Source organism: Streptomyces qinglanensis (genome assembly GCF_900111245.1).
In the GTDB taxonomy this organism is placed as follows: Bacteria; Actinomycetota; Actinomycetes; order Streptomycetales; family Streptomycetaceae; genus Streptomyces; species Streptomyces qinglanensis.
On the sequence record NZ_FOGO01000003.1, the window covers coordinates 511,951 to 617,989 of the forward strand.

Below are 106,039 nucleotides of genomic sequence, written 5' to 3' on the forward strand. Positions count from 1 at the left end.
GTACCCGCACCAGGTCCAGGAGCAGCCGGAAGGAGAGCACGTCGGCGGTGGGCGCGCGGGCGGCGGCGTCCTGTTGCAGCACGAAGCCCAGGCCGAGGAAGCAGGCGGCGACCAGCCCGTAGACGTAGACAGCCACGGGACGCCCCTTTCCACCGACCGGACGGTACGTACGCATGCCGGTCGACTGCGCTCGCACGCGTCCGCCCCTTCGCCCGGGAACAGCGCCGCCGAGACTAGGCGTCCGCACCCGGTGACACCACGCCATCCGCCGCGGTGGCGGGCGGCACGCCCCCTAAGCATGAAAGTCCCAGGTCCGAATGGCGCTTCAGCATCCGCGGAGCAGCACCCGGCGGGGCAGCCACCGCCGCGCGCGTCCAGCCCTGCCGTCCCCCGCCGCCGTCCGGGCGAGCCGCCGGGCCGCCACGGCAGGGCGCCGGCGTCTCTCCCGTACCCGGCCCGGCCGAGCCGCCCCCGCTCGCCGAGGCCGCGCCGAGGGCGGCTGTAGCCCCGGCGAGGACACTGGTCCTCCCGGAGGCTCGGGCCGAAGGGAACCGCCGACCAGACGGGAGCCGGGAAGTGAGAGCGGACCCCTTTCCTCGGGAGCGCCGGCACACCGCGTACTTCCTGCGCGGGATCCGAGCCTGCGCCCCGGTCTTCCTGGGCGCGGAGGTCGACATGACCGCGGTGCGGCAGCACCAGCGGACGGCCGGGGAACAGGGCGGCAGGCCCTCGACCGTCGCCTACGTGCTGTACACGGCCGCGCGTGTGCTGGCCGCGCACCCCGAGGCGAACGCCGCACTCCGCGGCGGCATGCGGCCCCGCATCGCCCACTTCGGCACCGTGGCCGCGAAGCTGGCGCTGGACAAGAGGATGGGCGGGCGCCGGGTCGTCCTCTCGGCGGTGCTGCCGGACCTCCACCTGATGAGCCTTCGGGACATCGCCCGGAACACGGCTCGCCTCCGCGCCGGAGACCCGGAATCGATGCCGGAGTTCGCCGGGGTGCGCGTCCTGCACCGGCTGCCGGGACCGCTGGGGCGGCTCGCCTACCGGGCCGGAACGCGACCGCTGCGCCGCCGCCTCGCCAGCACCGGAACGTTCTCCGTCACCTCTCTGGGACACCGGCCCCTCACCTGGTTCCACTCCGTCGGCAGCACCACGGTCACCCTCGGCCTGGGGGCGGTCGCCGACCGTCCGGTGGTGCGCGGCGGCACGGTCACCGCAGCGCCCGTGCTGCCGCTCTCCCTCACCTTCGACCACCGGGTGATCGACGGGGCCGAGGCGGCGGATGTGCTCGGCGCCGTCAAGCACGCCTTGGAGACCTTCGGCCGGGCCGACGCGCACGGCGGTGGCCCCGCGGGCGGATAGGGCGCTCGGGCCCGGCGCAGCGGACCTCTGCCGCGGCCGGGAGCGCTGGCCAGGAACCCCCGGTGCCGGCCGTCAGCGGCCACAACTCCCCTCTCCTGCGCTCCGGTTGACCCTGCCGTCTAGGGTGAGGGGCGAGGGCGTCCGATCCGCCCATGACATCCACACCTTCCGACGGAGTGCGTATGACCACGGCGTCCGGCGACGCGACCGGCCACAGCTCCTCCCGCGTCCCGCGCAGCGGTGGCGCCGGCCGCTGGCTGCGCCTCGTGGCATCGGCACCGAACGCCCGTGCCCGGCTGATCTGCTTCCCGCACGCCGGGGGGTCGGCGGGCTTCTTCTTCCCCCTCCTGAAATCCCTGCCGAGCGCCGTCGAGGCGTACGCCGTGCAGTATCCGGGGCGCCAGGACCGGCTGGCCGAGCCGTGCCTCACCTCGGTGGACGAGCTGGCGGACGCCGTCTGCGAGGTTCTGCGGCAGGAGCCCGCGATGCCCCAGGTGCTGTTCGGACACAGCATGGGTGCGACCGTCGCCTTCGAGGTGGCGCGACGCCAGGAGCGGTCGGGAGGCGGGTCCCCGCTGGGGCTGGTCGTCTCCGGCCGCCGGGCGCCTTCCCTGCGGCACGCGGAGACCGTCCATCAGCGCGACGACGACGGGCTCGTCGCCGAGATCCGCCGGCTGAACGGCACGGACGACTCGCTGCTGGACGATCCGGAGATCCGCCGGATGTTCCTGCCCGCCCTCCGCGCCGACTACCAGGCGATCGAGACCTACCGCATGGTGCCCGGCCCCCCGCTCCGCTGTCCGCTGAGCGTCTTCGTCGGGGACGCCGACCCCCGCGTCTCCGTCGCCGAGGCGGAGGCGTGGCGCGAGCAGTCCGGCGGTGGGATCTCCCTCCAGGTCTTTCCCGGCGGGCACTTCTACCTCAGCGACCGGCCGCAGGAGTTCTCCGACCGCCTCACCGCGGAGCTGACCAGGCTCTGCGGGCCTGTCGCCGGGGGCCGCTGAAGCCCTGGAGCGGGGGCTCCCGGCAACCATGTGCCTGCGGAGATCGCGGAGTGTGCGCCGCGGCGCGCAGCGGTGTGCGCTGGGACGGCGCGCCCTGACGTCGGTACTGCGGGGTCGCGGCCTCGGGGCCGGCGCCTGGCGTGGTGCCGCCCGAGGGAGACGAACGGCCACGGCCGGGCACGCGCTGCCGGATGACGGCCCCCCGCGTGCATGGAGCAGCAGCGGGAAGGCGCCCAGCAACGGTGGTCGTTCCGGGTGGTTGCGGCGCGGAGATGCCCGTTCCGCGGGATCGGCGTTGACCGGACGCCTCTCTCCGCAGGCGCTACGATCGTCCTCGATCACACCAACTGATCGTCAGTCAGAAGAGTCGGTGGGGAGTCAGCATGAGTCCGATCGGATCCGGTCGCGGACGGTCAGCCGCCCGCTGCATCCCGACTCCCCCGCGGACCGGTCCGACCCGCGGAGAATCCTCCGCCGCACCGTACCGGCAGAGCCAGAGGTGACCCCTTGTTCTATTACGTACTGAAGTACGTGCTGCTGGGGCCGCTGCTGCGGCTCGTGTTCCGGCCCCGGATCGAGGGGCTGGAGAACGTGCCCGACGAGGGGCCCGCGATCGTGGCGGGGAACCATCTGTCCGTCTCGGACCACTTCGTGATGCCGGCGATCCTCCGGCGCCGGATCACCTTCCTGGCCAAGGCCGAGTACTTCACCGGTCCGGGGCTCAAGGGCCGGCTGACCGCCGCCTTCTTCCACAGCGTGGGTCAGATCCCGGTCGACCGCTCCGGGAAGGGCGCCGGACAGGCGGCCATCGACGAGGGGCTGGGGGTGCTGCGCAAGGGCGAGTTGCTCGGCATCTACCCGGAGGGCACCCGCTCCCACGACGGACGGCTCTACAAGGGCCGGGTCGGGGTGGCCGCGATGGCGCTCGGCGCCGGGGTGAAGGTGATCCCGTGCGCCATGGTGGGCACCTTCGAACTCCAGCCGCCGGGACGCAAACTGCCCCGCATGGGACGGGTGATCATCAGGTTCGGCGAGCCCCTGGACTTCTCGCGGTTCGCCGGGATGGAGCACGAGCGCGCAGTGCTGCGCGCGGTCACCGACGAGATCATCCACGAGATCATGCAGTTGTCCGGCCAGGAGTACGTGGACATGTACGCCCCCGACGCGAAGGCGGCGCAGGCCGGGGAAGAAGCCCGCGGCAAGCAGCCCAGGAGCGGCGGCCGGCAGCGCTGAGGCCCTCCGAACCCCGGCTCGGCGTCACCGGGCCGTCGGGCCGCCGAGCCATCGCGCCGCCGAGCCGTCACCGGGCCCGGCCCTGAGGCCCGTTCGGTCCGGACCCCGGACAGGGGGCCGGGGTGGCCCCGGCCGGGGTCGTCCGTCCGGCCGAGCAGGACCCGCTGCCGACGGTGGCCCCTCGCCCGGACGCCGCCCGGTACCGATCGAGCGTGCCGGAGCGAGCGGACACCTGAGGTCACGGCGAGAGACCGGTGCGGGCCGGACCGGACCCGGGGTCCGGCCCGGCCCGCACGCGGGATCAGGCTGTGTCACACGCGGCAGCGGCGGACCGCCGCGGCGCTCGTGCCGACCGCCGTCAGGGCACCATCGTGGGCACTGCCGCGGCCTCGGCCTTCGCCGCCGCCTTGGCGGGGGACTTGACCGGCTCCGGGGTCGCGTGCGGAGCGCAGGTCACATCCTTGCGATCGACGGTTCCCTGCAGGAGATAGGCGTCGACGCGCTCGTTGATGCAGGGGTTCTTCAGGTTGGTGATGCCGTGCGAACCCGCGCCCTTCTCGGTGATCAGACGGGAGCCCTTGAGCCGCTTGTGCAGCTCGACACCGCCGGGGTAGGGCGTGGCGGCGTCCCGGGTGGCCTGGACCATCAGCACCGGGTAGGAGGTCTTGGCGCGGATCTCCAGCGGCCGGTGCTGCTTGACCGGCCAGACGGCGCACGGGTAGTTCATCCACGCGTTGGCCCAGGTGAGGAAGGGGTACTTCGCGTGCAGCCGGGTGTTGTCCCGGTCCCAGGTCCGCCACCTGCTCGGCCACTTGGCGTCGTTGCACTCGACGGCGTTGTAGACGGCGTTGCCGTTCTCGCTCGCCTTGTTGCCCGCGACATCCGACATGTCCGGTGCACCGGCGTCGATCAGCGGCTGCTCGTCGCCGTTGAGGTAGGCCGACCACACCGAGGCCACCCGGGCCCAGGCCGAGTCGTAGTACGGCGCGCTCTGGAAGACGCCGAGCAGTTCGGCCGGGCCGACCTTCCCGCCGATGGGGTGCTTCTTGGCGGTGGCGCGCAGTTTCCGCCAGGCCGCCTCGACCTTCTCGGGCGTCGAGCCGATGCCGTAGACGTCGTCGTGCTCGGCCACCCACTTCTTCCAGTCGTTCCAGCGGGTCTGGAAGGCCACGTCCTGGTCGAGGTTGACGTCGTACCAGATCTTGCGCCGGGACGGGTTGACGATGCTGTCGGTGATCATCCGGCGGATGTGGCGGGGGAAGAGCTCGGCGTAGACGGCGCCCATGTAGGTGCCGTAGGAGACGCCGAGGTAGTTGAGCTTCTTGTCGCCGAGCGCGGCGCGGATCACGTCCAGGTCGCGGGCGGCGTTGGGCGTCGTGAGCTGCGGCAGCAGCTCACCGCTGCGCTCCTGGCAGCCGTCGGCGTACTCCTTGGCGAGCTTGCGCTGGGCCCGCTTGTCGGCCTCGCTGTCCGGGACGGGGTCCGCCTTGGGTGCCTTGACCCACTCCTGCGGGTCGGCGCAGGAGACGGGCGCCGAGTGCCCGACACCGCGCGGGTCGAAGCCCACGAAGTCGTAGGCGGTGGCGGCCTTCGCCCACAGCGGGTTCTTGTCCGGGATCCGGGCCGGGAAGTACAGCCCGGAGCCGCCGGGGCCACCGGGGTTGTAGACCAGGGAGCCCTGCCGCTTCGCCGTGCCGCCGGTGCTGCGTGCCCGGTCGACGGCGAGCCGGATCTTCTTGCCGTTCGGCTTGGCGTAGTCGAGGGGAACGGTGACCCAGCCGCACTGGACGCCGTCCCTGATGCCCCAGTCCGCAGGGCAGTCCTTCCAGTCGATACCGGCGCGCGCGGCCCGGGCCGCGGCCTTCCTGACGCCGCGCGCCTCGGCGGCGCCCGCGTGCTTGCCCGAGCGGGCCTGCGGGCCGCTGCTGTCCTCCGCGACGGCGGACGGCACGGATATGAGCCCGGCCGTGAGGGCTCCGGCGGCGATGGTGCCGGCGGCGGCTATGGCCGCCTTCCGTCTGTTCACGTGTTCCCCTCCGGGTACTGCCGACAGTGACGGCGGTGGTCGTTGACCACGACAGTGATGGGCGACCACGGTGGTGGTCTTCAGAGGGATCCTTCATCCTTGCCGGCGGTAGGGGACAGGGCACCGGATCGTTCTTTACCAAGAAGTGAACGTCAGTGCGGTATCGAGGACATGGCGCAGCCGCAGCGCGTCCGGCGCGACCGCGGTGACCAGCAGGGCGGGACCCGCCAAGGGGGTGACGACGGCCGATTCCCCCAGGGGCCGGGCCAGAAGCGGACCCGCGTCCCTCTCCTCCGTTCCCACCAGCAGAAGTTGGCCCACGGCGCGGTGTCCGCCCAGGACGGCGCCGCCGTCCCAGCCCGGAGCTCCCGGCCCCAGGTCGAGTTGCTGGTCGAACAGCGGGCGTCCGCCGTACCGCACCGTGAGGCGGCTGCTGAGCCGTCCGGGCTCCTCCCCGGCACGGCCCAGCACCTGCTCGTCCCGCACCACCAGGCGCCCGCCCCGCGCCACCTCGGCCCGCAGGTGCTGGCGCAGCCGACTGCCGCGCACGGAGACCAACTGCTCCGGCAGCCAATGGAGTCGGCCCCCCTCCCCCACCTCGAGCCGGACGTCGTAGCGGGCGGGCTCCGCCGTACGCCCCGGCAGCGCGAGCGTGGCGGCGCTGCCGTCCACCCGCAGCGCGGCACCCGCCTCGGCACGGACCTCCAGGGCCAGCCGGTCCCCGCTCAGCGGCGCGCTCATCGCACCGACCAGCGTGACCCGGGCGGCTGCCGGGTCGGCCGAGCGGGTGCGGCGCGGCGCGACCGGACCGGCTCCGCTGAGCAGCGGCAGTGCGGTGCCGCCGCGTCCGTCGGGTACCGCGGTGATCCGGGCGCGGGCGCTGACGCTCGCCGCGGACCGCGGCGCGGCTGCGGCCTCCGTCATGCCGGGAGCGCGGCCGTGCCCGCGTCCGGCGCCGCGTGCGTCGCGGCCCAGGCGGCGCACTGCTCGCGCACCCAGTCCGCCAGCGGCAGCACGCCGGGCTCGGTGCGCAGCGACTGGAAGAGCACGGGCAGTGCGCCGCGCTGCTGCTCGGCGTCCCGTGCCATGCCCGCCAGGTCGGAACCGACGTACGGGGCGAGATCGGTCTTGTTGACGACGAGCAGGTCGGCCGTGGTGACGCCGGGTCCGCCCTTGCGGGGGATGTCGTCGCCGCCCGCCACGTCGATGACGAAGATCTGCACATCGACCAGGCCCTTGGAGAAGGTGGCGGTGAGGTTGTCGCCCCCGGACTCGACGAGCACCAGGTCCAGCGGGCCGGCCTCGTCCTCCAAGTCCTCGACGGCCTCCAGGTTGGCGGAGATGTCGTCCCGGATCGCCGTGTGCGGGCAGGCCCCGGTCTCCACCGCGGTGATCCGCTCCGGGGGCAGCACCGCCTCGCGGAGCAGGAAGGCGGCGTCCTCCCTGGTGTAGATGTCGTTGGTGACGACGGCCAGCGAGTACCGGTCGCGCAGCGCGCGGCACAGCGCCGCGACGGTGGCGGTCTTGCCCGAGCCCACCGGTCCGCCCAGCCCGACGCGCAGGGCGCGGCGGCGGCCGTCGGGCAGGGTCACCGAGGCGGTGTGCCGCTCGGGGCAGGGTGCGGCGTGGTCGAGATGCACGGGATTCCTCCTGGGCTCGGTGGCCGGTCTTCGGTGACCGGGGGTCGGTGCTCGGCCGCCGACGACCGGCGGTCGCGGGGTGGCCGCGCGGCGGGGGTGGTCGCGGGCGGGAGTGTCGGTCTCAGGGGCGCGGCGGGAGTGTCGGTCTCAGGGGCGGGGCGAGCCGGCGGTTCCGGGCCGGGACCGGCGGTGGCGCGTGGGCCGGGGCCGGGGCCGGGGTACGGGAGGCCGGGGGTCAGGAGGCGAAGAGGCGGACCTGCCAGGCGGCGTGCTGCTCGGCGGTGATCTCCAGCAGCGGCGCGGACGCCGCGGGCAGTTCCTCGACCGCGCCCTGGGCAGCGGCCTCCGCCTGCCGGGCCACCTCGTCCGCGGCGGGCGCGAGCCGGGCCAGGACCGCGGTCGCCTCCAGCGGGTCGAGGCTGAGCAGCCGGACCACCGCGGTCGCCGGGGAGCTGATGCTCTCGTACGCGGCTGCCTGGGCTGCGTCCAGCGGCCCGAGCCCCGCCGAGCGGGCCGCGAGTCCCAGCACGACGGGCTGGTGCGCGCCCTTGGGGCGGGCGGCGGCCAGCGCGTCCAGGTCCGGCCCGGGCCAGGTCGCCCGGGCCGCACGCATGAGCTGGCGGCCCAGTCTGCGGGCGGTGCGGCGCAGCGCCGGGGAGGGGGTACGCGCGTCGGCCGCCTCGTCCAGCACGAGCGGATCGTGCCCGGCAGCGGCGGCCGCGGCCAGGGCCGCGGCGGTCAGGCCCGCCGTGTGCAGCCGTCCGCGGCAGAACTCCGCCAGGTCGGACGCGCTGCGGACCCGTCCGGCCCGTACGGCCGCCTCCGCCCCGCCGGAGTGCGCGTGCCCCCCGGCGGGGAATCTGCCGTCGGCGAGCACCAGCAACGCGGCAGCACCGCTCATCCGCAGACCTCCACTGTTCTTCCGGGGCCGCCGCTCGGCGCGGCCCCTTGCTGTCCGGTTGCTCCGGCGTTCCGGCGGCGCGGGGACGGGGCCGGGCATGCCGTGCGCCGACGGCGCCGGTCCCGTCCCCGGCCCGCTCCCGGCTCCCGGCTCCCGGCTCCCGGGTCAGAACAGGAAGTACCGCTGGGCCATGGGCAGGGATGCGGCAGGTGCCGGTTCGACCGGTGTGCCGTCGATGGTGACGGTGAAGGTGTCCGGGTCGACGCGCACGTCCGGGCGGGCGTCGTTCTGCCGCATGTCGGCCTTGGTGACGGGCCGGGTGTCGCGGACGGCGACGAACCGCTTGGAGAGGGGAAGCCGGTCCGGCAGCCCGTCGTCCAGGGCGGTCTGCGTCACGAAGTTCACGGAGTTCGCACCCGGAGCGCGCCCCGTCCCGCCGAACATCCGCCGCGGCAGCACCGGCTGCGGAGTGGGTATGGAGGCGTTGGCGTCCCCCATCTGCGCGGAGGCGATCTGTCCGCTCTTGAGGACGAGTTGCGGCTTGACCCCGAAGAAGGCCGGGTCCCACAGCACCAGATCGGCGAGCTTGCCCGGCTCGACCGAGCCGATCTCCGCGTCCATGCCCTGCGCGACCGCGGGGTTGATCGTGTACTTGGCCACATAGCGGCGGGCGCGCAGGTTGTCGGCACGGCTGTCGCCCGCGAGGGCGCCGTACCGCTCCTTCATCACATGCGCCGTCTGCCAGGTGCGCAGCACCACTTCGCCGATGCGGCCCATCGCCTGCGCGTCCGAGGAGATGATCGAGATGGCACCGAGGTCGTGGAGCGCGTCCTCGGCTGCGATGGTACTGGGCCGGATGCGGGACTCGGCGAACGCGAGGTCCTCGGGCACGGCCGGGTTGAGGTGGTGGCAGACCATCAGCATGTCGAGGTGCTCCTCGATGGTGTTGACGGTGTGCGGCCGGGTCGGATTGGTGGAGGAGGGCAGCACGTTGGGCTCGGCGACCACGGTGATGATGTCCGGCGCGTGCCCGCCGCCCGCGCCCTCGGTGTGGTAGGCGTGGATGCCGCGTCCGCCGATCGCGGCGAGGGTGTCGCCGACGAACCCGGCCTCGTTGAGGGTGTCGGTGTGGATGGCGACCTGGGCGCCGGTCTCGTCGCAGACCGACAGGCAGGCGTCGATGGCGGCGGGAGTGGCGCCCCAGTCCTCGTGGATCTTGAATCCGACGGCCCCGCCGCGGAGCTGGGCGAGCATGGCGGCGCGCGAGACGGTGTTGCCCTTGCCGAGCAGTCCCACGTTGACCGGCAGTCCGTCCATCCCCTCCAGGGTGCGGGCGGTGTGCCAGGCACCCGGGGTGACGGTGGTGGCCTTGGAGCCCTCCGCCGGTCCGGTACCGCCGCCGACGAGCGTGGTGATTCCGGCGGCGAGCGCCTCGTCGGCGAGCTGCGGGCAGATGAAGTGGACGTGCGCGTCGATGGCACCGGCGGTGAGGATCCTGCCGTTGCCCGCGATGATCTCCGTTTCGGGGCCGATGACCAGATCGGGGTGGACGCCGTCCATGGTGTCGGGGTTGCCGGCCTTGCCCAGGGCGGCGATCCGCCCGTCGCGGATGCCGACGTCGGCCTTCACGACGCCCCAGTGGTCGAGGACGAGCGCACCGGTGATCACGGTGTCGGGAGCGCCCTCGGCCCGGGTGGTGAGGGCCTGGCCCATGGACTCGCGGATCACCTTGCCGCCGCCGAAGACCGCTTCGTCGCCCGCGCGTCCGGGCCCGCCGCACAGGTCGTCCTCGATCTCGACGAGGAGTGAGGTGTCGGCGAGCCGTATGCGGTCGCCGGTGGTCGGGCCGAACAGGTCGGCGTAGGCGGCGCGGGAGAGTTCAGGCATCGAGGGGGCCTCCCGCGGTCGAGCGCAGTCCGGCGACGATCCGCCTGCCGCCGATGGGCACCAGGTCGACCTCGACGGGGATGCCGGGCTCGAAGCGGACGGCGGTGCCCGCGGCGATGCCGAGGCGCCTGCCCCAGGCGGCCTCCCGGTCGAACTGCAGCCCGGGGTTGGCCTCGGCGAAGTGGTAGTGGGAGCCGACCTGGACGGGCCGGTCGGCGGCGTTGAGCACGGTCAGCCGGGTGGTCTCGGCGCCCGCGTTGAGGGGCACCGGTTCCTCGGCGAACCGGATCTCTCCGGGGATCATGATGTGGCGACTCCTCGCGCGGTCAGGAGCGGTCAGGCGATGGGGTCGTGCACGGTGACGAGCTTGGTGCCGTCCGGGAAGGTCGCCTCGACCTGGACGTCGTGCAGCATCTCCGGGATGCCGTCCATGACGTCCTCGCGGGCCAGGACCGTGCGCCCGGACTCCATGAGTTCGGCGACGCTCCGGCCGTCGCGGGCGCCCTCGAGCACATGTGCCGTGATGAGGGCGACGGACTCGGGGTGGTTCAGCCGCAGTCCGCGCTCTCTGCGCCGCTGGGCGACGTCGGCCGCGACGTGGACGAGCAGCCGCTCCTGCTCGTGCGGGGTCAATTGCATTCTCTCCACCTCACCGTCGTCACCGGGCCGGGGAATGCCCTGGTCACTCGCGGCGACGACCACGCCCGGTAGGTGTATCACACATACGATTGTGTGCCGCCGATGGACCCGGAGATTACGGCAGCGCCGTTTCGACGGCGTTAACCCACTTCACCTCCGTCAACACCCCGGCCGGCGGGGCGCCCCGGCGGTCCCGCGCCCCGGAGGCGCGGCCGGCGCCCCGGCCTGCGGCGAACCGGGCCGAGGCGTCCCGCCCGGGCCGGGCGGGGACCTCGCGGCCTGCGCTTGCACCTGCCATGACCCGAGCAGTGCGAGGGCGGACCCGGGGGCGGGGCGGACCCACACCCTCCGGTTTCCGCAACTCCCTGTCCGATATGCGCTCTTGACGGGGGCGACGCCTCCCCGTGAGTCTCATGTCCACGTCACATCGCACCACTTCGTATCGCCGCTCCGGGCGATACCCCGCCGACTACGGCGGTCCCCCACACCCCCACACATCGGAGCTCACAGTGATACGCGGACACCGCAGACCGCAACACCGCGCCGCCCTCGCCGCCGCGGGGAGCGCCGCACTGGCACTCACCCTGCTCGGCGCGGCCGACGGGACGGCACTGGCCACTCCCGACGGCGCCGGAGCACGGGCCGCCGAAGCGCCCGACATCGACGTCGCCGCCGTCCAGCAGGATCTCCAGGACCTGCAGGCGGTCGCCGATGCCAACGGCGGCAACCGGGCCCACGGCAGCCCCGGCTACCGGGCCTCGCTGGACCACATCCGCGCGAAGCTGGACACCGCCGGTTTCGAGACCACCGTCCAGGAGTTCACCAGCGGCGGGGAGACCGGCTACAACCTGATCGCCGACTGGCCCGGGGGCGACACCGGGTCGACCCTGATGACCGGCGCCCACCTGGACTCGGTCCGCTCCGGACCCGGCATCAACGACAACGGTTCGGGCTCCGCCGGGATACTGGAGACGGCACTGGCCGTCTCCGCCGCGGACCTCGAGCCCGCCAAGCACCTCCGGTTCGCCTGGTGGGGGGCCGAGGAGCGGGGACTGGTCGGCTCGGGGCACTATGTCGACAGCCTCTCGAAGGGCGAACTCGGCAAGATCGACACCTATCTGAACTTCGACATGATCGGCTCGCCCAACGCGGGTCATTTCGTCTACGAGGACGACGCAGCCGTCGAGTCGGTCTTCACCGACTGGTTCAGCTCGAAGGGCGTCGAGACGGAGGCGTCCGAGGAGACCAACGGCCGCAGCGACCACGCCTCGTTCAAGAACGCGGGCGTCACCGTCGGCGGCACCTTCACCGGCGCGGGCGAGCACAAGACCCAGGCACAGGCGGACAAGTGGGGCGGCACGGCGGGTCAGCCGTACGACCCGTGCTACCACTCGGCCTGCGACGACACCTCGAACGTCGACGAGAAGGCACTCGACCTGCACAGCGACGCGATCGCCCACGCGGTCTGGGAGCTCAGCTCCTGACGCGCGCCGTCCGGGGGTTCAGCCCCTGACCGGCGCTGTCCGGGAGCCCACCTCCCGACCCACCGCCCGTCCGTCATCCACCCTGGCCCGGCCGCCGGTCTCCGGCGGCCGGGCCGCGGTGCTCCGCGGCGATGCCGAACCGCCGCGCCTCACCGGGCACCGCCCCACCGGTCTCCCGGATTCCGGAGACGGTGCTGATGATCTCTTCCGACGCCTGCTGATCCTGGTCGGCGGCCTCCAGACGCTCCAGGTCCGCGGCCGAGACCAGTGCTGCGAGCGGCTTCCCGTGCCGGGTGACCACCACCCGCTCCTCGCCGTAGACGACCCGATTGATCAGCTCCGCCAGTTCGGCCCTCGCCTGCGTCACCGGAATCTCGTAAGCCATGCCCGCCATTCTAGGGCTGCCCACAGAACCGCAGGTCAGAGCGGATGCGAGGGATACCGGGGGGGCAGAAGGCGGCCGGTCGGCGCGCACCCGGGAGCCGGGCGGGGCGCTTCGCCCGCAGCGGAATGCCCCCTGCGCAGGGGGCTGTTGGAGCCGGTTCATGGCACGCTGCTCAACGTACGTTCTGTACATCCTGTACGTTTCTCGCGTGAGAGTGGAGTGCGACGCCATGCGGAACCAGCCACCAGCACCGACAGCCCGGTACGTCCTGCCGGAGTTCACCGAGCGCACCAGCAGCGGGACGCGGACGATGGACCCGTACGCGAAGCTGCTCCAGGAGCGGATCGTCTTCCTGGGCAGCCCGATCGACGACACCTCGGCCAACGACGTGATGGCGCAGTTCATCCACCTCGAGCACACCGCACCGGACCAGGACATCTCGCTGTACATCAACTCGCCGGGAGGCTCGTTCACGGCGATGACCGCGATCTACGACACGATGCGGTTCGTCAGCTGCGACATCCAGACCGTGTGCCTGGGGCAGGCGGCCTCCGCCGCCTCCGTGCTGCTCGCGGCCGGGACCCCCGGCAAACGGCTCGCGCTGCCGGGCGCGCGCATCCTCATCCACCAGCCCTCGCTGCACGAACCCGTGCGCGGGCAGGCCGACGACCTCGAGATCCAGGCACGGGAGATGGCGCGCACCCGCGAACTCCTGGAGGAGCTGTACGCGCGCCACACCGGCCGGCCCCGCGACCGCATCAGCCAGGACCTCGAACGCGACACGATCCTCACGGCACAGCAGGCGGTCGACTACGGCCTGGTCGACCGGCTCACCGCCGCACGGAAGCCGGCCCTCTCCCCCGCACGGCGGTGAGCGGGGATGCCCCGTGAGTGGCCGTCGGGCCTGCCGCCGCTGCCCGCGCTGACCCGCGCCGAGGGCGATCTGGTCGACGCCTATCTGGAGGCGCTCGACCTGGTCGGCCGGATCAACCCGGCCCGCGGCCGCGACACCTACGGAGCACTGCGCGCCGCGCAGGGCCTGGTCGGCAGAGCGGTCCGGCTGCGGGACGCGCTGGCGCTGATGCACGAACGCGGCGAGAGCACGCTGCACGCCGCGACGCTGGAGCGGGCGCTGCGCGTGCTGGAGGGCGACCGGCGCGCGGAGCGGGTCCTGCTCCCGTCGCCGGAGCCGGACGAGCCCGCCGGCTGAGGCACCCGGCACACCCGGCGCCTGCGGGCTCGCGTCCGGCACCGGCGGCGGCGAAAACCGGATGACGGCCGGAGCCCCGACGGCTAGGGTCCCGATCATGAACTCGGCCCTGCTGACTGTCTCCCCGCCCCCCGCGTAGGGCGGGCGACCACGCGCGACTGCCGCGGCGGACGGACACCTTCCGCCGCGGGGGTCGGTGGTGCCCGCGAACGGGTCCCCTCACCGACCTCTCCTCACGCGGAGCACATTCGTGTCGACTTCTTCCGCCGGTTCCACCGGCTCTTTCGGCCTGCCCGTCGGGCAGGGCCTGCTCTTCCTCGCCGCCGCCGGTGCCACCTGGGGCACCACGGGCGCGGCAGTCGATGTCATCCACTCCTCCAGCGACCTGGGACCGCTGGCGATGTCCTTCTGGCGCTATGTCGGCGGGCTGACCCTGCTGCTCGTGGGCCGGGCGCTGCTGCGGCGGCGTCCGGGCCGTGCGGACCGGCCGGGCCGCGACACGCCGGCGCGGCCCGGACGCCGCCGGTCGCGGTACATGGTGCGGCTGTCGACCGGCCTGTGCATGGCCGTCTTCCAGACCGCCTACTTCGCCGCCGTACCGGCCACAGGTGTGGCCGTCGCGACGATCGTGACGCTGGGCGCGGCACCGGTGTTCGTGACGCTGGGCGCCCGGATCGCGCTGCGGGAGCGGCTGGGCCGGGGCGGGACGTGCGCGGTCGCCGCCGCACCGGCCGGGCTCGCCGTGCTCGTGCTGGGCGGGGGCGGCGGCGAGGTGCGGCCCGCCGGTGTCGCGCTCGCCCTGCTGTCCGCGGTCTCGATCGCGGTCTCGGTGCTGCTGGCCCGGTGGGTGGGCAGTACCGGGATGCCGGAGAGCGCCTTCACCCTCACCGCATGGTCGCTCGGCGTCGGCGCGGTGGCGCTGCTGCCGTGCGCGGCACTCGAGGGGCTGCTGCCGCACACCGGGGAACCGCTCCGGGTGGCGCTGCTGCTCCTGTACGTGGCAGCGGTGCCGACGGCGCTGGCCTACCCGCTCTACTTCGCGGGGGCGGCCGTCGTCCGGGCGGCCACGGCCTCAGTGGTCATGCTGGTCGAGCCCGTCAGCGCGACCGTCCTCGCGGTGGGGCTGCTCGGGGAGCGGCTGACCCTGCCGATGCTCCTGGGCGCCGCGCTGCTGCTGGCCGCGGTGGTGCTGCTGACCCGCGCGGAGACGGCCACGGCCGGCTCCGAACGCACCGCCTGCTGAGCGCCCGCCGCCGAGGCGGCGCTACGCTCCGGCGGATGGACGCGCTGGCGAAGATCCTCGCATCGGCCGCACGGGGCGGATTCCCGCCGCCCGACGGCGGACTGACCGTGCTCCCGCAGCCCTCGCCCCGGGACGCGGGAGTGCTGGCACTGACCGGTCACACGGTCGTCTTCGCCGACGTGCCGCCGGAGTGGGTGCGGCGCCGGGTGCCGCCCGACGACCTCGGCGCACCGCTGGGACCGCCGTTCCTCAGCGCGCTGTGCGGCAGGACCGGCCGGGAGGCGGGCAGCATCGACGTGCTGCTCGTCCTCCCGCCGGGCACCGGCCCCGCACCGCGCCGCGAGGAGCTGCGGGAGATCGGGAACCCGGTCGAGACGCCGGATCCGGCGCATCCCCGGGTCGCCGACGCCCTGGCGCACCGTTCCCACGTCCGTGCCTGGACGACGGCCGACGGGGGCACGCTGGTGACCGGAACGGGCGTGGCCGGGCGGTGGGAAGTGGCCGTCGAGGTCGCGGACGCGGCGCGGGGCGCGGGGCGCGGTCGCGCGCTGGCGGCCGCGGCCCGCGCCCTGGTGCCGCCGGACGAGCCGCTGTGGGCGCAGGTCGCGCCGGGGAACGCCGCGAGCCTGCGGGCGTTCCTCGCCGCGGGATTCGTCCCGGTCGGTGCGGAGGTCCTGCTCTGGCCCGCAGGCGTCGCCGAGGCCGCCGGGTGACGAACCCGCCGGACACGGGCGCCGGGTCCGCCTGCCCGGCCGGCAGCTCAGGCTCGTCCCGTCGGCAGCGGCAGCCAGGGAATCTCCACCCAGATGGTCTTGCCACCGTCGGGCGCGGGTGCGACGCGCACGGTGCCGCCGGACTCGGCGGTCAGCGTACGGATGATCACCAGTCCGCGCCCGTGATCCTGCTGCACCGCGGCCGGAAGCGGCCGCGGCCTGCCCGGGTGGCTGTCGGTGACTCCCAGGTGCAGCCGTTCGGTCTGCTCCAGCCGCAGATCGACGGTGAAGGTGGGCGATCTGCCGAGGGTGTGCTGGACGGCGTTGGTGGCGAGTTCGGAGACGATCAGACGGAGCGTGTCCATGGCGTCCGCGCCGTCGGGCAGTCCCCACGCGCGAAGCGCTTCGGTGACATGTCTGCGCGCGGCCGTGACGGAAGCCGGCGCACTCGGCAGGGTGATCGTCGCTTCCTGGTGGTCCGCCATGGCGAGGCCGTCCCTTTCCGGGGCCGTTGGCTCCTCCGTCGCGCGGCGGCGGGTCGTTCCCCGCCCGCTCGGGAAGCGCGGGGAACGCCCCGGGAACCGCTGCGCGACAGCGTGCCACTCCACGCGGCACCGCGCGCCCGATCGCCCTGCTCGCCGGGAGTCGTGTCGCCCGAAGCGGTGAACTCTGCCGCGCCCGGCCCAAAGCAGCCCCGCGGAGGGCGTATCGCGGCGGTCCGCACACCCCGGGCGCACGGGCCGCGGGTGCAGCCGACGCCTGGAGCCTCGGCCTCAGCCGGTGTGCGGGGCCGCGGCGATCACCGTGTCGGCCGCGTCGGCGAGCACCTGCTCGGCCAGGTCGCCGCGGGCGGTCAGGCGCAGCCGCGAGATGCCGTCGGGCACGGACGGGGGACGGAAGCAGCCGACCTGGATGCCCGCGGCGCGACAGGCGGCCGCCCACTCCACCGCGGCCTGCGGCGAGGGGGCGCGGACCGAGACGACGGCGGCGTCCGGCCGGGTGGCCTCCAGTCCGGCGGCGGCCAGCCGGGTGTGCAACTCGGCGGCGGCGGCCCGGGTGCGGGCCGCGCGTCCGGGCTCCGCGCGCAGCAGCCGCAGGGCGCCGAGCGCGCCGCCCGCCGCCGCGGGGGCCAGCCCGGTGTCGAAGATGAAGGTCCGGGCGGTGTTCACCAGGTGCGCGATCACGTGTGCGGGTCCCAGGACCGCGCCGCCCTGGCTGCCCAGCGATTTGGACAGGGTGACGGTCGCGACCGTGCCGGGCCTGCCGGCCAGCCCCGCCGCCCATGCCGCGCCCCGGCCGCCGTCGCCCAGCACGCCGAGGCCGTGCGCGTCGTCGACGAGCAGCCCGGCTCCCGCCGCCGAGCACACCCCGGCCAGCTCCGCCAGCGGTGCCGCGTCCCCGTCGACGGAGAAGACGGAGTCGGTGACCACCAGCGCGGGCCCCTCCGCGGCCTGCCGGGTGTGCCCCGCCAACTCCTTGGCCACGGCTTCCGGATCGGCGTGCGCGGCGACGGCCGTACGGGCGCGGGAGAGGCGGCAGCCGTCGATCAGCGAGGCGTGGTTGTGGGCGTCGGAGACCAGCAGTCCGCCGCCGCCCGGCGCGTTGGTGAGCGCGGTGACCGCGGCGAGGTTCGCGGCGTATCCGGAGGAGAGGACGAGTGCGGCCTCGAATCCGCAGAAGTCCGCCAGTTCGGATTCCAGCCGGGCGTGCAGTTCGGTGGATCCGGTCACCAGGCGGGAGCCGCTCGCTCCGGCACCCCAGTGGAGCGCCGCCTCGGCTGCGGCACGGACGACGTCCGGGTGCCGGGAGAGACCCAGGTAGTCGTTGCCCGCCAGGTCCAGCAGCGGGGAGTCGGCGGGGCGGGGCGCCAGGGTGCGCAGCAGTCCCGCCGCGCGGCGCCTCCGGAGTGCCTCGGCGGTCCACGCGAAGGGGTCCTGGGACATGGGAGCTCTCTTCGGTCACCCGCGCGCCGCACCGGGCGGCGGGAGCGCCTGGCGGGTTGCGCGGCCTGGATGTTTGTAGGCAGTCAATAGAACCTAACCTGCCATAACGCCGGTCGACGTGTGACAACATCCACACCTCGCTCAAGCGGTCTTGTAGGCTTCCTCCATTACCCGGCAGGGTCGCATGGGCAAGGATCGTGCCCATGGACGACCTGCTGAACTCACTGGTGAACAAGGGGCTCCGCGGCGAGACGCCCACCCGGGACGAAGCACTCGCGGTGCTGCGGACCACCGATGACGACCTGCTCGATGTGGTGGCAGCCGCCGGAAAGGTGCGCCGTCGCTGGTTCGGGAAGCGGGTGAAACTCAACTACCTGGTGAACCTCAAGTCGGGGCTGTGCCCGGAGGACTGCTCCTACTGTTCCCAGCGGCTCGGCTCCGAGGCCGGGATCCTCAAGTACACCTGGCTCAAGCCCGAGGAGGCCGCCGAGGCCGCCGCGGCCGGGGTGCAGGGCGGCGCCAAGCGGGTCTGCGTGGTGGCCAGCGGCCGCGGCCCCACCGACCGCGACATCGACCGGGTCTCCAAGACGATCGGGGCCATCAAGGAGCGGAACGAGGACGTCGAGGTGTGCGCCTGCCTCGGTCTGCTCTCCGACGGCCAGGCGGAGCGGCTGCGCCAGGCCGGGGCCGACGCCTACAACCACAACCTCAACACCTCGGAGTCCACCTACGGGGACATCTGCACCACGCACACCTACGAGGACCGGGTGGAGACCGTCAAACAGGCCCGCGGTGCCGGGCTCTCGCCCTGCTCGGGTCTGATCGCGGGCATGGGGGAGACGGACGAGGACCTGGTCGAGGTGGCCTTCTCGCTGCGCGGGCTGGACGCGGACTCGGTGCCGGTCAACTTCCTGCTGCCGTTCGAGGGCACGCCGCTGGCCGAGGAGTGGAACCTGACTCCGCAGCGGGCGCTGCGCATCCTGGCGATGGTGCGGTTCGTGTGCCCGGACGTGGAGGTGCGGCTGGCCGCCGGGCGCGAGGTGCATCTGCGGTCGCTGCAGCCGCTGGCCCTGCACCTGGCCAACTCCCTCTTCCTGGGCGACTACCTCACCAGCGAGGGGCAGGCGGGCAAGGCCGATCTGGAGATGATCGCGGACTCGGGCTTCGAGGTGGAGGGCGCGGAGACGACCACGCTGCCCGAGCACCGGCGCGAGGAGTCCGGCGCCGCCCCGCACGAGCGGGTCGCGGTCCGGCTGCGGGGCACGGGGACGGAGCTGCCGCCCAATGCCTGAGAGCACCGTCCCGGCGGCGTCCGCCGGACCGGGCGCCGCCACCGAGGAGTTGCTCGCCCTGGACCGGCAGCATGTGTGGCACCCGTACGGGCCGATGCCCGGGACCGCGGACCCGCTGGTGGTGGAGTCCGCCGCGGGTGTGCGGCTGCGGCTGGCCGAGCCCGCGCACGGGCAGCGGGAGCTGATCGACGGGATGTCGTCCTGGTGGTCGGCCGTCCACGGCTACCGGCACCCGGTGCTCGACGAGGCCGTCCGCGACCAGCTCGGCCGGATGAGCCATGTGATGTTCGGCGGGCTGACCCACGAGCCCGCGGTGCGGCTGGCGGCCCGGCTGGCCGAGGTGACGCCCGGCGATCTGGAGCACGTCTTCCTGTCGGACTCCGGTTCGGTCGCCGTCGAGGTCGCGGTCAAGATGTGCCTGCAGCACTGGCGTTCGCTGGGGCGTCCGGAGAAGCGGCGGCTGCTGACCTGGCGCGGCGGCTACCACGGGGACACCTGGCAGCCGATGTCGGTGTGCGACCCGAAGGGCGGGATGCACCACCTGTGGTCCGGGGCGCTGCCGGTGCAGGTGTTCGCCGAAGCACCGCCCGCCGGCTTCGCGGCGGAGCCCGACCCGGCCTACGTGGCGCATCTGCACGAGCAGATCGGGCGGCACGCACACGAGTTGGCCGCCGTCGTCGTCGAACCGGTGGTGCAGGGCGCCGGCGGGATGCGGTTCCACTCCCCCGGGTACGTCCGGGCGCTGCGCGAGGCGTGCGACGCGCACGACGTGCTGCTGGTGCTGGACGAGATCGCCACCGGCTTCGGCCGCACCGGGGAGCTGTTCGCGGCCGACCACGCCGGGGTGGTCCCCGATGTGATGTGTGTCGGCAAGGCGCTGACGGGCGGATACCTGTCGATGGCGGCCACACTGTGCACGCCGCGCGTGGCGGAGGGGATCGCGCGCGGCTCGGTACCGGTGCTGGCGCACGGTCCGACCTTCATGGGCAACCCGCTGGCGTCCGCCGTCGCGGGCGCCTCGCTGGATCTGCTGCTGTCCCAGGACTGGCGGACGCGGGTGCAGCAGGTGTCCGACGGGCTGCGCACCGGGCTGGCGGAGGCCGCGGAGCTGCCCGGGGTGCGGGAGGTGAGTGTGCTCGGCGCGATCGGGGTGCTGCGCCTGGACCACGAGGTGGACGTGGCAGCCGCGAGCCGGGCCGCGGTGCGTGCCGGGGTGTGGCTGCGGCCGTTCCGCGACATGGTCTACGCGATGCCGCCGTACATCACCGGCGACGAGGACGTGGCACGGATCGCCGCCGCGATGTGCGCGGCGGCCCGGGAGGGCTGAGATGCGGGGTGAAGCGGACGTGCCGGTCGCACGGGGCGTGCTGTGCGTCTCCGGGGCCGGTACGGAGATCGGGAAGACGGTGACCACCGCGGCGGTGGCGGCGTGCGCGCTGCGCGCCGGCCGTTCGGTGGCCGTGCTCAAGCCTGCGCAGACGGGCGTGGCGGCCGGTGAACCGGGGGACGTGGCGGAGGTGCTGCGGCTGACCGGCGGGATCGCGTCGGCTCCCGGCACGGTGACCGGGGCCGAACTGGCCCGCTATCCGGAGCCGTTGGCGCCGGAGACGGCGGCCCGGCGCGCGGGGATGCCGTACGTGTCGGCCGCAGAGGTCGCCGAGGCGGCCGGGAAGCTGGCCGCCTCGCACGACCTCGTCCTGGTCGAGGGCGCGGGCGGGCTGCTGGTGCGGTTCGACGGCGCGGGCTCGACGCTGGCCGACGCCGCCCGGCTGCTGGCGGCGCCGGTGCTGGTGGTCGTCCAGGCCGGGCTGGGCACGCTGAACACGGCGGCGCTGACGGCGGAGGCGCTGCGGGCCCGCCGCGTGGAGTGCGCGGGGCTGGTGATCGGCAGTGTGCCCGGGGCCCCGGGGCTCGCCGAGCGGTGCAACCTGGCCGACCTGCCCCGGTACACCGAGCTGCCGCTGCTGGGCGCCGTCCCCGAAGGGGCGGGGGCGCTGCCCCCGTCGCGTTTCGGTGCGGAGGCGCCCGGCTGGCTGGCGCCCGGACTGGGGGGTGACGCGGTACCGGCGGCGGCGCTCGGCTGAGCGCCGCCGCCGGTACCTCACAGGGTCCAGGTGCGCAGCTCGGCGGCGATCGCGGGCAGGTCGGCGGTGCCGTCCTTGACCAGCCGGGCCAGGTCGCGTATCCGCTCGGGAGAGGTGACGACCTTGAGCCCGCAGGCGACGAGGTAGCCGTAGGCCACGGCGGAGGCGAACAGGGCGTTGGAGCGCTCCAGGGCCGGTACGTGCAGCAGGAGTTGCAGCAGCGCGGCGGCGCGGTCGTGCGGCTCGGGGTAGACGGGGCGGCCGAAGACGGCGGCCTCGTGGCGGCTGACGGCGGCGACGAGCGCTCCGTAGTCGGTGACCCGCGGGTCGCCCGGGGTCTTCTGCTCGGCGAGGATCAGCAGCCAGGCGAGGTCGACGCGTACGCTCACGCCGCGGGCGGGCTTCCGGCCCCGGTCCCCGGGTCCCGCTCACCGGCCCCGGCCGCGTCGAGTTCCTCGGCGAAGACGGACGCGTAGCTCTTCATGAAGTCGGCTGCCGCGTCCACGAAGGAGCGGCCCACCTCGGCCGCGTCCCGCTGGACGAGTTCCTCGATGTACCGGTTCACGCTCACGCCGCGGGCCAGCGCCCGCTCCCTGGCGGCCTGCGCCGTGCCCTCGTCCACCCGGACGTTCAGTTGCGTCTTCGCCACACCACCACGCTAGCACCCTTCCGCTAGCAGTGAACAGGCGTGCGATCCGGGCGCGGTCCGCGGCCCCGTCCCCGGGCCGCCCGGGCTCGGCCCGGCCCGCGCGTCGGCCGGCCCGGCACTCCTGCCGGAGGTGGCACGACCGGCACGTCCGCTCCGGTCGCTCCGGTGCCCGAAGCCCTCGCCGGAAGCCCTCGCCCGAAGCTGAGTCCGGTGCCGCGGACGGCCCCCGACCCCCGCAGACGACTCCGCCGTCCAGGTGCCCACCAGGCGAAACTGCGTGGCGGGCCGGGTGCGGCCCGTGCTGGGATGCGGGCCATGACGGAGCTTGCGATACGGGCGGCGGGCACGGCCGACATCGACCCGGTGCTGGCCTTCTGGCAGGAGGCGGCGGAGGGCACGAGCGTCAGCGACGACCGGGACGGGGTGGCCCGGCTGCTGGCCCGGGACCCGGAGGCCCTGCTGCTGGCGGAGCAGGACGGGCGGCTGGTCGGCACGGTCATCGCCGGGTGGGACGGCTGGCGCTGCTCCCTCTACCGGCTCGCGGTACTGCCCGCGCGGCGCCGGCAGAGCGTCTCCCGGTCCCTGCTGGCCGCCGCCGAGGAGCGCTTCGCGGCGCTCGGCGGACGGCGCGGCGACGCCATGGTGTTGGACGCGAACGAGCGGGCACACCGGGTCTGGCAGGCCGCCGGTTACGTTCCGCAGCCCCAGTGGAGCCGCTGGGTCAAACCGCTGACCGCCTGAGAGCCCGCGCCCCGCGCGGGAACCGGGGAACCGCTCGGCCCGTTTACGCTGTACACGAAGCCGGGCCCGCACCCCCGCGGGCCCGGCACAGTCATCGGATCCGAAAGGTGTGAGCGTCCGCCCATGGGCGACCCTCCCAGTAGCAGCCTCCGACATCGCGCGTACCGGCCACCCCTGTCCCACGATGGGAAGGAGGTGAACGGTCGATGACGGAAGTCCTGCTGCTGCTCGTGGCACTGCTGCTGTCCCTGGCCTGCGGCGGATTCGTGGCCGCCGAGTTCTCCCTGACGACCGTCGAGCGCAGCGAACTGGAGCGGGCCGAGCAGCGCGGCGACCGGGGCGCGCGGAGCGCGCTGGCGGCCGTGCGGTCCCTCACCTTCCAGCTCTCCGGGGCACAGCTGGGCATCACCGTCACCAATCTGGTCGTCGGCATGCTCGCCGAGCCGTCCGTGGCCAAGCTGATCGCCGGACCGCTGCGCTCGCTCGGCGTACCGTCCTCGGCCTCCTCCTCCCTCGCCCTCGTACTCGGCACCGCGCTGTCCACGGTGGTGCTGATGGTGATCGGCGAGCTGGTGCCCAAGAACTGGGCGATCTCCCGGCCGCTGCCGGTGGCGCGGGCGGTGGCGACACCGCAGCGGGCCTTCTCGGCAGCCTTCCGCCCACTGATCCGCCATCTGAACAACACCGCCAACCGGGTGCTGCTGCGGATGGGCCTGGAGCCCACCGAGGAGCTGGCCTCGGCCCGCTCGCCGCAGGAGCTGGTGGCGCTGGCACGGCACTCCGCCAAGGAGGGCGCTCTGGAGGAGGACACCGCCGACCTGTTCGTGCGCACCCTGCACCTGGCCGAGCTGACGGCGGAGAACGTCATGACGCCGCGCGTGCAGGTGACCTCGCTCGAGGTGCAGGCCACCGTGGAGGACGTCGCCAACGCCACCCGCGCCACGGGACTCTCCCGCTTCCCCGTCTACCGGGGGAACCTGGACACCGTCGTCGGCATCGTCCGGATCAAGGACGTGCTGGCCGTACCCGCCGCCGAGCGGCGGCTGCGGCCGGTGACCGATCTGATGCGGGAGCCGCTGCTGGTTCCCGAGTCGCTGACCGTCGACCGGCTGCTGGACCAGCTCTCGGGCGGCGACCGCAGCATCGCGGTCGTCATCGACGAGTACGGCGGCACGGCCGGCGTCGTCACACTGGAGGACATCATCGAGGAGGTCGTGGGCGAGGTCCGCGACGAGCACGACCCGCTGGAGACCCCCGACCTGGCCCCCGCCGGGGAGGACGCGGAGGGCCGGCCCGTCTACGTCGCGGACGGCGCCGCGCGCACCGATCAGCTGCAGGCCATCGGGCTGCGCACTCCGGAGGGCCCCTACGAGACGCTCGCCGGGCTGATCGCCACCGAACTGGGCCGCATCCCGGCCGCCGGGGACACCGTGTCGGTCGGCGGCTGGGAGCTGACGGTCATGGACGCCGGCGGCCGCCGCGCCGCGCAGGTGCGGCTGTACGGACCGAAGCCGGGTGACGACCCGGCCGGGTCGGAGACCGGCGACCGGGCGGAGGCACAGCGATGACGGTGCTCCAACTGCTGATCGGGCTGCTGACCCTGGTGGCCAACGCGTTCTTCGTCGGCGCGGAGTTCGCGCTGATCTCGGTGCGCCGCGCACAGATCGAGCCGCTGGCCGAGGAGGGCGACAAGAAGGCCCGCAAGGTGCTGTGGGGCCTGGAGCACGTGGCGCAGATGCTGGCCGCGGCGCAGCTCGGCATCACGCTGTGCACCCTGGTGCTCGGTGTCGTCGCCGAGCCCGCCATCGCGCACCTGCTGGAGCCGGTCTTCCACGCGGTCGGTGTCGCGGACGGCGTGGCGCACGGCGTCTCGTTCGTGATCGCGCTGTCGCTGGCGACGTATCTGCACATGCTGCTGGGCGAGATGGTGCCCAAGAACATCGCGCTGGCCGGGCCGGAGCGGACCGCGCTGCTGCTGGGGCCGCCGCTGGTGGCGCTGTCGCGGGCGCTGCGCCCGGTGATCTTCGCGGTGAACTCGTTCGCCAACGCGCTGCTCAAGCTGATCCGGGTCGAGCCGAAGAGCGAGGTCGAGGCCGCGTTCTCGGACGACGACCTCGCCCAGATGGTGGCCGACTCCAGTGAGGCCGGGCTGCTGGACGACCGCTCGACCGAACGGCTGCGCGACGCGCTGGAGCTGGGCAGGCGGCCGATCGCCGAGGTGGCGCAGCCGCTGCACAAGGTGGTGACGGCAGGCCGCGGTGTGACCCCCGAGGGGCTGGAGAACCTGTCGGCCGAGTCCGGGTTCTCCCGGTTCCCGGTGGTGGACGACGACGGGCGGGTGCTGGGTTATCTGCACGTCAAGGATGCGCTGGACGCCTCGCCCCGGGAGGCTGCGTTCCCGCTGACGGCGATGCGTCCCATCGCCCGGGTGCGGGCCTCGCTGCCGCTGGACGACGTGCTGGGGGCCATGCGCTCCAGCGGAACCCATCTGGCGGCGGTCACCGGCCCGGACGGGCGGGCAACGGGCGTGGTGACGATGGAGGACGTGCTGCGCGAGCTGGTCGGCCAGGCGTAGCGGCAGCCCACCGGCTCGCCGGCCGTCAGGCCCGCAGGCCCGTTGCCCCGGGGACACCGCAAGGTCGTTGCTCGGGGCAACGGGCTACCATGGGCGACCGTGACCAGTGCTGCTCCCGCCTCGTCCGCGGAACCCGCCCGTCCCCCGGCCACCCCTCGCTCGTTCGTCGCCCTGGGCGACTCGTTCACCGAGGGGATGTCCGACCTGCTGCCGGGTGGCGGCTACCGGGGGTGGGCCGATCTGCTCGCGGCCCGCCTCGCGGCCCGGGAGCCGGAGTTCCGCTACGCCAACCTCGCGGTGCGCGGCAAGCTGATCGGGCAGATCGCCGCCGACCAGGTCGCGCCCGCGGCGGCGATGGAGGCCGACCTGGTGACCCTGGTGGGCGGTCTCAACGACGTGCTGCGGCCGGGCTGCGACACCGCACGGGTGTGTGCGCTGCTGGAGGAGTCCGTCGCCACCCTGGCGCCCGCCTGCGGGACGCTGGTGCTGATGCGCAGCCCAGGGCGCCGCGGACCGGTACTGGAGCGCTACCGGGCCCGGATGGAGCAGCTCTTCGACTTCATCGACGGGCTTGCGGAGCGGCACGGCGCGCTGGTGGTCGACCTGTTCGCCTCCGAGGCGCTGGGCGACCCGCGCATGTGGGCCGACGACCGGTTGCATCTGACGGCGGAGGGGCACAGCAGAGTGGCCGAGGCCGTCTGGCAGCGGCTCGGGCTGCCGCCCGGAGGCGACTGGAACACCCCGCTGCCGCCCGCCGCCGCACCCTCCTGGACGGCCCGCCGTGCCGCGGACGCGCGCTTCGCCCGAGTGCACCTGCTGCCCTGGATCGGGCGGCGGCTGACCGGCCGCTCCTCGGGCGACGGGCGCACCCCCAAGCGCCCGGAGCTGGCCCCACTGGCCTGCGACGACACCGCCGGCTCCGGGGCCGCCCTCCCGCCGCCCCGGAGCGCCGGGGACCGCGCGGCACCGTAGACTCGGGCGGCGTGAGTGACAAGCCGCGCATCCCGAACGTCCTGGCGTCCCGCTACGCCTCCCCCGAGCTGGTCCGCATCTGGTCCCCCGAGTCGAAGATCGTGCTGGAGCGGCGGCTGTGGCTCGCCGTGCTCAAGGCGCAGCGGGACCTGGGCATCGCCGTACCCGAAGAGGCGCTGGCCGACTACGAGCGGGTGGTCGAGAACGTGGACCTCGCCTCGATCGCGGAGCGCGAGAAGGTCACCCGGCACGACGTGAAGGCGCGCATCGAGGAGTTCAACGCGCTGGCCGGGCACGAGCACGTACACAAGGGCATGACCTCGCGCGACCTGACGGAGAACGTCGAGCAGCTCCAGATCCGGCTCTCCCTGGAGCTGGCCCGCGACCGTTCCGTGGCCCTGCTGCAGCGGCTGGGCGCGCTGGCGGGCGAGCACGCGGCGCTGGTGATGGCGGGCCGCTCGCACAACGTCGCGGCGCAGGCCACCACTCTCGGCAAGCGCTTCGCGACCGGAGCCGACGAGCTGCTGGTCGGCTTCGAGCGGCTGGAGGAGCTGCTGCGCCGGTATCCGCTGCGCGGCATCAAGGGGCCCGTCGGCACCGCGCAGGACATGCTGGACCTGCTCGGCGGGGACGAGCAGAAGCTGACCGACCTGGAGCGCAGGATCGCCGAGCACCTCGGGTTCGGGCGTGTGTTCACCTCTGTCGGGCAGGTCTACCCCCGCTCCCTGGACCACGAGGTGGTCGGCACGCTGGTGCAACTGGCCGCCGCCCCCTCGTCACTGGCCAGGACGATCCGGCTGATGGCCGGCCAGGAGCTGGTGACCGAGGGGTTCAAGGAGGGGCAGGTCGGCTCCTCGGCGATGCCGCACAAGATGAACACCCGCTCCTGCGAGCGCGTCAACGGCCTCATGGTGACCCTGCGCGGCTACGCCTCCATGGCGGGCGAGCTGGCCGGGGACCAGTGGAACGAGGGCGACGTGTCCTGCTCGGTGGTGCGCCGGGTGGCACTGCCCGACGCCTTCTTCGCGTTCGACGGGATGCTGGAGACGTTCCTGACGGTGCTGGACGAATTCGGCGTCTTCCCCGCCGTGGTGGCCCGGGAGCTGGACCGCTACCTGCCGTTCCTGGCGACGACGAAGGTCCTGATGGGCGCCGTGCGGGCCGGGGTCGGCCGGGAGGTTGCCCACGAGGCGATCAAGGAGCACGCGGTGGCTGCGGCCCTGGCGATGCGCAAGGGGGCGGAGCACAACGAGCTGCTGGACAGGCTCGCGGCGGACTCCCGCATCCCGCTCGACCGCGCCGCGCTGGGCGAACTGATGGCGGACCGGCTGTCGTTCACCGGCGCCGCGGCCGCGCAGACCGCGGAGGTCGTCAGCCGCGTGCAGGAGGTCGCCGCGCTGCACCCCGAGGCCGCCGGCTACCGGCCCGGAGCGATCCTCTGACTCCGCGGTTCACCGCCCGGGAGCTGGCGGCGGCCCGCGGCAAGCAGGTGCCGGACGTGGCGGCCGAGGGGCTGCGGGTGCTGTTCTGCGGTATCAACCCCGGGCTGCTCTCGGCCGCCACCGGCCACCACTTCGCCCGCCCGGGCAACCGGTTCTGGCCCGCGCTGCACGCCTCGGGGTTCACCCCGCGGCGGCTGCTCCCCGAGGAGGAGCGGGAGCTGCTCACCTACGGGCTGGGCATCACCAACGTCGTCGCCCGGGCCACGGCGCGTGCCGACGAGCTGACCCGCGCGGAGTTCGCCGAGGGCGGGCGGCTGCTGGAGGCGAAGACGGCACGGCTGCGGCCGAAGTGGCTCGCGGTGCTGGGCGTCACCGCCTACCGCGCGGCCTTCGACGCCCCGGGCGCCGCGGTGGGACCGCAGGAGCGGCTGGTGGGCGGCGTGCCGGTGTGGCTGCTGCCCAATCCCAGCGGGCTCAACGCGCACTACACGCCGTCCGCGCTGGCCGAGAAGTTCGGCGAGCTGCGGGCGGCGTCAGCCGAGGACTGACGGTGCGCTCCTGCCCCGCTCCCCCGCGGCCGCCAGGAGCTGCAGCGGGATGTCCTCGCCGCGCCGGGCCAGCCCGACGCCCACCCAGCGGTCCCCCACCGTCCACACGGCCAGTTCGGCGACCCGCCAGCACACCGTCCGCTCGGGTTCGGGCAGGGCGGCGCCCTCCGCGGCGGCCAGCAGATGCGGGCCGAGGTCGACCGTCTCCGGCTCGCCCCACCGCCGGGACAGCAGGACGAGCAGCGCTTCGTGGTCGGCGCGGACTTCCCGCTCCGCTTCCAGGAGTTCGACCGCGTCGCCGTCGGGGGGCGGGTCCGCGGTACGTAACACGGCGGTCCGGGGGGCGGGGTCGGCCCGCAGTCCGTCGAGGGCGGCAAGGTGGTGCGCGAGGTGCATAGGGACAGTCAACCTTCCGGCACTGACAGCCGGTTGAGCGGCCCGGCCTCCGCGAGCCGCCGCGGGTCCGCGGCACGGGGGAGCCGCCCCGCGGAGTGGCCGCCGGTCGGCGCGGTGCGGCCGCCGCTCGCCGTGCCTCACCGCAGCGGTTACGATCCGCACCACGCGCACAGGCAGGGAGGCGGAGCGTGAGCAAGCTGACCGGACGGGACCCCTCCCTGCTGCGGCGGATCAACTCCACGGTGGTGCTGCGGGCGCTGCGCGGGACGACGGCTCCGGCCGCGCTGACCCTCACCGAGCTGGTGCGGGCCACCGAGTTGTCCCGGCCCACGGTCGAGGGCGTGGTCGAGGATCTGATCGAGGCGGGGCTGGTCGCCGAGGCCGCGGACGCGGCGGCGCGACCGGGCGGCACGGCGCGCCGCGGGCGGCCGGCACGGAGCTTCCGGTTCCGCGCGGAGGCGGGCCAACTGCTGGGCCTGGAGATCGGGCCGCACCGGGTGGCGGCCGTCCTCTCGGATCTGACCGGCCGGCTCACCGGCTCCCTCACCCGTGAGGTGGACGAGACGGCGGAGGCCGAGGCGCGGCTGGAGCGGATCCGGGGCACCGTCGCGGAGCTGCTGCGGCGGACCGGCACCGCCCGGGACGCGCTGCGCGCGGTCGGCGTGGGCACCCCGGGCATCGTGGAGGCGGACGGAACGGTGCGGCTGGGCACGGCGCTGCCCGGCTGGACGGGGCTCGCACTGGGTGAGCGGCTGCGCCGCTCGTTCCGCTGCCCGGTGCTGGTGGAGAACGACGCGAACGCCGCCGTGCTGGCCGAGCACTGGAAGGGCGCGGCGCGCGGCGTGGACGACGTGGTGATGGTGCTCGCCGGGCTGAGTCCCGGCGCCGGCTCGCTGATCGGGGGACGGCTGCACCGGGGCTTCGGCGGTGCGGCCGGGGAGATCGGGGCGCTGCACCTGCTGGGCCGGGAGGTCACACCCGAGCGGCTGCTGTCCACCACCGACGAGCCGCTGCACCCGCTCGACGAGGCGGCCGTGGCCCGGGTGTTCGCGGAGGCCCGGGTGGGGGACGGCCGGGCGCGCCGGGCCATGGACCGCTTCCTCGCCCGGCTGGTGCACGACGTGGCGGCCCTGGTGCTGGCGCTGGACCCGGAGCTGCTGGTGGTCGGCGGCTGGGCCTCCGGCCTGGACGGGGTACTGGACCCGCTGCGCGCCGAGTTGGAGCGCTACTGCCTGCGTCCGCCGCGGGTGGTGCTCTCCCGGCTGGGCGACACGGCGGTGGCGACCGGGGCCCTGCGGGTGGCCCTGGACCACACGGAGAGCGAGCTGTTCACCGTGGAGGGCGCCGGGACCGCCGGTTGACCGCCGCACCCGCGTCCGCGTCGTCCCGGCGGCACGGGTACCCGGGTCAGCTCGCCAGGACCGGTACCGGGTCCGTGTCGCTGAAGGAGAGCCGGCAGGTGTCGGCCCGGTAGGTCGCGACCGAGACCGCGGCGGTGCCGCCGTCGGACAGATAGCGCGTCGTGACGATCAGCACGGGGGCGCCGGGCAGCCGGTCGAGGCGGCGCGCGTCCTCGGCCCGTGCGGAGCCCAACTCGACCGTGCGGTCCTGCCCTCCGAAGGGGAGCCGGTGCAGCTCGCGCAGCACCGTGCGGGCGCGCGCCGCCTCGGATCCGTCGCCCGTGGGAACGGAGGGAACCGAGGCGGTGGGGACGTAGAGCACCTCGGAGGCGACCTGCTGGCCGCCGGTCGTCCGGCTGCGGAGCACCGCGTGCACGGGCGCGTCGGCGGCCACACCGAGGGTGCGGGCCACCGCGGCGGGGGCCGGGCCCTCCGCGTACTCCTCGGCGTGCCAGGCGTCGCCGGGGGCGCCCGGCCAGGTGTGCGGGCCGGACTCGGAGCCGACGTCGACTCCCACCCGGGGCGGTGCGACCGTGGTGCCGACGCCGCGGCGGCGCTGGAGGCGCCCTTCCAGTTCGAGCTGTTCCAGGGCCTGGCGGAGTGTCGCTCGGGCGACTCCGAAGCGGGCGGCCAGTTCGCGTTCGTTCGGCAGGATCTCGCCGACCGTGAACTCCGAGTCGAGCGCCTCGGAGAGCACCGTCCTCAGCTGCCAGTACTTCGGCTCCGGCACCGTCTCGAGCTGCGTGGTCCCCACCCTTGCCTCCGCAATCCCCGTACACCCGACGGACGGTGTGCGGCCGGTGTTTATGCGTCCTTGTTTTTTAAAGGTCCTTGCGTATGCCTCCCGACCTTAGGACGCCCCCCACCCTTGGTCAAGACCAATGCCCCGGGGCCGGCCCCTTGTCCCCGGCCGGACCGACTGCGATGATCGATCATCGATCACTGTCGGGCCGACGTCCGGAGGACTCCATGCCGCGCCCCCGCACCCCCGCCTCGCTGCGGCGTGTCACCGTCGTCACCGGCGCCGGACGCGGCATCGGCGCCGCCACGGCACTGCGGCTCGCCCGGGACGGCCACCACATCGGTGTCAACTACGCGGCCGACGAGGAAGCGGCTGCCCGCACCGCGGAGGCCGTCCGGGCCCTCGGACGCGAAGCCGTCACCGTCCGGGCCGACACCGGCGACGCGGCCGCGGTGGACCACCTGTTCGACACCGTGCGGGACGCTCTCGGCCCCCTGACCGGACTGGTCAACAACGCCGGTGTCTCCGGACCGCTGGGCCGGTTCACCGAGACCTCCCCCGAGGTGATGCGGCGGGTCGTGGACGTCAACGTGACGGGGGCGCTGCTGTGCGCGCGACGCGCCCTGCGGGAGATGTCCACGGCGCACGGCGGGCAGGGCGGCGGAATCGTGAACATCTCCTCCTGCGCCGCCACTCTCGGCTCCCCCGGCGAATACGTGCACTACGCGGCGTCGAAGGCCGCCGTCGACGCCATGACGGTGGGCCTGGCCAAGGAGTTCACCGGCGAGGGCGTCCGGGTCAACTGCGTGCAGCCGGGATCGGTCCTCACCGAGATGCACGCGCGGATGGGCGACCCCGACCGGGCGTGGAAGAAGGCCGAGATCACCCCGGCCCGGCGCCCCGGGGAACCGGAGGAGATCGCCGACGCCGTCGCCTGGCTGCTCTCCGACGAGGCGTCCTATGTCTCGGGCGCGGTCCTCAGAGCAGCAGGCGGCCTGTGAGGCCGGACCACTCGCCGGCCCCCGCCAGGTGGGCGAGCTTGGCCGGGTTGCGGATCAGGTGGACGGTCCGCACCTGCCCCCCGGCCACCTCCAGGGAGAACACCGTGTCGGGCCGTCCGCCGACCGTCAGCAGCACGGCCGGACCACCGTTGAGCTCCAGGAAGCGGACCCCGGACGCCGGGTCCCGCATCCCCTCCGGGGCGACGGCGGCCAGGAACCGACTGATCCGGTCGGCACCGACGACGACCCGGCGCGGCGCCTTGGCCGCCCCTCCGCTGTCGGAGACGAGCCGCGCGTCCGGCGCCAGCACCGAGACCAGCCCCCGCACATCGCCGTCCGCCGCGGCCTTGAGGAACCGCTCGGTCAGCTCCCGGCGCAGCGCGGGGTCGACCTCGAAGCGCGGCTTGCGCTCGGCCACATGCTGCCGGGCCCGTCCGGCGAGCTGACGCACGGCTGCCTCGTTCCGCTCCAGCGTTCCGGCGATCTCCGCGTACGGGAAGCCGAACGCCTCGCGCAGGACGAACACCGCGCGCTCCAGCGGCGAGAGGGACTCCAGCACCACCAGCACGGCCAGCGAGACGGACTCGGCCAGCACCGCGCGCTCCGCGCCGTCCGGGGCCTGCGCCGCCGGGCCGGGGCCGGTGACCACCGGTTCGGGCAGCCAGGAGCCGATGTACGCCTCGCGCCGGGACTGCACCTGGCGGAGCCGGTCGATGGCCAGCCGGGTGGTGACGCGTACGAGGTACCCGCGCGGCTCGCGCACCTGGGTGTGATCGGCCGCCGCCCACCGCAACCACGCCTCCTGCACCACGTCCTCGGCATCGGCCACCCGGCCCAGCATCCGGTAGGCGACGCCGTCGAGCACCGGGCGGTGTTCCTCGAAGACCTCGGTCGCATCAGCGGTCACCGCGCCATCATGCCACCGGGGGCCGATCCGCAGGACACGCGGGGCTTCCCTGGACGGGCGCTTGCTGACATCGTGTCGACGAATCGCAGCGGCGCCGCCCGTCCCCGGGGCGGGGCACCCTGCCGCCGAGATGCCGCCGAGATGCCGCCGACATGCCGCGCAGCACCGTAGGAACCCCAGGAGTGGCCATGCCCGCCGTCTTCACCCCGCAGACACCCGCAGGCGCCTCCGCCTCCGTGGTCGAGGTCCCGGTGCCGGGAGGACCACCGGTCGAACTGGCCTACGAACGGCGCGGCTCGGGTGAGCCGATGCTGCTGCTGCACGGCATAGGCCACCACTGGCAGGCATGGGAGCCGGTGCTGTCGGTGCTCGCGGGAAGCTACGACGTGATCGCCCTCGACCTGCCCGGCTTCGGCGCCTCCCAGCCGCTGCCGGACGACGCCTCCTACGGGCTGCGGCGTGTGGTGCCGCTCCTCGCCGCGACCTGCACGGCCCTGGGAGTCGAACGCCCCCACGTGGTGGGCAACTCGCTGGGCGGACTGCTGGCCCTGGAGCTGGGCCTGCACGGTGCGGCGCGTTCGGTCACCGCGCTCTCCCCAGCGGGCTTCTTCACCCGCCCCGAGCGGCTGTACGCCTACGCGGTGCTGCGCGGCATGCGCGCCGGGGCGCGGGCCCTGCCGGACCCGGTGCTGGAGGTGCTGGCCCGCACCCCTGCCGGGCGCGCCGCCCTGACCAGCACCATCTACGCCCGGCCCGGGCGGCGTCCGGCCGACGCGGTGGTGGCCGAGACCCGTGCTCTGGGGCAGGCGGCGGGCTTCGCCCCGGTGCTGGCGGAGGGCCGCCGCCCCGCGGCACGCTTCGACCAGGACCTCGGGGACCTGCCGGTGACGATCGGCTGGGGCGACCGGGACCGGCTGCTGCTGCGCCGCCAGGGCGTCCGCGCCAAGCGCGCGATGCCCGGCGCCCGCCTGGTGCGGCTGCGCAACTGCGGCCACGTACCGATGAACGACGCCCCGGCCACCGTCGCCCGCGTCGTCCTGGACACGGCCCGGCACGCGGCCGCGCGGCCGGGAGCGGTTCGCACCCGCACCTGAGCCCCTGGCACGCGCGGCCGGCGGAACGGCCCTCGGCCCGGGACCGCGCCGTCCTCGCCCGCCGCCTGTGACATGTCGCCGCGCGGACCGCCGGACCCGCACCCCGGCGGGTCCGGCACAGGCCGTCAGCTCAGGGCCGTCTCGATGCGCAGCTCCAGCGCGCCCGCCTCGCTGACCCGCTCGGCGACGGTCCCGTGCGGGTCGGGGCGCCCGGCCGGATAGGCGGCCCGCACCCGGGTGAGCCGGGTGACGGCCTGGTCGTAGCGGCCCAGGTCCACCTCGAGCGCGGCAGCCCGCAACTCCGCGCTCGTCGCCTCGTGCAGGCCGGCCTCACCGCAGGAGTGGAAGGCCGCGACGGCACGCTCGGCGTACTCGATGCCTCGCGCGTAGCAGTCCACCGCGGGGGCGCCCGGCTCGCCGGGTTTCGGCACCGGCACCGGCTCGACCAGCAGTTCGGCCGTCTGCCGGTAGGTGTGGCCGGCCTCCAGACGCAGCCGGAGGCGCTGCTCCTCGTCCTGGGGTCCCTCCGGGGAGCGCAGGATCCGGGCGATCTCCTCCTGGGCCGCGGCCATGAAGCCCAGCGCCTCCTCGACCGGCGCACCCGCTTCCATGGCCAGCCAGCCCCGGGCGTGCAGCGTACGGATCACCGCATGCGGATCCCCCAGCTCCCGCCACAGCGCCTCGGCCCGGCCGTACAGTTCGCCCGCCGCGGTGTGCCGGCCGCAGGCGCGGTGGGTGTCGGCCGCCAGGTGGGTGACGACGGCGCGCCCGTGCCGGTCCCGCCACCGGTGCGGCAGCTCGGCCGCGCGGCGGAGCAGCCGGGCGGCGGCCCGGAGCTGCTCGGGGCGGGTGCAGGACTGGCCGAGCCAGACGCACGCCTGCACGATGCCGGGTTCGTCCTCCCGCTCCAGCAGACCGCCGAGGGCCTCGACCAGGACGGCGGCCGCTTCGTCGGTCTCCTCCAGGACGAGCAGGCAGCCGCCGAGCCGGAGACCGGCCCGGGTGGCCTCCGCGGCACTGCCCGAACCGGCCAGCGCGTGCGCCGCGTGCCGGAGCGATTCGGCCTCCTCGGCCAGCAGTCCCTGCGCCGCGTGCACGTCGGCGTGCAGCAGATGGAGGCGCGCGAGGTCGTCGGGGGTACGTGCGGCGGCGCCCGGCCGGTCCTGCAGGCTGCCGCGCAGCACCTCGGCGGCGCGCTTGTGGTCGCCGGTCTCCATCAGCAGCCGGGCGAGGGCCAGTTCCGGACCGGTGGCGGACCACGGGCGGCCCGCCTCGTGGAAGAGGTCGGCGGACTCGGCCAGCAGTTCGCCTGCGCGTACCGCGTCGCCACGCCGGGCTGCCAGCATTCCCCGGATCTCGGTGGCCTCGGCGATGCCGGCCCGGACGGCGGGCTCGCCGCAGTCGGGCAGCGCGAGCCCGACCAGGTCGGCCAGCTCCGCGTCGAGCGCGTCGGCCCTCGGGCCCAGCGGATCGGCCGCGCCGTCCGGACGTGCCGGTCCGGCTGGGTGCTCGGCACCGGATGCCGACGGCCGGTTGGCGGGGTTGGCCGCGTCGAAGGGGGTGCCGCCCCCGTTCCCCGCGCCCTCCTGCGCCCCGCCGAGGTCGTGCGCGCGCAGCCGGGCCCGGGCCAGCAGCACGGCGAGGGCGTGCCGGGTGCCGATACGCCCGGCGGCGTGCAGATGCTCGGCCTCGGCGCACAGCGCGTCGAGGGACTCGGGCGGCACGGCCGCACCCTCGGGGGCTCGGGAGGCGGCGGAAGCGGCTCGCGCCCGGCACGCCAGGGCTTCGCCGGGCAGGTCGGCCCCGGCGAAGAGACTGGCGGCCTCCGCGAAGCCGGCGGCACCGGCCGCCGGATCGGTGCGGGACGCCGCATCGGACCGGTGGTCGAGGAGTTCGGCGCGCTCCACCTGGTCGAGCCGCGCCCCCGTACGGGCGACGGCGTCGCCGGCCGCGGTCCACCGCGCGGCCGCCTCCGGGTGGCCGACGGCGCTCAGCCGCCGCGCCTGGGCCAGCAGTCGGTGCGCGTCCGGCGAACCGTCCCCGGACTCCGCACCGGCCTGCGGCCGGGGCTCGGCGCCGCGTTCCGCATCCGGCTCGCTCCAGGTTCCGCGTTCCGCATCCGGCTCGCTCCAGGTTCCGCGTTCCGCATCCGACTCGCTCCGGGTTCCGTCTCCCGCCTCCGGGCCGCCCTCCGAGGCGCGTCCCGGACCGGTCTTCGGCCCGCCCGGCGGCTCGGGGGCCGCGGGCAGCGCGGGAAACGCGACGGCGCCGATCCCCAGCGGCAGGTGCGGGACCAGCGGCCGCGCGGCGAGTCGGCTGCGCACCGCCGCGCGGTGCCCGGTGGTGCCGGCGCGCCGGTCGAAGCGTTCCGCCGTCTCCAGGGCCTGCGCTGCGGCGTACTCCAGCAAGGACGCCGCGCTCCAGTCCCGTCCCGGAGGGCCCGGGACCGGCAGGGCGGCGTGCCCCAGGTCGCCGAGCCGCCGCATCAGCAGTGCGACGGCGGACATCCACGCCTGGTGGCCGGGCGCGTCCTGCTGCTCCTCCCACCGCGTCCCGTCCTGTTCGGCGAGGATCTCCAGCCCGCGCGGCTCGTTCCCGGTGCGGGCGCAGAACTCCAGGTGCCGGGCGAGCGCACCGCGCCCGGTCGGCGCTTCGCGGACCAGCAGGCAGCCCGCGAGGTGCCGGCTCCGTGCCTCCGCGGCGCGGCCGAGGCGCAGCAGCGGTCCCAGCGAGGCGGCCAGCAGGTAGGGGCGCCGGTGGGGGCACGCGTACTCGCCGCGCAGCACCGGTTCCCACATCCGCAGCGCCGCCTCGTCCTGGGCTGCTCCGCTGCCCGGTGCCGCGTCCTCGGCCTCCTCGGCGCGCACGGCGTACGCCCGGCCGCGCCAGGTCAGTTCGCAGCCCGCGCAGTCGGCGCTGCGGTCGCGTTCCGCCGCCAGCCAGGCGCTGTAGGCGCGCGCGGACCGCTGCCGGTCGCCGAACCGCTGGGCGACCAGGAACTCGCGTGCGTGGACGGCGCGCCGGGACAGTCCGGCGCGGTCGTGCTCGCGGGCCAGCAGGGTGAGCCACTCCTCGATCTCCGCCACCGGGACCGCCGGGTCGGCGGCCAGGTCGGCCACGGCCCAGCGGAGGGACCACAGCAGCGCGAAGGCGTCCTCCGAATCGAATGCCTGCGGATCCTCGTCCCGCAGCCGCAGTGCCCGCGCGACGGGGTCGGGGGTGGTGCGGGCCGCGGTCCCGAAGACGCGGCTGGCGGCCAGGTGCAGCAGCGCCGCGCCCAGGGCGGCCCGGCCCTCCCGGGTGCCCGCCTCCGCGGCCGCCTCGGCCTCCGCGACCAGTTCCTCGGCGCGGGCGACGCGCTCGGGGCCGTGCGGGGCCAGGCCGCTCGCCCGGATGTCCGTACGGAGCTCGGCAGGCGTACGGCTGGTGGTCATCGGGCCTCCTGGGCCGGGGTGGAACGGGTCGGGCGGGATGCGGGTGGAGTTGTCCGTGAAGCGGCAATCCTAGGCTGCGGTGAGCGGTCGGACACACGCAGTCGCGTGCCGCCTCTTCTGTCCGGTGTGGCACCGGTGTTCACTGGGGCTTCGGATGTACGGCACACGGAGGGAGCACTCACACCACAGGAACGGGATACGGCTCGCACGGGTGACGGGCGGAGTGCGGCGCCGCGGCGGATCCCCGGCGCGCGAGTGGTCCTCCGCGCCGGAGATCCGCCGCGGCAGGGTCGGTCTCCGTCCCACGCTCCGAAGGCGCACACTCGCAACCTCTCGAGGAGGCCCGCACATGGCACAGGACGATCCGACCGGCAGTCATCCCGCGCGGCGGGCGGTACTGCGCGGCACGGCGGGCGCCGGCGCGGCGCTGTCGTTGCCGCTGCTCGGCGCCGCCGCTCCCGCGCAGGCGCGGCGCGGCAGGCCGTCCGCGGACTGGGGCGTGCAGACGGGCGACGTGACGGCGTCCTCCGGTCTGGTGTGGGTGCGCGCGGACCGCCGGGCGCGGATGGTGGTGGAGACGGCCGCGACCGAGAGCTTCCGCAACCCGAAACGGTGGCTGGGGCCGGTCGTGGGGCCGGAGACCGACTTCACCGGACGCACCGCGCTGCACGGGCTGCCGGCGGGCGAGCAGATCCACTACCGGGTGCTGCTGGCCGACCCGGACGATCCGCGGCGCGCGGGCCGGCCCGTGCACGGAACCTTCCGCACGGCACCGGCACGCCGGCACGGCGTGCGCTTCCTGTGGTCGGGCGACCTGGCCGGGCAGGGCTGGGGCATCAACCCCGACCGGGGCGGATATCCGATCTTCGACCGGATGCGGCGGCTGGATCCGGACTTCTTCCTCAACAGCGGCGACACGATCTACGCCGACTCACCCGTCCAGGAGCGGGTGGAGCTGCCGGACGGCAGCATCTGGCGGAACGTCACCACCGAGGAGAAGTCCAAGGTGGCCGAGACGCTGACGGAGTTCCGCGGCAACTTCCGCTACAACCTGCTGGCCCGGAACCTGCGCCGGTTCAACGCGCAGGTTCCGTCGATCGTGCAGTGGGACGACCACGAGGTGCTCAACAACTGGTACCCGGGCGAGATCCTGGACGACGACCGCTACACCGAGAAGGACGTCTCCACCCTCGCGGCGCGCTCGCTGCGGGCCTTCGGCGAGTACTTCCCGGTCAGCACCCTGCCGCCCGGCGACGAGGACGGGCGCGTCTACCGGGTGGTGCGGCACGGCCCGCTGCTGGACGTGTTCGTGCTGGACATGCGGGCCTACCGGAACGCGAACTCGCCCGGCCGCAGCCCCGACGACCGCCAGGGCATCCTAGGCGAGCGGCAGTTGCGGTGGCTCAAGCGGGAGCTCTCGCACTCGCGCGCGGTGTGGAAGGTGATCGCCTCCGACATGCCGCTGGGGCTGGTCGTACCGGACGGCGGCACGGACTACGAGGCGGTCGCCCAGGGCGATCCGGGCGCCCCGTTGGGCAGGGAGCTGCAGATCGCCGAACTGCTGCGGCACATCAAGCACCAGCGCGTGACCGGCACGGTGTGGCTCACCACGGACGTGCACTACACCAGCGCGCAGCGGTACGACCCCGGCCGCGCCGCGTTCGAGGACTTCGCACCGTTCTGGGAGTTCGTCTCCGGACCGCTGAACGCGGGCGGGTTCAGGGCGCTGAAGCTGGACGGCACCTTCGGGCCCGAGCAGCGGTTCATCCGGGCCCCGGAGCGCGCCAACACCCCGCCGAGCGAGGGCGGGCAGCACTTCGGCCAGGTGGACATCGACGGCTCCACCGGGGAGCTCACCGTGCGGCTGCGCGAGGAGAGCGGTGCGGTGCTGTTCACCAAGACGCTCCGACCCGGCCGGGTGGGCCAGTGAACCGGGCCGGGTGACGCCGTGACCGCACCGCGTGCCGAGTACAGCTACACGCCGGTCGGCCGTACCGCGTACGGCGTGACCCCGCCCGGGTTCCGCGCGCTGCGGGTCCGCACCCCGCTGGGCACCGGCGGGGCCGTCTTCGCGGCGGCCTCGCGGGCGCTGCTGGAGTGGCGCATGCACCGTGCGATGGGAGTCCGCGTCGAGGCGGAAGCCGGCCGTGCCGCCCCCGGGGTGCGGGTGACGGTCGGCCTGGGCGTGGGAGCGCTGCGGGTGAGCGGACCGTGCCGGGTGGTGTGGGCTGTCGAGGAGGAGCGGCGGGCCGGATGGGCGTACGGGACGCTCCCGGGCCACCCGCAGCGCGGCGAGGAGGCGTTCCTGGTCGAGCAGGCGCCGGACGGCGCCGTCCGGCTGACCGTGCGGGCCTACAGCGTGCCCGCGGTGTGGTGGACGCGGGCGGCGGGGCCCGTGCTGCCGGTGCTGCAGTGGGGCTACGCGCTCCGGTGCGGACAGGTGCTGCGCCGGCTGGCCCGGGAGGGACCGGGCGCTCCGCGGGGTCGGCCCTGACGTCCGCTGCACGGCCCCGCGGGGCGTTCCGGGGCCGCCGCACCGCCCGCGGCAAATGGGACGATTGCTCGGCAGGCGCTCTTTTTACGCACCTGTCATATGCCGTTCGTGGTCAGGCAACGACCGTCCGCGAGGGTGTTCGCATGGCTGATGACCCTGCCGCGAAGAAGACGGACACCACGACCGGCGGCGCGACGCGCCTCTGGCGGCGCGCGGCGCCGGCCGCACGACGCGGCCTGCGGGCGTGGCGCGTCCGGCCGGGCCGCGGCGGACGGGGGCTGCGGGGCGCCGCGGCGGCGGTGCGGCGGTCCCCCGGCAGCGCCACCGCGCTGTGGCGGGTGCGCACGACCGTGCGGGACGAACCCGGCACGCTCGCCCGGGTCTGCGGCGCCCTGGCGGCGGGCGGCGTCGACATCCTCACGCTCCAGACGCACCCGCTCGGCGACCGCACGGTGGACGAGTTCCTGCTGCGCACGTCCGAGGCGGCACAGCCGCGGGAGCTGGCCCGGCTGCTCTCCGAGGCGGGCGGCACCGACACCTGGGTGGAGCGGGCCGACGCACACGACCTGGTGGACACCCCGACCCGGGTGCTCAACCTGGCCACCAGGGCGGCCCTGGACTCGGCCGAACTCCCGCTGGCCCTGCGGGCGCTGCTGGGCCGCTGCTCGATCCGGTCGGTCCCCGGAGACACACCCGCGGAAGGGTCGCTGGAGGGTACGCTGCTGCGCCTGCCCGACCCTGCCGGAGGAGAGATCGTCGTGGAACGGCACCATGTGCCCTTCACCCCCACCGAGTTCGCGCGGGCGCACGCGCTCGTGGAGCTGGACGCCCGGCTGGGGCGCCGCACCCCGGGAGAGCGGCACGCGCTGACGCTGCCCGGGGGCCGGGCCGTCACCGTCCGCCGCGCCGACGAGGGCGATCTGGAGGCCGCGCTGGCCATGCACGCCCGCTGCTCGAAGCAGACGCTCACCCAGCGCTACCACGGTCCCGTCAAGGGCGCCGACCGCTATCTGCGGCATCTGCTCTCCCCCCGGTTCGGCCGCACCCTGGCCGTGGAGTCGCCCGCGGGCGAACTGGTGGCGCTCGGGCACCTGCTGTGGGACGGCGACGAGACCGAGGCGGCGCTGCTGGTCGAGGACGCCTGGCAGCGCCGGGGCATCGGCGCCGCCCTGCTGCGGCGGCTGACCGACATGGCCCGCGAGGCCCGCTGCGAGAGCGTCTACGCGGTGACCCGGTCCTCCAACACCGGCATGGTCGCGGCGATGCGCGGGCTGGGGCTGCCGCTCGACTACCAGATCGAGGAGGGCACGCTGGTGGTGACCGCGACACTGGCGCCCGCCGCGGTCGCGCCCCGCTGAGTCCCGGCCCCACCGCGGAGGGGCCCGGCGACCGCACCCGGACGCCGGGCCTCCGCGCCCCACCCGCGTCCGCCCGGTGCTGACGGAAAGGGTACCGGCGTACGAGGATGGGCCCATGTCCGATGCGATCAACACAGCGACCCCCGCCCCCCTGCCCCGCCAGGTGGCAGACACCTACGTCGACGCACTCGTCGAGCTCGACCCGCTCACCGGCACCTACCTCGGGGTGCCCGAGTGCCACGGCAGGCTGCCGGACTTCTCCCCCGCCGGTCAGGAGGCGACGGCCGTCCTGAACCGCACCACCCTGGAGGAGCTGACCGCGGCGGAGGCCCGGCCGGGCGCCGAGAGCGACGAGGAGCGGCGCTGCGCCCGGCTGCTCCGCGAACGGCTCACCGCCGAGCTGGCCGTCCACGAGGCCGGCGAGGGCCTGCGCGCCGTCAGCAACCTCAACTCGCCGCTGCACGCGGTGCGCGGCATCTTCACGGTGATGCCCTCCGAGACGGAGGAGGACTGGGAGGCGGTCGCCGCCCGGATGCGGGCGATGCCGGTCGCGCTCGACGGATACCGCGCCTCGCTGGCCGAGGGGCTCGCCCGGAAGCTGTACGCCGGGCCCCGCCAGGTCGCCACCGTGCTGGAGCAGCTCGCGCAGTGGCTGGGCGAGAAGGACGCGGAGGACGACCGGGGCTGGTTCGCGGAGTTCGCCGGGGGCTGCCCCGACGGCCTCCGGTCGGAACTGGGCGAGGCCGCCGCCGAGGCCACCCGCGCCGTCGCGGAACTGCGCGACTGGCTGCGGGACGTGTACGCGCCGGGTGTCGCCGGAACGCCGGAGACGGTGGGTCGCGAGCGGTACGCGCGCTGGGCGCGCTACTGGAACGGCGCTGACCTGGACCTGGAGGAGTCCTACCGCTACGGCTGGCAGGAGTTCCACCGGCTGCTGGCCGAGATGCGCACCGAGGCGGAGAAGATCCTGCCGGGCGCACGGACTCCCTGGGAGGCGCTGCGCCACCTGGACACCCACGGCGAGGCCGTGGAGGGTGTCGACGAGGTCCGCGAGTGGCTCCAGGCACTGATGGACGAGGCGATCGCCGAGCTGGACGGCACCCACTTCGAACTCGCCGAGCCGGTACGCCGGGTGGAGGCCCGCATCGCCCCGCCCGGCAGCGCCGCCGCGCCGTACTACACCCAGCCGTCGCTGGACTTCTCCCGGCCCGGCCGCACCTGGCTGCCCACCATGGGCGAGACCCGGTTCCCGGTCTACGACCTGGTCACCACCTGGTACCACGAAGGCGTACCCGGACACCATCTGCAGCTCGCGCAGTGGACATACGTCGCCGACAAGCTCTCGCGCTACCAGACGACCGTGGGCATGGTCAGCGCCAACGCCGAGGGCTGGGCGCTGTACGCGGAGCGGCTCATGGACGAGCTGGGCTTCCTGACCACGCCGGAGCGGCGGTTGGGCTACCTGGACGCGCAGATGATGCGCTCCACCCGGGTGATCGTCGACATCGGCATGCACCTGGAGCTGGAGATCCCCGCCGACTCTCCCTTCCACCCGGGTGAGCGGTGGACTCCGGAACTGGCCCAGGAGTTCTTCGGCATGCACAGCGGGCGCCCTGCGGACTTCGTGGAGAGCGAGCTGGTGCGCTATCTGGGGATGCCGGGGCAGGCCATCGGCTACAAGCTGGGCGAGCGCGCCTGGCTGGAGGGCCGCGCAGCCGCGCAGCGCGCGCACGGCGCCGCCTTCGACGCCAAGTCCTGGCACATGGCGGCCCTCTCGCAGGGCTCCCTCGGTCTCGACGACCTGGTGGCGGAGCTGTCCGCGCTCTGAACTGCCGTGCGGTGCCGCCGGACCGGCCCCCGGGGCGGGTCCGGCGGCACCGCGCCGGGCGGTCGGCCGGTGCGCCGAGCCCTGATCGTCCGCGCGGGCTCGGCCGCCGTCCGGTCCGGTCAGGTGTCGGCCGGAGCGGCCGGTCAGGTGTCGGCCGGAGCGGCCCGGTGGCGCAGGGTGGAGCCCGCGCGCGCCTTGACGACCTCCAGCTGGGCGGGCACCCGGCGGCGCAGATCGGCCACGTGGCTGACGATGCCGACGCAGCGGTCCCGCTCGCGCAGCGAGTCGAGGACGTCCAGCACCTCGTCCAGCGTCTGCTCGTCCAGGCTGCCGAAGCCCTCGTCGATGAAGAGGGTCTCCAGCCGGGTGCCGCCGGCCTCCTCGGTCACCACGTCGGCCAGCCCGAGGGCGAGGGCCAGCGAGGCGAAGAACGTCTCACCGCCGGAGAGGGTGGCGGTGTCCCGCTCGGCACCCGTCCAGGCGTCCACGACGTGCAGTCCCAGCCCGGATCTGCCCCGTCCGCCGGACCGTTCGTCGGAGTGCACGAGGGTGTAGCGGCCGCCGGACATCCGGCCGAGCCGCGCCGAGGCCGCGGCCGCGACCTGTTCGAGCCGGGCGGCCAGCACGTAGGACTCCAGCCGCATCCGGCGCTCGTTCTCCGGTGAGGTGCCGGCGGCCAGCCCGGCCAGCCGGGCGACGCGCTCGTAGGAGCCGCGCAGCGGCGCCACCCGTCGGGCGCGGTCGGCCGCCCGCTCCCCCAGTCCGTCCAGCGCCTCCACCCGGCCGCGTGCGGCGTGCAGTTCGGCGTCCGCGGCCCGGAGCCGCTCCTCGGCGGCCGCGGCGGCGGCCCGTGCCGCCTCCGGCTGTGCCGCGGGCCGGTCCGCGGCCGCGGCGAGTTCGGGGTCGGCCAGTTCCTCCGCCGCGGCGGCCTGCTCGGCCTGCCGACGTTCCAGCCGGGTCCGCAGCTCGCGCTGCCGGGGCTCGGGCAGTACCGCGCCCTGCGCTTCCCCGGGTGCGGCGAAGCCGGCGCGGCCGGCCGCCTCCGTGCACTGGGCGGCGGCCTCGGTGAGCCGTTCGGCGGCCCGGGCGGCCGCTCGGGCGGCCTCGGCGGTACGCGAGAGCAGCCCGACCCGGCGTTCCAGCTCCGCGCAGCGGGCGGCGACGCTGGGGGCCTCGCCGCGTGCTCTGCTCAGCCGCTCGGTGAGCGCCGCCAGTTCCCGCTGGAGCGCCTCCCGGGTCGAGGTGCGCGCGGCGGCCCGGCGCTCGGCTTCCTGGCGGGCCGCGCTCCGCCCGTCGTGCTCCCGCTCGGCGGCGGCCAGCGCCTCGCGGGCCTCGTGGGTGCCGGACGCCTGGCCGCGGGCCCGCGCGTGCTCCTGTTCCAGGGCGGTGACGGCACTGGCCAGTTGCTCGGTGCCCCCGTCGGGCGCGGCGCCGGCCGCTTCCCCGGTGGCGCCGGCCGCTGCTGCTTCGGCTGCCGCCTCGGTGCGGCTGTCGCGCAGTGCGGCGAGCCGCTGTTCGGCCGAGCGGTGGTGTTCGGCCGCCTGCTGCGAGCGGGCGAGCGCCTCGTCCTCGGCCGTGCGGTCCACGTGGCCGGGCTCCGCGCGGGCCGGGTCGGGGTGTTCGGTGGCGCCGCACACGGCGCAGGGGGCGCCCGCGGCGAGGTTCGCGGCGAGCTCCGCCGCGATGCCGCGCAGTCGGCGCTCCCGCACCGCGAGCCAGTGCTGCTTGGCGTCGGCGGCCTCCTCCCGGGCCCGGCGCCGCACCTCGTCGGCCGACTCGATCTCGGTGTCCAGCCGGTCCCGGCGGTGCGCGGCCTGCAGCCGGGCGCGGGCGGGGTGCAGGAGACCCGCCAGGTGCTCGGCGCGGGTGGCGGCCTCCGACGCCTCGGTCACCTGCCGTTCGAGCCCGCGCCGCTGCTCCTCCCAGCCCGCCAGCCACTCCCCCGTCTCGCGGAGGAGGTCGTCGTCGGTCCGGGACTCGGCGTCCAGCCGCTGCAGTTCGGTCTCGATCGCGGCAGCGCGCGGTTCCTCCTCGCGGGTGACCCGCAGTGCCCCCAGTTCCTGCCGCAGTTCGCCTTCCAGCGCCGCCAGCCGCTCGGGGCCGGCGTCGGTCAGGGCGTGCGGAAGGTCTGCACGCGCCTCCCGTTCGGCAGCTCGGGCCCGGGCGTGTTCTTCCTGTGCGGTGCTGTGCAGCCGCAGGGCGGGCAGCACCGTGTCGGCGGCCAGCGCCCGCTCCAGCCGCTGCCGCTCCGCTTCCCGCTCCCCGGCGCCCGCCGCCAGGTCGTCGGCGCGCTGCCGGGCGTGCGCGAACCGCTGCTGGGCGCGGGCCAGGTCCCGGACCGCTTCCAGCTCCCGGACGGCCTCCGTGTGGCGGGCCCGGGCGGTGTCCGCGGCGAGCGCTGCGGCGATGCTGCGTTCCCGCGCATAGGTCCTGGCCTGCGCCGCCCAGGCCAGGACGGAGTCGGCCAGGCCGGGGTCGCCGGGGGCGAGCCCGTCCGGCGCGGCGGACTCGGCGGGCGGCGCCGCCCGGCCGCGGGCACCGCCGCGGCCACGGGTGCTCGCGCCGCCGCGGCCGCCCGGTGCGGAGCCGCGGGCCGAGCCGGTGCGCTGACCGGGGAGCGGGTCGGCGGCCGGGGTGTGTGCGGGCCCCCCGGCGAGCTCCGCGGGGTCGCCGACGGCCTGCCGCATCCGGTGGGCGAGGGCCAGCAGTTCCTCGTCGGCCGCGACGACCTCGCGCTGGGCGCTCTTGCGCATCCGCGCGAGTTCCTCCTCCACGGCGGCGAACCGGCCGGTGTCGAAGAGCCGTCCCAGCAGCTTCGCCCGGTCCTCGGCGCCCGAGCGCAGGAACCGGGCGAAGTCGCCCTGCGGCAGCAGCACCACCTGGCAGAACTGGTCCTTGCTCATGCCCAGGGCCTGCCCGATCTCCTCACCGATCTCCTGGTGGGAGCGGCTGAGCCCCTGCCACTCGCCCGCGGCCGGGTCCCAGGCGCGCAGTTCGCAGCGGGCGCGTTCGCGGGTGAGGCCGGTGCCCCGGGTCTTGGGCCGGAGCTGCTCGGGAGCGCGGGTGACCTCCAGCCGCCGGCCCGCGACGGTGAGGTCCAGGACGACCTGGGTGCGCACGCGCGGGTCGGCGTGGTCGCTGCGCAGGGTGCCGCCGGGCTGCTGGCGGGCACCGGGCACGCCGCCGTAGAGCGCGAAGCAGACGGCGTCCAGCACCGAGGTCTTGCCCGCGCCGGTGGCCCCGTGCAGCAGGAACAGCCCGGCCGAGGAGAGCGTGTCGAAGTCGACGGTGTGCGTGCCGCCGAAGGGGCCGAAGGCGGTGAGGGACAGCCGGTGGAGCCTCAACGGGCCACCGCCCGTGCACCGTCCTGCGCGGGGGGCCGACCGTCGGTCCCGCCCTGCGGCGCGCGCGGGGCGGCCGCTGTGTCCGGTTCGGCCTCGGCGACCCGGACGGCCTCCAGCGCCTGCCCGAGCATCTGGCGCTCCTCGGGCGCCGCCTGCTGTCCGGGGCGTACATGGCCGACGAAGTCCTCGGCGATCTGCCGGTCGGTGCGCCCGCTGAGCCGTACGGCGTAGGAGTGGGCGTCGTCGCCCTCCTCCCGGTCGGGTGCGAAGACGAGACTGACGGTGTGCGGGAAGCGCGCGGTCAGCCGGGCCATCGGGTCGTGCGGGCGGGCCGCGTCGGTGAGCGTGGCCTCCACCCAGGAGTCGGTGTGCTGTTCGAGGGCCGGATCCTCCAGCAGCTCAGCCAGCCTGCCGCGCAGCCGGGCGAGCGGCCGGGGGACGGGGCAGGGCAGCCGCTCGGCCGCCGGCTCGCCCGAGGGGCCGAGGTCGACCAGCCACATGGACTTCGGGTGCCCGGCCTCGGAGAAGGAGTAGGCGATCGGGGTGCCGGAGTAGCGGATCCGCTCGGAGAGGGACTGGCAGTTGTGCAGATGGCCGAGCGCGACGTAGTCGATCCCCTCGAAGACCGAGGCGGGCACCGAGGCGACACCGCCGACGGTGATGTCCCGTTCGCTGTCGCAGACTTCGGCCCCGGTCACGAAGGCGTGGGCCAGCACGACCGAGCGCGTCCCGGCCGCACGGGTGGCGAGGTCGGCGCGGATCCGGTCCGTCGCGGCGCGGAGCACGGCGGTGTGGCCACCGCTCTCGGCGCCGAGGGTTTCCCGCACCAGCGAGGGCTCCAGATAGGGCACCCCGTAGACGGCCACCGGACCGCCTCCGTCGGCGGGGTCGAGAAGCACCGGCGTGCCGCACTCACGGGGGTCGGTGCGCAGGTGGACCCCGGCGCGGCCGAGCAGTTTCGCGCCGACCCCCAGCCGGCGTGCCGAGTCGTGGTTGCCGGAGATCATCACGGTGGGGACGCCGAGGTCCGCGAGGCGGGAGAGCGTCCGGTCGAACATCTCGACGGCGGGGAGGGAGGGGACCGCGCGGTCGTAGACATCGCCGGAGACCAGTACGGCGTCCACCGCCCGCTCCTCGACGGTGGCGACCAGGTGGTCCAGGAAGGCGCGCTGGGCGTCGAGGAGGCTCACGCGGTGGAAGCTCCGGCCCAGATGCCAGTCCGAGGTGTGCAGCAGACGCATGGTCAACGACCCTAAGGCCCACCACCGACAGCGCGTGCCCGCGGGCCCGTCCCGGGCCGTGCCGCGGCGGGCCCGCCGTCGGACGGCTCAGACCGTACCGAACGCCTCGCCGCCCACCTCCAGTCGTGCGCTGCCCGCCGTCGCGTCGGCCAGCCAGTTCCGGAAGCCGGCCAGGTCGGCGTCGGGCAGGCCGACCTCGATGGCGACTTCCGCGCCGTAGCGCACCTCGCGCACCTCCCGCCCGGTGGCGCGCAGTTCGTTCTCCAGGCGTCCGGCGCGCTCGTGCCCGACCGTGACCGTCAGCAGCCGGAAGCGGCGCCTGGTGACGGTTCCCACCGCGTCCAGGGCCTCGCCGACCGCGCCTCCGTAGGCGCGGATCAGGCCGCCCGCGCCCAGTTTGACGCCGCCGAAGTAGCGGGTGACGACGGCGACCGTGTACCGCACCTCGCGCCGCAGCAGCATCTGGAGCATCGGCACTCCCGCGGTGCCGCCCGGCTCGCCGTCGTCGTTCGCCTTCTGGGTGCCCGCGTCGGCGCCGATGACGTAGGCCGAGCAGTTGTGGTTGGCGCCGGGGTGCTGCCTGCGGATCCGGGCGATGAACTCCTGGGCCTCGGCTTCCGTGGCCGCGGGCGCGAGGGCGCACCGGAAGCGGGAGCGGTTGACCTCCGTCTCGTGCACGCCCTCCCCGGCCACGGTGACGTACTCCGCGGGCCCTGTGGGCTGCTCCTGCTGTGCGTGCTGCTCCTGGTGCATCCCGCCAGCCTATGGCCGCGGCCGCGGGAATCGGCGGGGGGTGCCGTCCGTTGTCGCGGAGAGCTGGACTGCCGCGGAGGAGAGAATGATGTACGGCGACACCGAAACGGTGCGGGAGATTCTCACCGAGCTGGGTGACACCTGGGCGGTGGTGGGGCTGTCGCAGAACACCTCGCGCCCCGCCTACGGGGTGGCCGAGGTGCTGCAGCGGTACGGCAGACGCGTCGTTCCGGTCCATCCGAGCGCGGAGACGGTGCACGGCGAGCGCGGCTACCCGACGCTCGCGCAGATCCCGTTCCCGGTGGACGTGGTGGACGTGTTCGTCCGCTCCGAGCTGGCGGGACAGGTGGCCGACGAGGCGGTGGCGATCGGTGCCCGGGCTGTCTGGTTCCAGCTCGGCGTGGTGGACGAGGCGGCCTGGGAACGCACCCGTGCGGCCGGGCTCCGGATGGTGATGGACCGGTGTCCGGCGATCGAGATCCCGCGGCTGGGACGAGCCGGGGTGCGCTAGCGTCCCGGCATGATCGGCACACGCAGGGCGACGCCCGACGACGCGGCAGAGATCGTCCGGCTGCGCAGGGTCATGTTCGCCGCGATGAGCGGCACAGACGAGCCGGGGCCGTGGGAGCGGGAAGCCGAGCGGACCGCCCGTCGGCAGCTCGCGCTGGACGCGTCGCCTCTGCTGGCGTTCGTGGTGGACGGTGAGCGGTCGGATCCCCCGGGGCACCTCGCGGCGTGCGCGGTGGGCCGGATCGAGGAGCGGCTGGCCGCGCCGGTGAGCCCGTACGGGCTGTTCGGATTCGTGTTCTCCGTGTGCACCGACGAGCGCTACCGCTCTCGCGGCTACGCGCGGGCGACGACGGCGGCGCTGCTGGCGGAGTTCGCGCGCCGCGGCGTCACCCGCGTGGATCTGCACGCGACGCCCGAGGCGGAGGCGATGTACCGGTCGATGGGCTTCACCGAGCACTCGATCCCGCTGTCGCTCGACGTCAGCACGCTGGACGCCGCCGCGCCGCGGGAGGAGGCTTGGCCCCCGCCGCCCGGGTGACCGGCGGCCGGAGGGTGCGGGAGCACCGACCGGCGCTCGGGCGCCCCGACGGGGCCGCGGCGCCGGTTCAGCGCGGTTCGGGCACCGAGACGGCCATGGTCATCTCGACGCTCTCCGGCCCGTCGTTGCGGTAGCCGTGCGGGACGTGGGACTCGAAGCACGCGGACGTCCCGGCCGGAACCGTGTAGGGGGCGCCGTCCACCTCGAGGGTGAGCGTACCGGCGGTGACATGCACGAGTTCGGTGGTGCCGAGAGGGTGCGGATCGGAATCGCTGGCGTCTCCCGGCGCCAGCTTCCAGTGCCACAGCTCCAGCGGACCGGGCGCCTCGGTGCCCGCGAGCAGCGTGCTGTGGCTGCCTGCCTCGGTGGACCACAGCCGCACCGCCTGTTCCGGCGGCACCAGGCGGACCTGCGGCTCCTGGTCGAAGTCCAGCAGCGAGGTGATGCTGACGCCGAGTGCGTCGCCGATCTTGACGACGGTGCCCACGCTGGGGTTGGTGCGGGCCTGTTCGATCTGGATGAGCATGCCCCTGCTGACACCGGCCCGCGCCGCGAGGGCGTCGAGGGTGAAGCCGCGCTCGGCCCGCAGGTGTTTGAGGTTGCGGGCGAGCGCCTGCGTGAGGTGGTCGAGGTCCGTCACGGTGTTCCGCACCATCCAAAATATTAAATGACAGAGTGCATTGCGAAGTACTACGGTGTGCTGGACTTGAGCGTTCACCACACTGTACTGCGAGGGAATCCGTCATGACCGCTGTCTTCGCGCTGGCCACCAGCCTCCTGTGGGGGCTGGCCGACTTCGGCGGCGGGCTGCTCAGCAAGCGGCTGCGCGAACTGACGGTGGTGGTCGTCTCGCAGGGCGCGGCCTGCCTGGTGCTCGGCGTCATCGTCCTCGCCACCGGCGCCTGGGGCGAACTGGACGCGCGCCTGCTGTGGTGTGCGGTGGCGGCCGGGGCGATCGGGCCGGTGTCGATGCTGTGCTTCTACCGGGCGCTGGCCGTCGGCCCGATGGGGGTGGTCTCCCCCGTCGCCACCCTCGGCAGCGTCGCCGTGCCGGTGGCCGTCGGCATGGCCCTGCACGGTGAACGGCCGGGCCTGCTGCAGGCACTGGGCACCCTGGTCGCCGTCACCGGAGTGGTGCTGGCCGGCGGCGTGGGCGGCGGGGGCGCACCCGTGCAGCAGCGCACGGTCCTGCTCACCCTGATCGCCGCCTTCGGCTTCGGCGCCACGATGAGCCTGGTCGCCGAGGCGTCCACGACGCTCGCGGGGCTCTTCCTGACGCTGTTCGTGCAGCGGGTGGTCAACGTCCTCGTGGGCGGCGGTGCGCTCTGGGTCTCGGTGCGGCGCGGCACACCGGCGCTCCCCGAGGAGGGGCTGCGGGCGGTGTGGACGGCGCTGCCCGCACTGGCCTTCGTCGGTCTGGCCGACGTCGCCGCCAACGGGACGTACGCGGTCGCCGCGCAGCACGGCCCGGTCACGGTGGCCGCCGTCCTCGCCTCGCTCTACCCCGTCGTCACCGCGCTCGCCGCGCGGAGCGTGCTCCAGGAGCGGCTGCGCGCGCTGCAGACCGCGGGCGCCGGGCTGGCGCTGCTGGGCACGGTCCTGCTGGCCTCGGGCTGACCGGAGCACCGGCTCAGCCGCCGCACGAGCCGCCGGGCGGCTCGGCGTCCGGCGCGGCGGGCAGGTCGGCGAGGGCGACCAGCTCCTGCGGACTGACGCCCTCGGGAACCGGCACCGGCGGCGGGGTGCGCAGCGGCGGCTGCCACCCCTGCTCCGGATCCAGCCGGCGGACCACCCGGGCGGGGGCGCCCGCGACCACCGCGTGGTCGGGTATCTCACCCCGCACCACGGCCCCCGCCGCGACCACCACGTTGCGCCCCAGCGTCGCGCCGGGCAGGACGACGGCCCCCGCGCCGATCCAGCTCCCCGCGCCGATCTCCACCGGTGCGGTGCGCGGCCACTGCTTGCCGACCGGCAGCTCCGGATCGTCGTAGGAGTGGTTGGTCGAGGTGATGTAGACGTATGGACCGCAGAACACGTCGTCGCCGAGGCTGACCCGGGTGTCCGCGATGACGTGGCTGCCCCGGCCCAGCACCACGCCGTTCCCCAGCCGCAGCACCGTCTCCGGCCCCAGCTCCAGGTCCGGCATCATCCCCGCCGTCAGCGTGACGTCCTGGCCGACGATGCAGTGGTCGCCGAGTTCGATCCACGGTGTCCCGAAGAGCGTCCCCTGCGGAAAGGCGAGTCGCGTTCCGGTCCCGATGCGGCGGAACGCATACGGCCCCGGGCGCCGCGCGGTGACGGCCCCCGCCTGCCGGGCCCGGCGCCAGAGGCCGTGCACGGCGCGGGAGGAGAGGGAGGAGAACGTGTTCCTGAGGGATGGCACGCCGTCACCGTAGCGCCCCGGCAGCGCCGCACCCCGGTGAGGTTCCTCACCGGTAGCTTCCGGCGGGCGCTGCTGCCGGGCACGCCGACGGCCCCCGCGGGCACGGGGGTTCGCAGCCGCCACGGGCAGCAGCCGCCACGGGTACAGGCGTCCGGTTGCGGGACAGGCTCAGGAGGCCGCCGGCCGTTCGCCGACGGACGCGACGCGGTGCTGCTCGGCCAGGTCCACATAGCCGAGCGCGTTGAGTCGCACGCCCTCGAACTCCTCGTCCGTCAGCTCCCGCCGCACCTTGCCGGGCACCCCGGCCACCAGGGAACCGGGCGGCACGACGGTCCCCTGCGGCACCAGGGCCTGGGCCGCGACGAGGGAACCGGCACCGATGCGGGCGCCGTTGAGGACGGTGGCGCCCATGCCGATCAGCACGTCGTCCTCGACCGTGCAGCCGTGCAGCACGGCGTTGTGGCCCACGGTGACCCGGGCGCCGACCTCGACGGGGAAGCCGGGGTCGCCGTGCACGGTGCAGTTGTCCTGCACATTGCTCCCGGCGCCGAGCACGATGGGGGCGGCGTCGGCACGCAGGACGGCGCCGTACCACACGCTCGACCCGGCCGCCAGGGTGACGTCGCCCGCGATCACCGAGGTCGGCGCGTTGAACGCCGTCGGATCCAGTCGGGGTTCGTGCCCGCCGACCGTCACGATCAGCCCGTACTGTGTCACGCTGCTCTCCACTCCGGATGTCTCGCTGACCGGTCCCGCTCAGTCGCGGACCGGGGCCGGCGGGGTGCCGTCGAGTTCGGGCCGCGGAGGGGGGTCGCCGTCCGCGGCCGGGGCGGGTTCCCGCTGCGCGGCGGCGCGCTCGGCCCGGCGCTCCTCGATCGCTTCGGCGGCCACCTTCGCGGCCCGGCGCTTGACGATCACCATGGAGGCGAGGCCGATCAGCACGGCGGCCACCAGCCCGAGCCAGGAGAAGCGCTTGAGCCACGCCTCGGCGACGATACCGACGTAGTAGATGACCGCGGTCGTACCGCCCGCCCACACCACGCCGCCCAGGACGTTCGCGGTCAGGAACTTCCAGTACGGCATCTTCAGCACGCCCGAGAGCGGCCCGGCGAAGATCCTCAGCAGGGCGATGAAGCGGCCGAAGAAGACGGCCCACATGCCCCACCGCTGGAAGGAGCGCTCGGCGGTGGCGACATGGCTGGGGCCGAAGTGCCTGGGGAACTTCCCGCCCAGCCAGTCCAGGAGCGGCTTGCCGCCTCTCCGGCCGATGGCGTACCCGATCGAGTCGCCCACGACGGCACCCACCGTGGCGCAGGTCCCCAGGATCAGCGGATCGATGTGCCCCTGCTGCGAGGCCAGCAGCGCGGAGCTGACGAGGACGATCTCACCCGGCAGCGGGATCCCCAGGCTCTCCAGCCCGATGACCACCCCCACCAGGAGGTACACGCTGACAGCCGGAACGTTCTCCAGCCAGTCCTGGATGTGCAACTGCGGCTTCCTCTCATGACATCGGAGCACGAGCTGCCATGACGGCACGAATTCGGAAGCCTACTCGACCGCGCGCCGACCCGCGTCCACCGCCCTGCGCGCCGCTCACCGGCCGGAACGGCACCGGGACCGGTCAGGCGGCGCGGCGCGGCGTCAGTCGTTGGGCCGCAGGGTCCACACGACGGTCATCTCGCTGCTGACCGCGCCGTCGGGGCGGCGGAGCGCCACCCGGACCGGGAACTCGGGGCGCTCTCCCCGGTCCAGTTCGGCGACCACCTCGGCAGCCGGGCGGCCGAGCTCGGCGGTGGCGGTGACCACCCCCTTGGCGATCTTCTTGAAGTCCATCTCGGCGCGCACCGGCAGCGGGACGGCGCGGGAGAGCTGGTCGGCGAACGCGGCCAGGGTCACCGCGCCGCTCGCGGACTCGGCGAGCGTGAACATCGCACCGGCGTGCGGGCCGCCCACATGGTTGTGGTACTCGCTCTGGTCGGGCAGGGAGACGACGACCCGTTCCGGCGAGGTCTCCAGGTACTCGAGGTTGAGCGTGCGGGCCATGGGCACGGAGGCCCGCATCAGCTCGCCGATGTCCGGCTGCGACTGTGTGGTCATGGCCGCACGTTACCACCCAGTAACTCGAAGGGGGAGAATCGTTCCTTCCCGCTTCGGCCCCATTCGTGTAGCGGGTCCGTACCGATCCGGGACCGGCCGTGGCCGGTACTACGGCCGCACCATAGGGTTGTCGGCCATGTGGCCAGGACAGCAGCCGCCCGGGGGCGAGCAGAACCCGCAGCAGCCGAACCCGTACCAGCAGCCCGGCTACGGGCAACCGAACCCGTACCAGCAGCCCGGCTACGGGCAGCAGCCCTCGGGCCAGCAACCCGGCTACGGGCAGCAGCCGTCGGGCCAGCAGCCCGGCCAGGGGCAGCCGCCGGGCCCGGCGGGCCACGGCCAGCAGCCGGGACAGGCTCCCCACCCCTACGGTCAGCCGGGCGGCCCGGGGCAGTCGGGACCGTGGGGCCCGGGGAGCATGCCGGGCAACCCGCAGTCGCCCAAGGGCGGAGACGGCGGAGGCGGCCGGAAGAAGACGATCGCCATCGCGATCGTCGCCGCGGTCGCGGTCGTCGCCGCGACGGTGGCCGGGGTCGTCGTCCTCGGCGACGACGACTCGGGCGAGGGCACGAAGAACGAGGCCGACAAGACCTCCTCGCCCTCGGTGAAGACGAAGCCGGAGAAGAGCGAGAAGGGCGAGCCGGGAGGCGGCGGCGCCTCCAAGGACCCCTCGGACCCGGTGGTGGAGGGCTGGCAGACCGTCGTCAACCCCAAGTGGTACTCCGCCTTCGACGTGCCCGACAACGACGACTGGACCCTCGCCAGCCCGGGCACCATCACCGGCTTCGAGGACGACAAGGGCAAGGTCCTGGTCGCCATGTCGGCGCCCGCCTACTACAAGGACGACTGGTGCAAGCGCAGCAGCCGCGCCGCCGTCGGCACCAAGGGCGCGCAGGGCTCCAAGAACACCAAGGAGGCGGCACGGATCGCGGCGGGCAACTTCGCGATCGCCGGCTACGACCAGAAGCAGAAGGGCACCCTCAAGGTCTCCAAGCCCAAGCCGTTCAAGAACGAGCACGGCATCAAGGGCCACACCGTCACCGCGAAGATCACCGGAGCCCCGAAGGAGGACAAGTGCTCCACCAGTGCGGGCAAGACCGTCACGGTCTCCTGGATCAACAGCAACGGTGACCTGGCGATCTGGGTCCTCTACACCGACGCCGGCGTCAAGGACGAGGTGTCGGACGCCACCATCGAGAAGATGACGGGCAGCCTCCGCGACTACGACGGCGGCGGGGACGAGCCCCGCGGCTGACCCCGGAGCCCCCCGGAGCCACGGGACCGGCTGCGACGGCGCCCTCAGTCCAGGCTGAAGGCGCCGTCCGGCGGTTCGGGGGACGGCACGGCGTCGCCGTCCTCGACAGCGCGCACACCCCGTGTGAAGTGCTCCAGCGCCGTGCCGTGCTCGACCCGGGCGGGGAACGGGTCGGCCGCGCAGCGGCGGGCCAGTTCCGCGAGCGGCTGCTCCGCGCGCGAGGCGAGCAGCAGGATGTTGCCGAACCGGCGGCCGCGCAGCACCGCGGGCTCCGCGACGAGCGCGAGCTGCGGGAAGACCGCGGCGAACGTGGCCAGTTGCGAGGCGAGGAAGCGGAACGGCGCGGCGTCGGCGAGGTTGGCCACGTACAGACCGCCGGGCCGCAGCACCCGCGCCGCCTCGCGGGCGTACGGCAGCGTGGTCAGGTGCGCGGGCATCCGCGAACCGCCGTACACGTCGGACACCAGGACATCCGCACCGGCCGGGGGCGAGGACTCCAGCACGGCCCGCCCGTCGGCCGCCTCCACCGTGACCTCGGCACCGTCCGGGAGCGGCAGGTGCTCGGTGACGAAGGCGGTCAGCTCCGCGTCCGGTTCGGCCACCCGCTGCCGGGAGCCGGGACGGGTCGCGGCCAGATAGCGCGGCAGGGTGAGCGCTCCCCCGCCGAGGTGGAGCACGTCCAGCGGCGCTCCGGGCACCGCGGCGAGATCCAGCAGGTGGCCGACCCGGCGCGCGTACTCGAATTCCAGGTGCCCCGGCTCGTCGAGGTCGACGTACGACTGCGGGGCGCCGTCCAGCGTCAGCAACCAGGCCCGGTCCCGGTCGATGTCCGGCAGCAGCTTGGCCGTGCCGCCCGCGACGGTTCGGATGCGGGGTATCTGCTCCCCGTCGGCGTCGGTCTCCACCTCTCCATTGTGCGGGCCCGCCGCGGCCTCAGCGCACCCCGGTCCCGGGGTGCCGGGGCCGCGGGGCACGTTCCGGCAGCGGCACATAGGTGTCGACGGCATCCAGCAGCGCCTCGATCGAGCCCGTCCAGCGCGGATCGCCGTCGAGCGCGCGGCGGGCCGAGACCCGGACGGCCGGGAGGTTCTCCGCGGCGAAGCCGTGCGCCGCCAGCAGGGTCCGCACCTGGCGCTCGACCCGTTCGCTCAGCCCGTCGCTGCCCGCGTCGGCCATGGTGAGGGCGACGACCAGATGGGCGAGCCCACCGCGGCGCGCGAGCGCGAGCTGCTCGGCGGTGCCCGGACGCACACCCTCGCGCACGGAGACGACGAGCAGCGCGCCGTCCAGACCGGAGCGGGCCCCGCAGTCGCCCGCCCGCACCCGGACGGCCGGACCACCGCCGGGCCGCGGACCGGTGCCGGGTTCCGGGCGCAGGGCCGGGTCCAGCACGGTGTAGCGCCGGGTGCCGGTGGTGTACCGGAAGCATCGGAGGCGCTGCCCGCGCGCGGCCGGATGTCCGTCCGGGCGCCCGGCGGTCGCGGGCCCCGGCTCCGGGCCCGGCTCCGGACTGCGGGGTGCCGCTCCGGTCCCGTGGGCGGCCAGCGCCGCGGCCAGGGTGGTCTTGCCGTGCCCGGAATGGCCCAGCGTGCCGAGGGTGAGGTGGGGGACGGGGAACGGGGCGGTGCGCGGGTGGCTGAGGCCGGACATGGGTGCCCTCCTGGACCGGTACGGACGAGTCGGGACCCCGGGAAGCAGCCGACCCTCCCCTGTGGGGTCCTCGGCCGGTCCGGGAGGGTCAGCGTCGGCGCGGACGGCCGCCGGGCGGAACGGAGTGGACGTGCGCGCCCGCCGTCGGCAGGAGGGCAGCCCGCGCGGCGGCCGCCGCCGCGGCCGGAGCACAGAGAAGGGGCAGCCCGAGCACCCCGAGATCATCGCCCGTTCAACCACCGCCCGTCGAACGGATTTCGGCTGCCGCCGCGCTGCGCCGTTCCGGCCCTGGTGGAAGCGGACATGGCCAGCCGGAGAACAGCGCTGCGGAACGGTGCCTTTCGGGCATTCCGCTCGGCTTCGCACGGCGGGGGAACCGATTCGTCGGTTACGCTCCCAGCGTGCCCGTCCCCGCCACGCAGCCAGACGGACTCCCCGGCCGTCTCACCAGGACGCTGCTCTCGCCATGGTCCCGCCTCGCCCTGCTCGTCGCACTGCTGTGCGGAGCCGCGGCGGCGATGCTGCTGTACGAGCCCCAGCGCCTGCTCGCCCAGGGCTGGCCCCCCGAGATCGCCGGAGGCGCGGCCGTCGCCCTCTTCGGCGCCGCCTACGGGGTGTGCACAGCGGCCTTCGTCCCGCGCCCCGTGCTCAACGTCGCGGCCGGTGTGCTCTTCGGCGCGGAGGCGGGCACCTTCTCCGCGACGGCCGGCACGGTGATCGGCGCGGGCATCGCCTTCGGGCTGGGCCGGATGCTCGGCCAGGACGCCCTGCGCACCCTGCTGCGGGGCCGCTGGCTGTCGTCCGCCGACCGGCAGTTGAGCCGGCACGGCTTCCGCTCCATGCTGATCATCCGACTACTGCCGGGCGTACCGTTCGCGGCCTCGAACTACGGTGCGGCCGTCTCCCGGATGCGCTGGCTCGCCTTCCTGAGCGCGACCGCGCTCGGCTCGGTACCCAACACCGCGGCCTATGTCATCGCCGGGAGCAGCGCCGCGACTCCGACCTCGCCCGTGTTCCTGGCCTCGTTCGCCTTCATCACGCTCTCCGGGCTGGCGGGCGGCGTGATCGCCTGGCGCAAGCGCGCCCAGTTGCGGGGTACCGCTCCGAGCGAGGACACGGCCCCCGGGCCCGCTCTCCCGTCCGAGACCCGCACCCCCGCCGCCGCTCCGGCGCCGGTCCCCCACCCGTGACCCCGACTACCGACTACCACAGGGACGAGCTCCGCAGCAGATGTCTTGGTTTGAATCCTTCGTCCTCGGACTCGTCCAGGGACTGACCGAGTTCCTCCCGATCTCCTCCAGCGCCCACCTGCGGCTGGTCGCGGCCTTCGCGGGCTGGCAGGACCCCGGCGCAGCCTTCACCGCCGTCACCCAGATCGGCACCGAGACCGCCGTCCTGATCTTCTTCCGGAAGGACATCGGCCGGATTCTCGCGGCCTGGTTCCGCTCCCTCTACAGCCCGGCGGCCCGCAGCGACCACAACGCGAAGACGGGCTGGCTCGTCATCGTGGGCTCCATTCCGATCGGAGTGCTGGGGCTGACCTTCAAGGACCAGATCGAGGGCCCGTTCCGCGACCTGCGGCTGATCGCGTCGACGCTGGTGGGCCTCGGCATCGTGCTGGGCATCGCCGACCGGATGGCGGCCCGCGACAGCAAGGGCGGCCGCCACCGGGCACGGCGGGAGCGGAAATCCCTGGAACAGCTCAACGTGCGCGACGGCCTGCTCTACGGCTGTGCGCAGGCGCTGGCGCTGGTACCCGGAGTGTCCCGGTCCGGCGCCACCATCAGCGGCGGGCTGTTCATGGGCTACCGCCGCGAGGCGGCGGCCCGCTACTCCTTCCTGCTGGCCGTGCCCGCGGTCCTGGCCTCCGGGCTGTTCGAACTGGCGGACATCGGCGACGGCCACGTCTCCTGGGGACCGACCCTCTTCGCGACCGCGCTGGCGTTCGTGGTCGCCTACGGCGTCATCGCATGGTTCATGCGCTTCATCTCCACCCGCAGCTTCATGCCGTTCGTCATCTACCGGATCCTGCTCGGAGTGGCCCTCTTCGCCCTGATGGCGGCGGGTGTCCTCAGCCCGCACGCGGGGCAGTCGGTGGGCTGAGCGACCCACGGCACCGGACGCCCGCCGCCCGCCGCCCGCGCCCCGGACTCCCAGGCGTGAACGAGACAGCTCGGCGACTCCCCGAGTGCCCGTCGGTTCAGCGGCGGCGCCGCTGCCGCTCCTGCGCCCGCCTGCGCCGGAGAACCAGCAGATCGACAGCCGCGATCAGCGCCAACGCGGCGCACAGCGCCGCCAGCACGGTCAGCACCCGGTCGCTGGGGGTGCTGTGGCTGTCCGAGGCCGCGGCCCACCAGGCGAACAGCGCGGCGGCCGCGGCGAAGAACGGCACTCCGACGGACGACAGCAGTGTGCGCAGCCACAGATCGCTGCGCGCGGTCACCGGTTCCGTGCCGGAGCGGGAACGCCGGTGACGGCGGTCGTCGTTCCGGTCGGGCCCGGGCTGCGGTGGCTGGGACACGGGAGCTGCCTTTCGCCGGTGTGCCCCCATGATTCCCGTCGCGCCGCGGATTCCCCGTGCAGACGCGCCAGGAGCCACCGGTCACAGCCCGGGGAGCACGTCCTGGTCGACCTCGCGCCGTGGCGGTTCGGGAGCGGTGCGCAGGGACAGCTTGTGACGGCAGTCGGGCCCCAGGCCCCAGAGCCGGGAGGCGCGGTCGCGCAGCGGCTGCCCGCACATCCGGCACAGCACCCGTCGTCCCCCGACCGGCCGGCTGTCGGGGAGCGCCACCGCCTCGGCGCGTGCGCCGCGCTCCCCTCCGCCGCCGTGCGGCTCCTCTTCAGCGGCCATCCGCGGCCCCCTTCCGCTCCGTCCGGGCGGTTCCCCGTCGGTCCGCACCGTACCAACGCACCCACCCGTGCGGAGCAGGCCGAAATGCGGGGGCCGGCCGGCGCGTCCACGGTGGGCGTGGAGACACCAGCCACTCTCTCGGGAGAGCACATGCGAATCCGTACCGCCCTCGTGGTCGGCGCGCGCTCGGCGCCACCGCGCTGCTCGGCTCCACGCGAACCGCCGTCACCGGCGACGATCCGGTGGTGGGAATGACCGGTACGTCGCCCGGCATCCTCGTCGGCGACGACGTCCAGTACCCGTGGAGCCGGGGCACACGTCTGCGGCAGTTCGCCGTGAGCCCCGCGGCGCAGAACCACTGCGCGAACCACCTCCAGGTCCCATCCGAGCAGCATCAGCACGTCGGCCGACGGAACCCCGCCCCCGCACCGCGGAGGCGGGGTTCCGTCGGTTCGCGGGGAGCGATCCCCCCGCGGACAGGTTGTGCCGTCGGGGAACCGGACTGCCACACTTGCGGCATGGACAACTTCTACCGCGGTCCCGCGACCCTGCTGACCGGGGCTGCCGAGGTTCCCGTCGACGTAGCGCTGTTCACGGAGACCACCGGCCCCGGGACCGCGTGGTCCGGCACCATGAGACCCGAGGGCGACCAGCGGCTGTGGACCGAACTGGAGGGCGACACGGCCCGGCTGCGGCTGGCCGACGGCCGCGTCTGCCGGGTCACCGTACTCGGCAGCGGGTTCGGTCCGGTCGAGGTCGCGGGCGAGGGCCCGTTCCCCGCGGAGCCCTGACGCACAGCCTTGCGCGCCCCCGCCGGTGGCACCGCACCGCGCGACCGGTCCGGGCGCTGCGGCACAGGCGGCGGTCCGGTGCCGCAGACGGCGGCCCGACCGGCCCGGCCTGTACGCCGTTCAGCGGGGCCGGGCACCGCCCGACCGGGCCGGCTCCGGCACACCCGGCGTCCACCTGGAGATATCACCTGACAGGGGGAGACAGGGCCGCGCCGTACTCCGCTGGCGGTACATCAAGACGGTGCCGGCAGGTGACGACAGGCCGTCAGGGATACGGAACCGTGGAGGGCATGAACGCGATGCCCGACCGGTGCTGCACGGAGCGGATATGAGCGCGCTGACGATGGCGGTGCTGCTCTCGCTGGTATCCGCGGTGAGCTACGCACTGGCCGCGATCGTGCAGGAGAGGATCGCCACCTCGACCGAGCCGAGCCGATGGAGGCTGCTGCGGTCCGGGATGTGGTGGACCGCCGTGGCCCTGCAGGGAGTGGGAGCGCTGCTGCACGTGGCGGCGCTCGCCCAGGGGCCGCTGACCGTCGTTCAGCCGCTGGGTGTCCTCACCCTCGTGCTCGCCGCTCCGCTGGCGGCGCTCCTGGGGCGGCGGCCGGTGACTCCCTCGGCATGGCGGGGCATCGTCCTGGTCTCGGCCGGTCTGGCCGGCATTCTGCTGCTGACCGGGGACACGGGTGTGGGTTCCCTCGACAGCGGCGGCCAGTTCCTCCTCGCGGGCTGCGTCCTGGGCCTCGTCGCGTTGCTGGCGGGCACGGCGGCAGTGGTACGGCGTACGGTGCACGGCCGCCCCGGGGCACGCCTCGGCGCCCTGCGGAGCATGGCACTGGCGCTGGCCGCCGGGGTGGCGTACGGCGCCGCTTCGGTCTTCGTCAAGTCGCTCGCCGAGGGCTGGGCCTCGGCTCCGCTCTCCGTCACCGTGCCGCTCGCGGGTCTGACAGTGGTGCTGGCGGCCACCGGGCTGGCGAGTTCGCAGGCGTCCTACCGGGACGGCGGGCTGGCGACACCGCTGGCGACCGCCACCGTGGCGAACCCGGTGGTCGCCGCTGCGGCCGGGATACTGCTGCTGGAGGAGAGCTTCCGGTACGGCGCGACCGGCACGGTGCTGGCACTGGCCGCCGGTGCGCTGACCACCTGGGGGCTGGTCGTCCTGACGTCCGACAGCGCGCGCCAGGCACGCGTGGAGGGGACCGGACAGCCCCGCCGCCCGTCCGGGCCGGGGCGGGCCGACCGACCGGAGCGCGGCCCGGCAGCGGAGTCCGCGATGGTGCGGACGTCCGAGGCGGAGGTGCACACCCTGGTACCCGGCCCGCGCACCTCGCAGGCCCGCCGGCCGGTGGCCGCGCCGTGACCCCGTCCGCGCCGTGACCGGCGGCGACAGCGGCGGAGCGGTGCAGGTACACGGCGGCCGTCCGCGCCCCGGCAGCCCGTAGGAACGTCCGCCCGTAGGAACGGTCCGCGGCCCGGCGGCGCGACGGGGCACGCCGCGCCCGCTCCGGCACGCCCCTCGCCACGGCGCGCGCCCTCCCGCACACTGGTGATCGGACCACCGGACGAAGGAGGGCGCCCATGCCGCCGTGGCCGGCGTCCCGCTGGGCCCGTCGGGTGCTGCCGCCGGTGGCGGGCGCGCTGCCGGTGCTGGCGTTCCCCGCGCCCGCGCTGTGGTGGCTGGCCTACGTGGCGCTGGTGCCGTGGCTGCTGCTGCTGCGGGCCGCGCCGTCGGGCCGCGCCGCCGCGCTCGCGGGGTGGTCGGGCGGTACGGGGTTCATGCTGGCGATGCACCACTGGCTGATGCCGAGCCTGCATGTGTTCATCGTCGTCCTGGCCGCGCTGCTGGGCCTGTTGTGGCTGCCGTGGGGCTGGCTGGTGCACCGGCTGCTGGGCGGCGCTCCCGGCGCCGGCCGGCTGGCGGCGGCCGTGGTGCTGGTCCCGTCGGGCTGGCTGCTGGCGGAAGTGGTCAGGTCCTGGGAGTACCTGGGCGGTCCGTGGGGGCTGCTGGGCGCGAGCCAGTGGGAGGTGCGGCCCGCTCTGCGGCTGGCCTCCGTGGGCGGCGTGTGGCTGGTGAGTTTCCTGGTGGTGGCCGTGAACACCGCGCTGGTCGCGCTGACCGCGCTGCCGCGTGCCCGGACGGCAGCGCTGTTCGCGCTGGTGTCCGTCGCCACCGCCACCGGGGCCGCCTGGGCGTGGGCGCCCCGGCCCGAGCCGGCGGGGCACACCCGGATCGCCGTCGTGCAGATCGGGGAGACGCAGTCGCGGCAGGAACGGTTCGCGCGGGGCGAGGAGCTGACCCGTCGGCTGGCCGGCCGCGACCCGGACCTGGTCGTGTGGGGGGAGAGCAGTGTCGGCTACGACCTGGCCGACCGTCCCGCGCTGGTGCACAGGCTGTCCGCGCTCTCCCGGCTGACGGGGGCTCCGCTGCTGGTGAACGTCGACGCACAGCGCAGCGATCGGCCGGGGATCTACAAGAGTTCGGTGCTCGTCGACGAACGGGGGCTCACCGGGCAGCGCTACGACAAGATGCGGCTGGTGCCCTTCGGCGAGTACGTCCCGGCCCGGTCGGTGCTCGGCTGGGCGACGTCGGTGGGCCGCGCGGCGGGCGAGGACCGCAGGCGCGGCCAGGAACCGGTGGTGATGCGGACGCACGGACTGCGGTTCGGCCCGCTGATCTGTTTCGAGACGGCCTTCCCCGACATGAGCAGGCAACTGGTCGCCGAGGGCGCCCGGATGGTGGTGGCACAGTCCTCGACCTCCTCCTTCCAGCACAGTTGGGCGCCGGAGCAGCACGCGTCGCTGGCGGCGCTGCGGGCGGCCGAGTCGGGGCGCCCCGTGGTGCACGCGACGCTCACCGGGGTGAGTGCGCTGTACGGCCCCGGCGGCGAGCGGGTGGGGGCTCCGATGGCCACCGGTATCAGCGCGGCGCGGCTCACCGAGGTGCCGTCGGCCTCGGGGACGACCCTCTATGTGCGCTTCGGCGACTGGACGGTGCGGCTCGCGCTGACCGCGCTGGCGGCCTACGGCGTGGTGGAGGGCGCGCGTGCGGCACGCGCGCGGGGGGCGCGGGGGCACTCACAGCTCAGTGCGACTGCTCCAGCACGTCGTTGACGACGCGTTCGCACAGCTCGTGGGTGCGCAGGGCGTCCTGCGCACCCAGGGTCCGGCCGTCCCGCACGGCGTCGAGGAAGGCGAGCACGCACTGCTCGATGCCGCGCTGCCGGGCGACGGGCACCCAGTCACCGCGGCGACGGATGCTGGGCTGGCCCTTGTGGTCGACGACCTCCGCCAGGTCGCGCACCTCGCGCTTGGCGTCCTGGCCGGAGACCTCCAGGACCTCCTGGGCCGAGCCGGAGAGCCGGTTCATGGCGCCGAGCGCGGTGAAGCCGTCACCCGCGAGTTGGAGCACGACGTGGTGCAGCAGTCCGTCGCGGACCCGGGCCCGTACGTCGATGCGGTCCGGTTCGCCGGGAGCCAGGAAGCGCAGCGTGTCGACGACGTGGATGAAGTCGTCGAGCACCGTGCGGCGGGGGTCCTCGGGCAGGCCCACCCGGTGCTTCTGCAGGAGGATCAGCTCCCGCGGGTGCTCCAGGCACTGCGCGTACCCGGGGGCGTGCCGCCGGTTGAAGCCCACCGCGAGACCGGTGCCGCGGCGCTCGGCCAGCTCCACCAGGGCGCGTGAGGTGGCGAGCTCGTAGGCGAGGGGCTTGTCGACGAAGGTGGGCACGCCGGCCTCCAGCAGCCGCCCGACCAGCTCCGGGTGTGCGCTGGTGGCGGCGTGCACGAACGCCGCGTCCGGCCGTGCGGCCAGCAGTTCGTCCAGGCCGGTGTGGCGGTGCGCGGCCGGGACCCGGTGGGCGTCCCCGACGGCGGCCAGCGTGGCCGGGGTGCGGGTGACCAGATGCGGTTCCAGGCCCGGCTGGGCCATGAGTACCGGCAGGTACGCCTTCCTGGCGATGTCGCCGAGTCCGATCACGCCGATCCGCACGGGCTCTCCCTCGCTACTGCGCTGCTGACTGTGACTGGGCAGCATACGTGCGAGGCGGTGGGCTCCAGTCGGCGATCCCCGCGAAGGCGCGGAGCGCGGCAGCGGGAGCGAGGCGGTCGAGGGCGACGAGTGCCGCGTCGCGCAGCAGGCAGCTCGCGGCACCGGTCAGGGTCGTCGCACGGCTCGCGCGCGCTGAGCGCCGCACGACCTCGGTCGTGCGGGGCAGCCGGTGCCGGGTGTAGCGGGCCGGTGCCTCGGCGGGGTCGCCCGCCGGGTCGGCGCACCGGGCCAGGACGGCGGCGTCCTCCAGGGCCTGGTTGCCGCCCTGCCCCAGGCCGGGGGTCATGGCGTGGGCCGCGTCGCCCAGCAGCACGACCCGCCCGGCGTGCTGGGCGGGCAGCGGATCGATCAGATGGTGGACGTCGTTGCGCAGTACGGCGCTGTCCGGCACCGCCGCGAGGAGCTGCGGGATCGGACGGTGCCAGGTGCCGTACAGCCGCAGCAGCGCGGCGCGTTCACCGTCCGGGGGCCGCTGTCCGGCGGGAGACACGGCGGCCGCGTAGACGTAGACCCTGCCGTCCGGAAGCGGCTGGGTGCCCCACAGCCGGCCCCTCCCCCAGGTCTCGTGCGGCTCGGCCTCTCCTGCGGGGCGTTCGGTGAGGAAGCGCCAGGTGGTGCAGCCCGCGTACCGCGGACCGGGGTGGGCGGGGAAGAGGACGCGGCGGGCCGGCGAGTGGATGCCGTCGGCGGCGACGACGAGATCGGCGCTGTGGGTCGCGCCGTCCGCGGTGGTCACCGAGGCGGGGCGGGTGCGGGAACCGGGGTCTGCGACGGTGGCGGCGGTCCCGGTGCGCAGTTCGACGGAGGCGGGCAGCCGGGCGCGCAGGAGGTCGACGAGGGCGGCTCGGGAGAGCAGCACCGTGGGGTCGCCGAAGCGTGCGGCTGCCCGGTCCGCGGTCGTCCGGGCGAGCCAGCGGCCCGAGGGGGCGCGCACACCTCCCTGGCCCGTCCAGGTGCGCAGGTCGCGCACGGCGTCGCCGAGGCCGATCACGTCGAGGGCGCGCAGCCCGTTGGGGGCGAGGGCGATTCCGGCGCCGACGGGCTCCAGCCGCGGGGCGCGTTCCAGGACGGTGACGGTCCAGCCGCGGTCGCCGAGCGCGGCCGCGGCCGCCAGTCCGCCGATACCGGCACCGATGACGAGAGCGTGGGACGGGCGCACGGGGCCTCCTCGATGTCGGGAACTACAGGTGTAGTGGCCGATGCCGATCGTACTACGGGTGTAGTGATCCCGGTAGATTGCCCTCATGACTGCACGTGAGGCCGCCACTCCCCGCGCCGCGCTGATCGCCGACACCGCCATCAGGCTGCTGTCGGAGCGCGGAATGCGGGGACTCACCCATCGCGCGGTGGACGAGGCGGCCGGGCTGCCGCCGGGCTCCACCTCGAACCACGCACGCACCCGGGCGGCCCTGCTGGAGGCGGCCGTGCGGCGGCTGACGGAGCTGGAGGGCTCCGTGCTGCACACCGCGGAGATGGCGGCGGCCGCCGGGGCGGACGAGGGGCCCGAGCCGCTCGCCGCCCTCGTCGCGGCCGCGCTGCACCGCCATCTGACCCGGCACCGCGCCCTGCTGGTGGCCCGCTACGAACTGGCGCTGGAGGCCACCCGCCGCCCGGAACTGCGGGCGCACTACGACAGGACCGGGCTGAGCGACTTCGCCGGGCCGCTGCGCGCACTGCTCGCCGCGGCCGGCTCCCGCGCCCCCGAGCGGCACGCGCTCTCGCTGCTGGCCTGGTGCGACGGCCTCCTCTTCAGCTGTACGGCGGGCACCTTCAGCAGCACCGTCCCCGCCGAGGAGGAGCTGCGGGAGAGCGTGCGGGAGATCCTCACCGGGATGCTGGCACCTCTCGGCTGACACGGCACGCGGCCACCGGCGCGGCGGAACCGCCCCGCAACCGGTGACGACCAGGATGGCCGCATGAGCACACACGAGGACCAGCCGGCCACCGGACTGCGGACCGCACCCCAGGAGCGGGCGGCCGGCGACGGGCAGTCCCAGGGACCGCCGGTCGGCGCGGTGAGCGGACTCCCACTGCCCCAGGGGGACGGAGCCGAGCGGCAACTGCTGGAGCAGTGGCTGGACTTCCAGCGCGCCACGCTGGCCGCCAAGTGCGCCGGGCTCAGCGACGAGCAGCTCAGGACCGCCTCGGCCCCGCCCTCCGGGCTGACGCTGCTGGGACTGGTCCGGCACCTGACCAAGGTGGAACGGCATTGGTTCCGGAGCGTGTTCGGTGAGGCCGACTCCGAGCCGCTCTACTCCTCGAAGGACGCACCGGACGGCGACTTCGCGGTGGCGGACGCGGACAGCGGAGCGCGGACGCTGGCCGTCTGGCGGCAGGAGGTCGACCGCGCCCGCAGGTCCGCGGCCGCGCGCTCCCTCGACGACACGGGAACCAGCCCGTGGCGGCCGGCCTGGACCAACTCCCTGCGGTGGATCCATCTGCACGTGATCGGCGAGTACGCGCGGCACAACGGCCACGCCGATCTGCTGCGAGAGCGCATCGACGGCAGGACCGGCTTCTGAACGCTCCCCGATCACTCCTGAGGGGGCTTCCGCACCGCGACCCGGGTGGGAAGAGTTGCCGGAGTGTCACGAATGACGAAAGCCATGGCCCTCCTGGGAGTGGCGCTCTCGACCACCACCGGGTGCGTCACCGTCCAGGGCGGTCCCGGTGAGCCCGGCGGCAAACCCGCATCCCAGCACTCCCATCCGCCCCGCGGCGGGGCCGTACCGACCCGCCGCCTGGTGCGGCCCCCGGCGAAGGAGGCGCTGTCCCAGCTGCCGCGCCGGGGAGCCGGCCCGGCCCCCTCCCCCGGTGCGCAGCCCCCGCGAAGCGGCGCACCCGGCAACCGCGAGGACGCGCACCCGCCGGGCACGGCGGGGAACCCGGGTCGGCGTCCCGCGCATCCCCGGCCCGGCGCACCGGCCCGGGACCCGGCACCGGTCATCGGCGGCGGGACGGGCCGCGGCCACGACGGCTCAGGGACACGCGAGCGGCACCGGCGCAGCAACCACCCGCCGCGTCCGGACAGCGCCGTCTGCGAGCTGGGCGAGTCCTACGGCCGCTGGGACGCGGACAGCGCGCAGGCACGCATCTGCCGCTCCCAGTACGGGCGGTGACCCCGGCTCCCCGCACGCCCCTCCCCGTACGGGCGATGACCCCCGCCCGCGGAGGCCCGTCCGGCGGAACGGGGCAGGCACCACCCCACCGGGTCCACCGGGGACGCCTGCGGCCCTCGGCCACCCGCCCGGCCGCACCCGGGAGCGCGCGCCCTCGGGCGCAGATGCCGCCACCAGCGGGAGGTATGCGCTCGGCAGGGCAGCGGAGCCGGGCGCGAGCGCCGGCACGACGCCGGAGCGCGGACGCCAGGCCCGGGAGAGTGGGCGCCAGGCCGGGGGCGCGGGCGCCAGACCGGGGAGCGCAGATGCCAGGCCCGGGAGCGCGGGCGCCCTGCGGGGCGGCAACCGCTCTCCCGGGGCCCGCTCCGCAGACGGCGCGCGCTAGGCCCGCGGGTCCAAGCCGCCGTCCGGGCCGCCGTCCGGGCCGCCGTCGTCGCCCGGGCGCCCGCCCGGAGAGGCGGCGCCGTCGGCGATCCGCTTCTCCAGGCGTTCGACAGCGGCCAGGAGGCCCTGCCGGTACGCGTCCGCGGGGAGCGCACCGAGCCTGCACCGGGCCTGCTCCAGCTCGCTCCGGGCCGCCTCCTCGTCGCCCAGTTTGACGTGGTCGGCGGCGAGGTCGAGGTACAGCGAGGGATACAGCGAGCGGACCGCCGTCCGGTGCTCGGCCCGGCCGGCACCGTCCTGCTCCAGCGCGTCGGCCGCCGCGAGGGCGCGCAGATCCCAGGCGAGCTCGTCGACCGGGTCGTCCTGGGTGTCGGCCATGTAGTGCGCAATCGTGCAGCGGTGGAACAGGTCGGCGTCCATGTCGGTTTCCGTCCACAGTGCGGCGAAGCGGTTCCGGGCCTCCTCCCGGTCACCACCACGGTGCAGCATGATCGCCTGGCCGATTCTGACCATCGTCGCGTGCTCCGCGCCCTGGGGCGCGTCCTGCTGGGGCTCCGCCACGAGGGGGCTCCTCCCGTTCGCCGAGTGCTGAGGACACGACGCTAACGGCCGTCTCGGACATTGGCGCTCACCCCGGGCGGAGCCCCGCGTGGCTCAGCTCCGACCGGGGATGCGCCAGTTGACGGGCGTGTGGCCCTGGGCCGCGAGGGCCTCGTCGATCCGGGTGAAGGGCCGGGATCCGAAGAAGCGCTTCGCCGACAGCGGTGAGGGGTGGGCGCCCTGCACCACCGCGTGCCGCTCCGTGTCGATGAGCGGCAGCTTCTTCTTCGCGTAGTTGCCCCACAGTACGAAAACCGCCGGGTCGGGTCGGTCCACGACGGCGCGGATGACCGCGTCGGTGAACTTCTCCCAGCCCTTGCCCTTGTGCGAGTTGGCCTCGCCCTCCCGCACGGTCAGCACCGCGTTGAGCAGCAGCACGCCCTGCTCGGCCCACGGCATCAGATAGCCGTTGTCGGGCACCGGGTGGCCCAGCTCGTCCTGCAGTTCCTTGTAGATGTTGCGCAGCGAGGGCGGCGTGCGGACACCCGGGCGGACCGAGAAGCACAGCCCGTGCCCCTGACCGGCGCCGTGGTACGGGTCCTGGCCGAGGACGAGCACCTTCACCTGCTCGTACGGGGTCGCGTCGAGGGCGGCGAACACCTCCTCGCGGGGCGGGTAGACCGGTCCCCGCTCCCGCTCCTCCTCGACGAACTCCGCCAGCTCCTTGAAGTAGGGCTTCTCGGTCTCCTCACCGAGGACGCCCTGCCAGGACCGGGGCAGCATTTCCTTCACGCGCTGTTACCTCCGCTGCGGTGGTGCACTTCCGTCGTGCTCACTGACCGCACCGAAGGTACCGTCCCGCACTGACAGCCCAGGACAGCCCCGGAACCGCCGCCGGAACGCCGCGGGACGGCCCCGGACTGGCCGCGGCGGCGCGCCCGCTCCGGCCCGCCGCGCCTCCCGGCGCCGCCGGGGGTGCGCCCCGGCAGCTCCCGGTGCCCGCCCACGCGCACGCCTCGCCGGGCCCCGGCAGGCTCTCCCCCGCGGGCGGCTACCAGCTCGACTTCTTGTACAGCTCCCAGACCCGCATGATGACCGAGGCGTCGATGGCCCACTCGACCCCCGCGACGTCCTTCTCGGCGGCGATGTAGACCTTGCCCTGCCACAGCGGCAGCAGCCGCACGTCGTCGGCCATCTCCCGCTGCACCTTGGCGAACGACTGGCCGGCGGCGCCGCGGTCGCTCTGCCGCCGCGAGTAGGGCAGCAGTTCCTCGGTCAGCTTCCGGTTCTTGTACGGGGTGCCCATCGCGTTCTTGTCCCCCACGAAGGGGGTGATGTAGTTGTCCGCGTCGGGGAAGTCGGCGGACCAGCCGCGGCCGAAGACCGGGTACTGCCCCTTGAGGTAGCCGTCCTGGAAGTTCTCCCAGGAACGCGACCGCAGCGTGATGTCGAACAGACCGGAGCCCTCGAGCTGCTCCTTGAGTTCGGCGAACTCCCGGCTCGTCGAGTCGCCGTACCGGTCCTCGGCGTACCAGAGGGTGAGCTGCACCTTGTCGGTGATGCCCGCGTTCCGGAGTATGGTGCGCGCCTTCCCGCGGTCGGGCTCCCCGTAGCGGTCGAGGTAGGCGTTGGTGTGCCCGGTGATGCCCGTCGGAACCATGGAGTACAGCGGGTTCGCGGTCCGGTCGTAGACCTCCCGCACCAGCTTCTTGCGGTCGACGAGCTGTGCGACGGCCCGGCGCACCGCGGGCTTGGCGGCCTGCTCGTCCTTCGGGTTGAAGACCAGGAAGTGCACCTCGGAGCCGGTGATCTCGGCCAGGTCGAAGGAGGTGTCACCCGTGGTGGCGGCTTCCTGGAACTCCAGGACCTGATCGGGGGTCAGGCCGCGGTAGGTCAGGTCTATTCGGCCGTCATTGAGGTCGCCGACCATCTTGGTGGACCGCTTGTAGTAGCGGATGGTGACCGCGTCGTTCCGGATCTTCGCGGTGCCCTTGTAGTGGGCGTTCCGGACGAGCACGGCCCGCTTGCCGGGCTCGTAGCTCTTGAGCTCGTAGGGCCCCGAGCCCGTCACCTCGTTGCCCGGCCGCAGGCTCGCGCGGGGGTAGTCGTCGGGGTCGACGAGGGAGGTGGCGGGGGTGGAGAGGATGAAGGGGAAGGTCGCGTCGGACTTCCTGAGCCGGAAGACCACCACCCGGCTGCTCTTCATCTCGACCTGCTCCAGATTGGCCAGCAGCGCGGCCGGGCCCTTCGGCGACTCGATCGAGGTGATGCGGTCGAAGGAGTGCTTCACCGCCTGGGCGTCCAGCTTCCGGCCGCTGGAGAACTTCAGCCCCTTCCGCAGCTTGCAGCGGTAGATCCGGCTTGCCGAGTCGGTGAACCCGCAGTCCTCAGCGGCCTCGGGCTCCGGAGTGGTCCCGGTGTTCGGGATGGTCATGAGGGTCTGGAAGACATTCCGGTACAGCTCCCAGGAGCCGTCCCAGGCAGCAGCCGGGTCCAGGGAGCTGGGGGCGCTTGTGGTGCCGACCACGATCTTGTGCTCCTCGCCCCCGTCGCCCCCGGAGAGCGCGCTGCACCCCGCCAGGAGTACGAGGGAGAGTATGGTCGCTGCGACTTTCAGCAGCCCATTCCGGTCGAACACGTGCGCGCTCCTCAGTCGGCGGTGCCTTACCTCTGGTGCGGTGCCCACGGGGTGCGTCCACGCTCCGTAGACGTCACCCGACTACGGGAAAACGTTTGGACATTACCCCAGCCACAGCCGTGACGGAGCAGAACGAACTGTCCGGGTGCCGGGACTTGGAGTCCGACACCCGGACATACGAGCCATAGGCCGCTCGGTGCGCGAAACCGCTGCACCTGTCCGACGTCCGCACGGGCGCGCCTATTGTGCTATTCGACACCCGCGTTGAGGAAGAGACCGCCGTCCACCGTCAGCGTCTGCCCGGTGATCCAGGCCGCCTCGCCGGAGGTGAGGAACGCCGCGGCGCCGGCCACGTCCGAGGGCGCCCCGAGCCTGCCCATCGGATAGCGGGCGGCTGCCTCCTCCTCGCGTCCCTCGTAGAGCGTGGCGGCGAACTTCGTCTTGACCACGGCCGGTGCCACCGCGTTGACCCGGACCGCGGGCGCGAACTCGTGGGCGAGCTGCTGGGTCAGGTTGATCATGGCGGCCTTGCTCATCCCGTACGCGCCGATGAACGGCGAGGCCGAGAGACCCGCGATCGAGGCGACATTGACGATCGCGCCGCCGTGCTCCTGCTGCCATGCGGCCCAGGTGCGCTGCGCGAAGCCGAGAGCCGAGATCACGTTGGTCTCGAACACCTTGCGTGCGATACCCAGGTCCAGCTCGGCCATCGGCCCGAACACCGGGTTGGTGCCCGCGTTGTTGACCAGGTGGTCGACGCGCCCGTACGCCTCCATCACAGCGTCCACGGCGGCTGCCTGGTGCTCCAGGTCGTGCGCCTTGCCCGCGATCCCCATGGCCCGGTCGGAACCGAGCCGCTCGACCGCCTCCTCGAGCGCGTCCGCGTTCCGTCCGGTGATGCACACCCGGTCGCCGCGCGCCACGAGCGCCTCGGCGATCCCGTAGCCGATGCCCCGGCTGCCGCCGGTGACCAGGGCGACCTTCCCGCTTTCGGGCTGCCCGCCCGTGTTCTGCTCCGTCATGCGATCCGCTCCTCGCCGGCCGTCAGTTGAGGGGTCCGCCGGCGACGTACAGCACCTGGCCGGAGACGAAGCCGGCCTTCTCGTCGGCGAAGAAGGCGACGGCGTTGGCGATGTCGGCGGGCTCCCCCACGCGCTGGACCGGGATCTGGCCGGCCGCCGCGGTCTTGAAGTCCTCGAAGCCCATGCCCACGCGCTCCGCGGTGGCGGCGGTCATGTCCGTCGCGATGAAGCCGGGGGCCACCGCGTTCGCCGTGATGCCGAACTTGCCCAGTTCCTTGGCGAGGGTCTTGGTGAAGCCCTGCATACCTGCCTTGGCCGCGGCGTAGTTGACCTGGCCGCGGTTGCCCAGCGCGGAGGACGAGGAGAGGTTGACGATGCGCCCGTACCCGGCGTCCACCATGGACTTCTGGCAGGCGCGGGACATCAGGAAGGCGCCGCGCAGATGCACGTTCATGACCGTGTCCCAGTCGTTGTCGCTCATCTTGAACAGCAGGTTGTCGCGCAGCACTCCGGCGTTGTTCACCAGGACGACGGGGGCCCCGAGCTCCTCGGAGACGCGGGCGACCGCGGCCTCGACCTGTCCGGAGTCCGAGACGTCGCAGCCGACGGCGAGCGCCTTGCCGCCCTGCTGGGTGATCTGCTCGACGGTCGGGGCGCAGGCGGCCTCGTCGAGGTCGAGGACGGCGACGGCGTGGCCCCCCTCCGCGAGGCGGACGGCCGTGGCCGCGCCGATCCCTCGGGCGGCGCCCGTCACGATCGCGACTCGCTGCTCGGTGCTGGACATGCTGGTGTCTCCTCGGGCCTGAATGGGTGAGCAACCGCTTAGTACCTCTGGCAGTCGTGACGCTATGAGGCACGACAGGCCCTGTCAACGGCGCCCGGTGCGGGAGCGGCACACGGTGCCGCCCCCGCACCCGGCTCAGCGCACCAGCAGATCCAGCAGACGCTCGCTCTCGGCCTCCGGATCGGCGGTCAGACCGGTGTGCACCGGGCCGGGCTGGACGACCGTGCTGCGCGGTGCCACCAGCCACCGGAAGCGCCGTCCCACGTCGTCCCCGGCCGCCTGCCCGGCCCGGGCGCCGCCGCCGCACACGCACTCCACGGCGTGCAGCGCCGCGCGCACGCCGCGTACGTCGGCACACGGGTCGAGGGCGAACAGCCGGTCCTCGTCCAGGTGCGTGCGGGCAGACAGATAGGAGCGTGCGCGGCAGTAGACCAGCACACCGGCGTTGATCAGCTCACCGCGCTCGATGTGGGGAACGACACGCAGCAGGGCGTACTCGAACACGTCGAGATCGGCGCGCGCGTCCGGTTCCGCAGGCATCCGCTTCACTTGGCATCGCCGCCCTTCCCGGTGAGCCACCCCGGCGCTTGCGAGGGTCCGTCCTTGCTCGGCTCGCCGAGCGTGATCCGCTCATGGATCGTACGGGCGCGGGAGGCCAGGACCTCGGTGTACGCGGCGCGCACCGCGTCCGGACCGGCGAATCCCGGCTCGTCCGCGAGCCACTCGTCGGGGATCTCCGCGGCGCACTCGGACAGCAGTTCCTCGGTGACACGGGGAGCCAGCTCGGCCGCGGCCTCCTCGGTCCGCGGCGCGAAAGGGGCCAACGCGTGGTCGGAGGCGTCGTAGGGGCGTTCGGCGGCCGCCCGCGCGGTGGGCCAGTTGTGGTGGAAGACCAGCGTCGCGCCATGGTCGATCAGCCACAGATCGCCGTGCCACACCAGCATGTTGGGGTTGCGCCAGGAGCGGTCGACGTTGCCCACGAGCGCATCGAACCACACCACCCGCCCGGCTTCCTCGGAGCTCACCTGGTAGGCGAGCGGATCGAAGCCGAGCGAGCCGGGCAGGAAGTCCATCCCCAGGTTGAGGCCGCCGCTCCCCTTGAGCAGCGCCTGCACTTCCTCGTCCGGCTCGGACAGCCCGATCACCGGGTCCAGCCACGCCCGCACCAGTGCGGGCACCCGCAGCCCGAGCCGCAGCGCGAGCCGGCCGCACAGCACTTCGGCCACCAGCGTCTTGCGGCCCTGACCGGCTCCGACGAACTTCATGACATAGGTACCCAGATCGTCGGCCTCGACGAGCCCGGGGAGCGAACCGCCCTCTCTCAGAGGCGTGACGTAGCGCGTGGCGGTGACTTCGGGGAGCATTTCGCCAGGCTATACGCCCGCCCATTCCTCGGGACCGACAGCGGCCGGCCCCTCCCGGGCCGGCGGCCTGCCCCGGCCACCCCGAGGAGCCGCACCCGTGCGGCGGCTGGTGACCGGTGCGGCGGCAGCGTCGCTTCCGCGCCCGCAGGCGGCATCCCGGTGGTTGCGCCGGTGCCGCGTGCTCTCCGCACTCCCGCGCCGTCGGGGCCTGGCCCGGGCCCCGCGCCGACACGCGTACCGACCGCCGGACCAGGCCCGCTCCGCGCTGTTCAGAAGCGGTGCCGGCCGTGCCGGAGAGGTTCCGTGGGCTCGGCTGCGGTGTCCGGTGCGGCCGGTGAGCGCCCGGAGGCCCCCTCGGAGCGCTCGGGACGCTCGCCCTGCGGGTCCCCTCCGGTGGGCTCGGCTCCGGCAGCCAGCTCGTCGAGCCGCGCGGTCAGGAAGTGCACGACCTGTGTCCGGTTCGCATGGGCCCGCTCGTGGTCGAGAAGCCGCTGCACGTCCTCGGGAGCCAACGGCCGGATGCGGTGTTCGACAGCGCCCGCGGGAAGCTGGTCGAAGTCCGGCAGGGGCAGGGGCTTGTCCTGAGAAGCTGACATGGGGTGCGCTACCTCCGGGCGGGAGACGGTTCCTCCTCCGAGTCTCCCGACAGATCCGGCGTCCCGCAGCGCGGGAGCGGCGCTCGGTGCGATTCCGGGCCAGCAGCACGCGCCGGTGACCGGCCGCCGGGGGGCCCGGGGGAGGCCGGGACGGCGGCGCAGCCGCGGCCGGCACCCCGGCCTCCCCCGGGACCGGACTCAGACCGCAGCAGGTGAGCCGTGTGCGCGCGCCCGCCGGGTGCCGCGCTTCCGCTCCGCGACGTGGTCCTCCAGCATGCGGTCCGCTGCTGCGAGGGCCTCGGCGAGGGACCGGGTGTCCGTGGTCACGCAGAGGGTGTACGCGAGGTCCTCCACGGCTTCGCGGGTCTCCGGAGCGGGAGCGGTCTCGTGCTGTGCGCAGGCGTCGGCGTAGCGGGCGAGGAGGAGCCGGAGCGTCTTCTCCGCTGGGTGCAGCACAGGGGGTTCCTTTCCGGGAGCAGGCGGCCCGGGCCCGGGCACCGGTTCCGGAGTCCTCACGGGTGAAGTCCGCGGTGGCCGGACGCACGCGCCATGGGCCATGCCGTGCCGTTTCCGACGGCATTCGACTGCCGCGGGTACCCGGAGTCCCATCCGCCACACCAACAGTTCTGCGCCGCGCGGACGACGCCGCGGGGGGCCGGAGGCCGGCCTCCGGCCCCGCGCGCACGACGGCCTGCGCCTCCTCGCCTCCTGGGCCGCCGACCGGAATCTCCCCGCGTCCAGCGCAGCGTCCTGACGGAAGAGCCGTGCCGGCCGGCGCCCGCAGCACGCGGGGGCGGCGCCCGGCACGGGCAGGGCCCGACGCCGGGGCGCCCGGGTGGGGCTCAGCGCGCGTCCGGCGGGGCTGAAGGGGACGCTGAAGGGGACGAGGACCCGCGGGGCGGTCTACCCAGGCGGGGGGATCTGCCTCTAGGCTGGCGGCGCAGCTGGTTCGTCCCGTCCGCCAGGCGGGATGTCGCAAGAGGGAACCCGGTGGAAGTCCGGGACTGCCCCGCAGCGGTGAGCGGGAACGACCGCCGTCACACGCACTGGACCCGACGGTCCGGGAAGCGACGGCCAGTAGGAGCCCGCCGGGAGACCGGCAGGCGCGCCCGCGAGTCCGAAGACCTGCCCGTTGCCCGCGCACGCCCATGTGTGTGCGGACATTCCGGTGACCTCGAGGGCGGGTCGGCGTACATGTTCCGGTGGACGGACGCACACCGCGTTTCGGTCGCCCGCCGGTATTCCGTCACCTTCGCTCCTCGTGCTCGCCGGGACCCGACGAGACATCTCGCGAAGGAGATCTCCGTGACAGCCGAGTCCGCAGCCGCGGCAGCAGGGGCCACCGTCCACGGCTACCCCCGCCAGGGCCCGAACCGGGAACTGAAGAAGGCCATCGAGGGCTACTGGAAGGGCCGCGTCACGGCCGAAGCCCTCCAGCAGACCGCCGAGGACCTGCGCGTTGCCAACTGGCGGCAGCTCGCCGAGGCCGGCATCCACGAGGTGCCCACCGGCGACTACTCCTCCTACGACCACATGCTGGATGCCAGCGTCATGGTCGGCGCGATCCCCGAACGGCACCGCGCCGCCGTGGCGGCCGACCCGCTGGCGGGCTACTTCGCGATGGCCCGCGGCACCCAGGACGTGGCGCCGCTGGAGATGACCAAGTGGTTCGACACGAACTACCACTACCTCGTCCCCGAACTCGGTCCGGACACCGATTTCGCGGCCGACGCGGCCAAGCAGGTCGCCGAGTTGAAGGAAGCCCTCGCACTGGGGTTGGCGGCCCGGCCCGTACTCGTGGGTCCGGTCACCTACCTCCTGCTGGCCAAGCCCGCCCCCGGCGTCGCCGCGGACTTCCAGCCGCTGAGCCTGCTGGAGCGGCTCCTGCCCGTCTACGCCGAGATCCTCGCCGACCTCCGTGCCGCGGGCGCCGAATGGGTCCAGTTGGACGAGCCCGCGCTGGTCCAGGACCGCGCTCCCGACGAACTGGCCGCCGCGGAGCGGGCCTACCGCGAGCTCGGCGGACTCACCGACCGGCCGAAGCTGCTGGTCGCCTCCTACTTCGACCGGCTCGGCGACGCCCTGCCGATGCTGGCCCGGAGCCCCGTCGACGGCCTCGCGCTCGACTTCACCGAGGCGGCGGCGGCCAACCTGGACGCGCTGGCCGCCGCCGGCGGCCTGCCGGGGAAGCGGCTGGTGGCCGGCGTCGTCAACGGCCGCAACATCTGGATCAACGACCTGGAGAAATCCCTCGCCGTGCTGGGCACGCTGCTGGGGCTCGCGGGCCGGGTGGACGTGTCGGCCTCCTGTTCGTTGCTGCATGTGCCGCTGGACGCGAGGGCCGAACGCGACATCGACCCCGAAGTGCTGCGCTGGCTCAGCTTCGCCCGGCAGAAGACAGCCGAGATCGCCACCCTCGCCAAGGGCCTGGCACAGGGCACCGACGCCATCAGCGCCGAACTGGCCGCGAACCGCGCCGACCTGGCCTCCCGCGCCGACTCCGCACTCACCCACGACCCGGTGGTACGGGCCCGGGCCGCCGCCGTCACCGAGGCGGAGACCCGCCGCTCCCCGTCCTACGCCGAGCGCGCCTCGGCCCAGCGTGCGCATCTGGGCCTGCCGCTGCTGCCGACCACCACCATCGGCTCCTTCCCGCAGACGACCGAACTGCGCACCGCCCGCGCCGACCTGCGCGCCGGGCGCATCGACGCCGACGCCTACGACGAGCGGATCAAGACCGAGATCCGCGACGTCCTGGCCTTCCAGGAGAAGGCCGGCATCGACGTGCTGGTGCACGGCGAACCCGAACGCAACGACATGGTGCAGTACTTCGCCGAACAGCTCACCGGCTACCTGGCCACCCAGCACGGCTGGGTCCAGTCCTACGGCACCCGCTACGTACGCCCCCCGATCCTGGCCGGCGACCTCTCCCGCCCCGAGCCGATGACGGTGCGCTGGACCCAGTACGCGCAGTCACTGACCCGGCGCCCCGTCAAGGGCATGCTGACCGGCCCGGTCACCATGCTCGCCTGGTCCTTCGTCCGCGACGACCAGCCCCTGGGCGACACGGCACGCCAGGTCGCCCTCGCACTCCGCGACGAGGTGGGCGATCTGGAGGCGGCCGGGACCTCGGTCATCCAGGTCGACGAACCCGCGCTGCGCGAGACCCTCCCGCTGCGCGCGGCCGACCGCGATGCCTACCTGGCCTGGGCGACCGAGGCGTTCCGCCTCACCACCGCCGGGGTACGGCCCGACACCCAGATCCACACCCACATGTGCTACGCCGAGTTCGGCGACATCGTCCAGGCCATCGACGATCTGGACGCCGACGTCATCAGCCTGGAGGCCGCCCGCTCCCACATGCAGGTCGCCCACGAGCTGGCCGAGCACGGCTACCCGCGCGAGGCCGGCCCCGGCGTCTACGACATCCACTCCCCGCGGGTGCCCGGTGCCGAAGAGGCGGCAGCTCTGCTGCGCAAGGGGCTGGAGGCCATCCCGGCCGAGCGGCTGTGGGTCAATCCCGACTGCGGCCTCAAGACCCGCGGCTGGCCGGAGACCAGGGCCTCCCTGGAGAACCTGGTCGCCGCCGCACGAACGGTCCGCGGCGCGTTGCCCGACCGGCTGTCCTGATCCGATCCGCGGGCCGGGGCGGCGACTGCGCCGCCCCGGTCCGCGGGCCCGAACCCGCCCCGGCACGCCGCGAGGAGGGGCAGGATGGTCCCGAGGCCGCCGCAACCGAGCGGAGCCGCAGGACATCAGCGCACCACCGACGAGGAGTTCCCCCATGACTGCCGAGAAGCACTCGGTCCCGCACACCGTCCGCCGGGCTCTGACGAGCGTGCCGGCACTCCTCTACCTGGCGGTGTGCGTCGCCCTGATCGGGTGGGCCGTGGCGGTCACGGCGTGGGACTCGAGCGGCGAGTCGATGGCCGGGGTGGTTCCCACGTTCGCCACCCTGCCGCTCAGCCTGATCGTCCTGGCGCTCCCGCTGCCCGACGGACCGTGGGGGTTCGTCCCGCTCCTGCTGGTGTGCGCCCTCGTGAATGCCGTGCTCATCGGCTGGTGCGCGCGCGCCCTGACGGGACGGTCCGGCTCCGCGTCCCGTTCCGGCTCCCGTAGCTGACCGGGCCGGACGTTCCGGCTCCCGTCCGACCGGCCCAGGTTCCCGCACGTCCCGGTGTCCGGCAGACCCGTACCCGGCAGAGGCAGGGTCCTGCCGCGGCCGGGCGGCCACGAGGTGCTCAGCGCTCCCAGCGCGCCCGCACCTCCGCGGCCGTGGTGACCGTGGCGACGAGGGCGAGGGTGTGCCGGAGCAGCGCGCGGGTGTAGGCGGCGGGCACTCCGGCGACGGCGTCGGCGGGGACCACGGCGGTGTACCCCAGGTTGACGGCGTCGAAGACGGCGTTGGGTATCGCCACGTTGGCCGAGACGCCGGTGATCACGAGCGTCCGCACGCCCAGGTTGCGCAGCAGGGCGTCCGCTTCCGTACCGGCGAGCGGGGAGAGGCCGTGCAGCCGCCGGAGGACGAGGTCCTGGTCCGCGACCGGGATCGGTTCGGCGACCCGTACGGCGGGCGAGCCGGTCAACTGCCGTACCGGGAGCCGCTCCGCAGCGCGGAAGAGCCGCGCGTTGCGCCCGGCTCCCCTGCCGTCGGGGCGGCGCTCGGCGACGGCGTGCAGCACCTGGACACCGGCCCGGTGCGCCACGGTCGTCAGCAGCGCGATCCGCTCCAGCGCGCCGGAGCTCCGTGCCTGGTGGGCGAGTTCGGGCAGGGCCGCGTCCTCCCCGACGACGCCCCGCTGGCATTCGACGGTCAGCAGCGCGGCGGTGGCGGGGTCGAGTTGGGCGGTGAGCCGGTCGGGCGCGGACATCCGGGCTCCCTTCCGTTCGGAGCGGCCCGGCGGCGCGGCCGCGTACGGGGCCGGTTCGTCCGGGTGTCCGCAGGATAGGGAGCATTGCGCCCGGCGGGAAGAGCCCTCATGCTTCTTCTGACGCGCTATCAGATGTGCAGGCGGCAGCCCGGAGAACCGGACGGGCGGGTACGGAGCGGCCCGGAGGGCGGACGGGATGACCGAGGAAGCAGCACCGCAGCGGCGGGGACGCCGGATCATGATGGACCCCGAGGAGCGGGACGCGTTTCTGCGTACGCAGCGCACCTGCCGGGTCGGCACGGTGGGCCGGCAGGGCGCGCCGCACGTGGGGGCGCTGTGGTTCTGCTGGGACGGCCGGGCGCTGTGGCTGTACTCGCTCACCCGCAGCCGGAGGTGGGCGCAGCTTCGGCAGGACCCCCGGATCGCGGTGCTGGTGGACGACGGCGAGGACTACGGAGAGCTGCGCGGCGTGGAGCTGTCCGGCCGTGCGGAGTCCGTCGGAGAGGCCCCCCGTACGGGAGCGGCCTGCCCGGAGCTGGCCGAGGCGGAACGGCTCTTCTGCGCCAAGTACTTCGGTCTGCCACAGATGCCGCACGACGGGCGGCACGCCTGGCTGAGGCTGGTGCCCGCGGCGGTGGTCTCCTGGGACTTCCGCAAGCTGTGATCCGGGCGACGCGGCGGGGCCGCCCCGAGGGGCGACGCCGCCGGGCGGGCGCGCCGCGTCAGTCGAAGCGCCCCCCACCGGTCGGGCGCAGCGCGGCGGCGACATCGGCGGCGGCGCGTTCGATGTCGGCCTCGGACAGCGGCGAGACGGTCAGCCGCAGCCCGGGCGGCGACGCGATCCGGAACCGGGCACCCGGGGCCGCCGCCCAGCCCGCCTGGAGCAGCCGGGCCACCGGGCCGGTCTCGTCCGGCACCGGCACCCACACGTTCATGCCGCTGCGCCCGTGCGCGGCGACACCCCGGGCGGCGAGCGCGCCGATGAGCGCGGAGCGCCGCGCACCGTAGGAGCCGGCCACCTGTTCCGGGCGGGTCGTCCCGGCCTCCCACAGGTGTGCGACGGCCTGCTGGAGCAGATGGCTGACCCAGCCGGGGCCCAGCCGCTGGCGGCCGCGGACCCGGTCGACGGTGAGCGGGTCGCCGGTGAGCACCGCGAGCCGCAGATCGGGGCCGTACGCCTTGGCGGTGGAGCGCACCAGGGCCCATCGGTGCGTGGCGCCCGCGAGGGGGTGCAGCGGAAGGTCGACGATGCCGTGGCCGTGGTCGTCCTCGATCAGCAGCGTTTCGGGGCGGGCCGCCAGTACGGCGCGCAGTTCGCCGGCGCGCCTGTCCGTCAGGGCGGCGCCTGTCGGATTCTGGGCGCGGTCGGTGACGAGTGCGGCCCGTGCCCCCTGTGCCAGGGCACGTTCCAGGTCCGCGGGGAGCGGCCCGGAGTCGTCGACGGGGACGGGTACCGGGCGCAGCCCCAGTGCGGGCACGAGGTCGAGCAGGCTGCCCCAGCCGGGGTCCTCGACGGCGACCGCGTCGCCGGGGCGCAGGTGTGCCGTCAGCACGCGTTCGATGGCGTCGAGGGAGCCGGAGGTGACGGCGAGCGGCCCCGCGGGGACGCCGTCGGCGTCCAGCGCCGCCCGGGCCAGGGAGGCGAAACCGGGGTCGGTGTCGGGAGCTCCGTAGAGCACCGGGGCACGTGCCGCGCGGTCGGCGGAGGCGGCGAAGGCGGCGGCGAGCGGGGGGAGCAGCGCGGGGTCGGGGTTGCCCGTCGAGAGGTCGACGCCGCCGGGGGGCGGCTCGACCCGTACGGACTCCCGGGGCGCGGTGGCCGGACGCTGCCGCACGCGGCTGCCGCGCCGCCCGGCGGTCTCGATGACGCCGCGCTCGCGCAGCGTGCGGTAGGCCGCGGCCACGGTGTTGGGGTTCACGCCCAGCGCGGTGGCCAGTTCACGCAGGGGCGGCAGCGGGTCGCCGGGCGCGAGCGCGCCGCGGCCGACGCCGCGCTCCACGCTGTCCGCGATCTCTGCTGCGCCCCGGCCGGTGATCCGGTAGTCTCCTAGCACAAACTCTATTATGCACTAGTGCAATGAAAAGAACGAGGAGCGTGCCGTGACCGGCTCACCACCCGACCCCACAACCGAACCCACAACCGACGCCACAACCGACCCCACAGCCGACCCGACAGCCGGCCCGACCGGCCCGAAGACGTATCCCCCGACCCCGCGCACCACCGGCACCCGGGCACGCGAGCGCATGGCCTACGACCGGGAGACGGTGCACGCCGTCCTCGACGCGGGCTACCTGTGCCACCTCGGATTCGTCCGCGACGGTGCGCCTGTCGTGCTGCCCACGCTGTACGCGCGCGTGGGGGAACGGCTGTACGTGCACGGCTCCACAGGGTCCCGCCCGCTGCGGGAGGCCGGACAGACGGACGAGGGAGTGCCGGTGTGCGTGACCGTCACGCACGTGGACGGACTGGTACTGGCCAAGGCGGCCTTCCACCACTCCGTCAACTACCGCTCCGTGGTGGCGCACGGGCTCGCCTACCCGGTGACCGATCACGAGGAGCGGCTGCTGGCCCTGGACGCGATCGTGGAGAATGCCGTCCCCGGCCGGGCGGCGGACTCGCGCCGGGCCGACCCCAAGGAACTCGCCGCGACCGCCGTCGTCCGCGTGGACCTGGACGAGGTGTCGGCCAAGTCCCGCAGCGGCGGCCCCGGCGACGAGCCCGAGGACCTCGATCTGCCGTACTGGAGCGGCGTCCTGCCCGTCTCCCCCGGCTACGGCGCTCCGATACCGGCCGACGACCTGGCGCCGGACATCCCCGTCCCCGGCTACCTCACCGCGCGCTGACGTCCAGCGCCGCGTCCGCGGTACCGCCGGACCCGGCGACCGGCGGTGCGGCGGCGGCCCGCGGCTTGGGGGTGGAGCGCTGCGCGACCAGGGCGCCCAGCAGTACGAGCGCGCCCCCGGCCAACTGCACGGCGCTCAGGTGCTCCCGGAGCAGCACCCAGGCGAGCACCGTCGCGACGACCGCCTCCAGGCAGGCGACCACGCCGGCCACCGGTGGCGAGAGCCGCCGCACCGAGACCACTCCGGTCAGATATGCGGTGGCGGTGGCCACCAGCACGATCCAGGCCAGCAGAGCGAGTCCGTGCACCGCGGTGCCGTGCAGCGGGGCACTGTCCGCGAGCACACTCCAGTCGGTGTGCCAAGGCCGGGCGACGACGGTCAGCGCCAGGGCGCCGATCAGCAGTCCGTAGGCGATGACACCCGCCGGGTCGGCGGGCGGCCGGGCCGCGTGGTCGCCCTCGGCCGTGCTGCCGTGGTCGGAGAGCACGAAGTAGCCCACCTGGCAGCAGGCGGCTCCCAGGGCCAGCAGCAGGCCGAGCCCGTCCAGCCGCAGCCCCGACCACACCTCGACGACGCAGCTCAGTCCGCCGACGGCCAGCACCATGCCGACCGCGGCGGCCCGGCTCACCGCACGGCGCTGCACGAACCGCACCCACAGCAGTACCAGGGCCGGGGCCAGGTACTCGATCAGCAGCGCGACACCGACCGGGATGCGGGAGAGCGCGGTGAAGTAGCACGCCTGCACGCCCGCGACCGCGAGCAGTCCGAACCCCAGCAGCAGCCAGGGCCGTTCGCGGACCAGTGCCCGGTGCCGCCAGGCCAGCGGCAGCAGCACGAGCGCGCCACCCGCCGCCCGCAGCCAGGTGACGTGGAGCGGTTCCATCCCGGCTTCGATGAGCGGTTTCGCCGCGACTCCCGAGCTGCCGAACGCGACGGCGGAGACCAGGGCGGGGGCGAGACCCGAGGCCGGGGCCCGGGAGGGGTCCATGGAGGTGTGGGTGCGCATCGGCGCATCATCTCAAGCACCGACAGGAGTGTCATCCCAGATGCCCCTGACAATGCCGGGCCGGGCAGGAGACCTCGCCGAGCGGCCCGGGTACCGGACAGGCGCGTACGGCAGGGCGGCCGCGGGCAGACGGACGGGCTCCCCCGGCAGGACGGACCGGCACCTCCCCGGCAGTGGACCGCAGCTCCGGCCGGGGGACCGACAGCCCGCGGACCAGCCGGCCGGACGGACCGGACCCGGCGTGCGGACCGACCCGCGGCGCGGACCGGACCGGCCGGGCGGCTCAGAGGCCGGCGGCGACGCCGGTCCGGTCGGCGAGCCGCACGACGTCGACTCCCGCGCGGCGCAGCACCTCCGCACCCCGGCACTCCGGATCGGCAACCACGCCCGCGAACAGGTCGACGGCCTCGGTCCGCGCGTTCCCCAGCCGCCGGGCCCGGCGGGCCGCGGCCTCGAGCGCCGCCTGGGCGCTGGGCGACCAGCCGGGCACCCCGCCGGGCTGCTCGGAGACGGCGGGTACGGCTCCGGAGTCCTCCACAGCGCTCTGCCAGCGCAGCCCGTAGCCGATACTGCGCTGGACGAGATAGCCGAGCAGCCGGCCGAGCTGCGCGCCCCCGCCGTCCAGCAGCTCCCAGGTGCCGCTGTCGGACTCCAGCAGACTGTGCAGCAGGTGTGCCGTGTCGATCTGCCGGTCCCCGTCGCGCGCCGCGCGCCGGCGGGCGGTGGCGATCACTTCAGCCAGCGCGTCGTCGACCGGCGGGTCGACCAGGGTGTCGATCCCCGCTTCGGCCGAGGCGCTGGGCGGTGTAGGACTGTGCACCGAACCACCACATCACACACGCCGGTGCAGATCGTCAGCGTGCCGTGGCATATGCCAGTCCGCCTACAGGTGTGCACGGGTGCCGCCGCCTCCTCCCTGGGAAGGAGGCGGCGCCCCCGGTCCCCCTCGGGGGTCCGCAGGCGCCGCGGGCCGTTCGCCCGGGGGTTCAGTCCTCCTCGGCGAGGATCAGATACAGGCTCTTCTTGGCGTCGTTGACCACGCGGAGCGCCTTCTGCTGCTGCTCCTCCGTTCCGGTCGCCCACACCTGCTGGAAGGCGGCCGCCAGCCCTCCGGCCGCGGTGCGCACCTCCTGCAGGGCCTCCCAGTCGGCGCCGCGCCCGGCCTCCTCCCAGGGAGCCTCGGCGCCGGCCTCCGCCTCGGCGGTGCCCGCCTCGGTGAGCGAGAAGAGCTTCTTGCCGCCCTCGCTCGCACTGGCGATCAACCCCTCGTCCTCCAGCAACTGCAGCGTCGGGTAGACGGAGCCGGGGCTGGGCTTCCAGGCGCCGCCACTGCGTTCGGCGATCTCCCGGATCATCTCGTAGCCGTGCATCGGGCGGTCCTTGAGCAGCGCCAGAATCGAGGCCCGCACATCACCGCGCCGCGCCCTGCCCCGGGGACCGCCACGACCGCGGCCGCCGAACGGCCCGCCGCCGAAGGGCGGCCCGAACGGACCGAAGGCGGCCCGGCCGTGCCCCGGCCCGCGGCCACGGCCCCGCCCGCGCCCGTGCGGACCGCACGGTCCGGCACCAGGCCCCTCGGCACCGCGGCCGGCCCCGTACCGACGGGGACTCTCGCCCTGCTGTGTTTCGTAGGGATACATCGCTCGCTCCTTTACGTCATATCCTCGATCCTTCGTGATACTTCGACGATATATCGGAACCGATCGCACGACAAGCCCTGTGGCGCAGCGGACGTCCACGCCGTGCGGGCGGACCGACGGCCCGGACGACACTCTCCGTAGGCTGGGCGCCGGGGGGCGGCAGGCGCTTCCCGCGTCCGTCAGGAGTCCCCCGCATGCAGACCACCGCCGCCCGGGCGAACCGGGGCCGGACCCGGGCACTCGTCACCGTCCTGCTGCTGGGGGCCGCCCTGAGCGGCTGCGGAGCAGGCCAGGGCGACGGCAGCCCCGCACCCGGCCGCAGCTCCAGCGCGGCACGCCCGGCGCTGCCGCCGGTGCACGCGGGCTTCGACTACCAGATCGGGGGCGCCTATCCGCCGCCCGACGGGGTGCGTGTGCTCTCCCGGGACCGCGCGCACGACCCCGCACCGGGGCACTACAACGTCTGCTACGTCAACGGCTTCCAGGCCCAGCCCGACGCGCTGGACTGGTGGCAGCGGCACCATCCCGGCCTGGTGCTGCGGACCGGGAGCGGGAAGCCGGTGATGGACACCGACTGGAACGAAGCGCTGCTGGACACCTCCACCGCCGCGCACCGCAAGGAGCTCGCGGGCATCGTCGGACGCTGGATCGACGGCTGCGCCGAGAAGGGGTTCCAGGCGGTCGAAGTGGACAACCTCGACTCCTACGAGCGCTCCGGCGACCGGCTCAGCCGGGCCGACAACGTCGCGTTCGCCGCCCTGCTGACCCGGCAGGCGCACCGGAGAGGGCTGGCGGCCGGGCAGAAGAACGCACAGGAACTGCTGCCGCGGCGCACCGCGATGGGCTTCGACTTCGCGGTGGCGGAGGAGTGCGGGCAGTACGACGAATGCGACCGCTACGCGGAGGCGTACGACGACCGGGTGCTGGACGTCGAGTACACCGCCGAGGGACTGGCCGCGGCCTGCCGCACATGGGGCGAGCGGCTGTCGGTCGTACGGCGGGACCTGGACGTGCGCCCCGCGGGCGAGGAAGGGCACCGCTACGAGCGGTGCTGATCCGCACCAGCCCCCGGCGCTCCCGTGCCGGTCCCGGCCCGGCGGTACCCGCCGCGCGACCCGCGAGGGCACCGCCGGGGGCCCTCACCCCGGGGACGGTCGGGTCCGTGCACGGCGAACAAGGCCCGTACGGCGGGAAGGACCTTCCCCGCCCCGCCCTGGTGCGGCGCGGAACCGCACCGCCCGGTCCCCCGCTCCGCCGGACCTCAGGTGCACCGGTCCTCCGCTCCGCCGGACCTCAGGTGCGCCCGGTCCACCCGCCGCGCATTGGCCCTGCACCCGGCACGTCCCCGCCCCGTACCGTCCCCGGGCATGAGACTGCGCACCGTCGACGCCTTCGCCGTCCGCCCCTTCACCGGGAATCCCGCCGCTGTCGTGCTCCTGGACGCGGCCGTGTTCCCGGACGACTCCCGCCTCCAGGCCCTCGCCGCCGAACTGAACCTGTCCGAGACCGCCTACCTGCACCCGCTGTCCGACAGCGCCGACGCCGACTGGGCGCTGCGCTGGTTCACGCCGACGACCGAGGTCGACATGTGCGGCCACGCCACGCTCGCCGCCGCCCATGTGCTGGGCGGCGACGGCCTGCTGGACGAGGACGGGCGGGTGCGCTTCCGGACCCGCAGCGGCGTCCTGGGCGCCTCCCGCGACGCGGACGGCAGCCTCACCCTGGACTTTCCGACCGCGACTCCGGTCCCCGTCCCGGTCCCGGAGAGCACCCGGGAGGTCTTCGGCGCCGACCCCCTGGCCGCCTGGGACACCGGTCCGCTGCAGAAGCTGGTCCTGGAGTTCGCCGACGAGCGCACGGTGCGCGACCTGGCACCCGACCCGGCAGCGGTCGCCGCGCTCCCCGCCCCGACCGTGGTGGTGACAGCAGCGGCGGCACCGAACGGCTCCGGGGCCGGGGAGCGGGAACACGACTTCGTCTCCCGGGTCTTCGCGCCCGCGCACGGCATCCCGGAGGACCCCGTCACCGGCAGCGCGCACACCGCGCTGGCCCCGCTGTGGTCGCAGCGGCTCGGACGCGCCGCCCTGACCGGCCTTCAGGTGTCGCGGCGCACCGGCGAGGTGCGCACCACGCTGCGTGGCGAGCGCACCCTGCTGACCGGGCGGGCGGTCACCGTGCTGGACGCGGAGCTGCTCACCGGACTGTAGTGGTGGCCGGGCGGCCGCGTCACCACGCCCGCTCGGCGCGGCTTCAGGGCGTGGGCAGCCAGTCCACCCGCCCGGCGAGCAGCGCGTAGCCGACGAAGGCCACGATGTCGATCAGCGCGTGGGCCGCCACCAGCGGCCCCACGCGGCCCCACCGCCGGTAGAGGAAGGCGAAGACGACACCCATCGCCAGATTGCCGAAGAATCCTCCGACGCCCTGGTAGAGGTGGTAGGAGCCGCGCAGCACCGCGCTCGCGCCGAGCGCGGCGAGCGGGGACCAGCCGAGCTGGTCGAGCCGGCGCAGCAGGTATCCGACGACGATGACCTCTTCCAGCACCGAGTTCTGCACCGCGGAGGCGACCAGCACCGGATACTTCCACCACACGTCCGGCAGCGACTCCGGCTCCACGGTGAGGTTGAACCCCCCGGCCCGGGCCAGCAGATAGAGCCCGATCCCGCAGCCGCCGATGCCCGCGGCCAGGGCAGCCCCCCGGCTCAGGTCGAAGAGGGGCCTGCGCCGGTCGAGGCCCAGCACCCGCAGCCCTCCCGCGCCCTCCCGCGTCAGGAGGTGGGCGACCAGGGCGACGGGCACCAGCGCGGTGGCGATCCCGAAGAGCTGCCAGGCCAGGTCGAGCCAGGGCCGTCCGGGCGCCTGCGAGGAGTTGAGCCGGGCGGCCTGGTCGGCCAGCCCGCCGGGCCGGGTCAGCGCGCCCACGAAACTGATCAGCGACGAGACGGCGCTGGCTCCCAGCGAGAGCGCGAGGACGAGCAGCAGTTCGGTGCCGAGCACCCGTCGCGGCAGCCCGCCCGCGGGGGCGGGCCGCGGTTCCTCAAGCCCCTGTGCGCGCACGCGAACCTCCCGTTGCCGACGCCGGATCCATCCTTGTCCCTTCTGTCGCACCACCGGCGGCTCCGCCACCGCCCCGGCGCGCCGCGACCGCGCCGATGGCGGTCCGGCCTCGTCGCCCCGCCGCGGACCGCGCCAGGGACGGCAGGGGCGAGGCGACACACGCAGCGGCCGGAGGGACGGGGCGCCCCCGGGAGGTGCCGCCCTCCGCCGTTGCCGCAGGGCACCTGCCGGGTGTACTCGGGTGCGCTGCCACGTCACAGCTTGCCCGACGGCCTGGGCGGGTCCGGCGTGCGGGGTCCGGCGCACCGGTGCGGACGACGCGGCCGGGCCCGGCGGGGGCAGGCCAGATGCAACAGGCCCGGCGGGGTGGTGCGCGTCGGGGCGGCGGGCCCGGCCGGGCGCGGAGCGCGCGCGGCGGTCCGCGGGATCGCCGCGGTGCGGGGCGGCCGGGCGCGGCACCCGCTCTACGGCCCGTCGTCCCAGGTGTGCACGGCCGCTCCGGAGGCGGCCCGGTCGCAGTAGCCGCGGGCCATCGCGGCCAGCGCCTTCTCCCGGTCCAGACCGGACTCCAGCGCGCGGTGGTACGCCGCCGCCTGCCAGGACGCCCCGTTGACGCGCAGGCGGCAGCGCTCCTCGATCACCGAGAGGTAGCGGTCGCGGTCGGCCGGCTCCACGCCCCATGCGTCGAGCCCCGTGGCGGCCAGGGGCAGCAACTCGTCGCGCACCAGCCGGACGGCGGGCTGCCGGAGCAGCCCGGTGCCGCGGCCCGAGCGCGGCCACCACAGCTCGGCCTCGATCCCGTACCGGCACGCCGCGTCGAAGTTCCGCTCGGCGTACTCGAACGGCAGCCGGTTCCAGACCGGTCGCGGCTCGTCGGCCAGTGCGCGCACCAGACCGTAGTAGAACGCCGTGTTGGCCAGCACGTCGGTCACCGTCGGTCCGGCGGGCAGCACCCGGTTCTCCACCCGCAGGTGCGGGGCACCGTCCACGACCCCGTAGACCGGCCGGTTCCAGCGGTAGATCGTGCCGTTGTGCAGCGTCAGCTCCGACAGGGCCGGCACTCCGCCGGAGGCGAGCACCCGCCCGGGGTCCTCCTCGTCGCAGAGGGGCAGCAGGGCGGGGAAGTAGCGCAGGTTCTCCTCGAACAGGTCGTACGCGGAGGAGATCCAGCGCTCCCCGAACCAGGTGCGCGGACGGACGCCCTGGGCGATCAGCTCGGGCGGGCGGGTGTCCGTCGCCTGGACGAAGAGCGGCACCCGGGACTCGCGCAGCAGTTCGTGCCCGAACAGGAAGGGCGAGTTCGCTCCCATGGCCACTTGCGCGGCGCTGACGGCCTGCGCCGCGTTCCACACGTCGGCGAACCGGCCGGGCGTCACCTGGAGGTGGAGCTGAACGGAGGTGCAGGCCGACTCCGGCGCTATCGATTCCGAGGTGCTCACCAGGTGCTCGACCCCCTCGATGTCGAGCGCCACCTCCTCGCCGCGCGCGGCCATGATCTGGTCGTTGAGCAGCCGATAGCGGTCGTCCTCGGTGAGGTTGGCCAGCGTCAGGTCGCGCGCCGTGAGGGTCGGCAGGGTGCCGATCATGACGATCCGCGCATCCACTTCCCGGGCCTGCCGGTCCGCGTACGCCAGCCCGGTGCGGAGTTCCTCGGCGAGCTGATCGAGAACTCTCCCGGAGAGCGCATGCGGCACGATGTTCACTTCGAGATTGAACTGCCCCAGCTCTGTCTGGAAATCCGAGCTCGCGATGCGCTGGAGTACCTCGGCATTCACCATGAGGGGCTGCCCCTGGACGTCCGCGAGATTCAGTTCGATCTCCAGCCCCATGAGATTCCTGGGGCGGTCGAACCGCTTCTCCTCCAGTAGCTGCCACAGTCCCCGGAGACATGTGTGCAGCTTCTCCCGGTACCGCCGTCGATCGGACAGGTCGAACCTGTCGGCGACGACCTTCTCTCCCATCGGAGACTTCCTCCCTGCTGGTGGACGCTGCCGGAGGTCCCGGCCGAGCGTGCACCGATGATGCCCTGCCGCGCCGCGGATAACGCCTGGCAGGGCTGACGCGGCGGGGAACTGCCGCTAGGCTGGCCGAGGCCGGGGCGGCACATTCCCTCGGCATACGGCGGTGTCCAGCTCCCGCGGCACAGCTCTCGTCATAAACACCGACGGCATCAGGCCGACCGCGTTCGACCCGGAATCCGAGGTCAGCCGCGCAGCTTCGGTGTCAGCACTGGTGAAAAGCCAGCCGATTCGTCCTGTTACAGCCTTACGGGAAACAGCGGGGCACGTTAGTGGAAACACCCCTCGAACACATCTCGTATAAACTGCGCGAACGAGGCAGAGACTTGGCGATCCCGGCCGCCCCGGTCGACCCCTCCCCCGCCGCACCTGCGGCCATCTCCGCGCCGACACCGCCGTCGCGCCCCTGCCAGCACCATGTGTCTCCCAAGAGAGGCGACCCGCCATGCCGCTGCACGTACCCTCGGCCCCGGCCCCCGCCCTGCGCAGTGTCCTGACCGCCCTCGGCTCCCCGAGCGCGGTACGGGGCTCCCGATCCCCGCTCGCCCTGCGCACGGCGCAGGGTCCGCTGCGCGCCGAACTCCCGCTCCCCGCCTATGAGATGGCGCGCGTGGCGCCGGACGGCGCCGGGCACGCCACCGCCCCGGCCGCGGTGGCCCCGCGCACCCGGCTGACCGGCTGGCGCTTCCTGCTGGCCGACGGGGACGCCGACGGCGAGGGCACCCACGGCTCCGTGTTCGTCGGCACCGCCGAGGCCGTGCCGACCGCGGACGGCTGGACCTTCGGCCAGTTCCGGCAGGGTCCCTACGTTCTCTCGACGGTCCGCGCGCTGCGCCAGGCCGAGGTACTGCCGACGCCCTACCAGCCGCGCCTGCTGTCGGTGCCGGAGCTCTACATGCTGACCCTGTGGCTGCACGCCGACGTCGGCGGCGACCCGCACGACAGCGTGCCGGACCCGGCCGATCTGCTGATCCCACTGGCTCCGGCGCCGCCCGGCATCGTCCCGCACACCGCGCACCGGGTGGACGCGCTGCTGCCCGTGCTGACCCGCAGACTCGGGTCGGCACCCCTCCCGGCTCCCGGGGCGGACTCCGCTGCGGCGCCGCTGCTGCGTACGCCCGCGTGAGACGGCGTCCGCCCGCGGAAACCGCCGACCCCGCTGCGCACCCCTCCGAATGGGCTAGTCTTCGCGGGAGCCCGAACCCCCCGAAATGACGGTGCAGTTGGGCGCAACCGCCTACCCGGGTGACGCGTCTGTGCGGTTGGGTACGAGCTGACGCGAAATCCCTGCGAATCCGCGTCAGCAGCGGAACACTGGGGGACGGACCGGAACGTACGCACGTACGGGGTGACGGGGGAACGGTCATGCACAACGGGAACCGCAGGACAGACGCCACAACACGACGGAAGACGACACCGACAATGTGCCAGCACCAGCCACCGTGCCCGACAGCGGACTCAGCCGACAGGGAGGCCGCGCAAGCCGTGGTCCACCACCCCGAGCAGGGCTGGAGCCTGCTCTGCAACGGAGTGCTCCTCTTCGAGGACACGGGAGAGCTGCTGCCGGACGGCCGGATCATCGCTCCGCACAAACCGCTGGGCACGCGCCACGTGATCACCGCCGCCTGACACACGGCACGTGCGTCCCGTGAGGCCGCACGGCGCACGGCACGGCGGACCGCAGGACCGCCGCGCGGGCGCGACACGCTCCGCACGACACACCGCGCACCGCACGGCACCGCACGACGCAGGGCCGGCACGGCATCCGCCGTACCGGCCCTGAATCCGTCGCCCGGAGAGCTGTCGGCCCCCGGAGGCCGCTCGGTCGGCCGAGCCGCCGCTACCCGGCGTCGTACTCCGCGACCGGCGGGCAGGAGCAGACCAGGTTGCGGTCCCCGTACGCACCGTCGATCCGGCGCACCGGCGGCCAGTACTTGTCACCCGCGCGCACACCGGCGGGGAAGACCGCCTCCTCGCGGCCGTAACCCTGCTGCCACTCGCGGCCCAGCATCGCGGCCGTGTGCGGGGCGTTGCGCAGCGGGTTGTCCTCCGCGTCCCACTCGCCCGTACCGACCTTCTCGATCTCCGCACGAATGGCGATCATCGCCTCGCAGAACCGGTCGACCTCGTTCAGGTCCTCGCTCTCCGTCGGCTCGATCATCAGCGTCCCGGCGACGGGGAAGGACATCGTCGGCGCGTGGAACCCGTAGTCGATCAGCCGCTTGGCGACGTCGTCGATGCTCACACCGGTCTGCTTGGTCAGCGGGCGCACGTCGATGATGCACTCGTGCGCCACCAGCCCGTGCGGTCCCGCGTAGAGCACCGGGTAGTGCGGCTCCAGCCGCTTGGCGATGTAGTTGGCGCTCAGCACCGCCACCTGGGTGGCCCTGCGCAGCCCCTCGGCCCCCATCAGCCGGACGTACGCCCAGGAGATGGGCAGGATGCCGGCCGACCCCCACGGCGCGCCGGAGACCGGGCCGATCCCCGTCTCGGGCCCGGCGGCCGGCTGCAGCGGGTGGTTGGGCAGATACGGGGCCAGATGCGCGCGCACCCCGATCGGGCCGACGCCGGGACCGCCCCCGCCGTGCGGGATGCAGAACGTCTTGTGCAGGTTCAGGTGCGAGACGTCGGCGCCGAAGCGTCCTGGCTTCGCCAGCCCCAGCAGCGCGTTCAGGTTGGCGCCGTCCACGTACACCTGGCCGCCCGCGTCGTGCACGGCTGCGCAGACCTCGGTGATGTGCTCCTCGAACACACCGTGCGTGGACGGGTAGGTGACCATCAGAACGGCCAGCTCGTCGCCGTGCCGCTCGATCTTGGCGTGCAGGTCGGCCACGTCCACGTCACCGTTGTCGCTGGTCTTGACGACCACGACCGTCATCCCCGCCATCACCGCGCTGGCCGCGTTGGTGCCGTGCGCCGAGGACGGGATGAGGCAGACGGTGCGCCCGGGCTCGCCGTTGGCGCGGTGGTAGGCGCGTACCGCCAGCAGTCCGGCCAGTTCGCCCTGCGAGCCGGCGTTGGGCTGGAGGGAGACCTTGTCGTAGCCGGTGACCTCGGCCAGCCGCTCCTCCAGCTCGCGGATCAGCGTCAGATACCCCTCGGCCTGCTCGGCGGGCGCGAAGGGGTGCAGCGCGCCGAACTCCGGCCAGGTGACCGGCTCCATCTCCGTGGTGGCGTTGAGCTTCATCGTGCAGGAGCCCAGCGGGATCATGCCGCGGTCCAGCGCGTAGTCCCGGTCCGCCAGCCGGCGCAGGTAGCGCAGCATGGCGGTCTCGGAGCGGTGCTCGTGGAAGGCCGGGTGGGTGAGGTACTCGTCGGTGCGCAGCAGGTCGGCCGGGAGCGCGTCGTCGGTGGCCGCGTCCAACTCGTCGAGGTCGGCCTGTGCCGCCGCGACACCGAACGCCTGCCACACGGCGGTGAGCTGGTCCCGGCCCGTGGTCTCGTCGCAGGCGACGCCGACGTGGTCGGCGTCCACCAGCCGCAGGTTGACCCCCGCCTCGCGGGCCCGCTCGGTGACCCGGGCCGCCTCGCCCGGGACGCGCGCGGTGACGGTGTCGAAGAAGCTGTCGTGGACGATCTCGATCCCGCCGTCCCGCAGCCCGGCCGCCAGCAGCGCCGCGTACCGGTGGGTGCGGCGGGCGATCGCCGCCAGCCCGTCCGGACCGTGGTAAGCGGCGTACATTCCGGCCATCACCGCGAGCAGCACCTGCGCGGTGCAGATGTTGCTGGTGGCCTTCTCCCGCCGGATGTGCTGTTCACGGGTCTGCAGGGCGAGGCGGTAGCCCTGCTCCCCGTCCACGTCCTTGGAGACCCCGACGAGCCGCCCGGGCAGGCTGCGGGCGAACTGCTCGCGGACGGACATGTAGCCCGCGTGCGGCCCGCCGAAGCCCATCGGCACCCCGAACCGCTGGCTGGAGCCGACCGCGATGTCCGCGCCCAGCTCGCCGGGGGAGGTCAGCAGCGTCAGCGCCAGCAGGTCGGCCGCGACGGTGACGACCGCGCCGAGCTCGTGCGCCTGCTCGACGGTCCGGCGCTGGTCGCGTATCGCTCCGGAGGCGCCCGGGTACTGGAGCAGCACCCCGAAGATCCCTCGCTCGGCCAGTTCCGCGGGGATGCCCTCGTCCAGGTCGGCGACGACGACCTCCACGCCGGTCGGCTCGGCGCGGGTACGCAGCACCGCCACCGTCTGCGGCAGACAGTCGGCGTCGACCAGGAACACGCCGCCGCCTCGCCTGCCGGCCTTGCCGACCCGGCGCGAGAGGGCCATCGCCTCGGCGGCGGCCGTGGGCTCGTCCAGCAGCGAGGCACCGGCGGTGGGCAGCCCGGTCAGGTCGGAGACGACGGTCTGGAAGTTGAGCAGCGCCTCCAGCCGGCCCTGCGAGATCTCCGGCTGGTAGGGGGTGTAGGCCGTGTACCAGGCGGGGTTCTCCATGACGTTGCGCAGGATCACCGGCGGCGTGAAAGTGCCGTAGTAGCCCAGGCCGATCATGGAGTGCAGGACCTGGTTGCGGCGCGCGAGGGAGTGCAGCTCGGCCAGCACGTCGGCCTCGCTCCGTGCCTCGGGGAGCTGCAGCCGCTCGGTGCTCCGGATCACCTCGGGCACGGCCGCGCCGGTCAGCTCGTCGAGCGACCCGTAGCCGACCTGGGCGAGCATCTTGGCCTGGGCACCGGCGTCGGGTCCGATGTGGCGACTCTCGAAGGGGATGCCGCTCTCCAGCGCCGAGAGCGGGGTGCGGTGGGAAGTCATCTGCGGGGGCCTCCTGGTCTGTGCGACCTGCGAGGGGCACCTTTCACGGGTGCCCGGACGGCCTCCCCCTCTGTCATCTGACCTGAGAGTTTCACCGAGCCACGTGCCGGACGCTCGGCTTACACCGTCGGTGAGGGAGGGCTTCGGTGTGCTGGTCCGGGCCCGCCCTGCTTTCCAGAGTGACCTCGTCCGCACGGTACGTGAGCCTGAGAGATTCCGGGGAGGAGTTGCTCCTTCGGCGCCTCCGGCAACTGCACCGGAGGACTCTCCCGCACGGGGTCGACAGCCACCTCGAGAGTATCAGCGCCCTCTTGCGTGGTAACCCGGCGTGCGCCCGAGTGGCCAAGAGTCGAAAAGTACCGTTTCGTGGTGAGTACGCGCAGAAACAGCGCGTCGCGACCCTGGTGGAGGAGCCCCGTGCAGACCGGAACAGATCCGCGAAGCCTGATCGGCCGCAAGGCGTTCGACCGTGCAGGAGCCAAGATCGGCACCGTGGACGAGGTGTACCTCGACGACGCCACAGGCGACCCGGAGTGGGCCGCGCTGCGCACGGGCCTCTTCAGCCGTGACGCCTTCGTCCCACTGGGGCCCTCCGACCTGGACGAGAGGGGGCTGCGGGTCCCGTTCGAGCGGAGTCTGATCAAGAACGCCCCCGACTTCGGCGTCGGCCGCCATCTCTCCCCGCAGCAGGAGCTGGAGCTCTACCGTCACTACGGGCTCGACGTGCCCGTCGGCGGGGAGGCGTCCACGCCTCCGGACCGGGACTTCGGGCGGATAGCCGGCGCCGGGGACTGATCCGCCGGGCCCCCGGCGGCAGCCGCACCCAGCATGACCGGTTCGGCGGTCTCCAACTGCGGGTCGTCGACGGAGAAGGTGCGCACCCGGCCGGGTGCCGAGCCCGGCTCCTCGAACCGGACGGTGACCTTCCCGACGCCGCTGCCCTGCACCCAGCCCCGGCCGTGGAGCGCGTGGCACACATCCCGGCCGGGGATCCAGCGCCGGTCGGCGGGCACCGCCGCGCCCGACTCCTCGACGGCGGGCGCCGCCGCACCCGGCTCCCCGACGGCGGGCGCCGCCTCCCCGGCCGCCGGGACCGCCCCCGACAGCGCCTCGGCGTCCCGCCCCGACTCCGCCGGGTCGCCTGCCCCGGTCTGCGCACGGGTCTGATGGGCCTGATGGGTCTGATGGGCCTGATGACGGGCGGCCGCCGGCCCCTGGGCGGCCTGGGCCTGCGCGAACAGATCCTCCTGGGTGAAGTCGGCGAGCCCGCTGACTCCCACGCCCAGCAGCCGCACACCCGCCGTGGTGTCCACCCCGTCCAGCAGCCGCAGCGCCGCCTCCCGCACGACACCGACGTCGTCGGTGGGACCCCGGAGCGTCTCGGACCGGGTGAGGGTGGAGAAGTCGTAGCTGCGCACCTTGATGACGACGGTGCGGCCCGACCGCCCGGCCGCGCGCAGGCGCGTCACACAGCGCCCGGCCAGCCGCTCCACCTCCAGCCGGACCCGGGTGCGGTCGGTGAGGTCGACGTCGTAGGTGTCCTCCACGGAGACCGACTTGGCGTCCCGCTCGGCCACCACAGGGCGGTCGTCGACCCCGTGCGCCATCGCGTGGACCGAGGTGCCGTGCGCCTTTCCCAGCAGCCGCAGCAGTTCGTCCTCGCCGGCGTCCACGATTTCGCCCACAGTGCTGATCCCCGCCCTGCGCAGGACCTCCGCGGTGGCCGGCCCGACCCCGGGCAGGGTCCGCACGGACAGCGGAGCCAGCATCCCGCGCTCGGTGCCCACCGGGATGAGCACCAGGCCGTCCGGTTTCGCCTGCTCCGAGGCGATCTTCGCCAGCATCTTGGACCCCGCGAGCCCCACCGAGCCGGTCAGCCCCGTCGCCGTCCTGATGTCCCGCCGCAGTCGTTCACCGACCTCCTGTGCCCCTTCAGCGCCGCCCTGCGTCCCTTCCAGGGCCTCCCCGGCCTCCAGGTCCACGAACGCCTCGTCGAGGCTCAGCGGCTCCACCAGAGGCGAGAGCGCGTGCAGCAGTTCCATCACCACGTCGCTGACCGCGCGGTAGAGCCCGAACCGGGCACCCAGATACGCCGCGTTCGGCGCCAGCCGCCGCGCCTGCGCCGTCGGCATCGCGGAGTGCACCCCGAAGCGCCGGGCCTCGTAGGACGCGGTGGAGACCACCCCGCGGGGCCCGAGACCGCCGACCACCACCGGCTTCCCGCGCAGGCTGGGCTTGGATGCCTGCTCCACCGCGGCGAAGAAGGCGTCCATGTCCAGATGCAGGATGGTCGGCTGGGTCCTCACACCACCCGATGCTGCCGTACGCCACTGACACTCCCCCGCCGCGGCGTGCCCGGAGGCTGCGCCGACCGGGCCCGGGAGGGCGCGGGAGGGCTAACCGGCGCGGTTGCGGCGGCGGGCGAGCTCGTCCTCCGGGTGGTCCCGCACGAGCGTCTCACCGGTGTCGACACGCTCCCCGTGCAGGCGGGAGAGCGCGCCCTCGACGTCCTTCCAGACCACCCCGACAGCGATCCCGAAGACGCCCTGGCCGCCCTGCAGAAGATCGACGACCTCGTCGGGCGAGGAGCACTCGTAGACCGTGGCCCCGTCGCTCATCAGCGTCATCCGCGCCAGGTCGGTGCGGCCCCCGGAACGCAGGTGCCGGACGGCCGCGCGGATGTTCTGCAGCGAGACACCGGTGTCCAGCAGCCGTTTGACGATCTTGAGGACGACGATGTCCCGGAAACTGTAGAGCCGCTGGCTCCCCGAGCCGTAGGCGGGGCGGATGCTGGGCTCGACCAGTCCGGTCCGGGCCCAGTAGTCGAGTTGCCGGTAGGTGATCCCGGCCGCCGAGCAGGCGGTGGGACCGCGGTAGCCGACCTGCTCCGAGGGAGCGTCGCCGACCGCTCCGACGGCGCCTGCCGAAGACGGTGCGGGGCAGGGCCGCCCCGGGGGCGCCTCCCGGCCGGAGGCCGGAACCGGGCCGCCGAGTAGGGACGAGTCGCCAGCCGCCGTACCTTCGCCGCCGGTGCTTGTCACGCCGACCTCCGTCCTTCACATCCCGGGTCACCCCCGGAACCTGCCCACATGAAGGTAGGCAGTCACTCCGAGTGCGTCAATGATCGCCACACTCGGCACGGCGAGTGATAGTGCCCGGGAGAGTGGTTTCGCGTGCCCGGAGGCGGGGAATGACTGGTCGGATGCCCGGTGAGCACACGCCCGGCGCACACCCCTCCCCGCCACCGGCCGGAACGCCGACCGCGGCTCCTCGTCGGCGGAGCGTCACTGGCTGCTGGTGCCGAAGTCCTCCGGGGAGATCTGGTCGAGGAACTCGCGGAACTTCTCCACCTCGTCCTCCTGCTCGTCCGGGATCGCGATTCCCGCGTCGTCCAGCACACCGTCGCTGCCGTAGATCGGCGTTCCGGTGCGCAGGGCGAGCGCTATGGCGTCGGACGGACGGGCACTGACTTCCACTCCGCTGGCGAAGACCAGCTCCGCGTAGAACACGCCTTCCCGCAGATCCACGATGCGGACCGCGGTCAGCTCCTGACCCACTGCTTCCAGGACGTCCTTGAACAGGTCATGGGTGAGTGGGCGTGCGGGGGTCATGCCCTGCTGCGCGAAGGCGATCGCGGTCGCCTCCCCAGGGCCGATCCAAATGGGGAGGTAGCGGTCGCCTCCCACTTCTCGCAGGAGCACGATCGGTTGGTTGGTGGGCATTTCCACCCGGACACCCACGACGTCGAGCTCATTCACACAGCAACCCTAGGCCGTGCCGCGCCTGTTTGGGTAGTCGGGCAGCCGTCCGTCACCGGCATCCGTGTGCTGATTCAGTCACACCGCGTGCGGTCCGGGTGTGCACCGGAGGCCATGAAGGCCCCGTAGAGCCGTACCGAGAGATCGGCCAGCTCGTCGGCCGTGCTCTGGGCACCCGACCTGGTCCGCTGGTCCGGATGGCGCCGCAGCGGCGCGACGCGCTGCTCGGCCAGGGCGAGCTGCCGGTCGGCTGCGGCCTTGACGGGCCGCAGGTGCCGCGCCTCCACCCCGTGCCGTCCGAGCCGGGCCACCAGCCGGGCCACGGCCACGTCGACCAGCCGGTAGGTACCGTCCCCGGCCGGTCCGAGCAGCCCGTACTCCTCCCACTCGGCCAGTTCCTCCTCCCGCACGCCGGCGGAGCCGAGCAGCTCCCGGCGGCCGGTGCGGACAGCGGAAGCCGCGGGTGCCTCCCCGGACCCGGGCACGGGTGCCTCGGACTCGGCACGGCGCGGCGCGGCCACCGGCACCACCGGAGGCGGAGCAGCCTCGCCGGGCGCTCCCAGCCGCTCCTTGATGGCACGGAGCGACAGGCAGTGGTCACGCTGCAGCCGCAGCACCCGGCCCAGCCGCTCCACGTCCGCCTCCCGGAACCGGCGGCCCCCGGACGGCGAGCGGGCCGGCTCCACCAGCCCCTCCGCCTCCAGAAACCGGATCCCGGCCACGGTGAGCTCGGGAAACTCCGCACGGAGCGCACGCAGCACGGCACCGATGCTCATCGGACCGCTCTGCGGACCGGTGGCGGTGCCCGCACGGGCACCGCCGGACGGTTCGGGCTGCATGAGCCTCCCTGCCGGGGTTCAGACGGTGTGCTGGCTCGCGTAGAAGACCAGCCGGTACTTTCCGATCTGCACCTCGTCGCCGTTCCCGAGCGGCACGGCCGTCTCGATCCGTTCCCGGTTGACGTAGGTGCCGTTCAGGCTGCCGACGTCGGCGACGGTGAAGACGCCGTCGGAGCCGCGCCGGAACTCCACGTGACGGCGCGAGACGGTCACGTCGTCCAGGAAGATGTCGCTCTCCGGATGCCGCCCGGCGGTGGTCAGCTCCCCGTCGAGCAGGAACCTGCTGCCCGAGTTCGGCCCCCGCCGCACGATCAGCAGCGCCGAGCCCATGGGCAGGGCGTCCACGGCGGACTGCGCCTCGGGCGGCAGCACCGGGGAGGCGTGCTGGCCGGTGGATTCCGAGTCGTATGCCTCCAGCCCGGAGATGGAGATCGTCGACGTCGTCTCGGAGGCACCCTCCGCAGGCGCTCCGCCGCGCAGCGGGGCACCGCAGTTGGAGCAGAACCGGCTCGCTTCGGCGACGCGGGCACCACACCTGTTACAGACCGGCAAGGCAGAACCTCCACCCGATTCCGAGGTAGGCGGTGCCTGGGAACCTATGCGGCCCTGAGTACCGGGGTCAACAGAAACCGGGCCGTGACCACCCGAATTACCTCCACCGGACCCGGCCACCTCGTCCCGGAACAGCGGGCGCTCGGTGCCGTCCTCCGGCACCCCCGTGTCCGGCCCCTGGGAGGCACGGTGCCGTGCGGTACCCGAGTCACCGCCCCGGCGACCCTTGCCGAACAACTTCGCAAAAAAACTCACGGGCGATTCCCCTCGCACGAAACAGACCCGCCCGTGGGGCAGGACAGACCCTCGATGCTCTCATTGGTCACACTCGACGCCCGAACAACGTCCGTGACCCGCAGACAGTTTCCACCACGCGGTGCTCAACTTGCCCGCCGACCCCCCGAAACTCCTATCACCATCTCACTGCGATGACGACCGAGCGTAGTCAGGCCGCTTCACCTGCCGCAAGGCGTCCACGGTGATCTTCCCCGAGCGGGACACCTCCACGGTGGCCTGCTTGTTCTTCAGTGTCTGCACGACCCCGCCGGGGATGTTCAACGCCGGTTCCAGGTCGGCGGGCTTGCCGATGACCTCGAAGCGGTAAGGCTGCTCGATCCTATGCCCGTCCACACTGACTTTGCCGCTGCTGTCGGTGAAGTGGGTGCTGGCCACCACGCGCACCCCGTTGATCTCCATGGCCTCGGCACCGGCGGCCCTCAGCTCCTGGACCGCGTCCAGCAGCGTGTCCGCGTCCGCGGCACCCGTGCGGTCGCTGATCTTCATATGGATACCGGGCCCCTGGGCCGCCACGGTACCCGCCAGCACTCCCAGTTGGGCTTCCTTCTCCCTGGTCTGCTTGCGCGCCTCCTCCGCCTGGTCCGAGGAGGTCTCCAGCTCCGTACGCTGCCCGTCCAGCTTCCGCTTCTCCTCCTCCAGCCGCTTGGTGCGGTTGTCGAGCTCGTCGAGGATGCGGACGAGGTCCTCGCGGCGCGCACCGCGCAGTGCGCTGTTCTCGCTGGTCGAGCGGACCTGGATGGCCAGGCCGAGGCCGAGGACGAACAGCAGCAACGCGACGATCAGTTGGGCGCGCGTCACCCGCGGGGGCCACACGGCCTGGGCGAGGCGTTGCCGTCCCGTCAGCTTCGCGCCGCCGCCGTCACCCTTTCCGCCCGCCGCCGGCGCCTCCGCGGCGGGTGGCTCCTGGCCGGTTGACTCCTGGCCGGGGGGCTCCTGTCCGCGGGGCACGGCGCGCTCGGGTGGGAGCTCGCGCTTCGGGGGGATGCCGCTCTCGTGGCGGTTCTCGTCGCTCATCGGCCTCACGCCCGGAACACGTGCCGACGGATGGCGGCCGCGTTGGAGAAGATCCGGATACCCAGGACGACAACCACACCGGTGGAGAGCTGCGCGCCGACCCCGAGCTTGTCCCCGAGGAAGACGATCAGTGCGGCCACCACCACGTTCGAGAGGAACGAGACCACGAAGACCTTGTCGTCGAAGATGCCGTCCAGCATGGCCCGCAGGCCGCCGAAGACGGCGTCCAGCGCGGCGACGACGGCGATGGGCAGATACGGTTCGACCGCCAGCGGCACCACGGGCCGGACGACGAGTCCGGCCACGACTCCCACGACGAGGCCCAGTACGGCGATCACGATGTGCTGCCCTTCCCTGTCCGCACAGGTTTCGCGGTTCTCAGAATCAGACTCGGCGCGGCCGGCAGCCGCACCTCGTCCTGGACGGAAATGCTGGTCCTGGCACCGTAGTCCTTGTGCAGGACGTAGAGGTACTGGCCGTCGACGCTGTCCTGGAAGGTCCGGGACAGCTGCTTCCCCGGACCGATCGCCAGCAGCGTGTAGGGCGGGACGAGCGGCTTGTTGTCCACCAGGATCGCGTCGCCCGCCGCACGGATGGCGGAGCGCGACGTGAGCCGCTGGTCGTTGATGGAGATCGCTTCGGCACCCGCCGCCCACAGTCCGTTGACGACCCGCTGCAGATCACGGTCGCGGATACGGCCCGTGTCGGAGAACCCGTCGGTCTTCCGGGGCCCGTCGCCGCCCTGGGACTCGGTGTCCGCGGCATCGTCCACCACGAGCTTGAGGCCCGGACCCTCGACCGGGGTCGCGCCGGACAGCAGCACCGTGGTCTTCCCCCGCCGGCCGCCGTGCTTCTCCAGCGCCTGCCGCTGCTTCCGCTCCACCGAGGAGCGCAGCTTGTCGACGTCCTGCTGGAGCTCGTCGGCCCGGTGGCCGCCCGCCTCGATCCGCTCGATGAGCTCCTGCTTCTCCTTGGCGATGCTCGGCGCCGAGATCTGCGCCTGGGCGGCCCCCACGGTCACCACCAGGGCCGCGAGCACCAGCCCGACCGCCAGGCCCAGCTTGGCCCGGAGCGTGCGGGGCATGTGCGAACGGCCCACTTCGCCCCGCCGGGCCACCGCCTCCGCGTAGCCGTCGTCGAGGCTGTGCTCCATCACGTTGGTCAGCAGCGACATGGAGGCATCGGGCCGCGAGGTACGCGGTGCGGTGCTCCGAGGGGGCTGCTGGTGCGACATGCCGCACATCGTCGCACGTGGAGGCTCGTGCCGCCGAATGCACCCACGTCCACGCAGTGCGGCGGGACTTGCCCCGGCAGAGGCGAGTCCCGCCGCTCGCTCAGTGGCCCGCGCTGTCGACCACCGCGGCCCACTCGTCCAGCAGCGCCTGCGCCGAGGCTTCGTCCGGACCTTCCGCCCACAGATGGGTGACGGCCTCCGCCGGGTCGGGCAGCACCATCACCCACCGGCCGTCGGACTCCACGACCCGCACCCCGTCGGTGGTGTCCACGGAGCGGTCTCCCGCCGCCTCCACCACGGTGCGCATCACAAGGCCCTTCACCGCCCATGGAGTTGCCAGGTCCCGGCGGCTGACATGCGCCCGCGGGATCCGTGCGTCGATCTGGCTCAGGGTGAGCTGCGTGCGCGCGACCAGACCGATCAGCCGCACGAACGCCGCGGCGCCGTCGAAGACCGAGCTGAACTCCGGTACGACGAACCCGCCCCTGCCGTCGCCGCCGAACACGGTGCCGTCGTCCCGGCTGACCCTGGTGAGGTCGTCGGGAGAGGTGGTCGTCCACTCGACCTGCGTGCCGTGGTACGCGGCGACCTGCTCCGCGATCCGGGTCGTGGTCACCGGCAGCGCCACCCGGCCGCTGCGCCGCTCGGCGGCGACCAGGTCGAGCAGCACCAGCAACGCCCGGTCGTCCTCCACGATCCTGCCGTGCTCGTCCACCAGCGAGATTCGCTCCCCCACCGGGTCGAAGCGCACGCCGAAGGCCGCACGGGCCGAGGCCACGATCTCGCCCAGCCGCACCAGTCCGGCCCGGCGGCTCTCCGCCGTCTCGGTCGGGCGCGACTCGTCCAGCCCGGGGTTGATGGTCAGCGAGTCGACCCCCAGCCGCCCCAGCAGGCTCGGCAGGACCAGCCCCGAGCTGCCGTTCGAGGCGTCGACGACGACCTTCAGCCCGGCCTCCGTGACCCCGGTCGTGTCCACGGCGCGCAGCAGCGAGCCCGTGTACGAGTCGTAGACGCTGGAGGGGAAGCTGAGGTCACCGATCTCGCCCGGGAAGGCCCTGCGGTACTCCTGACGCGCGTAGACGCGGTCGAGCTTGCGCTGTCCGGCCTGGGAGAGCTCCGCACCCCGCTCGTCGATGAACATGATGTCCACCGAGTCCGGGACACCGGGTGTCGTACGGATCATGATGCCGCCGGCGCTGCCCCGGGCCGTCTGCTGCCGGGCCACCGGAAGCGGCACGTTCTCCAGGTCGCGCACATCGATGGCGCTGGCCTGGAGTGCGGAGATGATGGCCCGCTTGAGGGCACGGGCCCCGCGGGAGTGGTCCCGGGCCGTGCAGACGGTGGAGCCCTTCTTGAGCGTTGTCGCGTAGGCACCGGCCAGCCGCACGGCCAGCTCCGGGGTGATCTCGACGTTGAGGATCCCGGAGACACCGCGGGCGCCGAACAGATGGGCCTGGCTGCGCGACTCCCAGATGACGGAGGTGTTGACGAACGCACCGGCCTCGATCGTCTTGAACGGATAGACCCGGACGTTCCCCTGCACGATCGACTCCTCGCCGATCAGGCACTCGTCCCCGACGACGGCGCCGTCCTCGATCCGGGAGGCGCGCATGATGTCGGTGTTCTTCCCGATGACACAGCCGCGGAGATTGCTCTGCGGGCCGATGTAGACGTTGTTGTGCACGACGGCCCGGTGCAGGAAGGCCCCGCTCTTGACGACGACGTTCGAGCCGACCACGGAGTGCTCCCGGACCTCCGCGCCCGCCTCGACCTTCGCGTAGTCGCCGATGTACAGCGGCCCGCGCAGCACCGCGTCCGGATGGACCTCGGCACCCTCGTCCACCCAGACCCCGGGCGAGATCTCGAAGCCGTCCCGCTCCGCGTCGACCTTGCCCTCCAGCACGTCGGCCTGGGCCTTCACGTAGCTCTCGTGGGTGCCGACGTCCTCCCAGTAGCCCTCCGCGACATAGCCGTAGATCGGCTTGCCTTCCTTCATCAGCTGCGGGAAGACATCGCCGGACCAGTCGACGGGCACATCGGGCTCGACGTAGTCGAACACCTCGGGCTCCATCACATAGATCCCGGTGTTCACCGTGTCCGAGAAGACCTGCCCCCAGGTCGGCTTCTCCAGGAACCTCTCGACCTTGCCGTCCTCGTCCACGATGGTGATACCGAATTCCAGCGGATTCGGCACCCGCGTCAGGCAGACCGTGACCATCGCACCGCGTTCCTTGTGGAACCGGATGAGATCGGTGAGGTCGAAGTCGGTGAGCGCATCGCCGGAGATGACGAGGAACGAATCGTCCCGCAGCGCTTCCTCGGCGTTCTTGACGCTGCCGGCCGTCCCCAGCGGCTTCTCCTCGTTGGCGTAGGTGAGCTCCATTCCGAGCTCTTCGCCGTCACCGAAGTAATTCTTGACCAGGGAGGCCAGGAATTGCACGGTCACGACGGTCTCGGTGAGCCCGTGACGCTTGAGCAGCTTCAGCACGTGCTCCATGATCGGCTTGTTCACCACCGGCAGGAGCGGCTTGGGCATGCTCGCGGTCATCGGGCGAAGGCGCGTGCCCTCGCCGCCAGCCATCACGACGGCCTTCATATCGGAAGCGTCCTCCTCGCACAGACGACGGTCACCCCGACCATGACCCCTCCAGGATGACCTACAAAGGCGTAATCAGGGCAACCGGCCTCCGAAGCGAGAAAGGCGGGAATCACCCGGTCGTCGCGGCGTCCACCCTGATCAGACGGCGGACCTGGACCACGTAGAGGATCCCTGCCCACCAGTACAGAGCAGTACCCCATCCGGCGAAGGCCCATCCGAAAATCGCCGCGAGTGACGAAACCCAGCCACTTCCGTCACTGAGCAGCAGCAGGGGGAAGGCGTACATCAGATTGAAGGTCGCGGCCTTGCCCAGGAAGTTGACCTGCGGCGGGGCGTAACCGTGCCGGTCCAGCACCCAGACCATGACCAGCAGCAGCAGCTCGCGGGCCAGCAGCGTGGCGGTGAGCCACAACGGCAGAATCTCCCGCCAGGTCAGGCCCACGAGAGTGGAGAGGATGTAGAGTCGGTCGGCGGCCGGGTCGAGAATACGGCCGAGGCTGCTGATCTGATTCCACCTGCGGGCCAGTTTGCCGTCCAGGTAGTCGCTGATACCGCTCGCGGCGAGCACGAGCAGTGCCCACAGATCGCAGTTCGGACCACCGAACTCGGGCCAGAGAATCAGCCACAGGAACACGGGCACGCCGACCAGGCGAGCCATGCTGAGGATGTTCGGGATGGTGAGGACCCGATCCGTCTGGACCCGCGTCTCCTGGACCTCCACCCGTGGGCCTCCTGAACAAGACGTGCCGACGCTACCCCCTGACCCTACCCGGCGCCGCTCACGGAGCGTGCAGGGGGGCGCCGCGGGGCGGAGGAATGCCGGCGGCATCCCGATACCGGCGGCCGGCGATCGGTGGCCGGTGGCCGGAATACGAGGCGGCCGGATACACATATGGGCCCTGCCGACCATGTCGGCAGGGCCCATATCAAGAATTGTTCGGCGGCGTCCTACTCTCCCACACGCTCCCGCATGCAGTACCATCGGCGCTGAAAGGCTTAGCTTCCGGGTTCGGAATGTGACCGGGCGT

103 protein-coding genes, 1 rRNA gene and 2 riboswitches (1 of these 106 cut by a window edge) are annotated in these 106,039 nt (G+C 74.0%); of the genes, 45 read left to right on the top strand and 59 right to left on the bottom strand.

Features of this window, described 5'->3' with window-relative positions; genetic code table 11:
- Window positions 1-136, bottom strand: partial view of a DMT family transporter gene (locus BMX65_RS09340; RefSeq protein ID WP_107437435.1) — the 5' portion only. It extends 779 nt beyond the left edge of the window; only the first 136 of its 915 coding nucleotides appear in the window; it begins with the start codon at window positions 134-136; its stop codon lies off the left edge, out of view.
- 440 nt (window positions 137-576) lie between these two features.
- Here BMX65_RS09340 and BMX65_RS09345 point away from each other — a divergent pair, with 440 nt between their 5' ends.
- The 3 genes from BMX65_RS09345 to BMX65_RS09355 all read left to right on the top strand — a co-directional run bounded on the left by BMX65_RS09345 (window position 577) and on the right by BMX65_RS09355 (window position 3,602).
- On the top strand, window positions 577-1,365 hold the full coding sequence (locus BMX65_RS09345; protein ID WP_074999689.1) for a 2-oxo acid dehydrogenase subunit E2: 789 nt from the start codon (window positions 577-579) through the stop codon (window positions 1,363-1,365).
- A gap of 182 nt (window positions 1,366-1,547) precedes the next feature.
- Window positions 1,548-2,369 carry a thioesterase II family protein gene (locus BMX65_RS09350; RefSeq protein ID WP_079171784.1) on the top strand — a complete coding sequence of 274 codons (822 nt, stop codon included), beginning with the start codon at window positions 1,548-1,550 and terminating at the stop codon, window positions 2,367-2,369.
- Window positions 2,370-2,876: 507 nt separating this feature from the next.
- Window positions 2,877-3,602, top strand: a complete 726-nt coding sequence (locus tag BMX65_RS09355; protein WP_074999690.1) for a lysophospholipid acyltransferase family protein — start codon at window positions 2,877-2,879, stop codon at window positions 3,600-3,602.
- Window positions 3,603-3,960: 358 nt separating this feature from the next.
- Here BMX65_RS09355 and BMX65_RS09360 read toward each other — a convergent pair whose 3' ends face one another.
- The 7 genes from BMX65_RS09360 to BMX65_RS09390 all read right to left on the bottom strand — a co-directional run bounded on the left by BMX65_RS09360 (window position 3,961) and on the right by BMX65_RS09390 (window position 10,695).
- Complete coding sequence (locus tag BMX65_RS09360) at window positions 3,961-5,628, bottom strand: alpha/beta hydrolase (RefSeq protein WP_074999691.1); 1,668 nt, start codon at window positions 5,626-5,628, stop codon at window positions 3,961-3,963.
- Between the two features lie 135 nt (window positions 5,629-5,763).
- Window positions 5,764-6,552: an urease accessory protein UreD gene (locus BMX65_RS09365; RefSeq protein ID WP_074999830.1), complete on the bottom strand. Its 789-nt coding sequence runs from the start codon at window positions 6,550-6,552 to the stop codon at window positions 5,764-5,766.
- A complete protein-coding gene (gene ureG / locus BMX65_RS09370; protein WP_074999692.1) occupies window positions 6,549-7,268 on the bottom strand; it encodes an urease accessory protein UreG in 720 nt (239 codons plus the stop codon). Before ureG ends, BMX65_RS09365 begins: the two co-directional genes overlap by 4 nt.
- A gap of 235 nt (window positions 7,269-7,503) precedes the next feature.
- Complete coding sequence (locus tag BMX65_RS09375; RefSeq protein WP_074999693.1) at window positions 7,504-8,169, bottom strand: urease accessory protein UreF; 666 nt, start codon at window positions 8,167-8,169, stop codon at window positions 7,504-7,506.
- A gap of 165 nt (window positions 8,170-8,334) precedes the next feature.
- Window positions 8,335-10,056 (bottom strand): urease subunit alpha, encoded by a 1,722-nt coding sequence (locus BMX65_RS09380; RefSeq protein WP_074999694.1) that lies wholly within the window; start codon window positions 10,054-10,056, stop codon window positions 8,335-8,337.
- Window positions 10,049-10,360, bottom strand: a complete 312-nt coding sequence (locus BMX65_RS09385) for an urease subunit beta (RefSeq protein ID WP_074999695.1) — start codon at window positions 10,358-10,360, stop codon at window positions 10,049-10,051. The genes BMX65_RS09380 and BMX65_RS09385 overlap by 8 nt, the downstream gene beginning before the upstream one ends.
- Before the next feature lie 32 nt (window positions 10,361-10,392).
- A complete protein-coding gene (locus BMX65_RS09390) occupies window positions 10,393-10,695 on the bottom strand; it encodes an urease subunit gamma (RefSeq protein ID WP_074999696.1) in 303 nt (100 codons plus the stop codon).
- 509 nt (window positions 10,696-11,204) lie between these two features.
- On the opposite strand from BMX65_RS09390, the gene BMX65_RS09395 reads away from it, so the two are divergent.
- Window positions 11,205-12,179, top strand: a complete 975-nt coding sequence (locus BMX65_RS09395; protein WP_074999697.1) for a M28 family metallopeptidase — start codon at window positions 11,205-11,207, stop codon at window positions 12,177-12,179.
- A 73-nt stretch (window positions 12,180-12,252) separates the two neighbouring features.
- Here BMX65_RS09395 and BMX65_RS09400 read toward each other — a convergent pair whose 3' ends face one another.
- Window positions 12,253-12,564, bottom strand: coding sequence for a type II toxin-antitoxin system Phd/YefM family antitoxin (locus tag BMX65_RS09400; protein WP_074999831.1), 312 nt, complete (start codon window positions 12,562-12,564; stop codon window positions 12,253-12,255).
- A 229-nt stretch (window positions 12,565-12,793) separates the two neighbouring features.
- Here BMX65_RS09400 and BMX65_RS09405 point away from each other — a divergent pair, with 229 nt between their 5' ends.
- The 4 genes from BMX65_RS09405 (at window position 12,794) to BMX65_RS09420 (ending at window position 15,730) form a co-directional block, all read left to right on the top strand.
- Window positions 12,794-13,438 (top strand): ATP-dependent Clp protease proteolytic subunit, encoded by a 645-nt coding sequence (locus BMX65_RS09405; RefSeq protein ID WP_074999698.1) that lies wholly within the window; start codon window positions 12,794-12,796, stop codon window positions 13,436-13,438.
- A gap of 6 nt (window positions 13,439-13,444) precedes the next feature.
- Entirely contained in the window at window positions 13,445-13,774 is a 330-nt protein-coding gene (locus tag BMX65_RS09410; RefSeq protein ID WP_074999699.1) for a hypothetical protein, read from the top strand.
- Between the two features lie 250 nt (window positions 13,775-14,024).
- Window positions 14,025-15,017 carry a DMT family transporter gene (locus BMX65_RS09415; RefSeq protein WP_074999700.1) on the top strand — a complete coding sequence of 331 codons (993 nt, stop codon included), beginning with the start codon at window positions 14,025-14,027 and terminating at the stop codon, window positions 15,015-15,017.
- Window positions 15,018-15,052: 35 nt separating this feature from the next.
- Complete coding sequence (locus BMX65_RS09420; protein WP_074999701.1) at window positions 15,053-15,730, top strand: GNAT family N-acetyltransferase; 678 nt, start codon at window positions 15,053-15,055, stop codon at window positions 15,728-15,730.
- 47 nt (window positions 15,731-15,777) lie between these two features.
- Here BMX65_RS09420 and BMX65_RS09425 read toward each other — a convergent pair whose 3' ends face one another.
- Both BMX65_RS09425 and BMX65_RS09430 read right to left on the bottom strand, forming a co-directional pair.
- Window positions 15,778-16,215: an ATP-binding protein gene (locus BMX65_RS09425; protein ID WP_074999702.1), complete on the bottom strand. Its 438-nt coding sequence runs from the start codon at window positions 16,213-16,215 to the stop codon at window positions 15,778-15,780.
- Between the two features lie 288 nt (window positions 16,216-16,503).
- Window positions 16,504-17,673: an 8-amino-7-oxononanoate synthase gene (locus BMX65_RS09430; protein ID WP_074999703.1), complete on the bottom strand. Its 1,170-nt coding sequence runs from the start codon at window positions 17,671-17,673 to the stop codon at window positions 16,504-16,506.
- 203 nt (window positions 17,674-17,876) lie between these two features.
- On the opposite strand from BMX65_RS09430, the gene bioB reads away from it, so the two are divergent.
- Genes bioB through bioD form a run of 3 tightly spaced genes read left to right on the top strand, consistent with a single transcriptional unit; the run spans window position 17,877 to window position 21,049 of the window.
- The gene (gene bioB / locus BMX65_RS09435; protein ID WP_074999704.1) at window positions 17,877-18,965 is read left to right on the top strand and encodes a biotin synthase BioB; all 1,089 of its coding nucleotides are present in this window, start codon (window positions 17,877-17,879) and stop codon (window positions 18,963-18,965) included.
- A complete protein-coding gene (locus BMX65_RS09440; RefSeq protein ID WP_074999705.1) occupies window positions 18,958-20,292 on the top strand; it encodes an adenosylmethionine--8-amino-7-oxononanoate transaminase in 1,335 nt (444 codons plus the stop codon). Before bioB ends, BMX65_RS09440 begins: the two co-directional genes overlap by 8 nt.
- Window position 20,293: 1 nt before the next feature.
- Window positions 20,294-21,049, top strand: a complete 756-nt coding sequence (gene bioD / locus BMX65_RS09445; RefSeq protein WP_074999706.1) for a dethiobiotin synthase — start codon at window positions 20,294-20,296, stop codon at window positions 21,047-21,049.
- A 17-nt stretch (window positions 21,050-21,066) separates the two neighbouring features.
- Here the strand turns inward: bioD and BMX65_RS09450 are convergent, their stop codons facing one another.
- Together BMX65_RS09450 and BMX65_RS09455 are read right to left on the bottom strand one after the other, a co-directional pair.
- The gene (locus BMX65_RS09450; RefSeq protein WP_074999707.1) at window positions 21,067-21,438 is read right to left on the bottom strand and encodes a fic family toxin-antitoxin system, toxin component; all 372 of its coding nucleotides are present in this window, start codon (window positions 21,436-21,438) and stop codon (window positions 21,067-21,069) included.
- On the bottom strand, window positions 21,435-21,698 hold the full coding sequence (locus tag BMX65_RS09455; protein ID WP_074999708.1) for a toxin-antitoxin system, antitoxin component: 264 nt from the start codon (window positions 21,696-21,698) through the stop codon (window positions 21,435-21,437). Before BMX65_RS09455 ends, BMX65_RS09450 begins: the two co-directional genes overlap by 4 nt.
- Window positions 21,699-22,013: 315 nt before the next feature.
- Here BMX65_RS09455 and BMX65_RS09460 point away from each other — a divergent pair, with 315 nt between their 5' ends.
- The 6 genes from BMX65_RS09460 (at window position 22,014) to mug (ending at window position 27,976) form a co-directional block, all read left to right on the top strand.
- Window positions 22,014-22,439, top strand: coding sequence for a GNAT family N-acetyltransferase (locus BMX65_RS09460; protein WP_074999709.1), 426 nt, complete (start codon window positions 22,014-22,016; stop codon window positions 22,437-22,439).
- 206 nt (window positions 22,440-22,645) lie between these two features.
- On the top strand, window positions 22,646-24,007 hold the full coding sequence (locus BMX65_RS09465) for a hemolysin family protein (RefSeq protein WP_074999710.1): 1,362 nt from the start codon (window positions 22,646-22,648) through the stop codon (window positions 24,005-24,007).
- Window positions 24,004-25,014, top strand: a complete 1,011-nt coding sequence (locus tag BMX65_RS09470) for a hemolysin family protein (protein WP_074999711.1) — start codon at window positions 24,004-24,006, stop codon at window positions 25,012-25,014. Before BMX65_RS09465 ends, BMX65_RS09470 begins: the two co-directional genes overlap by 4 nt.
- A 99-nt stretch (window positions 25,015-25,113) precedes the next feature.
- Window positions 25,114-25,986, top strand: a complete 873-nt coding sequence (locus BMX65_RS09475; protein WP_074999712.1) for an SGNH/GDSL hydrolase family protein — start codon at window positions 25,114-25,116, stop codon at window positions 25,984-25,986.
- Between the two features lie 11 nt (window positions 25,987-25,997).
- Window positions 25,998-27,428: an adenylosuccinate lyase gene (gene purB, locus BMX65_RS09480; protein ID WP_074999713.1), complete on the top strand. Its 1,431-nt coding sequence runs from the start codon at window positions 25,998-26,000 to the stop codon at window positions 27,426-27,428.
- Between the two features lie 47 nt (window positions 27,429-27,475).
- Window positions 27,476-27,976 carry a G/U mismatch-specific DNA glycosylase gene (gene mug / locus BMX65_RS09485; RefSeq protein ID WP_177214220.1) on the top strand — a complete coding sequence of 167 codons (501 nt, stop codon included), beginning with the start codon at window positions 27,476-27,478 and terminating at the stop codon, window positions 27,974-27,976.
- Here mug and BMX65_RS09490 read toward each other — a convergent pair.
- Window positions 27,962-28,372: a hypothetical protein gene (locus BMX65_RS09490; protein WP_074999714.1), complete on the bottom strand. Its 411-nt coding sequence runs from the start codon at window positions 28,370-28,372 to the stop codon at window positions 27,962-27,964. The two genes, mug and BMX65_RS09490, sit on opposite strands and share 15 nt — an antisense overlap.
- Before the next feature lie 188 nt (window positions 28,373-28,560).
- On the opposite strand from BMX65_RS09490, the gene BMX65_RS09495 reads away from it, so the two are divergent.
- Window positions 28,561-29,733 (top strand): ROK family protein, encoded by a 1,173-nt coding sequence (locus BMX65_RS09495; RefSeq protein ID WP_074999715.1) that lies wholly within the window; start codon window positions 28,561-28,563, stop codon window positions 29,731-29,733.
- Window positions 29,734-29,779: 46 nt separating this feature from the next.
- Here the strand turns inward: BMX65_RS09495 and BMX65_RS09500 are convergent, their stop codons facing one another.
- Window positions 29,780-30,526 (bottom strand): GntR family transcriptional regulator, encoded by a 747-nt coding sequence (locus BMX65_RS09500; protein WP_074999716.1) that lies wholly within the window; start codon window positions 30,524-30,526, stop codon window positions 29,780-29,782.
- A 215-nt stretch (window positions 30,527-30,741) separates the two neighbouring features.
- Between BMX65_RS09500 and BMX65_RS09505 the strand changes: the two genes are divergently transcribed.
- A complete protein-coding gene (locus BMX65_RS09505) occupies window positions 30,742-31,515 on the top strand; it encodes an SDR family oxidoreductase (RefSeq protein WP_074999717.1) in 774 nt (257 codons plus the stop codon).
- On the opposite strand, the gene sigJ is transcribed toward BMX65_RS09505, so the two are convergent.
- Window positions 31,493-32,422 carry an RNA polymerase sigma factor SigJ gene (gene sigJ, locus BMX65_RS09510; protein ID WP_074999718.1) on the bottom strand — a complete coding sequence of 310 codons (930 nt, stop codon included), beginning with the start codon at window positions 32,420-32,422 and terminating at the stop codon, window positions 31,493-31,495. The genes BMX65_RS09505 and sigJ overlap by 23 nt on opposite strands.
- Window positions 32,423-32,610: 188 nt before the next feature.
- On the opposite strand from sigJ, the gene BMX65_RS09515 reads away from it, so the two are divergent.
- Window positions 32,611-33,516 (top strand): alpha/beta fold hydrolase, encoded by a 906-nt coding sequence (locus BMX65_RS09515; protein ID WP_074999719.1) that lies wholly within the window; start codon window positions 32,611-32,613, stop codon window positions 33,514-33,516.
- A gap of 125 nt (window positions 33,517-33,641) precedes the next feature.
- Here the strand turns inward: BMX65_RS09515 and BMX65_RS09520 are convergent, their stop codons facing one another.
- Complete coding sequence (locus BMX65_RS09520) at window positions 33,642-36,950, bottom strand: hypothetical protein (protein ID WP_074999720.1); 3,309 nt, start codon at window positions 36,948-36,950, stop codon at window positions 33,642-33,644.
- Between the two features lie 349 nt (window positions 36,951-37,299).
- On the opposite strand from BMX65_RS09520, the gene BMX65_RS09525 reads away from it, so the two are divergent.
- The 4 genes from BMX65_RS09525 to BMX65_RS09540 all read left to right on the top strand — a co-directional run bounded on the left by BMX65_RS09525 (window position 37,300) and on the right by BMX65_RS09540 (window position 42,630).
- Entirely contained in the window at window positions 37,300-38,880 is a 1,581-nt protein-coding gene (locus tag BMX65_RS09525) for an alkaline phosphatase D family protein (RefSeq protein WP_074999721.1), read from the top strand.
- An 18-nt stretch (window positions 38,881-38,898) separates the two neighbouring features.
- Complete coding sequence (locus tag BMX65_RS09530; protein WP_074999722.1) at window positions 38,899-39,444, top strand: DUF1990 domain-containing protein; 546 nt, start codon at window positions 38,899-38,901, stop codon at window positions 39,442-39,444.
- A 143-nt stretch (window positions 39,445-39,587) separates the two neighbouring features.
- Complete coding sequence (locus tag BMX65_RS09535) at window positions 39,588-40,802, top strand: GNAT family N-acetyltransferase (protein WP_074999723.1); 1,215 nt, start codon at window positions 39,588-39,590, stop codon at window positions 40,800-40,802.
- 115 nt (window positions 40,803-40,917) lie between these two features.
- A complete protein-coding gene (locus BMX65_RS09540) occupies window positions 40,918-42,630 on the top strand; it encodes a DUF885 domain-containing protein (RefSeq protein WP_074999724.1) in 1,713 nt (570 codons plus the stop codon).
- Between the two features lie 143 nt (window positions 42,631-42,773).
- Here the strand turns inward: BMX65_RS09540 and BMX65_RS09545 are convergent, their stop codons facing one another.
- The 3 genes from BMX65_RS09545 to BMX65_RS09555 all read right to left on the bottom strand — a co-directional run bounded on the left by BMX65_RS09545 (window position 42,774) and on the right by BMX65_RS09555 (window position 47,968).
- Window positions 42,774-45,974, bottom strand: coding sequence for an AAA family ATPase (locus BMX65_RS09545; RefSeq protein ID WP_074999725.1), 3,201 nt, complete (start codon window positions 45,972-45,974; stop codon window positions 42,774-42,776).
- On the bottom strand, window positions 45,971-47,215 hold the full coding sequence (locus tag BMX65_RS09550) for an exonuclease SbcCD subunit D (RefSeq protein ID WP_074999726.1): 1,245 nt from the start codon (window positions 47,213-47,215) through the stop codon (window positions 45,971-45,973). Before BMX65_RS09550 ends, BMX65_RS09545 begins: the two co-directional genes overlap by 4 nt.
- Window positions 47,216-47,302: 87 nt before the next feature.
- On the bottom strand, window positions 47,303-47,968 hold the full coding sequence (locus tag BMX65_RS09555; protein WP_074999727.1) for a YigZ family protein: 666 nt from the start codon (window positions 47,966-47,968) through the stop codon (window positions 47,303-47,305).
- A gap of 88 nt (window positions 47,969-48,056) precedes the next feature.
- Here BMX65_RS09555 and BMX65_RS09560 point away from each other — a divergent pair, with 88 nt between their 5' ends.
- Both BMX65_RS09560 and BMX65_RS09565 read left to right on the top strand, forming a co-directional pair.
- Window positions 48,057-48,479, top strand: a complete 423-nt coding sequence (locus BMX65_RS09560) for a CoA-binding protein (protein WP_074999728.1) — start codon at window positions 48,057-48,059, stop codon at window positions 48,477-48,479.
- 9 nt (window positions 48,480-48,488) lie between these two features.
- Entirely contained in the window at window positions 48,489-49,016 is a 528-nt protein-coding gene (locus BMX65_RS09565) for a GNAT family N-acetyltransferase (RefSeq protein ID WP_074999729.1), read from the top strand.
- Window positions 49,017-49,083: 67 nt separating this feature from the next.
- On the opposite strand, the gene BMX65_RS09570 is transcribed toward BMX65_RS09565, so the two are convergent.
- Entirely contained in the window at window positions 49,084-49,671 is a 588-nt protein-coding gene (locus BMX65_RS09570; RefSeq protein WP_074999730.1) for a helix-turn-helix domain-containing protein, read from the bottom strand.
- Window positions 49,672-49,760: 89 nt separating this feature from the next.
- Here BMX65_RS09570 and BMX65_RS09575 point away from each other — a divergent pair, with 89 nt between their 5' ends.
- Window positions 49,761-50,633, top strand: coding sequence for a DMT family transporter (locus BMX65_RS09575; RefSeq protein WP_074999731.1), 873 nt, complete (start codon window positions 49,761-49,763; stop codon window positions 50,631-50,633).
- A 13-nt stretch (window positions 50,634-50,646) separates the two neighbouring features.
- Here the strand turns inward: BMX65_RS09575 and BMX65_RS09580 are convergent, their stop codons facing one another.
- From BMX65_RS09580 to BMX65_RS09595, 4 genes are all read right to left on the bottom strand, one after another.
- Window positions 50,647-51,399, bottom strand: a complete 753-nt coding sequence (locus tag BMX65_RS09580; protein WP_239501891.1) for an acyltransferase — start codon at window positions 51,397-51,399, stop codon at window positions 50,647-50,649.
- Window positions 51,400-51,567: 168 nt separating this feature from the next.
- Window positions 51,568-52,116 (bottom strand): gamma carbonic anhydrase family protein, encoded by a 549-nt coding sequence (locus BMX65_RS09585; RefSeq protein WP_074999732.1) that lies wholly within the window; start codon window positions 52,114-52,116, stop codon window positions 51,568-51,570.
- A 39-nt stretch (window positions 52,117-52,155) separates the two neighbouring features.
- Entirely contained in the window at window positions 52,156-52,887 is a 732-nt protein-coding gene (locus BMX65_RS09590) for a DedA family protein (RefSeq protein ID WP_074999733.1), read from the bottom strand.
- Window positions 52,888-53,040: 153 nt separating this feature from the next.
- Window positions 53,041-53,496, bottom strand: a complete 456-nt coding sequence (locus tag BMX65_RS09595; RefSeq protein ID WP_074999734.1) for a DUF4442 domain-containing protein — start codon at window positions 53,494-53,496, stop codon at window positions 53,041-53,043.
- Window positions 53,497-53,632: 136 nt separating this feature from the next.
- Between BMX65_RS09595 and BMX65_RS09600 the strand changes: the two genes are divergently transcribed.
- Entirely contained in the window at window positions 53,633-54,751 is a 1,119-nt protein-coding gene (locus BMX65_RS09600; protein WP_074999735.1) for a DUF8017 domain-containing protein, read from the top strand.
- Between the two features lie 44 nt (window positions 54,752-54,795).
- Here the strand turns inward: BMX65_RS09600 and BMX65_RS09605 are convergent, their stop codons facing one another.
- Both BMX65_RS09605 and BMX65_RS09610 read right to left on the bottom strand, forming a co-directional pair.
- Window positions 54,796-55,656: a spermidine synthase gene (locus BMX65_RS09605; protein ID WP_074999834.1), complete on the bottom strand. Its 861-nt coding sequence runs from the start codon at window positions 55,654-55,656 to the stop codon at window positions 54,796-54,798.
- A gap of 28 nt (window positions 55,657-55,684) precedes the next feature.
- Window positions 55,685-56,401, bottom strand: a complete 717-nt coding sequence (locus BMX65_RS09610; RefSeq protein WP_074999736.1) for a GTP-binding protein — start codon at window positions 56,399-56,401, stop codon at window positions 55,685-55,687.
- A gap of 401 nt (window positions 56,402-56,802) precedes the next feature.
- Between BMX65_RS09610 and BMX65_RS09615 the strand changes: the two genes are divergently transcribed.
- Both BMX65_RS09615 and BMX65_RS09620 read left to right on the top strand, forming a co-directional pair.
- A complete protein-coding gene (locus tag BMX65_RS09615; protein ID WP_074999737.1) occupies window positions 56,803-57,591 on the top strand; it encodes a TVP38/TMEM64 family protein in 789 nt (262 codons plus the stop codon).
- A gap of 40 nt (window positions 57,592-57,631) precedes the next feature.
- Window positions 57,632-58,504, top strand: a complete 873-nt coding sequence (locus tag BMX65_RS09620) for an undecaprenyl-diphosphate phosphatase (protein WP_074999738.1) — start codon at window positions 57,632-57,634, stop codon at window positions 58,502-58,504.
- Window positions 58,505-58,601: 97 nt separating this feature from the next.
- Here the strand turns inward: BMX65_RS09620 and BMX65_RS09625 are convergent, their stop codons facing one another.
- A complete protein-coding gene (locus tag BMX65_RS09625) occupies window positions 58,602-58,922 on the bottom strand; it encodes a DUF6343 family protein (RefSeq protein WP_074999739.1) in 321 nt (106 codons plus the stop codon).
- A gap of 81 nt (window positions 58,923-59,003) precedes the next feature.
- Window positions 59,004-59,252, bottom strand: coding sequence for a DUF6011 domain-containing protein (locus BMX65_RS09630; protein ID WP_177214221.1), 249 nt, complete (start codon window positions 59,250-59,252; stop codon window positions 59,004-59,006).
- 518 nt (window positions 59,253-59,770) lie between these two features.
- Between BMX65_RS09630 and BMX65_RS09635 the strand changes: the two genes are divergently transcribed.
- From BMX65_RS09635 to lnt, 3 genes are all read left to right on the top strand, one after another.
- Window positions 59,771-60,043, top strand: coding sequence for a hypothetical protein (locus BMX65_RS09635; protein ID WP_074999740.1), 273 nt, complete (start codon window positions 59,771-59,773; stop codon window positions 60,041-60,043).
- Window positions 60,044-60,371: 328 nt separating this feature from the next.
- Window positions 60,372-61,403 carry a DMT family transporter gene (locus BMX65_RS09640; RefSeq protein WP_177214222.1) on the top strand — a complete coding sequence of 344 codons (1,032 nt, stop codon included), beginning with the start codon at window positions 60,372-60,374 and terminating at the stop codon, window positions 61,401-61,403.
- Window positions 61,404-61,621: 218 nt separating this feature from the next.
- The gene (lnt, locus tag BMX65_RS09645) at window positions 61,622-63,154 is read left to right on the top strand and encodes an apolipoprotein N-acyltransferase (protein WP_074999741.1); all 1,533 of its coding nucleotides are present in this window, start codon (window positions 61,622-61,624) and stop codon (window positions 63,152-63,154) included.
- Here lnt and BMX65_RS09650 read toward each other — a convergent pair.
- Window positions 63,126-64,031 (bottom strand): Gfo/Idh/MocA family protein, encoded by a 906-nt coding sequence (locus tag BMX65_RS09650; RefSeq protein WP_074999742.1) that lies wholly within the window; start codon window positions 64,029-64,031, stop codon window positions 63,126-63,128. The genes lnt and BMX65_RS09650 overlap by 29 nt on opposite strands.
- 13 nt (window positions 64,032-64,044) lie before the next feature.
- Window positions 64,045-65,250: an FAD-dependent monooxygenase gene (locus tag BMX65_RS09655; RefSeq protein ID WP_074999743.1), complete on the bottom strand. Its 1,206-nt coding sequence runs from the start codon at window positions 65,248-65,250 to the stop codon at window positions 64,045-64,047.
- 85 nt (window positions 65,251-65,335) lie between these two features.
- Between BMX65_RS09655 and BMX65_RS09660 the strand changes: the two genes are divergently transcribed.
- The 3 genes from BMX65_RS09660 (at window position 65,336) to BMX65_RS09670 (ending at window position 67,210) form a co-directional block, all read left to right on the top strand.
- Window positions 65,336-65,944: a TetR/AcrR family transcriptional regulator gene (locus BMX65_RS09660; RefSeq protein WP_074999744.1), complete on the top strand. Its 609-nt coding sequence runs from the start codon at window positions 65,336-65,338 to the stop codon at window positions 65,942-65,944.
- Window positions 65,945-66,007: 63 nt separating this feature from the next.
- Window positions 66,008-66,613 carry a DinB family protein gene (locus BMX65_RS09665; RefSeq protein ID WP_177214223.1) on the top strand — a complete coding sequence of 202 codons (606 nt, stop codon included), beginning with the start codon at window positions 66,008-66,010 and terminating at the stop codon, window positions 66,611-66,613.
- A gap of 72 nt (window positions 66,614-66,685) precedes the next feature.
- Complete coding sequence (locus BMX65_RS09670; RefSeq protein WP_079171786.1) at window positions 66,686-67,210, top strand: hypothetical protein; 525 nt, start codon at window positions 66,686-66,688, stop codon at window positions 67,208-67,210.
- Window positions 67,211-67,591: 381 nt separating this feature from the next.
- On the opposite strand, the gene BMX65_RS09675 is transcribed toward BMX65_RS09670, so the two are convergent.
- The 9 genes from BMX65_RS09675 to BMX65_RS09715 all read right to left on the bottom strand — a co-directional run bounded on the left by BMX65_RS09675 (window position 67,592) and on the right by BMX65_RS09715 (window position 74,994).
- The gene (locus BMX65_RS09675) at window positions 67,592-68,155 is read right to left on the bottom strand and encodes a hypothetical protein (protein ID WP_107437437.1); all 564 of its coding nucleotides are present in this window, start codon (window positions 68,153-68,155) and stop codon (window positions 67,592-67,594) included.
- A gap of 93 nt (window positions 68,156-68,248) precedes the next feature.
- Window positions 68,249-68,917: a uracil-DNA glycosylase gene (locus tag BMX65_RS09680; protein WP_074999745.1), complete on the bottom strand. Its 669-nt coding sequence runs from the start codon at window positions 68,915-68,917 to the stop codon at window positions 68,249-68,251.
- 268 nt (window positions 68,918-69,185) lie between these two features.
- Window positions 69,186-70,772 (bottom strand): ABC transporter substrate-binding protein, encoded by a 1,587-nt coding sequence (locus BMX65_RS09685; RefSeq protein WP_074999746.1) that lies wholly within the window; start codon window positions 70,770-70,772, stop codon window positions 69,186-69,188.
- Between the two features lie 248 nt (window positions 70,773-71,020).
- Window positions 71,021-71,794: an SDR family oxidoreductase gene (locus BMX65_RS09690; RefSeq protein WP_074999747.1), complete on the bottom strand. Its 774-nt coding sequence runs from the start codon at window positions 71,792-71,794 to the stop codon at window positions 71,021-71,023.
- Window positions 71,795-71,816: 22 nt separating this feature from the next.
- Complete coding sequence (gene fabG, locus BMX65_RS09695) at window positions 71,817-72,578, bottom strand: 3-oxoacyl-ACP reductase FabG (RefSeq protein WP_074999748.1); 762 nt, start codon at window positions 72,576-72,578, stop codon at window positions 71,817-71,819.
- Window positions 72,579-72,713: 135 nt separating this feature from the next.
- Complete coding sequence (locus BMX65_RS09700; protein WP_074999839.1) at window positions 72,714-73,118, bottom strand: DUF3037 domain-containing protein; 405 nt, start codon at window positions 73,116-73,118, stop codon at window positions 72,714-72,716.
- Window positions 73,119-73,123: 5 nt separating this feature from the next.
- Window positions 73,124-73,942, bottom strand: coding sequence for a HipA family kinase (locus tag BMX65_RS09705; RefSeq protein ID WP_074999749.1), 819 nt, complete (start codon window positions 73,940-73,942; stop codon window positions 73,124-73,126).
- Between the two features lie 269 nt (window positions 73,943-74,211).
- Window positions 74,212-74,538: a DUF8129 domain-containing protein gene (locus BMX65_RS09710; RefSeq protein WP_074999750.1), complete on the bottom strand. Its 327-nt coding sequence runs from the start codon at window positions 74,536-74,538 to the stop codon at window positions 74,212-74,214.
- A gap of 198 nt (window positions 74,539-74,736) precedes the next feature.
- Window positions 74,737-74,994, bottom strand: coding sequence for a DUF5133 domain-containing protein (locus tag BMX65_RS09715; RefSeq protein WP_074999751.1), 258 nt, complete (start codon window positions 74,992-74,994; stop codon window positions 74,737-74,739).
- Window positions 74,995-75,466: 472 nt separating this feature from the next.
- Window positions 75,467-75,685: riboswitch (cobalamin riboswitch) on the top strand.
- Window positions 75,686-75,843: 158 nt separating this feature from the next.
- On the opposite strand from BMX65_RS09715, the gene metE reads away from it, so the two are divergent.
- Window positions 75,844-78,168, top strand: a complete 2,325-nt coding sequence (metE, locus tag BMX65_RS09720) for a 5-methyltetrahydropteroyltriglutamate--homocysteine S-methyltransferase (RefSeq protein WP_074999752.1) — start codon at window positions 75,844-75,846, stop codon at window positions 78,166-78,168.
- 154 nt (window positions 78,169-78,322) lie between these two features.
- Window positions 78,323-78,661, top strand: a complete 339-nt coding sequence (locus BMX65_RS09725) for an SCO4225 family membrane protein (protein ID WP_074999753.1) — start codon at window positions 78,323-78,325, stop codon at window positions 78,659-78,661.
- Between the two features lie 118 nt (window positions 78,662-78,779).
- Here the strand turns inward: BMX65_RS09725 and BMX65_RS09730 are convergent, their stop codons facing one another.
- Window positions 78,780-79,409 (bottom strand): cysteine hydrolase family protein, encoded by a 630-nt coding sequence (locus tag BMX65_RS09730; RefSeq protein WP_074999754.1) that lies wholly within the window; start codon window positions 79,407-79,409, stop codon window positions 78,780-78,782.
- Window positions 79,410-79,605: 196 nt separating this feature from the next.
- On the opposite strand from BMX65_RS09730, the gene BMX65_RS09735 reads away from it, so the two are divergent.
- Entirely contained in the window at window positions 79,606-80,073 is a 468-nt protein-coding gene (locus tag BMX65_RS09735) for a pyridoxamine 5'-phosphate oxidase family protein (protein WP_074999755.1), read from the top strand.
- Window positions 80,074-80,131: 58 nt separating this feature from the next.
- Here the strand turns inward: BMX65_RS09735 and BMX65_RS09740 are convergent, their stop codons facing one another.
- Complete coding sequence (locus BMX65_RS09740; protein WP_074999756.1) at window positions 80,132-81,463, bottom strand: aminotransferase class I/II-fold pyridoxal phosphate-dependent enzyme; 1,332 nt, start codon at window positions 81,461-81,463, stop codon at window positions 80,132-80,134.
- 46 nt (window positions 81,464-81,509) lie between these two features.
- Here BMX65_RS09740 and BMX65_RS09745 point away from each other — a divergent pair, with 46 nt between their 5' ends.
- Window positions 81,510-82,253 (top strand): pyridoxamine 5'-phosphate oxidase family protein, encoded by a 744-nt coding sequence (locus BMX65_RS09745; protein ID WP_074999757.1) that lies wholly within the window; start codon window positions 81,510-81,512, stop codon window positions 82,251-82,253.
- Here the strand turns inward: BMX65_RS09745 and BMX65_RS09750 are convergent.
- From BMX65_RS09750 to BMX65_RS09760, 3 genes are all read right to left on the bottom strand, one after another.
- Window positions 82,240-83,259, bottom strand: coding sequence for an EamA family transporter (locus BMX65_RS09750; protein WP_074999758.1), 1,020 nt, complete (start codon window positions 83,257-83,259; stop codon window positions 82,240-82,242). The two genes, BMX65_RS09745 and BMX65_RS09750, sit on opposite strands and share 14 nt — an antisense overlap.
- Before the next feature lie 283 nt (window positions 83,260-83,542).
- Window positions 83,543-84,079: a Clp protease N-terminal domain-containing protein gene (locus BMX65_RS09755; protein ID WP_398759179.1), complete on the bottom strand. Its 537-nt coding sequence runs from the start codon at window positions 84,077-84,079 to the stop codon at window positions 83,543-83,545.
- A 166-nt stretch (window positions 84,080-84,245) separates the two neighbouring features.
- Window positions 84,246-84,899, bottom strand: coding sequence for a PadR family transcriptional regulator (locus tag BMX65_RS09760; protein ID WP_074999759.1), 654 nt, complete (start codon window positions 84,897-84,899; stop codon window positions 84,246-84,248).
- Window positions 84,900-85,093: 194 nt separating this feature from the next.
- Between BMX65_RS09760 and BMX65_RS09765 the strand changes: the two genes are divergently transcribed.
- Window positions 85,094-85,954, top strand: coding sequence for an endo alpha-1,4 polygalactosaminidase (locus BMX65_RS09765; RefSeq protein ID WP_074999760.1), 861 nt, complete (start codon window positions 85,094-85,096; stop codon window positions 85,952-85,954).
- Window positions 85,955-86,266: 312 nt separating this feature from the next.
- A complete protein-coding gene (locus BMX65_RS09770) occupies window positions 86,267-87,106 on the top strand; it encodes a PhzF family phenazine biosynthesis protein (protein ID WP_074999761.1) in 840 nt (279 codons plus the stop codon).
- Window positions 87,107-87,149: 43 nt separating this feature from the next.
- Here BMX65_RS09770 and BMX65_RS09775 read toward each other — a convergent pair whose 3' ends face one another.
- On the bottom strand, window positions 87,150-87,953 hold the full coding sequence (locus BMX65_RS09775) for a CPBP family intramembrane glutamic endopeptidase (RefSeq protein ID WP_177214224.1): 804 nt from the start codon (window positions 87,951-87,953) through the stop codon (window positions 87,150-87,152).
- 464 nt (window positions 87,954-88,417) lie between these two features.
- Complete coding sequence (locus tag BMX65_RS09780; RefSeq protein ID WP_074999762.1) at window positions 88,418-89,914, bottom strand: glutamate-cysteine ligase family protein; 1,497 nt, start codon at window positions 89,912-89,914, stop codon at window positions 88,418-88,420.
- A gap of 502 nt (window positions 89,915-90,416) precedes the next feature.
- Here BMX65_RS09780 and BMX65_RS09785 point away from each other — a divergent pair.
- Together BMX65_RS09785 and BMX65_RS09790 are read left to right on the top strand one after the other, a co-directional pair.
- Complete coding sequence (locus BMX65_RS09785; protein ID WP_074999763.1) at window positions 90,417-91,097, top strand: hypothetical protein; 681 nt, start codon at window positions 90,417-90,419, stop codon at window positions 91,095-91,097.
- Between the two features lie 296 nt (window positions 91,098-91,393).
- On the top strand, window positions 91,394-91,600 hold the full coding sequence (locus tag BMX65_RS09790) for a DUF5999 family protein (protein ID WP_074999764.1): 207 nt from the start codon (window positions 91,394-91,396) through the stop codon (window positions 91,598-91,600).
- Window positions 91,601-91,811: 211 nt separating this feature from the next.
- Here the strand turns inward: BMX65_RS09790 and gcvP are convergent, their stop codons facing one another.
- Window positions 91,812-94,718, bottom strand: coding sequence for an aminomethyl-transferring glycine dehydrogenase (gene gcvP, locus BMX65_RS09795; RefSeq protein WP_074999765.1), 2,907 nt, complete (start codon window positions 94,716-94,718; stop codon window positions 91,812-91,814).
- 184 nt (window positions 94,719-94,902) lie between these two features.
- Window positions 94,903-95,000: riboswitch (glycine riboswitch) on the bottom strand.
- Between the two features lie 135 nt (window positions 95,001-95,135).
- Here gcvP and BMX65_RS09800 point away from each other — a divergent pair.
- A complete protein-coding gene (locus BMX65_RS09800; RefSeq protein ID WP_074999766.1) occupies window positions 95,136-95,513 on the top strand; it encodes a PRC-barrel domain-containing protein in 378 nt (125 codons plus the stop codon).
- On the opposite strand, the gene BMX65_RS09805 is transcribed toward BMX65_RS09800, so the two are convergent.
- The 11 genes from BMX65_RS09805 to rrf all read right to left on the bottom strand — a co-directional run.
- Window positions 95,429-97,024: a DNA polymerase IV gene (locus tag BMX65_RS09805; RefSeq protein WP_074999767.1), complete on the bottom strand. Its 1,596-nt coding sequence runs from the start codon at window positions 97,022-97,024 to the stop codon at window positions 95,429-95,431. The genes BMX65_RS09800 and BMX65_RS09805 overlap by 85 nt on opposite strands.
- A 90-nt stretch (window positions 97,025-97,114) precedes the next feature.
- Window positions 97,115-97,759, bottom strand: a complete 645-nt coding sequence (locus BMX65_RS09810; protein ID WP_074999768.1) for a MerR family transcriptional regulator — start codon at window positions 97,757-97,759, stop codon at window positions 97,115-97,117.
- Between the two features lie 243 nt (window positions 97,760-98,002).
- Entirely contained in the window at window positions 98,003-98,476 is a 474-nt protein-coding gene (locus BMX65_RS09815; RefSeq protein ID WP_026004895.1) for a bifunctional nuclease family protein, read from the bottom strand.
- A gap of 74 nt (window positions 98,477-98,550) precedes the next feature.
- Window positions 98,551-99,315 (bottom strand): transcriptional regulator FtsR, encoded by a 765-nt coding sequence (ftsR, locus tag BMX65_RS09820; protein ID WP_074999769.1) that lies wholly within the window; start codon window positions 99,313-99,315, stop codon window positions 98,551-98,553.
- 18 nt (window positions 99,316-99,333) lie between these two features.
- The gene (locus tag BMX65_RS34125) at window positions 99,334-99,867 is read right to left on the bottom strand and encodes an FHA domain-containing protein (protein ID WP_338068918.1); all 534 of its coding nucleotides are present in this window, start codon (window positions 99,865-99,867) and stop codon (window positions 99,334-99,336) included.
- 420 nt (window positions 99,868-100,287) lie between these two features.
- Window positions 100,288-101,178 carry a DUF881 domain-containing protein gene (locus tag BMX65_RS09830; protein WP_074999771.1) on the bottom strand — a complete coding sequence of 297 codons (891 nt, stop codon included), beginning with the start codon at window positions 101,176-101,178 and terminating at the stop codon, window positions 100,288-100,290.
- A gap of 5 nt (window positions 101,179-101,183) precedes the next feature.
- On the bottom strand, window positions 101,184-101,516 hold the full coding sequence (locus BMX65_RS09835; RefSeq protein ID WP_019358093.1) for a small basic family protein: 333 nt from the start codon (window positions 101,514-101,516) through the stop codon (window positions 101,184-101,186).
- Window positions 101,513-102,412 carry a DUF881 domain-containing protein gene (locus BMX65_RS09840; protein ID WP_074999842.1) on the bottom strand — a complete coding sequence of 300 codons (900 nt, stop codon included), beginning with the start codon at window positions 102,410-102,412 and terminating at the stop codon, window positions 101,513-101,515. Before BMX65_RS09840 ends, BMX65_RS09835 begins: the two co-directional genes overlap by 4 nt.
- A 100-nt stretch (window positions 102,413-102,512) precedes the next feature.
- Complete coding sequence (locus tag BMX65_RS09845) at window positions 102,513-105,008, bottom strand: mannose-1-phosphate guanyltransferase (protein ID WP_074999772.1); 2,496 nt, start codon at window positions 105,006-105,008, stop codon at window positions 102,513-102,515.
- Between the two features lie 112 nt (window positions 105,009-105,120).
- Window positions 105,121-105,732, bottom strand: coding sequence for a cardiolipin synthase ClsA (gene clsA / locus BMX65_RS09850; RefSeq protein ID WP_074999773.1), 612 nt, complete (start codon window positions 105,730-105,732; stop codon window positions 105,121-105,123).
- Between the two features lie 214 nt (window positions 105,733-105,946).
- Window positions 105,947-106,039 (bottom strand): 5S ribosomal RNA (rrf, locus tag BMX65_RS09855); the annotation flags it as partial.

What these genes read in the sequence shown, in the direction of transcription:
- BMX65_RS09540 (WP_074999724.1), top strand. Translation starts at nt 40,918, where the DNA reads ATGTCCGATGCGATCAACACAGCGACCCCCGCCCCCCTGCCCCGCCAG.
- BMX65_RS09670 (WP_079171786.1), top strand. Translation starts at nt 66,686, where the DNA reads ATGACGAAAGCCATGGCCCTCCTGGGAGTGGCGCTCTCGACCACCACC.
- BMX65_RS09705 (WP_074999749.1), bottom strand. Translation starts at nt 73,942, where the DNA reads ATGCTCCCCGAAGTCACCGCCACGCGCTACGTCACGCCTCTGAGAGAG.
- BMX65_RS09845 (WP_074999772.1), bottom strand. Translation starts at nt 105,008, where the DNA reads ATGAAGGCCGTCGTGATGGCTGGCGGCGAGGGCACGCGCCTTCGCCCG.
- BMX65_RS09690 (WP_074999747.1), bottom strand. Translation starts at nt 71,794, where the DNA reads ATGACGGAGCAGAACACGGGCGGGCAGCCCGAAAGCGGGAAGGTCGCC.
- BMX65_RS09790 (WP_074999764.1), top strand. Translation starts at nt 91,394, where the DNA reads ATGTGCCAGCACCAGCCACCGTGCCCGACAGCGGACTCAGCCGACAGG.
- fabG (WP_074999748.1), bottom strand. Translation starts at nt 72,578, where the DNA reads ATGTCCAGCACCGAGCAGCGAGTCGCGATCGTGACGGGCGCCGCCCGA.
- BMX65_RS09550 (WP_074999726.1), bottom strand. Translation starts at nt 47,215, where the DNA reads ATGCGTCTGCTGCACACCTCGGACTGGCATCTGGGCCGGAGCTTCCAC.
- BMX65_RS09575 (WP_074999731.1), top strand. Translation starts at nt 49,761, where the DNA reads ATGACCGCTGTCTTCGCGCTGGCCACCAGCCTCCTGTGGGGGCTGGCC.
- BMX65_RS09430 (WP_074999703.1), bottom strand. Translation starts at nt 17,673, where the DNA reads ATGTCCCAGGACCCCTTCGCGTGGACCGCCGAGGCACTCCGGAGGCGC.
- BMX65_RS09560 (WP_074999728.1), top strand. Translation starts at nt 48,057, where the DNA reads ATGTACGGCGACACCGAAACGGTGCGGGAGATTCTCACCGAGCTGGGT.
- ftsR (WP_074999769.1), bottom strand. Translation starts at nt 99,315, where the DNA reads ATGCAGCCCGAACCGTCCGGCGGTGCCCGTGCGGGCACCGCCACCGGT.
- BMX65_RS09660 (WP_074999744.1), top strand. Translation starts at nt 65,336, where the DNA reads ATGACTGCACGTGAGGCCGCCACTCCCCGCGCCGCGCTGATCGCCGAC.
- BMX65_RS09780 (WP_074999762.1), bottom strand. Translation starts at nt 89,914, where the DNA reads ATGGGAGAGAAGGTCGTCGCCGACAGGTTCGACCTGTCCGATCGACGG.
- BMX65_RS09770 (WP_074999761.1), top strand. Translation starts at nt 86,267, where the DNA reads ATGAGACTGCGCACCGTCGACGCCTTCGCCGTCCGCCCCTTCACCGGG.
- BMX65_RS09565 (WP_074999729.1), top strand. Translation starts at nt 48,489, where the DNA reads ATGATCGGCACACGCAGGGCGACGCCCGACGACGCGGCAGAGATCGTC.
- BMX65_RS09535 (WP_074999723.1), top strand. Translation starts at nt 39,588, where the DNA reads ATGGCTGATGACCCTGCCGCGAAGAAGACGGACACCACGACCGGCGGC.
- gcvP (WP_074999765.1), bottom strand. Translation starts at nt 94,718, where the DNA reads ATGACTTCCCACCGCACCCCGCTCTCGGCGCTGGAGAGCGGCATCCCC.
- BMX65_RS09405 (WP_074999698.1), top strand. Translation starts at nt 12,794, where the DNA reads ATGCGGAACCAGCCACCAGCACCGACAGCCCGGTACGTCCTGCCGGAG.
- BMX65_RS09640 (WP_177214222.1), top strand. Translation starts at nt 60,372, where the DNA reads ATGAGCGCGCTGACGATGGCGGTGCTGCTCTCGCTGGTATCCGCGGTG.
- BMX65_RS09760 (WP_074999759.1), bottom strand. Translation starts at nt 84,899, where the DNA reads ATGTATCCCTACGAAACACAGCAGGGCGAGAGTCCCCGTCGGTACGGG.
- BMX65_RS09390 (WP_074999696.1), bottom strand. Translation starts at nt 10,695, where the DNA reads ATGCAATTGACCCCGCACGAGCAGGAGCGGCTGCTCGTCCACGTCGCG.
- BMX65_RS09830 (WP_074999771.1), bottom strand. Translation starts at nt 101,178, where the DNA reads ATGAGCGACGAGAACCGCCACGAGAGCGGCATCCCCCCGAAGCGCGAG.
- BMX65_RS09620 (WP_074999738.1), top strand. Translation starts at nt 57,632, where the DNA reads ATGTCTTGGTTTGAATCCTTCGTCCTCGGACTCGTCCAGGGACTGACC.
- BMX65_RS09570 (WP_074999730.1), bottom strand. Translation starts at nt 49,671, where the DNA reads ATGGTGCGGAACACCGTGACGGACCTCGACCACCTCACGCAGGCGCTC.
- BMX65_RS09490 (WP_074999714.1), bottom strand. Translation starts at nt 28,372, where the DNA reads ATGCACCTCGCGCACCACCTTGCCGCCCTCGACGGACTGCGGGCCGAC.
- bioD (WP_074999706.1), top strand. Translation starts at nt 20,294, where the DNA reads ATGCGGGGTGAAGCGGACGTGCCGGTCGCACGGGGCGTGCTGTGCGTC.
- BMX65_RS09630 (WP_177214221.1), bottom strand. Translation starts at nt 59,252, where the DNA reads ATGGCCGCTGAAGAGGAGCCGCACGGCGGCGGAGGGGAGCGCGGCGCA.
- BMX65_RS09400 (WP_074999831.1), bottom strand. Translation starts at nt 12,564, where the DNA reads ATGGCTTACGAGATTCCGGTGACGCAGGCGAGGGCCGAACTGGCGGAG.
- BMX65_RS09375 (WP_074999693.1), bottom strand. Translation starts at nt 8,169, where the DNA reads ATGAGCGGTGCTGCCGCGTTGCTGGTGCTCGCCGACGGCAGATTCCCC.
- BMX65_RS09525 (WP_074999721.1), top strand. Translation starts at nt 37,300, where the DNA reads ATGGCACAGGACGATCCGACCGGCAGTCATCCCGCGCGGCGGGCGGTA.
- BMX65_RS09735 (WP_074999755.1), top strand. Translation starts at nt 79,606, where the DNA reads ATGACCGAGGAAGCAGCACCGCAGCGGCGGGGACGCCGGATCATGATG.
- BMX65_RS09520 (WP_074999720.1), bottom strand. Translation starts at nt 36,950, where the DNA reads ATGACCACCAGCCGTACGCCTGCCGAGCTCCGTACGGACATCCGGGCG.
- BMX65_RS09460 (WP_074999709.1), top strand. Translation starts at nt 22,014, where the DNA reads ATGACGGAGCTTGCGATACGGGCGGCGGGCACGGCCGACATCGACCCG.
- bioB (WP_074999704.1), top strand. Translation starts at nt 17,877, where the DNA reads ATGGACGACCTGCTGAACTCACTGGTGAACAAGGGGCTCCGCGGCGAG.
- BMX65_RS09465 (WP_074999710.1), top strand. Translation starts at nt 22,646, where the DNA reads ATGACGGAAGTCCTGCTGCTGCTCGTGGCACTGCTGCTGTCCCTGGCC.
- BMX65_RS09555 (WP_074999727.1), bottom strand. Translation starts at nt 47,968, where the DNA reads ATGCACCAGGAGCAGCACGCACAGCAGGAGCAGCCCACAGGGCCCGCG.
- BMX65_RS09595 (WP_074999734.1), bottom strand. Translation starts at nt 53,496, where the DNA reads ATGACCACACAGTCGCAGCCGGACATCGGCGAGCTGATGCGGGCCTCC.
- BMX65_RS09785 (WP_074999763.1), top strand. Translation starts at nt 90,417, where the DNA reads ATGCCGCTGCACGTACCCTCGGCCCCGGCCCCCGCCCTGCGCAGTGTC.
- BMX65_RS09765 (WP_074999760.1), top strand. Translation starts at nt 85,094, where the DNA reads ATGCAGACCACCGCCGCCCGGGCGAACCGGGGCCGGACCCGGGCACTC.
- BMX65_RS09600 (WP_074999735.1), top strand. Translation starts at nt 53,633, where the DNA reads ATGTGGCCAGGACAGCAGCCGCCCGGGGGCGAGCAGAACCCGCAGCAG.
- BMX65_RS09505 (WP_074999717.1), top strand. Translation starts at nt 30,742, where the DNA reads ATGCCGCGCCCCCGCACCCCCGCCTCGCTGCGGCGTGTCACCGTCGTC.
- BMX65_RS09515 (WP_074999719.1), top strand. Translation starts at nt 32,611, where the DNA reads ATGCCCGCCGTCTTCACCCCGCAGACACCCGCAGGCGCCTCCGCCTCC.
- BMX65_RS09425 (WP_074999702.1), bottom strand. Translation starts at nt 16,215, where the DNA reads ATGGCGGACCACCAGGAAGCGACGATCACCCTGCCGAGTGCGCCGGCT.
- BMX65_RS09700 (WP_074999839.1), bottom strand. Translation starts at nt 73,118, where the DNA reads ATGCCTGCGGAACCGGACGCGCGCGCCGATCTCGACGTGTTCGAGTAC.
- BMX65_RS09440 (WP_074999705.1), top strand. Translation starts at nt 18,958, where the DNA reads ATGCCTGAGAGCACCGTCCCGGCGGCGTCCGCCGGACCGGGCGCCGCC.
- lnt (WP_074999741.1), top strand. Translation starts at nt 61,622, where the DNA reads ATGCCGCCGTGGCCGGCGTCCCGCTGGGCCCGTCGGGTGCTGCCGCCG.
- BMX65_RS09385 (WP_074999695.1), bottom strand. Translation starts at nt 10,360, where the DNA reads ATGATCCCCGGAGAGATCCGGTTCGCCGAGGAACCGGTGCCCCTCAAC.
- BMX65_RS09410 (WP_074999699.1), top strand. Translation starts at nt 13,445, where the DNA reads ATGCCCCGTGAGTGGCCGTCGGGCCTGCCGCCGCTGCCCGCGCTGACC.
- BMX65_RS09750 (WP_074999758.1), bottom strand. Translation starts at nt 83,259, where the DNA reads ATGCGCACCCACACCTCCATGGACCCCTCCCGGGCCCCGGCCTCGGGT.
- BMX65_RS09710 (WP_074999750.1), bottom strand. Translation starts at nt 74,538, where the DNA reads ATGTCAGCTTCTCAGGACAAGCCCCTGCCCCTGCCGGACTTCGACCAG.
- BMX65_RS09680 (WP_074999745.1), bottom strand. Translation starts at nt 68,917, where the DNA reads ATGCTGCCCCGGTCCTGGCAGGGCGTCCTCGGTGAGGAGACCGAGAAG.
- BMX65_RS09470 (WP_074999711.1), top strand. Translation starts at nt 24,004, where the DNA reads ATGACGGTGCTCCAACTGCTGATCGGGCTGCTGACCCTGGTGGCCAAC.
- BMX65_RS09420 (WP_074999701.1), top strand. Translation starts at nt 15,053, where the DNA reads ATGGACGCGCTGGCGAAGATCCTCGCATCGGCCGCACGGGGCGGATTC.
- BMX65_RS09365 (WP_074999830.1), bottom strand. Translation starts at nt 6,552, where the DNA reads ATGACGGAGGCCGCAGCCGCGCCGCGGTCCGCGGCGAGCGTCAGCGCC.
- BMX65_RS09840 (WP_074999842.1), bottom strand. Translation starts at nt 102,412, where the DNA reads ATGTCGCACCAGCAGCCCCCTCGGAGCACCGCACCGCGTACCTCGCGG.
- BMX65_RS09635 (WP_074999740.1), top strand. Translation starts at nt 59,771, where the DNA reads ATGGACAACTTCTACCGCGGTCCCGCGACCCTGCTGACCGGGGCTGCC.
- BMX65_RS09610 (WP_074999736.1), bottom strand. Translation starts at nt 56,401, where the DNA reads ATGTCCGGCCTCAGCCACCCGCGCACCGCCCCGTTCCCCGTCCCCCAC.
- BMX65_RS09380 (WP_074999694.1), bottom strand. Translation starts at nt 10,056, where the DNA reads ATGCCTGAACTCTCCCGCGCCGCCTACGCCGACCTGTTCGGCCCGACC.
- BMX65_RS09730 (WP_074999754.1), bottom strand. Translation starts at nt 79,409, where the DNA reads ATGTCCGCGCCCGACCGGCTCACCGCCCAACTCGACCCCGCCACCGCC.
- BMX65_RS09665 (WP_177214223.1), top strand. Translation starts at nt 66,008, where the DNA reads ATGAGCACACACGAGGACCAGCCGGCCACCGGACTGCGGACCGCACCC.
- BMX65_RS09350 (WP_079171784.1), top strand. Translation starts at nt 1,548, where the DNA reads ATGACCACGGCGTCCGGCGACGCGACCGGCCACAGCTCCTCCCGCGTC.
- BMX65_RS09725 (WP_074999753.1), top strand. Translation starts at nt 78,323, where the DNA reads ATGACTGCCGAGAAGCACTCGGTCCCGCACACCGTCCGCCGGGCTCTG.